This is a genomic window from Frankia sp. AgB32 (assembly GCF_023243045.1).
GTDB lineage: Bacteria > Actinomycetota > Actinomycetes > Frankiales > Frankiaceae > Frankia.
Genome location: NZ_JALKFX010000013.1, coordinates 1 through 92332, shown reverse-complemented (window position 1 = coordinate 92332; position 92332 = coordinate 1). Strand labels below are relative to the sequence as shown.

The following is a 92332-nucleotide window of genomic DNA, read 5'->3' as shown; positions in this document are numbered from 1 at the left end:
GCCGAGCGCGACTTCTTCGCCGTCTGGCCGGACATCTCCGCGCGGCGGTACCGCCGCGGGCGGGCCTGACGGCGCCCCCCCCCCCGGCCGGCGGCCGGGGGGGGGGGGCGGGGGGGGGGGGGGCCGGCCGCCCGGGGGGCGGCGCCGGCCGGCCGCCGAAACGGTCAGTTGTCGTGGAAGGCGAGCCGGTCGGACAGCCAGACGAGGACCATCGCGACCCCGGTGAAGGCGGCGAAGAACACCACACCGGCCGCAGCCGCCAGGCCCGCGTCGAAGCTCTTGAAACCGTAGTTCCAGAGCAGGTAGTAGATGTTCGTCGTCGCGCTGACCGGCCCGCCCTGGGTGAGTGTGTCGATCAGCGGGAACGTCCACGTGCCGGCCAGCAGCACCGTCGTGAGCAGCAGGAACACCAGCGTCGGCGAGAGCAGCGGCAGCGTCAGCCAGCGGGTCGCCTGCCAGCGCGACGCCCCGTCGACCGAGGCGGCCTCGGCGTAGTCGCCGTTGATCGAGGCGAGCCCGGCGGCGACGACGAGCACGGCGAAGCCGAGCATCTGCCAGCCGACGATCCCGGTGATGGACAGCAGCGCCGGGACCCGCTCGTGCAGCCAGTTGATCTTCAGTCCGGTCGCGCGGTTGAGCACCCCGGAGCCCGGAGTGAGGATCCACTCCCAGACCGCGGCGCTCGCCACCGGCGCCACCAGGAACGGCGCGAAGATCAGCGCCTGGTAGACCGTCCGCGCCCGGCCGCGCACCTCGCGGGAGAGCAGGCCGACCACGATCGGGATGACGATGGTGAACGGCAGCAGCAGGCCGATCATCAGCACGGTGCGCAGCACCGAGTCGCCGACCTCGGGCAGGGTGAACACCCGGTGGAAGTTGTGCCAGCCGACCGGGATCGCCGGTGTCGTGGGCGAGAGGTTCCACGAGTAGAACGAGTACTGGGCGGTCTCGACCAGCGGACGGTAGATCCACACCACGAGCAGGCCCAGCGCCGGCGCGAGATACAGGTACGGCACGACGCCCCGGCCGAGCAGCCGGCTGATGCCGCGCACCGACCGGCGCCGCGTCGCCGTTGCCTCCGCTGCGGTGGCGGCGGCGGCCTCGGCCAGGGTCGGGGGAGCGATCTCGACGAACACGGCTACGCCTCCGGGGTCGTCGTCGGGGTGAGCCTGCGGACGTAGGCCAGCCAGTCGGCCCCGTCCCGGTTGTACAGCTCGCCGGCGTCCTCCAGCGGCACGGCCGTCGCGACGAACTGGCCGTCGATCAGGTCGATGCGGCTGAAGCCGCCGGCGGACAGGCCGCGGTGGCGCCCGGCCGGCGGCAGCCCGTCGACCTGGTAGGCGAGCGCCGGGCAGATCCACACCGGGATGCCGGCGATGGAACCGGCGCCGGCGTGGTGGGAGTGCCCGGACAGCACCATCCGCACGTCCGTGTCCTCGATCACCTTGGCGAGGCGTTCGGCGGCGGCCAGGCGCAGCAGGTGACCGGCCGGCACGGGGGAGGGCAGTGGCGGATGGTGGACGACGAGCAGGGTGCCGCGCGGTGCCGGTTCGTCGAGCACGTCCGCGAGCCACGAGAGCTGCTCGTCGGTGAGCCAGCCGTCGTGCCGGCCGGGGGTGGTCGAGTCCAGCACGACGACCCGCACGCCGTCGAGGTGGTGGACGAGGTCGCAGGGGTCGGCGGGGGCGGCGGGGCCCGTGGTGGACGCGCTGGGCGCGCCGCCGAGCAGCTCGGCGCGGAACGCCGGGCGTTCGTCGTGGTTGCCCATCGCGTACACGACGGGGGCGCCCAGGTGGTCCGCCAGCGGCTCGATCACCGAGCGCAGCCGCTGGTAGGACTCGGTTGCGCCGTCGTTGGTGAGATCCCCGGTGAGCAGGATCCCGGCGACCGGACCGGCTGAGGCGGCCACCGTCGCGGCGACAGACTCCAGCATGGCGAAGGTGTCGAGCCGGTCATGTACCAACTGGCCGCGAGGGACGAGGTGAGTGTCGCTCACCTGGATCAGGGTCATCTCGGCCGGTCCGGTCGTCGTCATCGCTGTCAGGCCTTCGGCATCAGGGCGGCGCCCTGCTTCTCGGCGGCGGTCAGTGTCGACTGCGGGTCGGCACCCTGGTAGACGGAGCGCTCGACGGCGTCCATCATCCCGTCCCGGATCTGCAGGTAGTTGTTACCGGGGATCGAGATCCACGGCTCCATCTTGTCCAGCTGGGCGATGTTCGGCACGATCAGCGGGTTCTCCTTGGCCCAGCCCTGCAGACCGGCCGGGTCGTCGACGAGCCCGGTGCGCAGCGGCAGGTAGCCGATCTTGCTGGAGATCTCGGTGTAGGCCTGCTCGCTGGTCAGGAACTTGATGAGGTCCCAGCCGGCCCGCTGCTTCGCCGGGTCCTTGGACAGGACGAACAGCGACGCGCCGGAGTTCGTGGCGATCGCCGGCTTGTCGCCGTAGCTCGGCATCCGGGCGGCGCGCAGGTCCCAGTTGGCGCCCTTGGCACCCTTCTGGAAGGTGGCCTGGATCGCGCTGGTCTCCAGGAACATGCCGATCTCACCGCGGGCGAAGCTCTCGTACGCCTGCTTCTGGCCGAGGACCGGGGTCAGGCCCTCCTTGACGTAGCGCTGCGCGTCCGTGACGACCTGCACGGCCGGGGCCTGCGAGTAGGTGAGCTGGGTGCGGTCCTTGGAGATCACCCGGCCGCCGTTGGAACGGACCAGGCTCTGGAAGCACCAGTCCTTGGCGATCTTCGTGAGGCAGTCCAGGTACAGACCCTTGTCGCCGGTCTTCTCGACGATCGCCTTCGCGGCCGTCTCGGCCTCGGCCCAGGTCGTCGGCGGCTTCGCCGGGTCCAGGCCGGCCTTGGTGAACAGCGAGGCGTTGTAGTACAGAACCGGGGTCGAGAAGACGAACGGAACGCCGTAGGTCTTGCCGTCCCAGTCGGCGAGGGTCCGCGCGGTGGGGGCGTACGGGTACTTCGCGCCGTCGAAGTTCTTCTGGACGGCGTCCTTGCCGAACAGGGCGTCGAGGTTCTGCGCGCCGAGGGAGTGAATGGTGAAGTCGAGGTCGCTGAAGCCGACCTGCGCGACGTCCGGCGACGAGCCCGCGGCGATCTGGCTCTGCAGGCTGGAGATCGTGTCGGCCGCCGGGTTAGGGCTGGAGCCCTTCGGCTTCTGCGGCGTGACGTGGATGTTCGGGTAGGCCTTCTCGAACTTGCCGATCAGGTCGTTGAACGTGTTGGTCCAGGCCCCGGCCTGGCCGAAGTTGTAGCTCTCGAAGACGATCGAGACCTTCTGGTCCTTGCCGAGCTCAGGCACCTTTGCGGCAGGGGTGCTGCTGGCCTGCGTGGCGTCCCCGCCGGGCGAGCCGCAGCCGGCCAGGACGGACACGGCGGTTGCGGCGGCGATCGCCACCATCGACAGTGATCGGCGGGTGAACGGTCTTCTCACGGGACGCTCCTCGGCGGCGTGAAAGGGGTGTGACGGGAATTTCCGGGACGTCTGAGCCGGGCGCGGCCCGTCCCTGGGACCGCGCCCGGTTCCGCGCGGGTTGCGGCGCCGGGTCAGGTGGTGAGGCGCCGACTCAGGTGGTGACGGGCACCCGAGCGGCAGGAATGGAACTGTGCTGGTCCGGCCGCCAGACGAGGCGGCGCCCCGACTCGCGGTCGAACAGGTGGGTGTGTTCGGGCCGCACCTGCAGCGCGACGGTGTCGCCGGCGGCGAGCCCGGCGGGCCGGCGGGCTCGCACGCGGACCTCGCCGTCGCCGACGATGACGTGGGCGATCTCCTCGCTGCCGAGGTTCTCCACGGTGCGGACCTTGCCGCGCAGCGCCGGCACCGCCGCGTCGTCGTCGGCCGCGTCGGCGTGCGTCGCGGTCAGGTGTTCGGGGCGGACGCCGAGCTGCACCTCGCGGCCGGCGGACGGGTCCGGCTCGCCGTCGGCCGACCGGGGCACGTCGATGCCCAGCGGCACGTCGACGCCGACGGCGACCGCGTGCAGCCGGCCGTCCCGGGTGGTGACCTCGGCCGGGATGAGGTTCATCGGCGGGGAGCCGAGGAAGCTCGCGACGAACGCGGACGCGGGGGAGTCGTACACCTCGGTCGGCGTCCCCACCTGCTCGAGGCGGCCCTTGTTGAGCACGGCGACCGACGTCGCCATCGTCATCGCCTCGACCTGGTCGTGGGTGACGTAGACGAAGGTGCGCCCGAGCCGGCGGTGCAACTCGGTGATCTCCGTGCGGGTCGCGGTGCGCAGCTGGGCGTCCAGGTTCGACAGCGGCTCGTCCATGAGGAACGCGCCGGGGTCGCGCACCAGGGCACGCCCGAGGGCGACCCGCTGGCGCTGCCCGCCGGAGAGCTCCCGCGGCCGGCGGTTGAGCAGCGCCGACAGGTCCAGGATCTGCGCCACCTCGGCGACCCGGGTGCGGATCTCGGCCCGGTTGCGGCGCTTGGCGCGCAGCGGGAAGCCGATGTTGCGGGCAACCGTGAGGTGCGGGTAGAGCGCGTAGCTCTGGAACACCATGGCCAGGTCGCGGTCGCGGGCGGGAGTGTCGGTGACGTCGCGGTCATCGACGAGGATCTGGCCCTCGCTCGGCGCGATGAGACCGGCGATGGTGCGCAGCAGCGTCGACTTCCCGCAGCCACTCGGCCCGAGCAGCACGAGGAAGTCGCCGTCGGCGATGTCGAGGCTGACGCCGTCGACGGCCGTCGTGTCCTGGTAGCGCCGGGTGACGTTCCGGACGGTGATGCGACTCACTGGCTCCCCCTGACGGTCCCGCGGCTTCCACCGGACTGGCGTCGTGTCCCGAGTGGTGCCGGCCCCGGACCGGTTTTTCCGGATCGCGGCGCCGCTCTGTCGATGAATTTCCGGCGTCCGAACCGTGCATGTGCCGAATACTTCGGTGTCTGCGAGCAGCAGAATTCCAGCAGGTCTCGGTGTCCGCGCGGTGAACGGGTCGCAACCAGAGGGTCGTTGACCGCCCCTGATTGAAGTTTTGAATGGCACGAGAGGAACCGGTCCCGGCGGCGTCCGCGGTCGCCGCCATGCGCTAGGCCGAAGGCTTCTCGGGCACGCGCCGTTCACGAATCCAGCCGGCCACCGCGGGACCGATGACGGCGGCGTCCTTCACCCAGGCGAAATGGTCTCGGTGGGCGACTCCGGACGTGGCGGTGATGTGCCAGCGGTCCAGCCGGGCCCGCGGCATCCGCCGACACAGGAAGTCCACGTTCGACTTCGGCCCGAGCCGGTCGGCGTCCAGCGAGATGGCCAGCACCGGAACGTCCAGCTCAGCCAGTAGACGGTCATAGTTCCGGGTCGTGCCGGCGGGGCGGTAACGGCTGGTGAGGGAATGCCGGGCCCAGTCCGTCATCACCCGGCCCGGCATGGCGCCGCCGATGAGCATTCCGCCCGGCCAGTAGCCGCGCACCCGCGCGACCAGGCCAATCGTCTGGATGGAGTACAGGGCCTCCGCCCAGCGCCGCCAGCCGAAGGCCTTCCAGTAGACGGTGCCTGTTCCGATGACGCACACCCCGGCGACCTCGCCGAACTGGTCGGCCGTGCCGGTCCCGCCGGCCGTGGTGGCCGTGCCGGCGCGGGCCTCGGCGGCCGCCGCCGACGCGTGCAGCAGGCTGAGCTGGCCACCCAGGCTGTGCCCGAACAGATGGGGCCGCACGCCGGGGAAGCGGGCCCGCACCGCGGCCAGCACCCTCGGCAGGTCGACCTCGATGAGCTCGCGGTAGCCGAAGGTCGGCTGGTCGTGCAGGCCGGGATGGGCCTCGCCCTGCGCGCGCAGATCGGTCGTCACCACCGACAGGCCGGCGGCGTGCAGCGCCTTCGCGATCGGCAGGTAGAACTTCGCCTTCAGCGCCATCGCCGGCATGATCAGCACCACCGGTGCCGCCGGGTCGGCCGCCGGCAGCACCCGCAGCACGAACGAGACACCCCCCTCGCTCGCCACCGGGATCGACTCCAGCGTGGTGAACTCACCGCGGCGCTTTCCGCCGTCCCCGGCGGGGGCGGTGGGGGCGGCGGACTGCTCCGCGGGTGGCCCGACCTCGACGGGCGGCGGCGCGGGCCGGTCCGTGGGAGTGGTCTCGGTCATGGCGTCGGGACCTGCGGCGCGGCGACCATCTCGGCGACGTAGGCGAAGCGGATGACGCCGATCTGCGTGCCGGCGGCGTCGTGCAGCTGCGCCCGGCCGTCGAGCTCGATCCGCTCGCCCGGGCCGGCGGCGAGCACCCGGCGGGCGCCGCGCTCCTCGACCGTGGCGACGGCGCGGACGAGGCCCTTGCCGGGCCGGCGGAACGACGACCAGCTGTCGCGCACGACGAGCCAGGCGACATCGGCGATCCGCTCGGCCGTCGCGCCGACGAACGCGCAGGCCCCGGCGATGTCGGCGGCGAGGAACTGGGCGCCGGCGTGCACCGTGCCCATCTGGTTGGTCAGCTCGGCGCGGTCGGGGATCTCCACGACGGCGTGCTCGGCGTCGACCTCGGTGACCTCGACGCCGACGAACGCGCCGAACGGCACGACCTGGTTGGCCAGGCGCCGGATGTGCTCGAAGTCCGGGACGACGGCGCCTGGCCGGGCGAAGGCCGCGAACGCCGACTCATGCGGAGCCAGGACTGACGGGTTGCTCACCGTGCTCTCCCAACGGGGTCGGACCCAGTGGTCCTCGGACGGGGAATCAGGCGGGGCGGGATGGTGACGCGCGCCGGGTCAGCCGGCACGCCCGGTGCCGGCGGCGCGGCGCAGCACCCGGCGCGCCACCGACATCCGCAGCACCTCGGAGGGGCCCTCGTAGATGCGGAACGCCCGGGCCTCGACGAGGAACCGGCCCACCAGGTAGTCCTCGCAGACGCCGAGCCCGCCGAAGAGCTGCACGGACCGGTCGAGAACCCGCCACACCGCCTCGGAGACGAACGTCTTCGTGATCGACGCGCCGTGGCGGGCCGCCGAGCTGGTGGCTCCCTGCTCGTCGAGGGTCGCCGCGGTGGCGTGGACGAGCGCCCGGGCCGCCGCGATGTCGATCTCGTTGTCCGCGACGAGCCCCTGCGCCAGGCCGTGCTCGGCGATCGGGACGCCGAAGGAGTGCCGCTGGGTGATGTGCGCCGCGGACAGGGCATGCGCCCGGTTCGCGAGGCCGAGCCAGTTCATGCAGAACGTCAGCCGGGACGGCGCGAGGCGGGCGCTGGCGTACTCCAGCCCCATGCCGACCTCGCCGAGCACCGCGTCGTCGGGCACCCGGCAGTCGTCGAAGACCACCTCGCAGTGCCCGCCCGGGGCGCTGGTGAAGTCGAGCGTCGGCATCCGCCGGACCACCCGCATGCCCGGGTTGCCGGCGTCCACCAGGAACATCGTCGGCCCGAGGTCGGTGCGCGCCACGGCGATCGTGAACCCGGCGCCGTCCGCGCCGGTGGTGAGGTGCTTGGCGCCGCTGATCGACCAGTCGCCGCCGACGCGGGTCGCTGTCGTGCGCAGCATGCCGGGGTCGGAACCGGTGCCCGGCGCGGGCTCCGTCATCGCGATCGCCGAACGCACCGCACCGCTTGCCAGCGGCGCGAGGTAGCGCTCGCGCTGCTCGGCGGTGCACGCGGCCTCGAGCAGGTGGATGTTGCCGTCGTCGGGCGCCCAGCAGTGCAGCGCCAGCGGCCCGACGAGGCTCTCGCCGGCGGCGCCGAGCACGTGCGCCTGACCGCGGAAGTCCAGGCCGAGCCCGCCGTACTCCACCGGGGACAGCGGCCCGAAGACCCCTGCCCGCCGGGCGGCGGCGTTCAGGTCGAGGCGCAGCTCGTCGGTCACCGGCCGCCGGTCGACGATGATCTCGCGCTCGACCGGGATGACCGTCTCCCGCACGAACCGCGCGGTGCGGGCCGCCAGCTCCGGCGCGGTGGCCACCGGGCGGGGGGCGTCCGGCGAGGCCGGCAGATGCGCCTCGCCCGGCTCGAGAAGGGTCTCGCTCACGCGTGTGCTCCCAGCTCGTCGCGGCGCTCAGGGCCGTCCGGGGTTCCGCCCGGCCTGCGCCGTCGCGTTCCGATCATCGTTTCGCCCGGTCATCACACCCGGTCGTACAGTGTTCACCAGCCTGGCGGGCGCGGACCTTCCGCTTTTCGCCGCCGCTGTTCGGGCCAGCCGCGAAATGCGCGGTGCGCCGGGCCATTGTTGCGAGCGAGCGCTGTTGTGGCCACCGGCCATCAGGGTTTTCGATGGGGTGATTGCCGTTGTATTGATCGGTGTTGGCGGGGCGGTCGGGATGAGACGGTTTGCGGGTGACTTCCGCATCTCGCTGGACGGCCCTGCGGGTGGACGAGGCGACGCTGGCCGCTGAGGACGTGCTGGTCATCGCCCTGACCGATCCCCAGGGAGAGGCTTTGGAGCGCTGGGAACCCGGCGCCCACATCGATATCAGGCTACCCGCCGGAGAGATCCGCCAGTACTCCTTGTGCGGAGATCCGGATGATCGACGATCGTGGCGGATCGCCGTGCTCCGCGAGGAAATCAGCCGCGGCGGGTCCCATTACATCCATGAACAGGTCGTGACCGGTTCGGAAATTACGGTCGGCCAGCCGAGGAACAATTTTCCCCTCGTCGAGGGCGCTTCCTACCGGCTGCTGGCCGGCGGAATCGGCATCACCCCGTTCCTGCCGATGGTGCGTGAACTCGCCCGCCGCGGCGCCGACTGGCAGCTCTACTACGGCGGGCGCACCCGTTCGCGGATGGCGTTCCTGCCGGAGCTCGCCGCCTACCCGGACCGGGTGCACGTGCTGCCCGAGGACAGCGCCGGCCGGTTGCCCGTCGCCGACGTGGTCGCCGGGCTCGACGACAACGCGAGGCTGTACTGCTGCGGCCCGGAGGGCCTGCTCGCGGCGGCCGAGAAGGCGTTCGCCGACCGCGGTGTCGGCAGCCTGCACCTGGAGCGGTTCCGGCCCCGGCCGCAGGACGACGACCCTGAGGAGCAGCGCGGGTTCGAGGTGCGCCTGGCCCGCTCCGGCCGGACGATCCAGGTCGGCGCGCAGCAGTCCCTGCTCGACGCGCTGGACCGCGCGGGCCTCGACATGCCGTCCTCCTGCCGGGAGGGCACCTGCGCGAGCTGCGAGACTCCCGTGCTCGAGGGGGAGATCGACCATCGGGACTCCGTGCTGTCCGACGACGAGCGGGCCAGCAACACCACGATGATGATCTGTGTCTCCCGGGCCCGCTCGGAGCGGCTGACCCTTGACCTCTGACCCCGGGCTGACCCCCGTCCAGCCGGCCGGCCCCGCCCCGGTGCCGGCGTCCGGAAGCGGGCACGCCGTGGTGCTCGGTGCCGGCGTCGCCGGCCTGCTCGCCGCCCGGGTTCTCACCGAGACGTTCGCCCGGGTCACCGTCCTCGACCGGGACGACCTGCCCGGCCTCCACACCGACACCGCCGCCGACCCAGCCGCCGGCGGGGCCGGGCAGTTCGGGGACCGCCGCGGCGTCCCCCAGGCCCGGCACCTGCACGCGCTGATGGACCGCGGCCGCCAGATCGTCGAGGAACTGCATCCCGGCGCCGTGGCGGAACTGATCGCCGCCGGCGCGCCCACCAGCGAGGTCCTCGTCGGCGGGCGTTACTACATGCACGGCCAGCGGCTGCGGCCGACCTCGACCGGGCTCGTCTCCGTGCTCGCGAGCCGGCCGCTACTCGAACGCACCCTGCTGCGGCGCACCGCCGCGCTGCCCGGCGTCCAGGTGCGCCCGCGCACGGCGGTGGCCGGCCTGGTCGGCAGCGCCGCCGGCGGCGAGGGCGGCGAGGGCGGGCGGGTCACCGGCGTGCGGATCCGCCCCGGCGGGGACAGCGGCGACGCCGGCCCGGGCGCCGAGACGGTGCTGCCCGCCGAGCTGGTCGTCGATGCCAGCGGGCGCAACTCCCGCAGCCTGGACTGGCTGGCCGCCCTCGGCCAGCAGTCCCCACCCATCTCACGGGTCACCGTCGACCTCGGCTACGCCTCCCGGCTCTACGAGCGCCGACCCGAGCACCTCGACGGCGAGAACAGCGTCATCGTGGCCACCGCGCCCGGGCTCATCGGCGCGGGCGTGGCCAGGACCGAGGACTCCCGGTGGATCGTCACGCTCGCCGGCCTGCTCGGCGCGCACCCGCCGACCGACGACGCCGGCTTCCTGGCGTTCGCCCGCGCCCTGCCCGTGCCGGACGTGTACGACCTCGTCCGCGCGGCCACCCCGCTGACTCCGCCCGTGCCGTTCCGGTTCCGGGAGTCGGTGCGGCGCCGCTTCGAGGCGCTGCGTGCCCCCCTCGACGGCCTCGTCGTCCTCGGCGACGCGCTGTGCAGCTTCAACCCGCTCTACGCCCAGGGCATGACGGTCGCCGCCCAGCAGGCACTGGTGCTGCGCACGGCCCTGGCCGCCGGCCTGCCCGGGGTGCCGCGCCGCTTCTACGGTGCCGTCGCCCCCGTCCTGGACGTCGCCTGGGACATGGCGACGTCCGCCGACCTGCGCTATCCGCAGGTGACCGGCCGGCGCAGCCCGCGCGGGCGGGTGACCGGCGCGTATGCCGCCCGGGCGCAGCGCCGCGCGGCCCACGACCCGCGGGTCGCCCGGACCCTCATGCGGGTGGTGAACCTCGTCGACCCACCCACCGCCCTGCTGCGCCCGGCGCTCGCCGTCCGGGTGCTCGCCCCGACCCCGCGGGCGGGTCGGGCGGCCGACCGCAGTCCCGCCCGCGCGATCGCCGATCCCGCCGAGGCCGCTCGCCCCTGAGGGCGACCGTCCGCTGCCGGCGGCGGGCGCCCGACTCCGCAGGAGGAGACCCCATGGTCACCGTCCATCCCGACACATCCCGCTCACCGAACCCGGCCGACACCGCGCGGCCGACCCTGACGCTGGAACCGCCGGCGCCGGTGTTCGCCGGCGGCGACACCCCGTCGTCCCGGCTGATCACCGAGCTGTTCGACCCGGCGAACCGGGCCGACCCGTACTCGATCTACGTCCGGCTGCGCGAGATCGGCCCGCTGCACGACGGCCCGTTCGGCCTGCCGCTGGCCACGAACCACGCCGACTGCACGGCGGTGCTCGCAAACCAGGACTGGGGCCACGACCGCGAGGCCCACCAGCTGCACCCGACGCTGCCCGCCGAGGCCTTCCCGTCCACGTTCCTGTGGATGGAGCCGCCGGACCACACCCGGCTGCGCGGGCTGGTCACGAAGGCGTTCACCCCCCGGGTCGTGCACGGCCTGCGGCCCCGGATCGAGGCGCTCGTCGAGGAGCTGCTCGACGACGCCCTGGGCGCCGGCGAGTTCGACCTCATCCAGACCCTCGCCTACCCGCTGCCGCTGACCGTGGTCTGCGAGATCCTCGGCGTGCCCGCCGCCGACCACGCGCAGGTCCAGGTGTGGTCGCAGGCGATCGCCCGAGCCTTCGACCCCGACGTGCTGATGACGCCCGAGTCGCTGGCCCACCGCAACGGGACCATCCCCGAGTTCCTCGCGTACTTCCGCGAGCTGGTCGAGCGGGCCCGTCGCGGGTCGGGCGGCGACGACCTGATCAGCCTGCTCGCCGCCGTCGAGGACTCCGGCGACCGGCTGACCGCCGAGGAGCTGCTCGGCACCTGCGTCACCCTGCTCGTCGCCGGCCACGAGACGACCGTCAACCTGGTCGGCAACGGGATGCTCGCCCTGATCCGCCATCCCGAGCAGTTCGCGCTGCTGCGCGAGCGCCCCGAGCTGATCGGCGCCGCCGTCGATGAGCTGCTGCGCTACGACTCGCCGATCCACATGAACACCCGTGCCGCGAAGCGCGAGATGACCGTGGCCGGGCGCGTGTTCGCCCCCGGTGAGGGCATCGTCGCCCTCATCGCCTGCGCCAACCGCGACCCGGCCGCCTACGCCGACCCGGAGCGCTTCGACCTCACCCGCTTCGACCGCACCCGGCCCGACGCGGCGAAGCCGTTCAGCCGGCACCTGTCGTTCAGCCTCGGCCACCACTACTGCCTCGGCGCGCCGCTCGCGCTGCTGGAGATGGAGATCCTGCTGGCGGCGGTGCTGCGCCGCATCGGCGGCATGGAGCTGCTGACCGACACCCTGTCGTACAAGCCGAACATGCTCATCCGCGGCCTGTCCGAACTCCCCGTCCGCTTCCACGCCGCCTGAATCGCCGGCGTGATTCTTCCGGCCGTTTGCTGAACCCGATCAGACCTCCGCTCCGGGTACCGACTGGGTACCCGGAGCGGCTCGGTGGGGACGGCGGAGTGGTCAAGACACATCTCTTGGTCCGCGGGTCGTCGAGGATCCGTCAGGTCCCGGCCAGGGTGGCTTCGCGCCGCCCAGGCCGGTGGCGTCACAGGGCGGCGGGGGCCAGCTCGACCGGCAGTGAGCGCAGGCCGCGGTGGATGACGCTCGGCTGGTAGTCGAGGTCGTCGGTGGCCAGGCGCAGGCCCGGTGCGCGTTCCACCAGGGTGCGGATGGCGGTCGATGCCTCCAGCCGGGCCAGCGGTGCGCCGAGGCAGTAGTGCAGGCCGAGGCTGAAGCCGAGGTGGCGGGGGGAGCGGCCGGGCTCGGCGTAGCGGGTGACGTCGAGCTCGTCCGGGGTGGTGAACACCTCGCTGTCCCGGTCCGCCGAGCCCATCAGCACGATGGCCCCGTCGCCGCGGCGGAACTGGCGGTCGCCGACGGTCGTGTCGGCGAGGGCGACCCGCATCGTGAACTGTGTCGGGGTGTCGTAGCGCAGGATCTCCTCGATCGCCGGGCCGGCCAGGTCGGGCCGCCCGCGCAGCAGTTCGAGCTGGTCGGGGTGGCGCATCAGCGCCAGGATGCCGTTGCCGACCAGGTTGATGCTGGTCTCCATGCCGGCGACGAGCAGCAGCACGCAGATGCCGATGACCTCCGCGACGGTGAGCACCTCGCCGGCCTCCTCGACCGCGACGAGCCGGCTGAGCAGGTCGTCCTCGGGGTGGGCGCGGCGGCGCGCGACGAGGTCCGTCAGGTAGCCGACGACGCCGGCGCCGGCCGCGTCCCGTTCGGCGATCTCCGCGGGGGACAGCAGCGGCTCCGGGTCGGTGCCGCGGGCGATCGCCAGCTCCCACCGCCGCAGCTGCTCGGCGTCCTCCTCGGGCACGCCGAGCAGGCGCTGCCCGACCATCGCCAGGGCCAGCGGTGACGACAGGTCCCGGACCACGTCGAGCCCGCCCTCCTCGACCGCCCGGTCGACGAGTCCGTCCACGACGCGGGTGATCATGGGTGCGAGGTCGGCGACCATCCGGGCGCTGAACGCCTTGTTGACCAGGGCGCGCAGCCGGCGGTGGTCGGGCGGGTCCATCCGGATGAACGAGCCCGGCAGGCTCTTCGCCTGGTCCCAGAAGGGGCTGAGGCGGTCGACGTTGCCGTGCCCCCATGCCTGGCTCTGCAGCACGGCGGCGCAGTCGGCGAACCGGGACAGCACGGTCACCTCGGTGTCGCCGAGCCGGACGGCGGTCGGACCCGACGTCCGCAGCTGTCGGTAGTCGGGATACGGGTCGAGCCGGTGAGCGTCGTCGAACAGGTCGAGCGCGTCGGGCACGGCGCGGCCGAGCTCTGTTGAGGTCATGTATCCCGCTCCTTCGTGGTGCGGATCCGGATGATTACCTCGGAGATGCGCGGCGCGCTGTTCCGCGCTCCCGCGGGCGTCATCGTCTGGTCGTCACCCGTGCGGGTCAAGGCGCTTTCGGCCGGCTCGGCCAGATTTCATCGTGCGATACGAAAGAAATATCGAATCCATTACCTTTCGTTCGGAATTCACCGGGCCGTCGGGTCGGCGCGGTACTGTTCCCCCCGGGCGAATTCGCGCTGATCCGGGTGATGGGTGGATCCGCGCCCGGCGGTCCCGGGCATGGTCGGAAAGGCGGCACCGTGACGACCGAATCTCCCGAGCTGGCTGGCGGCACCGCGCGGCCGGCGGCGGCCGCCGGCCCGCCGGTCCCCGCCGGCCCGCCGGTCCCCGCAGGCATGGCGGGTCCGTCGGCCGAGCTGCTCGCCGTCTTCGATCCCCGCCACCGGGCGGATCCCTATCCCGCCCTGCGGGCACTGCGCGAGGCCGGCCGCTGCCACTGGATGTCGGCCGGCTCGCCCCGCATCGGGGTGGTCACCCGGCACCCCGACTGCATCCGGCTGCTGTCAGATCCGGCTTTCGGTCATCTGACGATGGCCGAAAGCGTCTTCCGTCCGGTCACGGACGTGGAGGAAGGGCTGCGCTCGATGCTGCGGGCCAACCCGCCGACCCACACCCGGCTGCGCCGCCTGGTCAGCCGGGCATTCACCGCCGGGCGGATCGCCCAGTTCGGATCGATGGCCCGCGAACTCGCCGCCGACCTGCTCGATGACGCCGTCGCCCGCGGCGAGATCGACCTCGTCGACGCCTTCGCCCGGCCGCTGCCGCTGCGGGTCATCTGCACCCTGCTGGGCGTGCCGCCGCGGGACGAGGAGGTCTTCGGCGACTGGGCGTCGGCGCTGACCCGCGGGCTGGACCCCGACCAGATGATGTCCGCGGCGGAGCGCGCCGCGCGCGCCGAGGGCACCCGCGGCTTCCACGAGTACTTCACCGAGCTGATCGCCCGGCGCCGGGTCGAGCCTGGCGACGATCTGCTCAGCGCCCTGATCGCCGTCCAGGATCAGGACGACCGGCTGTCCGCGGCGGACCTGCTCGACCTGTGCGTGCTGCTGCTCGTCGCCGGCTACGAGACGACCGTCAACATCGTCTCGGCCGCCGTCCTCGCGTTCGCCCACGCGCCCGAGCAGTACGCGCTGCTGCGCGAGCGCCGCGAGCTGGTGCCCGCGACGATCGAGGAGACGCTGCGTTTCGACCCGCCGATCCAGTGGCTGGCCCGCTCGGTGCTGGCCGACACCGAGATCGCCGGGCACGCGGTGCGCCGCGGCGACGGCGTCATCGGCGTGCTCGCCGCCGCCCACCGCGACCCCGACGTCTTCCCGGACCCCGACCGCTTCGACGTCACCCGTTACGCCGGCCCCGGCCAGCCCGCCCGCCACCTCGGCTTCGGCCAGGGCATCCACTACTGCCTCGGCGCTCCGCTGGCCCGCCTGGAGGCCGAGATCATGCTGACCGCCCTGCTCGACCGCGTCGCCTCGATCGAGGTCACCGCCGACCCGGACTACCGCCCGCACCTGGCCGTCCGCGGCCCCCGCATGTTGCCGGTCCGCCTGATCCCGGCCTGATCGCCGAAAGGGCCGCGTCGCCGGTCTGGTGACGCCGCTAACGGGATGCCGGTGCGCCCATGGCCGCGAGGATGCGCTCCCGCTGTTTCGCCGCGTACGACGCCTGGTCGTTGAGCCGCGGAAACGGTTCATCCGGCACGGGAATCTGGAGGAAGGCACACAGGGGTTCCCAGCCCTCGGTGACGTCGAGGACAAGTAGCCGGTCCGCCGGGATTTCGCGTTTCACCGACTCGTTGTGCTCCGTGAACATGCGCAATGCGGCATCCCGGTCCCTGAAACGGCCATGGAAGGCTCCGTTCCACACCACCTGGTTCATCATCGCGATGGCGCGCCGGCCGTCCTCGCTCATCGTGGGCGGCGCCGTCATGGCCGAGCGGAGCAGTGTGTTCTCGACGCTGGAGTACCACGCTTCGGGGTCGCGGACGGTGAGGATCACCCGCGCCGACGGATAGTGTCCGCTGAGCTCACGCCAGAACAGCGCGCCCGGCCAGTCGACCGTCGAGCGGTACCCGGCATACATCTCGTCCCAGTCCGTCGGGTGCCCCTCGGCGGCGGCCGTCCAGGCCGGAATGGAGTCCCGTCGCGCGAGGACCTCATCCATGTGATGACAGGGACCGAACCCGAGCTTTTCGAGAGCCAGCTTCAGCGAGAGCGTTCCGGTACGGCCGAATCCCGCGCCGATGACGTCGATCAAAGCTCCTCCTCGGAAGGTGAGTCGCCAGAGTAGCCGCGCCGCCCAGTGTGTATCCAGTGTGTCGAATGGCAATTAGTTGACCTTCTGTAGTGGGTGTCTCTCGGTCGCTGGCCGCTACCTGCAATCCGTCGCGCAGGCCGCGGACGGTCGCCTACACGACGGCTTTCGAACCCCGCGGTCGGCGGGACGCGCGGTTATAGTCAGGTCGCCCAGCCGAACCGGCCGGGGAAGCGGGCGACGCTGCGGACGCGGGAGCGGCGTGTGATCGTGCAGGGGCACGTCCGGGCAGCGCTGCCCGACTACGACGTCGGGCCGGAGCTCGGCCAGGGCGGGTTCGGTCGTGTCTACGCCGGCCGGCACCGCCGGCTCGGCCGGCCCGTCGCCATCAAGGTCCTGGGGCTGTCCGCGTCGGACGTGTCCGCGGGAGCCGAGGTCGACGCCGAGGCGCAGATCATCGCCCGCCTCGACCATCCGCACATCGTCCGGGTGTTCGACTACGTCCGCGCGTCCGACATGGCGCTCATCGTCATGGAACTGCTCTCGGGCGGAACGCTCGCCGAGCGGGCCCACGCCGGCCTGTCGCCGCAGGCCGCCTGCGCCACCGTCGCCGCGGTCGCCGCCGCCCTGCACCGCGTGCACCGCCTCGGCCTGCTGCACCGCGACATCAAGCCGTCCAACATCATGTTCGCCGCGGACAACGCGCCGCGGCTCACCGACTTCGGCATCGCCCGGCTGCTGGAGGCCACCGGCGGCATCGCCCCGACCAGCGTGATCGGCTCCACGCCGTACCTCGCGCCAGAGGTGTTCGAACTTGCCGCCCCGGGTGTCGGGGCCGACGTGTACGCCCTCGGCGCCGTGTTCTACGAACTGCTGGCGGGCGCGCCGCCGTTCGACGTCGACCCGCGGCCGCACGTCATGGCCGAACGGCACCGCTTCGCCGTGCCCCCGCCGCTGCCGGCTCCGGCCGCCGCGTTCGAGGCGCTGACGATGCGGGCGCTGGCGAAGGACCCGGCGGACCGCCAGCCCGGCGCGCTGGCCTTCGTCGAGGAGCTCGTCGCCGTGGCCGACCGGGTGTTCGGCCCCGGCTGGCTGGCCGGCGCCGGCGTCAGCTTCCGCGGCGACGACGACCTGCGCCGCCCGGACGAGGACCCGGCCGACCCGCGCGGCCTGTTCGGCCTGCCCGGCCCGCGCGGGACGCTCCCGCTGGGCCGGCCGGTGGGAGCGGCGGATGTCGACGGGCCGCCACCGCACACGCCGGATCGTTGGCCGCCGGATCGCCGGCCGCGGGTGCCGGGCGCCGGGCGCCGGACCGGACGGATTCCGCCGCCCGGAACGCTGAGTCTGGCGCGGTGGATGCGCGCGGACCCGCCGGCGGCCCGGTTCGGCTCGGCCCGGGTGTCCGCGGCGGCGCTGGTCGCCGTCATCGTCGCCGTCGTGGCCCTGCTCGCGACGGGTGTGCTGCGGGTCGGACCGGGCAGTGGCGCCGTTGCGGCGGCTGCCCGCGCGAGCACCCCGCCGCCGACGGTCTACCCGGTGGCCGCGCCGATGCCGCTGCGCGGACTGATCAGCCTCGCCGCCGACGCGAGCGCCGGGAGCACCGCCGGCCCGGCCGGCGGGATCTACCTGACCGACTCCAGCCAGCACTCCCTGCTCCAGTTCACCGGCGCGACGGCGAGCACGCTGATCGGCCACCTGGGCGGGGACCGGGTCGGCCGACCGGGCGCGGCGCGGGACGAGCCGGCGGCGACGTCCGGCCTGCGCCGCCCGGGGGGAGTGGCCGTGCAGGCGGGCTCGGTTTTCGTGGCCGACGAGTGGAACTGCGCCGTGCGGCGGATCTACCGTCCACCCGGCCAGCCGTGGCGGGTCGAGACCGTCGCCGGGCGCCCCGCCGACGACAGCGCGGACGCGGGCATCGGCGGCGCCACGAGCGACCCCGGCTCCGATGCCGGCCACGCCCCGCCCTCGCCGGCGGACATCTGTCCGCGTGGCGCGACGACCGGCCCGACGAGTGTCGGCGCGCGGATCGGGACGCCGACCTCGGTCGCCGTCGGCCCGACTGGTGCCCTGTACGTCACCACCGGCTACGCCGGTCAGGTCTGGCGGATCGATCCGAACGCCGGCACCGGCGACTACCGGTCGACCCCGGCCACCCTCGTCGCCGGCAACGGCGTCGAGGCCGACCGCCGCATCCCCGCGACCCGCGAACGCCGGTACACCGCCGCCGCGCCCGCGACCAGGATTCCGCTGGAGAACACCTACGCGGTCGCCGTCGACGGTGCGGGCCGCGTGTTCGTCCTGTCGTACGGCGAAGGCTACGCCCGGATCCACCTCATCGACAACGGCACGATCACGACGGTCGTGCAGCGCCCCCTCGCCGACGCCGACCTCACCGCGCTGGCGCCGGCCCCCGGCGGCCGGGGAGTGCTGTTCACCGACGCCCGGTCCCGGACGGTGTGGCAGATCGCCGCCGGCCCTGGCGCCGCGGCGGGGGAGCCGACGCGGATGCTCGGCGGGACCTGCGTGGGCGACACCGAGCAGCTGTTCGGCGTCGCCGCCGACCGCGCCGGCGACCTGTACTACTCCTGCAACGATGCCACCCAGGCGTCCGTCTACCGGGTCACCGCGCGAGCCCTCGCCGCCGGCACCACCGGCCCGGGCCAGCGCGTCCTCTACTGATCGGGGCGGTCCGGCCCGACGTCGACCGCGGGCGGGGGTCGCCGTGCCGGGCGCGTCGGCCGGTCAGTCGACGCGGGCGCGGGTGATGACCTCCTCGGGGGTCAGGGGCGAGGCCGGGTGGTGGCTCAGGCACAGCGACGTGCGGATCGTCCGGAAGGTCACCGCCTCGCTGGTGGCGTAGAACTCGCCCGTGCCGAGCCGGCCGATGTCGGGCGCGTCGCCGCCGGCGGCCCGGGCCATCACCCGAGCCGCGTCGATCTGGGTGGGGGCGTTGAGCCGGCCGAACAGCTGGGTCGTCGCGTTGCCGGGGATGCCGTTGTGCAGGTTCTTCGGTGCCTGCGTCGCGAAGACCAGCCCGAGGCCGTACTTGCGGGCCTGGGAGGCCAGCGCCAGAGTGCTCGCCGTGCAGGCGGTGGACTGCCCCGCCGGGGCGAACGTCTGCGCCTCGTCCATGACGAACAGGCCGCCGAGCGGGCGCTCGCCGGCCGGGTTGCGCTTCACCCAGGAGAACAGCGCGAGCTGGAGCTGGTTGACGAAGCTCTGCCGCTGCTCGTCCTGCGGCAGCCCGATCAGGCTGATCACGGAGACGCGGGCGCGGCGTCCCGGCGCCGGGCGCAGCAGCGTCCCCGGGTCGACCGGCTCGCCCCTCCCGCCGAACAGCGGATCGTTGACCATCGCCGCCCGCAGCGCCTGGGCCAGCTCCGCCGCCCGCCTGCCCTTCGGGTCGAGATCGTCCACCACCCCGTCCGGCAGGTCGGCCAGCAGGTCGACGAAGGCGGTCAACCCGGTCCGGTTCCCGTTCGCGAAGCGTTGCAGCGCCGCGGTCAGGATCGCGCGGCCGACGCTGGCCCGATTCGTGTTCCCGGTGACGTTCGCGCGGGCCGCCAGCGTCGCGACGGCCGCGTCGACCGCCGCCGCGAACTCGTCGGGATCGTCGCGCACCCCCGCGAAGTCGGGCAGCGGCTGGAAGCTCAACGGCCGCCCGCTGTCCCGCCGCGGCGTCCAGATCACCACATCGGTCGCCGCCAGATAGTCGGCGGCCAGGTCGGCGTCCCCGTCGGCCCAGCCGGACGGCGGACTCGGCCAGGCGTCGCCGAGGCGGGCGAGGTCGTTGTTCGGATCGAGCACGATCGAGGACACCCCACGCAGCGCGCACTCCTCGACCAGTCGCCGGATCAGCACGGTCTTGCCCGAGCCGGAGCCCGCGAAGATCGCGACATGGCGGCGCAGCACCTCGAGATTCACCGGGATCGGTGTGCCGTCGGTAGCGGCTGATCCGAGGCGGAACGCCGTGGAGCTGGTCTCGGCGCCTCGATCGTCCGCCCGCGGGGCCGGCTCGTCGACAGGCGCGGTGTCGGGCGCGGTGTCGGAGTCGGGGGTCGGGTCCGCGAGGACGGTGTTCGGGTTTGCCCGGTCGGTGCCGGCGGTGGCGGCGGTGCCGGCGGCCGCGTTGGTCGCGTCGCCGAGCGCCTCGCTCAGCAGGGCCGTTGCGCTGGCGGGGCGGCGGTCGAGCAGCCACTCGCGCAGCCCGGGTGGCCGCTCGTCGAGCAGCGTGCGCAGGGCGGCGAAGGCGGCCCGGTCGGCTGGCGTCAGTGGCAGGGTCCGGCCGCCGGCGGCGTCGAAGGCGGCCAGCGCCTGCTGGACCTTCGTCCCGGTGCTCCACTGCTCGTCGCGCAGCAGGAACAGTCGCCGCCGTGGCGTGCCGGCGGAGATGGCGGCGGTGGCGGCGGTGGTGCAGGCCGCGGTGATGCGGGGCAGGATCGCGTTCCCGTGCCCGGCGGTGATCGCCCGGAAGCACCAGTGCAGCGCCTCGCCGGTCTCCGCGTCGAGCGTGTGGGTCAGCTTGGCGTGCAGCGGCGGGCGGGCGGGCGCTCGGACTCGGCTCGAGGGTGAAGTCCCGCGCGCCGGCGTTCTCCACGATCCAGGCGGACAGCCCGGCGGTCAGCAGCGTGGGCACGAGGATGTCCTCGTTGGCCGCGGTCAGACTCGGCACGGTCTCGCGCAGTTCGTCGTACTGCCGATCCAGTGCGGCCAGCAGGGTCGGATCGACGGCGGGCTGCTCGTCGGGCCCGCGGCCGCCGCCGTTCCCGCGGGGCCTCGTGGCGTCATCCGGCAGGTCCGCGCCGTCCTCCCCCGGCGTGGCGGCGAAGTCGTGCAGCTCGCGGACGACCCCGGCGGCCAGACACTCCTGCACGTGCCGGTCGATCCGCTGGAGCAGTTCGCGCGGGGTGTACTGCGGGGCCCGGTCGAAGGCGGCCCGGGTCACCGGCCAGGTCGGATAGGGCGGGACGCAGCCGACGCGGTCGTAGTCCTCCCGCAGCCGCCGTTCGATGATCTTCGCGGCGTCGGTCGTCTCGGCGAGCCGCACCAGCCGCGCGACGGGAAGCGACGCCCACGAACCCGCGTCCGGCTCCGCCGCGGCCACCGCCCCGGCCGGAGCTGTCCGCGCGCCCGACGTCGCCGGCCGTGGGGTGGGCGTCGTCCGCGCGGCCGAGGGCGGTGCCTGCCCGGTCGGCGCGGCAGCCGAGGTTGATCGCTCCGGTCGTGTCTGCGTGTACGACCCGGTCCAGGCGCGCTCGGGGGAGGCGGACGCACGCAGGGCGGGCCTTCGGGTCGGGGTGCCGGGCGCGGCACCCGAGTGGGTCGGAGCCGGCCGCGGTTCCCGCGGCCGGCTGCCGCCGCGGGCGGTGACCGCGGGACGGCGCGGGTCACCGGAGTCGCTCTTCCCACACCGACGGGCGGTCAGTGGCCCCTCGGCAGCCGGCCGGGCCGCGCGCGGGTCCAGGCTGCCGGAAGCCCGTAGTGTCCTCGCCGCATCCATCGCGGGCGGCTCGATGGTGGGAAACTCCTCCGCTCGGGTGGCTCGAGGTGCGGTGTCTGCGCGGTGGTCCGGGTCGCGGGTGGGAACAGGGAAGGCCGGTTCGTCGCCGCTGGGCGCTGGACGGCGCGGACAGGCGGGTTCGCGCAGGGGCTTCGCCCGTCCGTCGATGGCGTGCCGGACGAGCGTGAGCAGGGTGGTGCGCGCGGCCTCGGCGGTGGCGTCGACCAGGTCGATCGGAGCCAGCCGGGCAAGCAGGCCGACCGGTTCACACGCCTCGACGAGTACCGGCAGCAGCCGGCGGTCGGACCCGGACGGATTCGCCGCGACCGCCGCCTGCCATTCGGGCACATCGTCCAGGGACCGCAGATAGGCCGCGGACAGCACCAGCGGAGTGCGTTTCGCGCCCACGATCCCAGCCTGGACATGAGTACTCCAGTTCGAACCGGGAACGCAGTCCCAGGCGCGGATCAGGACCCGGTACCGGGCGGATTCCAGCTGCCAGGCGAGCCACTCGGCCCAGGCGCAATCCTGCGCAGTGTACGAAAGGAGAAAGTCCCACTCTTCTTCTACGGATTCTTCCGCCGACACCAGGTGTCACCCCCGTCGGAACCACCCCCGAATGACGGTTCCGTCGCACGATTGTGCCATTGCCTTGTGCGGCCTGGTCCACCGGCTTTCGTTGGTGTGCGGGGCAGCCAGTGCGCGGGGGCAGCCGGTGTGCGTGACAGCGGTGTGCGCGACGATGGAGGCCGGGTGGTTGTCCGGCGGCGGCGAACTCAGGTGGAGGGGGTGCGGATGGCGACCGGTGACCGGGTGCTCTACGTGGTGGCCTGCGGCGGATATCCGGCGGCGGACCTGCCGGACTTCGTCGCGTACGCCCAGGATGCGGGCTGGGACGTCTGCGCGGTCGCCACACCGGCCGCGACAGGATTCCTCGACGTCCCGCGGCTCGCCGAGCTGACCGGTCACCCGGTGCGTTCGCGGTACAAGCGGCCGGAGGAGGCGGACGTGCTGCCCCCGGCCGACGCGTTCGTCGTCGCGCCAGCCACCTTCAACACGATCAACAAGCTCGCTGCCGGCATTTCCGACACCCTGGCGCTCGGCCTGCTCAACGAGGCGCTCGGCGCGGGCCTGCCGATCATCATGGCGCCCTATCCGAACAGCGGACTCGCCGGCCATCCCGCCTACGTCGCCAGCGTGCACGCGCTACGGGCGTGGGGGGTCCGGCTGGTGTTCGGCCAACCGGGCGACCCGCGAGGCGGCGCGGACCAGCCCGGCCGCGAGAACACCACGTTCCCGTGGTCCGACCTGCGCGTCGCGCTCGCCGAACTCGCCTGATACGGCCAGCGCGGACGCGCCCGAGGTGCGATGGGAATCCGCGGGGTCAGGACGTCGGCCGTGGATCTGCTTTTCCGGTCATACCTTCTCGAGGTCGTCGACGGAGCGCAGCCCGGCCAGATCGACGTTGTTCTGCAGGTCGGTGACGGACTCGAAGGAGCCGATCTCGGTGCCGTCGGCGGCAGTGACCCGGAGCAGATAATCGGTGTACTCCTGCTCGAGCGCCGGATTGAGGAGCTCGATCCGGCTTCCCGCTCTCGTGATCCATCGCATGTATCCAGTGTGGGCTGCTCTCGAGGGCGGGTCGAGTGCCGTGTCGACCCTGTGGCAGGGGTCGGAATGCCCGCCCGCGTCCCGGACCCGGGCGGTGCGACCGGGGGCAGAAAAGGCGGTTTGGCAGCGCGAGGCGGAAAGGCGGTTCGGGAGTGTGACGATGCTGCCCCGGTCCCTGCGCCGCGGGTCTACCGGATGGCGCCCTGAGCGGCCTGCTTACGGGACGCCCGACCGTCGGCCGGTCGGACGACGTCGGTCAGGGCGGCGGCGAAGTCGTCGAACAGGGCCCGGACCTGGCCTTCGCTGTGATCACGCAGGTCGTGACCGACCCACCCGATCAGATCGCCGTTCGGGGCGTGGCGCAGCCGGACCGTGATGCCGATCGTCTCCATCCGGCCTGCCAGCGACTCCGGATCCACTGTCGCCCCGACGGCCGCGCCGAACGGGATCGGCGCCTCGCTGCCGTAGCGGGGCAGGTACTGGAACATGATGTATCCGCCGCGCTGGGAGAACCTGGGCATGTCCGGGCTGTTGGCATGGACCTCGCTGAGCGGGATGTGCGTGTGCTCGTAGGCGGCCAGCACTGCCTCGCGCGCGGTCGGCGTCAGCGTCTCCCAGGAGCTGCCGGCGGGTACGGACATCCGCAGGATCACCGGATGCAGGAACGGGCCGATCATCGTGCGGGTGTCCGGGTGACCCCGCTTCTCGATGATCGAGGGGATGGCCAGGTCCCGGCCGGGGATCCGGGCGGCCACCGCCAGGGCGAAGCCGGTCAGCAGCGCGCAGAACGGCGTGGTCCGGTGGGACAGCGCCCACCGTTCCAGCCGCCGCACATCGGCGGCGCGCAGGACGGTCGCCTGGAAGGACGCCGGAACGGGCGCGGTGCGGTCGCCGCAGTCGCGATCACAGGGGAAACTCATCGGCTGGAAGGTGCCGGAGGTCCGCAGCCAGGACCGCAGCGTCTCCTCGTCGCGGGGACGGCTGAGCTGGTGCTGGACGTAGGCGCCGTACTGTAACGCCAGCGGTGCGATGCGACGGCCGGCCAGGCGCGCCTCGTAGGCCTGGGCCAGCTCCTGGACGGCGATCGTGATCGAGCGGGCGTCGATGTAGAGGTGGTTGCAGGACAGGCCGACGAGGTGGTCGTCGTCGCTGAGTCGACTCAGGAAGCCCCGGATGACCGGCGGTCGGTCGGCGGCTATCGGCACCGCCGACCAGGCCTGGGCCAGCTCCGCGGGTGAGCGCCCGGCCGCCTCGATCCGTTCCAGCGACACCGTCCGGTGCGGGTGGACCTGCTGGCACCACATCCCGTGCTCCTGCACCAGCGTCGTGCGCAGGATGTCGTTGCGGGCGACGACGTCGTCGAAGGCGGCGTCGAGGCACTCCACGTCGAGCGGCCCGCGTACCCGGGCCGTCGAACTCAGGGTGAAGCCGGGATCCGGTTTGCCGGTCGCGGCGGCGACATCGCTGATCATCAGGATCTGCTGGAAGTCCGAGGCAGGCCAGGTCAACATGGGGCAGTGATCTCCTGGGCGAGGCGGTGGCTGTGGTCGGGGACGCTGCGGCGCACGGCGGCGAGCCGGTGTTGCGCCGCCCGGGCGAGCAGCACTCCGGGGACGTGCAGGCCGAGAGCCACTGCGGACGGCAGGATGACGACCATCGGCCGCTCAGCCTTCCTGACCGCCGGTACCGGGCATTGCCGGCGGTGCCGCGCCCGCCAGTGCGCCGAGGCTCAGCCGGCGGCGTAGCCGCGCGGTGAACTCGACGGTCCCGCCGGCGGCGCGGTAGCCGTCGAGGAATGCCTGGTCGTCCTCGATGTCCCCGAACAGGGCGAGGGACACGAAGTCGGCATACGGATCGCCCCAGAAGAACCGCTCACCGTCGATCACCCCGCCCAGCCGCGGCGGATCGTCCGCGACGAGCACGTTGCTGTCCCACAGGTCGAAGTGGACCAGCACCGGGGTGCGCACGTCCGCGAGCAGATCCAGGTTCGCCTCGACGGCCGCGCGGATCTCCACGATCGGCCGGGCCAGCTCGGTGCCTTCCCGCTCCGCCAGCGGTCGTCCCGGCAGCGCCGTCAGGACCAGGGCGTCCTGCGGCAGGACGGCGCCGTCGAACGCGGTGGCCAGCACCCGCGGGGTCGGGACGTCGGCGAGTGCGGCCGCTCGGTCGAGGAACAGCGCCTCGGAGCGCATGATGTCTCGTTCGTAGTCCGGGCACGGTGTGTCGGGCAGCGGCGCGATCTTGAGGATGACCGTGCGGCCGTCGGCGAGGCCCACCCGCAGAACCGTGTTGTAGGTGCCGCCGCCCACCGTGTCGACACTCGCCGGCGGGGCGCCGGCGCCTGACGCTTTCGCGATGAGGGAGTCGACGGCAGACTGGTCGATCTGGTGGTCGATCGCGCTGTTCATATCGGCTCCTGGAAGGGGTGACCGGGCCGCGCCTGGCACGGCCGATGTGTTCGGGACGCGGCCGTCTCCGGCGCGCACAGCCTGCTGGAGCCGCTCCAGCACCGAGACCCGCACCTCCGCGTCGGCCCGGTCGCGCATCGCCCGCGGGCCGTTTGGCTTGTGGTCAAAGGAATCCTGGATGCGCGTGAGCTGAAAATCGTAATAGCTGATCGACCGGAATTGCATGACGGTGCGGCATCCGGCAGGCCGAGGCTCGAGGCGAGGATCGGCGGCTGCTGGGGCCCGCGTTCGGACCCGTGTCGTAGCGTGGAGCAATGTCGGGGCGGCGTCGCGAGGAGATGATCGCGAGCCGGAGCGGCGCCCGCGCGCCCCGGGCCACGGTCGCCTCCTGCCGTTGGTCGGCCCGCCAGGGACGCTGACGGCTGATGCGTGGGACCGTCGCGGTCGTCGAGGACGACGGGGTGTTGTGCGCGACGATCGTCCGCGTGCTGCGCCTCGAGGGGTTCGACGTGGCCTGGTCCGCCGCGACAGGCAGCGAGGCCCTGCGGCGGGCGGCCGGTGCGATCGCGCCCGACGTGTTGATCCTCGACGTCGCGCTGCCCGATACCGACGGGCGGGACCTGCTGGGAGCGCTGCGAAGCCGCGGGGTCGCCGCGCCCGCGCTGCTGCTGTCCGCGCGAAGCTCGGTCGCCGACAAGGTGCTCGGATTCGGCGCCGGCGCCGATGACTACCTGACCAAGCCGTTCGCGATCGACGAGCTGCTCGTGCGCCTGGACGTGCTGGTGCGCCGGGCACCCGGCGCCGTCGCGAGCGGATTCGTCCTCGATCCGGTCCGGCACGTCGTCGCCGGACCGGTTGACTCGCGGCCACTGTCGCCCACCGAGTACCGACTGCTCGCGGCGCTGGTCAGCCGGCGCGGCGAGGTGGTGCGGAGAGCGTCGTTGATCTCCAGCGCGTGGCCGCCGGGCTCGGTCGTGCAGGAGAACACCCTGGACAGCTATGTCGCGCGGCTGCGGCGAGCGCTGCGCGACGTCGGTGGCCGACCGTCGATCGCGACCGTCCGGGGCGTCGGCTACCGGCTCGACTGATGCGGCGGCGGCTGGTGCGGCTCGCGATCGTGGTCATCGCGGTCTCGGTCATACTGCTCACTGCGGCCTTCTGGCTGCTCCTGCGCGGCTGGCTCCGCCACGACGCCGACGCCCTGCTGGCCTCGCGCGCCCGGTCGGCGGCGGCGATCGTCGCCGTCGACTCCGGCCACCTGGTTGTCGAGGAGACGCCGGGCGACGAGGCGATCGAGCCGGAGATGTGGCTTTTCGACCTGAGCTCGTCGCCGGTGGTACGCCCGCCCGTGCACCGTTCCCTGGACGCTGCGGCGGCGGCACTCGCGTCCTCGGCACCGGCCACGCGGATGGTCGGCCAGGTCGAGCTGCGGTCGTTGCCCGTCCTGGACGGGCCTCGGCCCGTCGGCACGGTCGTGGTGGCACTCAGCCTGGCGCCCTACATCCACAGCGAGCGGCTCGCCGTCGGCGCGGCGATCGTGCTCGACGTCGTGATCCTCGCCGGGACGGCGCTCCTGATGCGCCGGCTGGTCGGCTCGGCGCTGCACCCCGTGGCCGAAATGACGGTCCGCGCCCGCGACTGGGGCGCGCACGACCCGGACCAGCGGTTCGGCCTGGGGCCGCCGCACGATGAGATCACGGGTCTCGCCGCGACGCTGGACGGTCTGCTCACCAGGCTGGCGGCGAGCCTGCGCCACGAGACGCTGGTGACCTCGCAGATCGCCCACGAGCTGAAGGCACCGCTGGCCCGGATGCGGGCCGGCGCCGAGGCGAGCGCCCGGTACGACACCGGGCCCGACGCGCTGCGGGCGGCCCTCGCGGGCGTCGTCGGCGAGGTCGACGAGCTCACCAGGATCGTCGAAACCCTCCTGAAGGCGCCCGGCACCACCGCGACGACCGGACGCGCGGACCTTGCCGAGGTGGCCGGGCGGCTCGTGCGGGACGCCGCCCTGCGTCCCGGTGCCCGGATGACCGTCCACGGCACCGCCCGGCCGGCGTTGTGCGACCCGGACCTGGCCGAGCGGATCCTCGCGCCGATCGTCGACAACGCGCTGCGGCACGCCGCGTCGACCGTCGCCGTCCAGATCGACGACGTCGGACCCGCGACGGGCCGCCCGAGCGTCGTGCGGGTGACCATCACCGACGACGGCCTGGGGTTCACCTCCGACGAGGTCGGCGCGGTCTTCGAGCCCGGGTACCGGGGCATCGCCGTGAGCGGAGACGGCGCCGGCCTCGGACTGCCGCTCGCGCGCCGGCTGGCCCGGCTCGTCGGCGGAGACGTCCGGGTCTTCCCCGCGCCGCGGAGCCGAGTGGTGGTCACGCTGCCCGCGTTGCCGGAGATCTGATGGTCGCAACCGGCAACCGGCAACCGGCAACCGGCAACCCGCAACCCGCGGCCGTCGACGTCCCGGCCTGGCCTGGCCGCCTGCTAACGGTCGACGACGGCGGCCTGCTCCACGCCTGGCTGGCCGGGCACCATCGGGTGGGAACCGGGCTGGACGAGCTCCGTGCGGTCCTTACGGGTGACGGTCAGGTAGACCACGGTCGCGACGATGGCAACGAGGAACAGCAGACTGGTGGCCAGGGTGCCGAGCCCCGCGCCACCCTCGTCGGTGGCGCCGCTGAGGTAGTCACCCGTCGAGCCGCCCAGCGGGCGGGTGAGCACGTAGGCGATCCAGAAGGACAGAATCGGGCCCAGACCGAGCCACCGGTGCGCGACATGGACGACCGCGATCGCGACGGCGAAGATGACGACCGCGCTGAACAGGCTGAGCCCCAGGCGGTCGGTCAGCAGGTCGCCGGCGGCGGTGCCGAGCGCGAAGGTGAACAGCACCGCGAGCCAGTAGAAGACCTCGCGTCGTCTGGTGACGATGCTGTGGATCGAAAGGGTGCGTTCGACGCGGTACCAGAGGACGAACGTGAGGGCGAGCAGCGCCGAGAAGGCGACCGTGCTGACGATGAGGCTCACGTTGAGGCCGTCGGTCAGATTATCGGTGATCAGCGTCCCAACGACGCTGATGAGAACGACCGTGGTCCAGTACACGCCCGGGATGTACCGCCGAACTCGGAACTGCGCCGCCAGCGCGACGACGAGCAGCACGGACATCAGGGCCGTCGTGGTGCCGAGGCCGAGCCCCACGGTGCTGTTGAGATAGTCGGCGGCGCTTTCACCCACCGTCGTGCACAGGACTTTGATTATCCAGAAGTAGACGGTGATCTCAGGGACTTTGTTCAACGTCGGCCGACTTCCGGCCCGTGCCGTCACGGCTGCGGTAGGCATGCTCACGGCGCCAAGAGTGCTGCTGCCAACCTGACGAAAACCTGACTGGCCGTGCGCGTTTTCCGCACCTGGCCGGCCGCACAGGAGAAAAGTACCAGGCCTACACCGTCCTCACATGTCGGCAGCGTCAGACTCGGCCCCGACAGCGTGCTTCGCCCGTAACGAGTGGGTGATATCGGTCAGGGAACGGGAACAGGTGCGGGATCCCGGACAGATCCGCGCGAGGATCTGCCGCCGCCTTGTCGCGGGGCTGTCCGGACTCCTGCTGACGGCACTCCTGATCGCCGTCGTCCACCGGGGCGGCACGCCGTTCGCGCTCGACGCAGCCTGGCAGGGGTCTACCAGGTCCGGGGCCTCGACCTGTCGAACATGACTCTGGTCGAGGGCGAGCACGGAGTTGTCGTGATCGACCCGCTGGTGTCCACGGAGGTCGCCGCGGCGCCATGGCCCGCGGGTCTCCGTGCTGGCGTTCAGCCCGGACGGCACCAGCCTCGCTTCGGGTAGCGACGACCAGACGTGCTGGTGTGGGACATGCAGCTGCCGAGAATCACGGCCAGGCTGCTTGCGTACAGCGATCAGATTCTGAGTCCTGCCTTTCGGGCTGACGGTCGACGGCTTGCTTCCGCCGGCGAGGATCACACAGTTGTCCTCTGGAACCTCGACGAGAAGCGGCCGCTCAACGCGGGACTGCGGTACTCCCTCGATCCTGGCGCTGGAGAGGTGTCCACCGCGGTGTCGTTCCGTCCCGATGGCAGCCGCCTGTCCGCGGCGATGTCCGGATTCCTGGTGGTGTGGAACACCGACGAGAACGCCTGGCCACGCAGAGCGTGTTCGCTGGCATCACGCGAGCTGACCGAATCCGAGCGCCGGGCGTACCGCATCACCGACGAGTCCCCGGTGTGCCGAAACGGAGTGTGAGGCCGACAGCGGAGCGCCATCGATCGTGGCAGGTACCGGTTCAGTCGCCAGGTTCGCTCGGGTCGAAGGGTGCGGCCGGCTCTGGCGGACTGATCGGGTGTGCCAGGGCCCAGGTGGCCCATTCGCTCAGGGCGGCGTTGAGGCGGGTGCCCGCTTCGGCGGCGATCCGCAGTGCCTCCATCTGGGGGCTGTGACCGAACTCGCCGCGGTCCTTCGCCCCGGCGAGCTGCCGGTAGCTGGCTGCGACGGACTCGTAGTACGCGGCCTCGCGGCGGAGATGGTCGCTGAGCTGGTCTGGTGTCATCAGCCAGAAGAATGCCGACCGCAGGAGGGCCTCCAGCCGCATCGTGTGATCGACCTCGACCGTGGTGAGCCACCGCCGGACCTCCGCGAGCCCGCGGTCGGTGATCCGGTAGGCCTTCCGGCGCCGCGGGCCTTCCGACTCGACCTCGATGAACGCCTCCTGTTCGAGGCGGCGCAGCTCACCGTAGATCTGTGGATGGCCCGCCGGCCACACCGCACCGAGCACGTCGTCGAAGCGGCGACTCAGGTCCCAGCCGCTGGCCGGGTGCTCGGCCAGCAGCCCCAGCAGCGCGTGCCGAAGCGACATCGAGCACCGCCTTTCTCCAGGTCCACCGGCCGAGGTCAAGCATGACATGTGTGCATTGACATGTCGGGTCGCAGCCTCCTAATGTCGATATGGACATGTTGCTAAGAACATGTCTACTTCGACGTGAGGATGGACTTCGGATGGTCGAGCAGACGCGCGGCAGCGTCCTTGTCACCGGCGCCGGCGGTGGGATCGGCGTGGTGACCGCGCGGGCGCTGGTCGCCCGCGGGTACCACGTCTACGCCGGGGTCCGCCGGCCTGGCGGCCCGGATGGCCCGGCGGGCCGCCTGGGCGCGGCGGGCATCGAGGAGATCGAGCTCGACGTGACCGATCCGGGCAGCGTGCGCGAGGCCGCGGACGAGATCGCGGCTCGCCAGCGCGGCGCGGGCCTCACGGCGCTCGTCAACAACGCGGGCGTCCTGGTCCAGGGGCCACTCGAACTCGTGCCGGCGAGTGAGATGCACCGCCAGTTCGCGGTGAACGTCCTCGGAGCCGCCGAGATGGTCCGGGCGTTCCTGCCGTTGCTGCGCCACGGTGACGGCCGGATCGTCAACATCAGCGCGCCGACCGGCCGCCTCGCCGTGCCGTTCGCCGGCCCGATCTCGGCGAGCAAGGCCGCCCTGGAATCCCTCTCGGACGCGCTGCGCGTCGAGCTGGAACCGTGGCGCATCCCCGTCATCGTCGTCGTGCCCGGGGCGGTCGACACCCAGATCTTCGTCAAGTCCGCTGCGGCGTCCCAGGCAGCGATGGACGCGGCCGATCCCCGCCAGGTCGCGCTGTACTCCCAGCAGCTCGCCGCTGTCGCCAAAGCCCTGGACGGGAACAAGCCCTCCCCGCCCGAGAAGGTCGCCGCGACGATCGTCCGCGCTATCGAAGCCCGCAGGCCGAAGACCAGGTACCTCGCGACGACGGACGCCCGGGTCTTCGGCATCGTGGCGCGCCTGCCCGCCGGCCTGCGCGTCCGTCTCCTGCGCAGCCAGCTCGGCCTGCGCGACATCCAGCCGGTGCCCGCTCCCGCACCCTGACGGGAAGGAGTCCTACCAGGGTGAGCCATCCACGCGGCAGCGCAGGCCGTGGTCAGCCGTAGCTGGGATCGAGCGGGGTCTCGGGGCGCACGGCCACGGCGTCGAGGGCGGGATCGGCGAGGACCGCCCTGATCGCGGCGTGGCTGGCACCGAGGTAGGTCAGGTAGCCGTCGATATCGGTGGCCACCAGCCAGGACTGATCGCGAGGCCACCACAGGCTCGCGCATCGCCACGGCACCGGCGTCGGCAGTATCGAGGCGGCGCTGACCGGGCCGGCGAGCAGGCGATATGCCCGGTGGGGTGTGCGCACGCGGGTCGGCCGGTTTTCCCGGGCCCGCGTCGCCGGAAGGCCGAATCCCTCCCAGAGACAGAAGTAGACCTGCTCAGGGCTGGTCGTGAAGCGGGACAGAACCCTCGCGAGGGCCGCCGTCTCATGCGCGTCCAGGCCTCCGTCGGAGGGCCGCCCCCACCGGTCGGAGCCGGCGATGAGATCCAGGTACCGGGTCTCGGCCGTCAGCGCGACACCCTGGTGTTCGGCGATCTCGGGCCACCGGTATCGCCGTCCACCCACGCCGCCGGACCGACGTCGGACAGCAGCACCATCCCAGGCGCCCACGCGACCGGCTCCCCGACGCCCACCTGTTGCGCATCCCTGCTGAGGCCGGACGGGCATTCTGGCGGTGGGCCTACGCCACGGAGCGAGGGACGACGCGGACGTCGAGGTCGGCGTCGAGAGCCTCGGCGAGCCGTTCCAGCACCGGCAGGGTCGTCATGGTGCCACCGGCTTCGAACCGTGCCACCGACGACTGCGTCATGCTCGCCGCCCGGGCGAGTTCGGTCTGGCTCCACGCACGCCGTTGGCGAAGCTCCCGCACCGACCGGCCAAGCTCGAACGCCAGCCGGGCGGCCTGATACGCCTCCCATGCGCCCGGCTCGCTGATCCGCCGCTCGCGCAGCTCCGCCCAGTTCGCCCGTTCAGTCATCGCCCTCGCCTCCTTCACCTACCGTGTGCGACTCAGTCAGACAGCGTGCCAGCGCGCGTCTCGCTCGGAACACCTCGCCAGCCTCCCTCATCCGGGTCTTGGCGAACATCGTCAGCAGCACCACCCGCCGGCCCGGCGCGATCCAGTAGGTCACTCGGACCGCCTGGCCACCCAGGTGGAACCGCAGTTCCCGCAGCTTGCCGTCGAGCTGTCGGGTGTACGGCTCCCCCAGCAGCGGGCCCTGCTCGGCGAGAGGTGGGGATTTGAACCGATATCGGAGTGCGTGCACCTGTAGAAGTGACACCGGGCGCGCCCGCCCGCGCAGGTGGGGCGGGCTGCCCGGTTTGTCGGATCAGCGGAACGCGTCCAGGTTGTTCCCCGCCCACGTCTCGAACGGCCGGCCGGGGCGGCCGAGCACGGTGGCGAGGTCCGGGCCGACCGCCCTTTCCTCGGCGGTCGGGCTGCCGAGGATGCTCAGGGTGGCGTCGGCGACGTGGGCGGGCATCCAGCCCACCATCTGCTCCCGGGCCTGCTCGGGGGAGAGCTCGACGAAGGTCACCGGAGCGCCGAGGGCCGCGCCGAGGGCTGCCGCCCGGTCGCGCGGCGAGGTCGCGGGCCCCGCCAGGACGTAGATCCGGCCGGTGTGGCGTGGGTCCAGCAGGGCCGCGGCCGCGACGTCGGCCAGGTCGGCCGCGTTGACCGACGGCAGCGCGATGTCGCCGAACGGCGCGAACACCGTCCGCTGCTGCTGAACCGAGCTCGCCCAGGCGAGCGCGTTGGAGTGAAAGCCGCCCGGCCGCAGGACCGTCCACTCCAGGCCCGACCCGGTCACCGCGCCTTCGAGTGCGCGGAACCCGTCGTAGGCGGACATGCCTGGACGGGTACCGGCGGCGACCGAGGACAGGAGCACCACCCGGCGCACGCCGGCGGCCTTGGCGGCGCCGAGTATCGCCGCCGGGTCGAGGTCGTCGCCGGAGCCATGGACGAGCAGGAACAGCGCGTCGGCCCCCTCGAGGGCGGGGGCGAGGCTGTCGGGTTCGGCGAGGTCGGCGCGCAGGGCGGTGAGTCCCGCGCCGACGGGCAGGGGCGCCGAGGTGCCGCGGGACACGGCGCTCACCGTCTCGCCGGCGGTGAGCAGGTTCTGGACGAGGGGACGGCCGATGTTGCCGGTCGCGCCGGTTACGACGATCACGTGAGGACCTCCGGGTAGGGGTTTCGGACTGGACCCGGGGCACGTTACATTCACGTGGGTAGTAGGTACCCCATGGAAAGTAATGGGAGCAGTAGCTCTATAGGGAGCAGGAGTCGCCATGACCGCCATCGCCGAGACCTCGACCGGCGTCCGTCCCTGCCCCATCGGGTCGGTCGTCGACCTGGTGTTCAGCCGCTGGACCACTCCGATTCTCTGGACGCTGCACGAACACGGCACCCAGCGCTTCGTCGAACTCGAGCGAACGCTGGGCATCACCCCGAAGGTGCTGACGCAGCGGCTGCGGCAGATGGAGCGCGACGGGCTCGTGACCCGCACCTACCACCCGGAGGTGCCGCCCCGGGTGGAGTACGGGATCAGCGAGCTCGGCGAGAGCCTCGCCCCCGTCTTCGCCGCTCTCACCCAGTGGTCCGACCAGCACCTTCCCGCCGTGCACCAGGCCCGCGCCGTGTACTCCGGCCCGCTGCCGCGCTGAGTACGACACCGCACGGACCCGCGTGGTCAGGATCGAGCTCGGGTAGCTGCCCCCGCGGCGTCCAGGATCCGGGCCAGGACGTCGACGACCTCGTCCGTGCTCAGATCAGCTATGCCCCATCGTTGGTCACGGCGTCGGGCTGGGCTGGGGGACCTCGTCGGCCGTTCCGATCAGCGCCGCGTCGCCCCACACGTTGTACCCGGCGCCCGCGCCGGGCTCCTTCGACCTATAGTTGAACACGTTCAACTCTGCGGCACGCCTCGGCCGTCGCGGCCGTCGAACCAGAGGAGTCCGATGTGAGCAGCGACAGCGATGAGGTGGCCCAGGCGCGGGACGGGGCAGTCGGTCGTCCGGACGGGGGCGGCCGGGGGGCAGTGACGCGGGCGCTGATTCTGGAGACGGCGATGGCGTCGTTCCGGGACCGGGGCTACGACCGGACGACGATGCGGGACATCGCGCGGACAGCCGGTGTGTCGGTCGGCAACGCGTATCACTACTTCGGCTCGAAGGAAGAGCTGGTGCAGGAGTTCTACGCCGCGATCCAGGCCGGGCACCGACAGCGCGCGGCCGAGGTACTGACCAGTCGCGACTTCACCGACCGGTTCCGGGGCGTGCTTCATGCGGGCGTCGACGAGATGGCGCCATACCACGCGTTCGCCGGCTCGTTCATCAAGGTGGCGATCCTGCCCTCGTCGCCGTCGAGCCCGTTCAGCGCGGAGTCCACCGCGGCGCGGGCCGCAGCCGTCGGCCTGTTCCGCGACGTCGTCGAGGGCTCGGACAAACGACCCGGTCCGCTGGCCAGGAATCTTCCGGAGCTGCTGTGGCTCGCCTATCTCGGCATCACGCTGTTCTGGGTCCATGACACCTCGCCGAACCAGGCACGCACCCGGCGTCTGATCGACTCCACGGCGCGGCTGGTCAGCCGGCTGGTGTCGCTGAGCCGCCTGCCGGGCTCGCGCCTGGTGACCGACGACATCGGCTCTCTGCTGGCCGACCTTCGGCTCCCCGAAGTCAAGGCCGCGGGGCGGATCGGGACGTCGGCGAGGTGAAAATCGTCGTTCCCGGTGGCACCGGGCAGCTGGGCGTCCTGCTCGCGGACGCGGTGGGCGGGGCCGGACACGAGGTGGTCGTCCTCAGTCGGCGTGCGGACGCGCGGGTGCCGGGAGCCCGGATCGTGCGGTGGGACGGGCGGAGCGCCGGCAGCTGGGCGGCGGAGATCGACGGTGCCGACGCCGTCCTCAACCTGGCCGGTCGAAGCGTGAACTGTCGGTACACCGAGGCCAACCTGCGCGACATGATGAACTCGCGGGTGCGCTCCGCCACCGTGGTGGGCGACGCGATCGCGCGGGCCTCCCGCCCGCCGCGGGTCTGGCTCCAGATGAGCACGGCCACCATCTACGCCCACAGCCACGACCAGGCCAACGACGAGGCGACGGGCACCACCGGCGGCTCGGAGGCCGACGTGCCCGCGTACTGGGCGTTCAGCGTGAACATCGCCCGGAACTGGGAGAACGCGCAGGCCGAGGCGCCAACCCCGAACACCCGGAAGGTCGCGCTGCGCACGAGCATCGTGATGGCGCCCGGCCGCGGCGGCGCCTTCGACATGATGCTTCGCCTGGCCCGCTTCGGTCTCGGCGGCCCGGTGGCCGGCGGCCGGCAGTACATGTCGTGGATTCACGGCGACGACCTGGTTCGTGCCGTCGAGTTCCTGCTGACCCGGGATGACCTGACCGGACCGGTCAATCTGGCCGCTCCGAATCCGCTGCCGTACCGAAACTTCATGGCCGATCTGCGCCGGGCGGCGGGAGTCCCGATGGGCCTGCCCGCCACCGCCTGGATGGCCGAGATCGGCGCGTTCGTCCTGCGCTCCGATACCGAGCTGCTCCTCAAGAGCCGCCGAGTGGTTCCAGGACGGCTCCTCGACGCGGGCTTCGCGTTCGCCTTTCCGGACTGGCCCGAGGCCGCGCGCGACCTCGTTCAGCGCTCCCGACGGCGCTGACTCGCGCCTGCCGAGGGCAGCGCTAGCGTGCCTGGACCCGTTCGAACCGGGTCCAGCCACGCCAACCGCGCTCCTCGAGCCGGTCCATGAGGCGACGGGCGATCGGCACCGAGTCGAGGAAGACGGCGTCGAGGAGTTCCACGAGCTCGTCGGCCATCCGCTGGTCGTGGTTCTCCCAGCCTTCGGGCTCACCGGCCTCCAGAGCGGCGACGAGCCGGTCGCCCACGGCCGCCACCCGTGGGTCGTCCGCCTCCCAATTGATCATCTCGGCGAGATCGCGATAGAGGTCGACTGTCGCCGGGTCGTCGAGCTGCTCCTGCTTCAGCTTCATGTACAGCGGCATGTGCTCCGGGAGCTGGGCGGCCACCAGGATCCAGGCGTCCCGCTCGCCCCCGATCATGAGCTCCGGCAGACCGAGCTCGCGCAGCCTGTCGAGGTAGGCCACCGCCTCCGGCGGGAGGGCCAGGCTGTCCCCGGCGGCCAGCTGCGCGATCCGCTCACGGTGCCGCTGTCGCTGCCGGATCTCCGCGCGCAGCCGCCGGTCGATGTCGGCGACGGCGGCGCTGAACTCCGTCTCGTCGGCGGCCAGGAGCTCGCGGACGCGGGCGAGTGGCACGCCGGCGTCGGCGAGCGTCCGGATCCTGACGAGCTCGACGACGGCGTGGGCGTCGTAACGGCGGTAGCCGGAGTGGTCGCGCTTCGGCTCTGGCAGGAGACCCTTGGCGTGGTAGTGCCGCACCGCGCGCACGGTGACGCCGGCATACGACGCCAACTGGCTGATCGTGAGCACCGGACCAGTCTCCTATCTCGCGGGGACGCGCAGGAACAGCCGACGCGACCAGAGGAAGCCGACCAACGAGATCAGGACACACCAGCCGATCGCGAACCACAGGTCGGAGTTCGTCGGCGCACCCGTGACGAGCGCACGGAGACTGTTGATCATCGGGGTGAACGGCTGGTACCGCGCGAACTCGCGCAAGCCGACCGGCATCGCGTCCGTCGGCACGAACCCGCTGCTGACGAACGGCAGGATCATCAGGAACAGCGGGGTGTTGCTGGCCGTCTCCACGCTGTCCGCCGCCAGACCCATGCCGACGGTCAGCCAGGTGAGCGAGAACGCGATGAGGATCAGCAGCCCGATCGCGGCGAGCCAGCCGAGCGGCCCGGCATCGGAACGGAACCCGAGTCCGAACGCGAACGCCGCCACGATCACCACGGCACCGCCGGTCCGCAGGACAGCGCCCAGTACGTGGCCGGTGAGCACGGACACGCGGGCGATGTCCATGGTCCGGAACCGGGCGATGATCCCGGTGGTCATGTCGCTCGCGGTCGAGATCGCGGTGCCGAGCGCGATGCTCGCGACGGTCATGACCAGGATGCCTGGCGTGATGAACACGAGGTAGTCGCTGCGGTCCCCGCTGTCGTGCCGGCCTGGTAGTCCGGCGCCCAGGGTCCCGCCGAACACGTACACGAACAGCAGCAGGAAGACGATCGGCTGGGCAATCAGCATGATCGACAATGAGGGGTAGCGGCGGATGTGCAGGAGGTTGCGGCGCAGCATCGTCGCCGAGTCACGGACGGTGTAGGTGGCGCTGCTCATGCTTGGATCTCCAGGGAGGTCGGCGCTGCGGCCGCGCGGCCGGTGAGCGCGAGGAACACGTCGTCGAGGTCGGCGGAGGCGACCGTCAGACCGGCGACGCCGTCGTCGTCGAGGCCGTCAAGGACGCGGCGCAGCCCGGCGATGCCACTGTCACCCGGCACCCGCAGGGTGAGCGCCTCGGCGTCGGCGCTGGCCCCCGGGTGTACCGCCGCTGCCGCGGCCAGCGCCGCGGCGTCGGTGAACCGGACCAACACCTGCCCGCCGGGTACCCGCCGCTTCAGCTCGGCGGCCGTGCCCTCGGCGACCAGGCGGCCGCCGTCGAGGACCCCGATCCGGTCGGCCAGCTGGTCGGCCTCCTCGAGGTACTGCGTCGTCAGCAGCACCGTCACGCCATCCGCGACCAGTTCGCGCACGATCGCCCACAGGTCGCGACGGCTACGTGGGTCGAGACCCGCCGTCGGCTCGTCGAGAAAGATCACGCGGGGTCGGGCGATGAGTGTCATGGCCAGATCCAGACGCCGTTTCATGCCCCCCGAGTAGGTCCGCGCCCGCCGGTCGGCCGCGTCGACGAGGTCGAAGCGCTCCAGCAGGACGGTCACGGCGGTGGCGGCGGTCGACCGGTCGAGGTGCGCCAGGTCGGCCATCAGCCGCAGGTTCTCGCGGCCGGTGAGCAGTTCGTCGATCGCCGAGAACTGCCCGGTCACGCCGATCGCGGCGCGCACCCCGGCCGGCTCGCGCCGCACGTCGAAGCCGGCCACGCGGATCACGCCGTCGTCCGGGGTCAGCAGGGTGGAAAGGATGTTGACGAAGGTCGTCTTGCCGGCGCCGTTCGGCCCGAGCAGCGCGTAGACGGTGCCTTCCGGCACGGTCAGGTCGACGCCGTCCAGCACGGCGTGCTCGCCGTAGGACTTGGTGAGCCCGGCAACCTCGATCGCGGGGTCGGTAGTGGTCATGCCCCCATGCTGGAACCCTGACCCAGGGTCAAGGTCAAGCTCGGGATGTGGCGGGTATGGGTAGTTCCGGCGGCGGCGCCGGCTCGCCTGCCCGAGGGCGGGTGACCGGCTGCCGCGTCAGGTCAGCGCGCGGGCATCCGCGACGTCGTACTCAGCCACGGACGCCGCGGAGATCGCCGCGCTCTGCTCGTCGCTCGGGCCGCTGCCCCGGAATGCCTCGACGGCCTCCTGGCTCTCCCACCGTTCGAAGATGTTGATCCGTCCCGGGTCCACCAGGTCGGCGCTGATCGCGAAGTCGAGGCAGCCCGGCGCGCGGCGCGCCTGTTCCACGACGTTGACGCAGCCGACGAGATAGCTCTCCCGCTGGGCAGGGTCGACGACGAGCTGACCCGCGACGATCACCATCTGAACCCCTTTCGTCTCCAGCAACCGCCCGACCAGTGCTCCGAACGTTCGGACTCATCGCGACCCTGGCCTGAGGCACAGCACGGGCGCGGAGGAGGCCAGCCTCCACAGTGGTTGATGGACGGGGCCTCCCGCTGGGTGTTTCCGCCTGGCGAGGTCGAGGAGCAGCATACGGCGGTGCGCGACTCGTGACCCGTGGCCCGGAACGTTCCGTAGTAGTTCGCGAACGGATACTCGTGGGCGTGGGCGTGTTTGCATCGAGCGGCGCCACGGATGCCGCTCAGAGGGGTGGTTTGGAGTCGCTCCGCCATCGCTGCCGCCGGCCGCGAAGGCTACATAGAACGGGTGCTTGAGGGGCCGCCTCCAAGAATGGTCGGTGAGGAGACCGTCGTGCCGATCCGTGTCGCCGTCGCGGCCATCGCTGCGGAGCCCGTCGCCGGGATGAAAGCTCCCGCCGTCGCCGCGGACGCGGCTCCCAGGACCTGTCTGCGAGAAAGTCCCATACATCACCTTCCGGACGAAAATGAGAGCAAGCCAGTCCGTCCTGCCCACCGCGGCGACAGCACCCGGACATCGTCGGGCCCGTCGACGCCCGCATACGCCGGGCGTCGACGCTTCCGCACGGAGTCAGCGTGCCGCTCTCGGGTGGGAATGGCATCAGGGCTGACCCTGAACAGCCGGATGGCGACCTCCGCGGCGGCTCGCGGTCAGCCTCGCCCGTGGTCAGTGATTCGCCGGCAGTCGGAGCCGCCCGCCCGCGCTGGTCCGACATACTCTGACCGGCCGCGACGGGCCGGCCCACTCGCCGGTCAGGTCGTCGTCAAACCGGGTTCCCGACATGAACGTCGAGGAACGCACAGATCCGTTGACAGCCCGCTCGGAGCGATGCGAATGTCCGAGGAATGAGCGTCGAAGGAATCGCGGTCGGGACCGGCTGGCATCGTGGACGCCGTGGTATCCCACGCCAGGTCTCACCTGTGTGGCTCGCGGTCGGACTGGGCGTGCCGCTCGCGGTGGCCGCGCTGACGTTCAAGGTCGACCAGCACTATCACCCGCTCGCCGACACGGCGGCGAACTGCATCGGCGGGCTCCTCTTTCTCGTCGCCGGCGTGGTGGCGCATACGCGTCGTCCGGAAAACCCCGTCGCGCTTCTCGTCGTCCTGGCCGGTATCGGCCTTTTTTTCGAGGATCTCCAGTTATCTACCACTCCGTGGGTCCACACCACCGGCCTGCTGTTCGCCCGGGCGTCGAGTGGATTTCTGGCTCATCTGGTGTTGGCGTTCCCGTACGGCCGGCTGGCCTCGCAGACGGAGGGATGGCTGGTCGGGGCGGCCTACGGTGGCGTGTTCGTGCTCGCTCCGATCAGAGCGCTGTTCACCAACAACGAGAGGCTCGCGATTCCACGGCGCAACCTGCTGCTGCTGGCGGACAGTGAGCGGCTCAGCGGGCTGCTCGACCGCGCCGTCGGCATACTCTCCGCGGTCGTGGCCGCGGGCGTGCTGGTGGTGCTGGTCCGCAGATGGATGAGCGCCGGCCGGCCACTGCGTCGGGTACTCGCTCCGGTCTTCCTCGCCGGCCTGCTGGGAGGCGCGGCCACGTCCGTCGGCGGGTTGCTCGGTCCGGGCCAGCCGTGGCGGTCGACGTTGCTCTGGGTGTACTGGCTGGCGTTCTGCATGTTGCCGTTGGGGTTCCTCGCCGGGGTGCTGCGCGTGCGGCTGGGGCGCTCCGCTGTGGGAAGCCTGCTCGTTCGGCTGCGGGAGCCGGTGTCCGCGGCCGGGCTGCGGGCGGAGCTGGCACGGGCGTTGGGTGACCCGGCGCTGCAGGTCGGTTACTGGCATTCCGAGGCGGAGACGTTCGTGGACGGCGAGGGCCGGCCGTTGGAGCTTCCGGCGGTGACCTCCGATCGCTGTGTCCGACTCGTCGAGCGCGGTGGCCACCGGGTTGCCGCGTTGCTGCACGACCCGGCGCTGCGGGAGGACGCCCACCTGCTGGACGCGGTGACGGCGGCCGCGGGGCTGGCGCTGGAGAACCAGCGGTTGGCCGCCGAGGTGCACGCGCGACTGGCCGAGGTGCGGGCGTCACGTGGGCGGATCGTCGCCGCGGCCGACGCCGCGCGCCGCCAGCTGGAGCGCGACCTGCACGACGGTGCGCAGCAAAGCCTGGTGGCCGTCGCGGTGGGCTTGCGGCGGGCACGGCAGCGTCTGGACAGCACGGGCGACGCCCGATCCGCGGACTTGCTCGCCGACTGCGCGACCGGCCTGGACGCGGCCATAGGCGAGCTGCGAGAGCTCGCCCGTGGCATTCACCCGGCCATTCTCACTGATGCAGGACTGGTGCCCGCGATACGCGGCCTCGCCGAACGCTCTCCACTGGATGTTCACCTCTGCACGTCGGATTTGCCGTCTCCTGACCCCGCGGGTCTGGTTACGATGAAAAAGATCACTCGGCCTGAGGTCCGGCCAGGCCCGGCCGTGGAAGTGACGGCCTACTTCGTGGTGGCGGAGGCGCTTGCCAACGCGGTGAAGCACGCGCGGGCGACCCATGTGTGGATCACTGTCGGCTGTCACGACTCGGTACTACGTGTCCAGGTGACCGATGACGGCGTCGGGGGAGCCGACGACAAAGCTGGCACCGGCCTGCTCGGACTTCGCGACCGTGTGTCGGCGCTGGACGGGGCGTTGACCGTTCGCAGCGAGCCTGGCGCTGGCACGTCCCTGACGGCGATCATCCCTCTTCAACAGGCCACGACACCACGGGAGGGGCCCGTTGAGCGAGAGGCGGGATACGCGACGTGACGATGCACCTCACGGCGGCACGACGGCGTCGGACAACCCGACGATGGTCAGTCCACGGGCAGGCGAGCGGAAGGAGTACAGCCCAATGACTGTGCAAGCCCCGGCGGAGGCGCCGATCCGGGTCGTACTGGCCGACGACGCGGAGCTGATCCGGACGGCAGTGGCCGGCCTGTTACGGGACAACGGTTTCGACGTGGCGGCGCAGGTCGGCGATCCGACCAGCCTCCGGGCCACCGTCGCCGCCATCCGGCCGACCATCGCCATCGTGGACGTCCGGATGCCACCGACCTGCACGACAGAAGGGCTTCGGGCGGCGGCCGAGATCCGCGAGACCTTCCCTGACGTCGCCGTGCTGGTGCTGTCCCAGCACGTTGAGTCCGACTACCTCGACGCGGTGTTCGGCGGCGATGCCCGAGCCGTGGGATACCTCCTCAAGGAGCGCATCAGTAGCGCTGGCTTCGTGCACGCCGTGCGCCGCGTTGCCCGGGGTGGCTACGTGGTCGACCCCGCGATCGTCGAGCTGATGATGCGGTCTCGACGGGGTGAGCTTGACAGGCTGAGCAAGCGTGAACGCGAGGTGCTGGCGCTGATGGCGGAAGGCCGTTCCAATCTCGGCATTCGCCGACAACTCGTTCTCGCGGAGAAGACCGTGGACTCTCATGTGCGCAGCATCTTCAACCGGCTCGACCTGCAGCATGATGCAGACGACCACCGTCGGGTGCTGGCGGTGCTCTCCTACCTGCGGTTTCGCGGCTGAAACAGAAGGTGTCGGCACCCGGATCGGCATCCACGCTCGGCAGGTGGCATTCAGGGCCAGCCCTGATGTTACGTCTCGATCCGAAGCGGATTCTGGTCTCGAGGCGGAGGTCCGCGACGTACCGACCAAGGTCGCCGCGCCTTTCCCGCGAAACAGTCGAGGTCGGCAGGAGGATTTCCATGGGACTGTGGGGTCGAGGAAGCCGTTCGGGTGGCGGCTCAGGCGGTAGCGGATCGGGTAGTGGAGCAGGTAGTAGCGGATCGGGAAGCCAGGACTCGGGCGGTCACGGCTCGGGCAGCAGCGGCTCAAGCGGTGGCGGAGGCTCAAGCGGCAGCGGCGGCTGAGGGGTTCGACGCTCCGGGGACCCACGCGATCATCATCCCGTTTCGTCGGTGCAGTCGGTCGCGTTGTCGCCGGACGGTCTGACATTGGCGACCGCGAGCGAGGACCGTACGGTCCGGCTTTGGCACGTCGCTATCTCGCGAGTCCGTTTCCTGCCGGCGGGCCGTTGACCGGCCGCTCCGAGGCCGCTGTCGCCGTGGCGTTCGCCCCTGACGGCCAGAACGTGGCAACAGCCAGCCTCGATGGGACGGGTCCGCCTCTGGGCGGTGCGTTGACTCGAGCGCTCCGTCGAGGGCTGTCCTCCGCGAGACCGTCGCCGGCGCTGACCGCCGGGTCGCGACCCGGCTGACCCGTGCGGCCGCGCCGCAGGCCGGACCCGCAGGCAGCCGCCGCGTTACTCGGTCCGGCGATGGACGTGGTGGATCAGGCGGGCGATCCCGCGGTAGGGGTCCCGCGCGCCGGCCGCCCATTCGGCGTCGACGACGGTGTCGACGTCCGGTCCTGGTGGGAGGTCGCCGAGATGGTCGGTGAAGGTCCTGATGCCGTACCAGGCGAGCGGGCGCGTTCCGGCGGCGGTGAGGATCGCGGCGACGTTCGCCGGATCGTCGCCGGGCGGTAGCGGCACCGTCGGCTGCCGGCCCGGCCCGGCGGCTGCCGTGAACCCCGGCTCGTCGAGCAGCGCCGCGGTGTCCTGCCAGCGGCTCTGCAGTCCCGCGCGCAACGCGAGAGCCGGGCCGTTCTTGCCGACCACGGAGACGATCCCGCCGGGGCGGGTGAGCTCGACGAGGACGTTCAGCAGGGGCGCGGGCTCCGGGACGAACATGATCACGCCATGGCAGAAGGTGGCGTCCCAGCCCGTTCCCACCAGCCGAACGGCGTCCCGTCCGTCCCCTTGGACCAGTTCGACGCGGCGGCGAACCGACTCGGGGGCGCCGGCCAGCACGCGGCGCGCCTCGGCCAGCATCCGCGAGTCGGGTTCGCAGACGGTCACGTCATATCCCCGCCGGGCGAACTCCATCGCCTGCACGCCGTTCCCGCCGCCGATGTCGATCAGCCGCGCCGGTGCGGGCGGCAGATGCTCGATCAGCGCGCGGGTGACCAGCCGCTGCCGGACGACTCCCCGCAGCGTCGCCGTGTGCGCCACATAGTCGGCTGCGTCCGTGTAGTCCGCCGTGTCCGGACCGTCGACGACGGCGAGCACCCGGGCCTCACTGGCGGCCGGGCCTTCGTGGCGCGCCGGCGGTCGGCGGCCGGCGGCCGGCGTCGACGTGTGGTGCACCTGTGGCCCGTCGAACGGTGGCTCCCGGAGCGTGCGGCCCCCGGACGGAACGGTACGGTCGATGACGGGCGCGGGGTGATCGCTGGTCGGGGACGGCTGCATCAGGCAGTGCTCCTTTTCCTCAGTACTGAGGACCTGTCCCGTTCGGCGGTGCCGCGAACCTCCTTCGCGCGGTCCTGCGCATGGTTCCGGTCACCCTGGGCAGCGCGAACGGGCCGTGGAACGCCAGCTCGGGCCGGCCGCCGCGTCCGCGTTTCCTCAGCCCCAGATCGCCCGCGACAGCGCCACGCCGAGGGTGGCGGCTCCGATCGCGGCGAACACGCTGCCCACCACGTTGAGCAGGGCGAGGGTCCGGGAGCCGGTCTCGGCCAGGCGCAGCGTCTCGTAGGAGAACGTCGAGCAGGTGCTGAGCGCCCCGCACCACCCCGTCCCGATCAGCAGCGCCACCCGCGGCGAGGCGGCCCCGGCGGTCACCGCGCCGGTGACCAGGCCGAGGACCAGGGTCGCGGCGACGTTGACCGTGAAGGTGCCCCACGGGAAGACCGAGTCGTGGCGTGCCTGGACGGCGCGGTCGGTCAGATACCGCAGCGGCGCGCCGACCACCGCCCCGGCGATCACCAGCAGCCAGTTCACCGGCCCGCTCCGCGCGCAGGCCGTCCGGTCGCACGAGTCATCGCCGCCCCCGCGCGAGCCGCCGCGTCGCCGTGGCGGCCGCCCACACCGCGCCGAGCGCGCCGAGCATCGTGCCCGCCAGGTAGGCCAACGCCAGGCCCGCCCGGCCGGCGTCCAGCAGCCGCTCCGCGTCCACCGCATACGTCGAGAAGGTGGTGAACCCGCCGAGGATCCCGGTGCCCAGGAACGGGCGGACCAGCGGATGCGCGGTCCGCATCTCGGCGATCAGCACCATCAGCACGCCGATCGCCGCGCAGCCGCAGACGTTCACCGCCCACGTCGTCCACGGGAACGCGCCGGCCGGTGGCGGCCACGCCAGCCCCAGCCCGTACCGGGCGCAGGCGCCGATCGCGCCGCCGGCGGCGATCATCCCGAGCAGCGGGCCCGGCGCCCGGCGAAGCTCACTTCGCTGCGCCGGAACATGCAGATCAACATCGGGATCGGTGGGCTCGACGGCCTTCCCGACGTCAGCCATGGACACTCCCCACCTGCGCGGCGCCCCGGCCAGTGTGGGCGCGACTCGCCACAAGCAGGGACCGTTGGCGGCGACCGCCGCGGTTCGGGTACGGCGGGCCCCACCGCCGTGGCGCCCGGAGGCAGCCATCATCACTGTACCCAGGGACGTGACGAGGCCGGCCGGCGTGTCGGCGGGGGCGGACCCGAGGCCAGCGGCTCAGGGGGCGGTGGCGACGAGGTAGGCCTCGGTGACGGGAACGGTGGCGAGGGGGCCGGTGACGTCGCCACGCAGGACGGTCCAGCGGCTGGTGGTCCTGTCGATGCCGCCGGCGGGCGAATCCGGGCGCGCCCAGACGATGCCCCCCTGGCCGCAGGAGTAGTAGCCGACGTAGTCGGGATGGTTCTCCGGGGAGCCCCACGCGCCGCCGTCACGCAGCCGGCACCTGTCGCCGTCGGCCAGGCGCAGGCCGAGCGGGACGGGGTTGCCCGCCGGGGGGACCTTGGCGACGAGCGCCGTCGCCGTCAGCGCGGACAGCGTGGTGGCGAACGGGTCGTGGAGGCAGAGCATCCGGCGGGGCCGGGGCGTCGGCCAGCAGGCGTCGGCGCCGGCGGCGCTCGGCGAACAGTAGTAGATGTCGCCGCTGACGCCGGCCGGCGACGGGTACGCCTGGCTGGTGTCCCCGCAGTCGATCGGCGAGTCGGGGTCGTCGTCACGTTCGTCGACGCTCCAGCCGCTCGTCACCTGTCCGCGTTGGTCGACCGGGGCCAGCGTCACCTGCCGGGTGACCGCGGCCTGCGGTGTCGTCGCGGCTGCCAGTCCACCAGGCAGCCCGTCACCGGCACAGCCCGCGAGAACCGTCACCGAGGCCGCCACGAGGATGGCCACCCTCCCGCGGACGGAGAAGCCGCCGCTCGTGGTCGTGCTCATCGGATTCCCTTCTGCCGCAGCCAGGTGACGACGTGGCTGGTCCACTGGTCGAGGGAGCGGTGTGCCTGGAACGCGTGGCCGGTGTCGGTCAGGACGAACTGGGAGACGTCGCAGCCGCAGTGCTCACGCCAGGCGGACAGCTCGAGCGCGTTCGCCTGACCGGGCATGATCGCGTCGTGGTCGGCGCCGGCGAGCAGCACGGGGACGGCACCGGTGCGGGGGATCAGCATCGCGTTCTCCGTGGCCTGGGCGACGTAGGAGGCGGTCTCCCAGGACCGCCTGCTGCGCGGAGACGGCGAGCGCGGTGGGCCCACCCTCGCCGGTGTAGGGGCTGTACCGGTAGCCGAGCCGGTCATAGGCGAGGACGACGTACCCGGCGGCGGCGAGCCGGCGGGCCACCGACCACTGCGGCGTCAGGTCCCAGATGTACGCGTCGGCGTCCACGCCGTGCACGAGCACGATCACCGGTGTGTCCGCCGTGGGTCTGCCGACGCTGAACCGCCGGCCGTAGATCGGGTACGGCTGGCCGTCGGGGGCTGTTCGCCAGTCAGGACGACTCGCTCTCAGCCGGCCGCGACGCGTAGCTCGGCGCTGCTGGTGGCGGCCAGTTGGAGGATGGTGCCGACCGAGGTCATGGCCTCGCGGCGCATCAGGCTGTAGTCAACCATGTCGGTCGTGTCGAGATCCGCGGTGATCAGGCCGTAGGGGCCGGTGATGTAGTTCGCGGTCGGCAGGCCGCCGTACCACCAGAAGTAGGTGCCTTCGCCGGGCCAGCCGACGGGCTGCTTCGCGTCGGGCGGGCCGGCGGAGAAGGGCCGGGCGACGGTGGAGGAGATCTGGTCCCGGCGCACGGCGGCGCTGGTGGCGGCGACCAGGCCCGGGCTGTTCGGCGCGAAGTACGTGCCGAGTTCGGTCCGTCCGGTGGGCTGGATCGAGCCGTCGGCGGCGGGCAGGTACTCCCGGGTGCCGAGATGCTCGAGGGTGAGGATCGAGCTGATCCGGGGCACCAGGTCGGCGGCGTGCTGGGTGAGGAAGTGCCGGATGCCGACGCCGCCGGCGAAGTGACCCGTCGACAGCATGATCATGATGGTGCGGGGCAGTGACGTCCTGGGGAGCCGGGCGAGGTACTGGGCGGCGGCGAGGATGCCTATCGGGCCGTTCTCCTCGATGCCGTTCGTCCCGTCGGTGTGCGTGTGCAGGACGGTCAGCTCGGTGGACCGGCCCGTGATGTAGCCGACGAGGTTGTGGGTCGTGGTGTCGCGGACGGTCGCCTCGAGCCTGATCGTGGCAGGCGCGCCGTTGCCCGCCAGTTCCTTGAGCCGCGCGCCGCCGTCGCGGTCGATCCACAGCCCGGGGATCGGCCGGAACACGGCGTCGTACGGGGTGTACTGCCGGGCCCATCGCCCCGGCAGGTCCGGCCAGATGCCGACGGTGCCGACGGCGCCGGCCGCGGCGATCAGGTCCAGCGTCCGGGCGATGGTGTTGAACCAGGGACGGCGGTAGGCGGTCGAGACGCCGCGCGGGTCGCCGGCCGGTTGCAGGTAGGCGCCCGGGTAACTGATGCCGATGAACGTCTGCAGGGTGAGTGCCGTGTAGGCGACCTCGAAGACAGCGATCTTTCCCTTGACGTCCACGCTCGCGAGGGCGGCGCGCACCGCGGCCTCGTCGCCGGTGCCCAGCGGCAGGTGGACCATCGGGGCGGTGACGCCGCCGGGCCCGGTCTGCTGCGAGTACGGCACGTAGTACGTGTCTGCCCGCTCACCGCCGCCCGCCGACAACGACCAGGACGTGGCCAGCCACTGGCGCATCGGCACCGGCTCCAACGCCACGTCGGCAACGCCCGCCCGCCGGAACTGCCCGGCGAGGGTGCGCAGGTACCCCTCGTGGTTCGCGGCTCCGGTCGCCCGCAGCCCCAGCCGGTCCGCCTCGACGCCGTACGCCTGCAACTGGCTCGTGGGCAGGAACTGCTGCGGGTCGATCGACTGCGCCGCCGACGCCGGCAGCCGCGCGCTCGGCCAGGCTGATCCCGCCGCGGCCGCGCCGTTGCTCGCCGCGCCGCCGCCACAGGCGGCAAGTAGTCCGCCGGCCGTACCGAGGGCGATGCCCGCCGTCCCGAGTCGGAGTAACCGTCGGCGATCGAGTTTCCCGCCGGCGGCGTCGGAGCCGGAGCCGTCGGAGCCGTCGGAGCCGGGCCAGTCAGGCACCGTGGCAAGCCTCCTCGAAGCGAGGGCCGGCGCGCTGGCCCAAGGGGGTGAAGCCTTGCGCGATAGTGGCCTTCGTCATGCCCACGCGCAACCCTCCGCGCACTGTTGGAAAGCGGCCGCCCACGGCGGGAGGTGTTCGCCGTCGACCTACCGGCCGGAACGCCTCCGCCAGCACGGGAATGGCGCCGCGTCTCCCGAGCCGCGACCCGACGTGGACGCCCCACGTCCCTGCGGTTCCGGCTGCGGCGCGGGACGACGGCCGCGTTCGTCATCGAATGCCTGAGTGAACGTCGCACGTTAGACTCTGCTGCGATGCGCCTCATGCTGCTCCGCCATGGCCAGACCCCCTACAACGTCGTCGGGGCCCTCGATACCGCGCGGCCGGGAGCCGAGCTGACCGCCCTTGGCCAGGCGCAGGCAAGGGCCCTGCCCGGCGTGCTCCGCGGCGAGACGATCTCGGCGATCCACGCCTCGGTCCTGATCCGCACCCAGCTCACCGCCGCGCCCCTCGCCGAAGCGCGTGGGCTGACGGTCGGCGTCGAGGAGGGCCTCGAGGAGATCGTCGCGGGCGATCTCGAGCTGCGCAGCGACCGGACGTCCATCATGGCCTACCTGGCCGTCGCCGGCGCCTGGATCCACGGCGATCTGGACCGCACGATGCCGGGTGGGCAGAACGGTCACGAGTTCGTCGGCAGATATGACGCCGCGATCGCGAAGATCGCGGCCGCACGCGGCGAGCAGGACACCGCCGTGGTCGTCAGTCACGGTGCCGCGATCCGGGCCTGGGTCGGCATCCGGGTGCCCGGCGTCGGGCCGGTCGAGGACCGCTGGCTCTCGAACACCGGCCTGGTCACGCTCGAAGGCGATCCGTCGGCCGGCTGGACCTTCCTTCAGTGGCACAGCGAACCGCTCGGTGGGACCGCCCATCCTGGCGTCACCACGCACGATGTCACCGGCGCTCCGGTGGCCGAGGCCACCGCGGAGAACCGCGCGGCCCACTAGCGAACCGCCGCCGCACCCCGGCGAGTGCGGTGCCATGGTGCGGTCGGCGGCGTGGGCCGGCTCGCCAGGCGGAATGTCCGTCGTCTGACTGATACCCGACTCAAGCCGGGATGACCGAACACCGGTGCTAGCCTCCACCGACCGCATCTCCCCGGGGGTTGACATGGCCAGTACTCGCTTGCTCGCAGTGACGAGAACTGTGGGGGTGTTCGCGGCGGTGCTCGGCCTGACCATGGTCCTGGGCGGGTGCAAGGCTGACCGGCAGCAGGCCGTGTCCGGTCCGGTCAGCGCCGACGTCACCCCGTCCTCGGCACCCGCCGCGACGGCATCCCCGACGCCGTTCGTCGTCGTATCCCCGACGCAGGCCGTCGCGCCGTCCCCAACGCCCGTCGCCACCGCGACCCCGTCGCCCGTCGCCGCGATCGCCGATGCCGTGAAGCGTGATCCGGCGATCGCCAGGGACGCCGCCGTCGAAAAGGTCATCATCTCCTCGATCGATCCCACCTGGGCCTACGCCGGCACCTCCGCACCCTCCGCCGGTGGCGCCCAGGTGGTGTTGCACCAGACCGGCGGAGCCTGGAAGGTCGTCAGCCTCGGCTCCTCCGAGGTCGGCTGCGGCGACGGTGTACCCGCCGCCGTCATGGCCGAGTTCGGCCTGGAATGCCCCAGCTGACCGGGCCCGATTTCCCCTTGGTTGTGCCACCTCGGTATCCAGTAACGACGGGGCACCGCGCGCCTGTGGTCCGCCTGGCCCACTCGACCGCCTCCTGCTTCGAGGCGACTTCGAGCAGGAAGTAGCCCCCGAACAGCTCCCTGGTCTCTCCGTACGGTCCGTCCTTGGCCACCGGGGTATCGCCGCCGAAGTCGACCACGACGCTCTGGCCCGGGTCGTCCAGTCCTTCGGCGGCGACGAACACGCCGGCCTTGACAAGTCCTCGATGTACTGGTGCGTTGAGGCTGCCAACGCCTCGAACCCGGCCAGCAGAGCCGCGTTCGACGCATCGGTGCCCTGCATGATCAGCATGTACTTCGCCAGCGTGTTCTCCTCCTTGGGCCGGGCCGCCTCTGGCCGCCTCTGGCCCCTTCTACCCGCACGTCGAACGAGTGGCCCGAGGATCGACACGGCTCCGGAGCAGGACCGCCCTGATCGGTGGCAGCGAAGGCCCCGTGCAACGGGGAGCGCGCGGAAGGCCGGATTCGCGACCAGATGTGCGTGACAACCAACACAACTAACGTGGGGGACACGTCCCCGCGGCGAGCCGCGCGTTCGACGTCCCGAGCGACACCCAAGGAGTCCGCGTTCGATGTCCACCACAGCGCCAGGCACGACTACCACTGACATGTTCGTAGAGGAGCGTCTCTACATCGGCGGGAAGCTGCGCGAGGCGGCCAGTGGCCGCACGTATGAGAATGTGAACCCGGCCACCGAGGAGGTCATCGGTGTGGCTGCGGACGGGTCGGCGGAGGACATACTGGCCGCGATCGACGCGGCCCGTACGGCTTTCGACGAGGGTTCGTGGGCGTCGGATCCGGTGTTCCGGGCCCGTTGCCTGCGCCAGTTGCATGCCGCGTTGACGAAGCACGCTGACGGGGTGCGTGCCGCGATCCGCGCGGAGGTGGGTGCGACGGCGATGGGGTTGGCGACCGCGCAGTTCGACGGGGCGTTGACGAACCTGACGTTCGCCGCGGACCTCGCGGAGTCGTTCGAGTATGTCCGCGATCTTGGTGTTGGTGAGTCGATGGGGATGCAGAGCCGGCGGTGGCAGCACCGGGAGCCGGCGGGTGTCGTCGCGTGTATCACGCCGTGGAACGCGCCGTTGCAGGTCAATCTGGCGAAGGCGGCGTTCGCGTTGGCGGCGGGGTGCACGGTTGTTCTGAAGCCGGCGCCGGACACGCCGTGGAGCGGGACGCTGCTCGGTGCGCTCGCCGCGACGGAGACGGATCTTCCGGCGGGTGTGTTCAACGTGGTGACGACGACCGACAACACGGTCGCGCAGATCCTCGCGGAGGACCCGCGGGTCGACGTGGTCAGCTTCACCGGTTCGACCGGCGTCGGGCGCCATCTCATGGCGGTGGCCGCGGCGACGGTGAAGCGGGTGTTCCTGGAGCTGGGTGGGAAGTCGGCGTGGATCGTCTGCGACGACGCCGACCTCGACGCGAACGCGATGATGGTCGCCTACCAGGCCCTCGCCCAGTCCGGGCAGGGCTGCTCGATCAACACCCGGATCCTGGTGCAACGTCCGGTCTACGACCAGTTCCTGGAGAAGCTGACCGAGACCTACCGTGGCATGAAGGTCGGCGACCCGGCGGACTCGGACAACTACATGGGCCCGCTGATCAACGCCAGGCAGCGTGAGCGGGTCCTGGACTACATCGAGATCGGGAAGAACGAGGGTGCCCGGCTGCTTATCGGCGGCGGCCGGCCCGCGGATCTGCCCCGCGGCTACTACGTCGAGCCGACGATCTTCGCCGACGTCGACCCGGACTCGCGGATCGCCCAGGAGGAGATCTTCGGTCCGGTCGTCGTCATCATCCCGTTCGACACCGACGACGAGGCTGTCGCGATCGCCAACTCGACGATCTTCGGCCTGGCGGGTTCGGTCGCGAGCGCCTCGTCCGAGCGGGCCCACGCGATCGCGCGGCGGATCCGCTCCGGCGTCGTCAACGTCAACGGTGGCAGTTACTACAGCAGCGAGGTGCCGTTCGGCGGCTACAAGCAGAGCGGCATCGGCCGCGAGATGGGCACCCTCGGCTTCGAGGAGTACACCGAAGTGAAGATCATCAGCGAGGGTGCCTCCTGACCCCGCACTGACCACAGCGGGCCTGATCGCCCCCACGCCAGGGGCCGATCAGGCCCGCGCCACGGTACGTCGCCACCGTCGGCACCGGTGGCCGCCGGGTGCGGCGAGGGGCGGCGGCCACCGGGTCGTGCGACGGGATGGGTGGGGTACCGGGCGGCGCCTACTGCCAGATGTCGGTGATCGGAGTGGCGGTCGCGCTGTTCCCGGCGTACGGGAGGGTGTACATGTCCTCGATTGTCCGCAGGACGTTGTAGTGGTTGATGGTCTCGGTGAAGGTGCCGGTCCTCACCCCGGACCCCACGATGATGGTCGGGATGTTGTTGCTGTGGCTGCTGTCATCCTCGTCGAAGGTGAGGACCAGGATGCTGTTGTGCGTCTTCGCCCACTGGGCGTAGGCGTCGATGTTGTTCTTCAGCCAGGTGTCGCCGGTCGCGATGGAGCAGTTGTGCATGTCGTTGCACAGGTTCGGGACCACGAACGACACCGTCGGCAGGGTGGCATAGTTGGTCGGGAACCGGCTGAAACGCAGGTTGTCCGCCGACGGAACGTTGGTGAAGTTGACCCAGGGGTTGTGCTTGCGCGCGTAGTTGCCGCTCGTGCAGCCGGTGTAGCCGTCGGACGGCATGCTCTCCGAGTAGCCGGTGAACGTGCGCGAAGCGCCGATCAGTTCCTGGCCCAGGTTGGCGGTGGAGAAGGTGTGCGGGCACGAGTCGTCGGTGATGCCCTGGGCGGAGCCGGAGAACAGGGCGAGGTAGTTCGGCTCGCTCGGGTGCGTCACTCCGGACGAGTGGTTGAAGCTCGCGCCCTGGCCGGCGAGCGAGTTGATGTAGGGCGCGGAGGGGCTGCCGATGATCTGCGAGTAGGAGTGGTTCTCCATGACGACGACCACCACGTGGTCGCGGACCGGGACTCCACCTGCCGCGTTGCCTGTTCCCGTGAGTAACCCGAGCGCCCCCAACGTCATCGCCGCGACCAACGCCGACGGTCGCAGCACACGCCGCGTTATCCCTCTCACCGTAATGCCTCCCAGCTGACGATCGGATGGGTAGCCAGCCTCGGAGCCCGCCGAGCGGCTGGTCCGGGAACCGGCGGGCCCGATCTTCGTGCGCCGGCCCGGGCCACCGTGTCAGTGTTTCGGTGATGTCATCGAGTAGTCGGTATCCGCACTCCCCGCGGACATCTGCCGGTAACCGGTGAACACGAAAACAACACGACGTCGAGTGAATATCCGGGTACCGGTCGGTCAGATCCTGGTCAGCAGGTTCTGCATGGTGGTGATTTCGGCGCTCTGGGACACCTGGATGCTTTCGGCGAGTTTTTTCGCCGGGGCGTAGCGCCCGTCGCGAATCTCCGCCCGCGCCATGGTGATAGCCCCCTGATGGTGTGTGATCATCATGGTGAGGAACATCCTGTCGAAGGATGGTCCGGTCATCATCGACATCTTCGTCATGTCGTCGTCACTCATCATCCCGGCAATGGTGCCTGGCATCGTTCCGGTCATGGCGCCCGGCATCGCGGTGGCCGAGCCGTGCCCGCCCATGCCGTGCCCGCCCATGCCGTGGCCGGAACCGCCTGCGGTCGTGGGGGGCGCGGTGGGCTGATTCCACGCGGTGAGCCAGCCGGCCATGGTGGTGATTTCGGGGGTCTGGGCCCGGCGGATCTGCTGGGCGAGGTTCTTTACCTCCGGGTTGTGGGCCCGGGTCTCGGCCAGGTCGGCCATGACGATCGCCTGCCGGTGGTGTCGGATCATGTTCTGGGCGAAGGTGATGTCGGCATTGTTGTGATCGGTGGTCCCGGTGCCGCTGGCGGTGCTTTCTCCACTGCCACAGGCGGTGAGCACGGCCGCGGCGAGAATTGCCGGGATGAGCAGGATGAGTCGTCTCATGGGTTCCTCGTCTGCTGGGTGTCTGAGTCCGAAGGCTGGTGCGCGGCGCGAAGGTCATGGCCGGCGCGGGTGCGGGCGATCGGTCTACAGGCGTTTTCGGTATCCGGATCGTGGCTCGATCGAGTTCGAGTCGCCTGTTCCGGTGGATCGGGTGGCCGGTGCGGTGACGGTGACGGTCGTGGCGCCGGAGAGAGGGGCGCAGGGCGTTGGATCCATCGAACACGGCGGTGAGGGTGGACGTCAGTGCGGGAGCTGCGATCGCGCTGGCCAGCGGCGCAACCGTTGCGGGTTGGGCGGATGGAGGTGAGCCGCCGATCGTGTCCGCGGCGGTCACTGGCGCGGCTGGCATGGCCAGCATCGGACCGGGACGCGGGGAAGCTGGGCGACGACGAAACGCACTGTGCACAGCGCGCCCATCAGCAGGCAGTAGATCGCGAAGGGGGTCAGGGTGCGGGTCTCGAAGTAGCGGACCAGGAAGCGGATGGACAGGTAGGCCGCAGCGCCGGCGACCACCGCGCCGAGCAGGACCTGGCCGCGGTTGCCGTCGCCGGCGGGGCCGGCCAGGGCGGGGAGCTTGAGTAGTCCGGCGGCGAGGATGACGGGGTGGCGAGCAGGAAGGAGAAGCGGGCGGCGTCCTCGTGGTCGAGGCCGCGTAGCAGGCCGGCGACCATGGTGATGCCGGAGCGGGAGATGCCGGCGAGCAGCGCGAGGGTCTGGAACAGGCCGATCAGGCCGGTTTTCGGTAGGCGAACGTGTCCAGGCTGCGGTGCTCGGACACCACGAGGCCCCCGCGGGGTGCGGTCGGGTGGCGGGCCGTCGCTTGGCCGCCCGGTGCTGTGGTGGTCTGCGTGGGGACGGTGGCTGGGACGGTGGCTGGGATGGGGGCTGGGGCGGGGATGGTGAGCGGTGCGGTTGCCGGCTCGGCCTTGCGCTGGCCTGGTGTTCGCCGGCGCGTTGTTCACTGCGGCGGCGCAGCCGTTCTCCGGGCGGTGGCCACGTGCGGCCCGACGACGAACGTCAGCTAGGGCGGCCCTCGCTGTTGCCTGAGGCGCTTTCGGTCACCAGGTGCTGCCAGGACCCGCCGATCAGCGCCGGTATCAGTACCGAGTGGCCCAGGCTGGAGACCGGGAACAGTTCGGTGGGGATCAGGTGGTGTCGAAGCAGCCGTCGAACTCGAACACCGGGTTGATCACGCTGGTGCCGGCGGTGTCCCTGATCATGATCGGGCCGACGATCTTGCTGGGGCCGCCGGCCTGGTAGCAGCCGTTGGAGCGGACCTGGAGCTCGAACTTGCCGTTCTGGGGTCTGCCGGTGCCGTCGGTCCAGCCGACCTGGCAGATCCAGTCGCTGCCGGCCCCCTTGTCGTGGGATCCGGGGGTGGTGCGGTGGCAGGTGGGTCTGGCGGCGACGGCGGCGGGGGTGAGGCCGGGGTGGCCGAGCAGGGTCTGCTGGTGGACGTAGAGGTTGGCGAAGACAGGGCCGAGCGAGCCTTCGACGCGGGGCCGGGTGACGTCGGTGGCGCAGCCGGCGAGGGCGGCGGTCAGCGCGGTGACGGCGCCGGCGGCGGCGGCCGCGCGGAGCAGCCGGCCGGAGCTGGGACGGGGCATGCGCATGCGGGTCAGCCTCCGGTGATGTCGCGGCGGCGCAGCGCCGTGTAGGCGACCGCCAGGCAGAGGACGAGGTAGCCGACGCTGACGAACGTGCCGTCGCGCAGCGGGCCGTAGTACGGGTGCGCCGCGAGCAGACCGTGCCAGGCGTCGAAGGGGGTGACGAGCAGCAGGTGGCGGATCGTGTCGGCGCCGTTGAGGAAGGCGTAGAGCTGCATGAGCAGGCCGAGAATGATCGGTCCGACGATGCCGGCGGGGCTGCTGCGGGTGAGCACCGAGAGCATGATCCCGAGCGCGGTGAAGCCGAGCAGGGGCGGTAGCGCGGTGGCCCAGGCGGCGAGGACCAGCCCAGCGGCGCGGCCCGGTGGCAGCAGGGTGCCCGACAGGCTTTCCAGCGGCTGGTGGCCGACGAGGAGAACGCCGGCCGTCAGGCAGCTCAGCGCGAGGACGGTGAGGACGGCGGTGGTGAAGGTGGCCGCGGCCAGGGTCTTGGCCCAGAAGATCTGGCTGCGGCTGTGGGAACGGGTCAGGATCGTCTTCCAGGTGCCGTGCTGGTCCTCACTGGCGAAAATGTCGCCGGCGACGAGGCTGGTCAGCAGCGGGAACACCCACTGGGCGGCGAAGCCGAGGATGAGCAGTGGGGTGGCGAAGCCGCTGGCATGGACCCACCGGCCGTACAGGGTGTCCTTCGGTAGCCGATCCTGGCGGTCGAGCAGGACCACGAACACGAACGGGGCGAGCAGGCAGACGGCGAGGGTGGCGCGGGTGCGGGCCTGGGCGGCGAGTTTGGTGACCTCCCACCGGTAGGCGGTGGCCACCCGGCCCCGCCCGACCGGCCGGGGGTGGACCGCCGCGGGCGGCACCGGGGCGGCGGCGGTGGCGGTGGCGGTTGTGGCTGGGGTGGCTGGGGTGGTCACGAGGCTGCTCCGGTGAGGGCGTCCGGCTGGGCCTGGGCGGGCACGTCATGTCCGGCCGCCGGGTCGGTTTCGGTGAGCATGAAGAACAGCGACTCCAGCGGCGCGACCTCCAGGTGCAGGGCCCGCACCGCCACCCCGGCCTGACCGAGCGCGAGGATGTAGGCGTCCGCGTCGGCGGGCTGGGCACGCAGCACCAGGCCGCCGTCCGGGTGGGCCGAGACGGACACGGCCGGATGGTCGCCGCCAAGGCGCAACGCCTGGGCGTCGTCGCTGGTCAGTAGTCGGTGGGACGGGTCCGGGGCCTGGGCGCGCAGCTGGTCGATCGAGCCGTGGTAGACCACCCGGCCGGTGCGCATGATGGTGACGTTGTCGCAGATCTCCTCGACCTCGTCCATGTTGTGGCTACTCAGCAGCACGGTCAGCCCCCCGGCTGCCAGCCTCCTGACCAGGGCGCGCATGTCCCGGATGCCGGCGGGGTCCAGGCCGTTGGCCGGCTCGTCGAGCACGAGCAGCCGCGGGTCGCGCAGCAGCGACGCGGCGACCCCGAGCCGCTGGCGCATCCCGAACGAGTAACCTCCGACCTTGTCATCCGCCCGTCCGGCAAGGTCGACGACGTCGAGCACCGCGTCGATCCGGCTGCCCGCCCCGCCGCCGTCCAGCCCGGCGAGCAGGTTCAGGTTCCGCCGGCCGGACAGGTACGGGTAGAACCGCGGGCTCTCGATGAACCCGGCGACCCCGTCCAGCATTCTCGGGCCGGCCTCGCCCCAGGTGCGGCCGAACACCCGCAGCGTCCCCGCGTCCGGTCGGATCAGTCCGAACAGCATCCGCAGGAACGTCGTCTTTCCCGCGCCGTTCGGGCCGAGGATGCCGTACACCTCCCCGACATCCACCCTGAGATCAACGCGGTCCACCGCGGTGCGCGCACCGAACCGTTTGACCAGGCCGGAGGCCTCCACCGCCGGCACAGCAACCGTCATCCGTCCTCCCGTCGAACAGTCGTCTACTACTCGACGAATAGTAGACGGTCGGGCGGGAGGACCTGTGCAGGGCTGGCAGCGGCTGGCGTGGCGGCGGGTGCGCCACGTCGAGGTCGGCTGCTCGGCCTCTCGTACCATCAGGCCAGTAGTAGCGCGGAGGAGATGCGGTGGCGAGGAAACCCAGACGCGAACCCGGAACGCTCGAACGCGAGGTGCTCGCCGCGATCGCCGCGGCCGGCCGACCGCTCACCCCGGCCGAGACACTCGCCGAACTCGGCGAACCGCTGGCCTACACCACGGTGATGACCACCCTCGCCCGTCTGCACGACAAGGGCGCCCTCACCCGGGCGCCCGCGGGCCGCTCCTACGTCTACGCGCCGGCCGCCGCCCCGGACACCCTGGACGCCGCGCTCACCGCCCGGCAGATGACCCGCCTGCTCAGCGCCGGCACCCACCGGGCCGAGACACTCGCCCGGTTCGTCGCGGACCTGCAACCAGAGGACGAACAGCTCCTCGCCGACCTCCTCACCACGCACCGGTCCGACGACGGCGACGGCACCGGCACCGGCGACGGCGACGGGAACAGTGCTGGTGCCGGCAGGGCGGATGGCGGGCCGCGGCGATGACGGCCGTCGCGCTCGTCCCGTTCGTCATGAGTGTGCTGCTGGCCGTCAGCGGCGGCTGGCTCGGCCGGCGGCTGCCACCCGCCACCGCCACCAGGTTGCTCACCGTCGCCAGCCTGGTCACCGCGCTGGCAACCGGCTTCATCCTGGCGGTCGTGGCCTTCACCCTGCTTGCCCCGATGCCCATGCTCGCCGCGGTCGGGCACTGGTCGGCCACCGTCGTCCGCGGCCACGACCCGCTGCCCGCCGCCACCGGCCTGCTGCCGGCCGCCGCCGTCGCCGGGCTGCTCGCCGCAGCCCTGCGCCGGACCATCACCGTCGGGCTGGACCTGGCCGCGGCCGAACGCACCTGCCGCCGACTCGGATCTGCCCCCACCGGCCTCGTCATCGTCGACGACGACCGTCCCGACGCCTACACCGTGCCCGGTCTCACCGGTCGGATCGTCGTGTCCACCGCGATGCTGCGCGCGCTGCCCCCCGACGAACGCCGTGTGCTCCTCGCCCACGAACATTCCCACCTGCACCACCGCCACCACGCCTACACCCAGCTCGCCGACCTCGCCGCCGCCGCCAACCCGCTGCTGCGGTCCGCCGCGGCCGCCGTCAGACTCGCCGTCGAACGCTGGGCCGACGAGGACGCCGCCGCGACCAGCAACAACCGCGGTGTCGCCGTCCGGGCCCTCGCCCGTGCCGGCCTCGCCCGCTCCGGCACGGTGACAATGCCGAGCGCGGCACTCGGCGCCGTGCACACCGACCTCGCCCATCGGGCACGGGCGTTGCAGCAGCCGCCGCCCACACCGCGGCCGGTCCTGGCGGGGGTACTCGCCGCGCTCATCCTGGCCACCGCGGGCGCCGCCGTCGACACCTCCCACGCGACCGAACGCCGGTTCGAGCGCGCGCAGGCGACGTTCGCGCACCGACGCTGACCTCCGATGCCGGTCACGGCCGGTCGCCGGGGGACGCCTTGTGCTGTTCCTCGCCTGCGTCGCAGGAAGGCGGGGCCGGTGGCGGGTAGCCGCCGGCCCCGCCAGGGTGGGTCAGGCCTGCGGCTGGCGCTGCCAGGCGAACGGGCCGAACGCGTTGGCGCCCGCCGGGTGGTTCGCGCTGGGCTGCACGGTCAGCTTGAGCCATTCGAGCGGGAACGTGCTGCCGTGCACGACGATCCGGTGGAAGTTCGCCACGTCGTACCCGGGGTGTGCGGAGGACTCGTTCGCGCAGCTGACCTCGCCGGCAGCGGACTCGGTGACGCACGGGGCGGTCGGCGAGAGCGGGTTGTCCGACTTGTAGACGTGCGAGTCACCGTTGATCAGCAGAACGGGCTTGCCGAACGCGGTCGTGTGCGACGCAATGCTGGAGACCAGCGGCTCGTAGTTGGTCAGGTGCGCCGGGCTCTTGCCGTCGATGTCCCACATGTCGGCCTGCTCGTAGACGACGACCGAGGTGTCGCCGTTCTGGCGGGCCTGGGTGAACGCGTGGTCGAGCCAACGCAGGTCGGCGGCGGTGCGTTCCGAGGCCTCCCGCGTCTGCGCGGGGCTCGTCGTCGGTGCGCCGTACCAGATGTCGGCGTCGTTGTTCGAGCCGCCCGGCACGTTCAGCGTGACGAACAGCGTGCCCTTCCGCTCGAACAGCACGTTCTCGACGTACTGCGCGTCCGCGGGGAACGCCGGGTCGTACTCCTTGGCCTGTGACTGGACGGGCAGCTTGCCGCTGCCGAGGGTCTTCCCGGCGCTCGGGAAGAACAGCGAGCGCACGAGCGCGAGGTTCGCGACCGGGTCGCCGCCGGCGTAGTCGACCGGCTGGCCGGTGGCCGGGTCGGTCACATACCTGATCTTCCCGGTGGTCGGGTCGTAGGTGCCGCCGCCCTCGCCCGCCTTGTGGCAGTCGCTCCATTCGTTGTCGCCCGGGGTGTAGACCAGCGGCACCGTGTACTGCTGCCAGAGCTGGGCGACCGACTGGTCGTACTGGGCGGTGCAGTACTGCTTGCCCGAGTGGATGTCCCCGACGTGCACGGCCAGGTCGACGGCCGGGTCGGAGTTGATCGAGTTGATGAACGCCGGAGTGGCGAGGAACTCGGAGTTGTCCGTCGGCGTGGTGCCGTACGGTGCGTCGCCGTACACGGCGAGCGTGAGCGCACCCGGATCGGCCGGCGGACCGGCCGCGGCGGCCGGAAGTGCGGTGAACGCCGCGAGCGCGGCGGCGGCCCCCACGGCGAAAAGTGATTTACGCATCTACAGGTAGGTCCCCTCTGTCCGACCCCCGTCGGACCTAGCGCTGGAACGTAGCGGGCGCACAGCTCTATGACCTGGCCTTTAGCTGTCGCCCAGCTGTACGGGAACACAACCCACGCAGGTTGCGCCTGCGCACCTTCCGCCGCGTGCCGGCTCTCGCCCCCGCCGGCCGACTCGACCAGGCCCGCTGCGCCTTCGACGGGACGCTCACCGACGCCACGACGGTGTCCACGTTCGGCCCGGGCGGGGGTGTCCCCGAGGTGGTCGGTGAAGGTCTGCCTTCGCCCTCGCGGGGTCAGTCTGGTTTCGAGGCGATGCCCTCGTAGGCGAAGCCGATCTGGGCTGTGCCGTTCATCGGGTATGTCCGGGCGGATTCGAGGGTCAGGCCGGACTTCTCGATCAGGTCGTCGATCTGGCGGTTGAGCTGGCAGCCTCCAGCGAGCCTGCTCCAGGCGGGGGTGAGCCGGTCCTGCCAGCGGGCGACGGTGGGTCTGGGTGAGCGGCCGTGTTCGGTGAAGTGCAGGGTGCCGCCGGGCCGCAGCACCCGGTGGATCTCGCGCAGCGCCCGCCCGGTGTCGGGGATGGTGCACAACGTCCAGGTGGTGAGGACATGATCGACCGACGCGTCCGCGAGGCTCAGCTCCTGGCCGTCGAGGCCGACGAACTCGACGGTGCAGGGCGCCGCGGCGATGCGGGGCGCCGCGAGCTTGCGCCCGCCGGCGGCGGGCTCGACGGCGAGCAGGCGGGTGACTCCGGCCGGGAGGTGCGGAAGGTTGCGTCCCGACCCGAACCCGATCTCCAGGACCTCGCCGGACAGCCCGGCCGCGACGCGCGCCCGCACCTCCTCCATCGGCCTGCCGAGCGCGAGATCGACAATCCGGGGCAGGACCTGGTCGTCATAGAAACCCATCTCGACTCCTCATCGGCAGGCCGCGGCGGGATCCATTCTGCTGGTCAGCCGGTGAGCAGGGCGGTCGCGGCGAGGCCGAGGACCGCCGTCGCGATGGTCGCGCGGATGGGCAGCTGGACCCGTTCGGCCAGCGATGGACGCCGCGAGATCGCGGACAGCGGACCGGCGATCATTGCCAGCAGCGCCCCCGCCCACACCAGAGCGGAGAGGTCGGCCGGTTCCGGGTCGAGCCCGATCACGACGATGGTGGCGATCAGCGCGGCGGCGAACAGGGCCTGGGGGAGCAGGAGGATCGACATCCGCGGCAGTGCGGTCTTCGCGGTGGTTCCGGCCTCGGGTCGGCCGGAGAGCACGACGCGGACGAACGCCAGCGCGTACAGCGGCGCGTTGAACAGGGTGCTGGCGATCGTCCGGTGCGCGCCGCGCAGGCCGGCGTGGTGGGCGACGATCAGCGTCGATCCCGCCAGGTACGGCAGCGCGTGCAGCATGTAGGACGTCAGCGAGACACCGGCGCCGAGCTGGATGCCGCCGACGGCGCTCAGCGGCGGGCCGAGCAGGAACATCATCTGCGCGCACGCCACCAGATAGCCGATGCCGGTGTGCAGGTAGTGCGCGCGCTGCCAGCCGGTGAGCCCCGACTTGCGCAGCGGGTTGTCGAACAGCAGCAGGCGCAGCCCGTCCATCGCCCAGCGGCTGCGCTGGCGTGCGTACTCGGCGGCGGTCGCCGGTGCGATGCCGACCGACACCGGCTCCGGGTGGTAGACGCTGCGCCAGCCGCCGGCGTGCAGCTCATAGGAGGTGTGCAGGTCCTCGACGATGTTCCATTCACTGAATCCGCCGACGGACTCCAGCGCCGCCCGTCGGTACAGGGTGCCGTTTCCGCAGGAGCTCGCCGCCCCGTCGCGATCCTTCGCCGGCTGTATCGCCCGGTAGAGCATCGGCTCGGCATTGTTGAGGACGTCGTGGCGGCCCACGTCGAAACGCTGCTCGGTGCAGACGAATCCCACCGCCGGAACACGGAGATAACCGAGGACGCGCTCGGCCAGGTCGGGGACGGCGATGTGGTCGGCATCCAGCGTCATGATGGCCTGGGCGTCGGTGCGGGCGAAGGCGTGGTTCAGGTTCGCGGCCTTGCCCTTCGGCCCGTCCGTCCGGGTGAAACAGGTCAGCCCGAGCCGGGCGGCCAGCTCGTCGATCTCGCGCCAGTTGTCCCGCCGGGCGATGCGGCCGTCGTTGAGAACATAGGTGCGGTGCGGATAGTCGATCGCCATGGCCGCTCGCAGCGTTGCCTCGACGATGTCCGCCGGCTCACCGCAGACGGTGACGAACACGTCAAGTGTGCCCACGGGTGCGGGCGCGCGGCGCACGAGTCCCGGCCGGATCCGGGCGGTCATCACCGCCGTCCACACGATCGTGAGATAGCTTGCGACCTCTGCGGCGTAGAACAGGTGGCCGGCCACACCGGTGCCGCTCAGGCCGCCGGCCCGCCAGGCCAGGTACACCGCCCCGATCACGACGACGGCTATCGCGAGGGCGGGCCCGGCGAGAGCAGTGAGCCTACCTGCGGGTACCCGCAGGTAGGCGTCCTCGTCCGCCAGCGGTGCCGACGCGGACGGACGCCCGTGGACAGCACCGGTACCGGCCGCGGAAACCTGCGCGGGCACTGCGGGTACCGCGGGCCGAGTGGGTACCGCGGTGCCCGTCGGGGCCATCGATGGGCGCAGGGGAAGCTCCGGCTCCGCCGACAATGTGGTGACCTCGCGGACGTCCGCAGCGCTTCCCCCATCGGGTCCGGTCTGAGTCACATGATCTCCCCTCGAATTTGCTGGGCATCCTCCCATCCCGGCTTTTGCCTGAATGCACCGGCTGGCCAAACATCGGTCAACCAGGTGCAATGTTAAATTTGCTCGAGGGAATGAAACGTGCAGTGCGTAACTTCCGGATTCTGGTCGGTTGAAGTGGCTCGCTCGGGGGGGCGCGAGCTGCTGAAGGTGCTGGGGAGGTGGGTGTTGAAGCGGCGGCCCTCGTCGTGCGGCACCGTGCCGACGTCTATGACGTGGACCGTGGTGGCCGGCGGCAGGCTGTCGTGGATGTGGGCGGTGATGTGGGCGGTGATGTGGACGCCGCCGAGGTCGGCGTCCGCGCAGATGACCACCGCGGCGGTCTGCCGCGCCGCCTGGACGATCAACGACACGACGGCGGACGGTGGCTGCCCGTGGCACCAGACGACCGGCAGGTCCGGTCGGGTGCCGCAGACCGTTTCGGCCGCCTGCCGGTTCTCCACGACCAGCAGGACGCCGTCGGGTCCGGAGACGGCCAGCAGGTGGCGCACGTCGTCGCGGGCTTTCGTGTCGCCCGCGACTCTCTGCACGAACGCGCGAGGAGAGTCGTGGGTCCTGCCCTCGGCGGGGTCGGTGTCCGGTCTTGTCTGCGGTTGCGGCTGGAACGACGTCATCCGGTCGGCGAGCGGCTGCACCCGGGCGGCGTCGGCCTCGCTGCCGATGACGACCGGCGCCTGGTTGTACGGCATGACGTCGGACGGGCGACGCAGCTCGATGTAGAGGCTGGACGCGCCGATCGCGTACCGCTCCATGTCGTCCTGCGGGGCGCCGACGACGCTGATCGCCCGATCCCGGCCGATGTTCTCGAGCAGGGCGACGGCGTCGCGGCGGTCTTCTCCCGCGCCTCGCATTGAGGGCGGAATCGAGATCGACAGATCACCTGGGGGGCACCCGGGCAACGGCTTTTCAGGTAACCTCACTGGCCTGGAACGATATGCAATGATCGCGTCGATCGAAGCATTATCTACAGAATCAGACAGATGTTCCGTGTCGGCATGGCTGGCCGCAGCGACAGCCGGCCGGCGCGAGCTCACGGTGTTTCCGCGTATCCGATCCGCTGAAGGTATGAACCGCCGCGTACTGCGGGGACGTGGACCCGTTGCGTGCCTTCCGGACCGTGGACGCCGCCTCCGTTGCAGCCGGCATGATTTCGGCCGACGCCCGTCGCCAGGACGTCTGGCGGCATGCCATCGTCCAGCTGCTCGACGACTACACCAGCCTCCAGCGCAACCAGGCCCCTGACGCGGCACAGGCAATGTGGGCCGACCGTCCACAGCCATCCGGCGACCGGCGCGTGGATGCCGCCTTCGCCGCGCTCGGGGAGCATCTCGCCCGGCGGGACGGCTGGCCTGCCCCCCGCTGGGTGCGCGACCCCGCGCCCGAAGCGATGCCCTGGTGGTTCGTCACCGCACTGAAGGGCCTGCATCCCCGGGCGCTGGTCGAGTCGCCGTTGTCGTTTCGCAAACGCGGCATCTTCATCACCACCGGCGCGCTCCAGCGGGCGTGACATGACCACCCCGGGTCTCAGCCGCCCCGGCCCGCGGGCCCGCAGGATCATGATCCGGATCAGCGCCGAGCGCTGGCCCCGCCACTACCGCGGGTAGCTATCGACGCCGGGGTTTGCGTGGTGGCTGGTGCCGCCGTCGTTCGGGGTGACAGCCTTAAATGCCTGCAATCGGACGAAAAGGTCTATGCGCTGATTTAGCCGCGAATCCCTCCGGACTATGCGATGCGGAGGGGACCGTCCACGCCGCCGCAGGCCTGCCCATCGACTACATCGGTTTCGCCCTTCGGCCGGGCTCGCCTGCGGCGGCCGGCCGGTGGCAGACCTGCTGCGTCGGGTCTACGGCTGGTCCGGCGAGGGCTGCCGCCGAGTCCATTTCTGAATTGCTATGAAGCAACTTTTCCGCAGCCCCGGGAAACGGCGGCGCAGTTATGTCGGATTGCAGGATCTCGATGGACGTGGTACAACGTCGTCCAATAGCTTGCCTCTTGTGACGGGGAGTGTGGCATGCCCGAGATGAGCGAAACCCACCGAGAGCTTCTGTTGCGAGTCAAGGAAAGCGGCGCCATCGATTTCGAGAAGCTCGGCCAGGTGGTCACCGAGGTCACCCCCCAGCTCTTCGACCCGGGAGTGATTGCTGACGACTATGTCGCCTCGGCCTACTCTTCGGTGGCGAAGGTGTGGAAGATGGATGTCCTGCACACCGCGCTGGAGCAGATAGGGAGCCTGCAGAAGATTACGACGTCAGAGATCCCTGGGAGACAGTGAGTGGCAGCAGGTAAGGTGCGATCACCCCGGCCGGAACCCACCGGCCGGGGTGACGCGGCTCCAGGTGGCACCGCGTCATCGAACGGGATCGACCTCCGCAAGCGTCTGGATCTGGCGCTCGACACCGCGGCTGCCGCTTTCCCGGAGATCGCGCACGTGGCGGATGGTGCACTCGATACCGATGCTCGGGCTTTTCTCAAGCGTACAAAGTTTGTCTGCGAGACAGCCTTGCTTCTCTACGCGTGCAGTCGCCTTGATGAGGAAGTGCGACCGCAGGCAAGAATATCGGAAATCTGTAAGGAGCTTGCTGCGGTAGCGCGCGACGAGCATACTCTGGTCTGGATGCGGCTACGCCCGGCGATGGCGCCCGAACTGTCGGTCGCCCATCTCTGCCTAACGGCCATGGGTATTCCGGATGCCGCTTTCGACGCCGCGGCTCGAGCTGTCGCTGAGGCTACTACCATTGGTCTTCCGGAACGAGTTCCATGGAAGGATCTCGAAGCGGAGTGGCATCGTGGGCTCGGTGCACATCTGCCGGAAATCGACGTCACCGCGGCTCGCCTGCGTACCAGTCTGTCGCAGGCGCAGGACGTAATATTTTCGCGACGAGAAGACGTCTATGCCTTTACCCATGGGCTGATTTACGCCACCGATTTCGGACATTCTCCGCTCCCGCTGGACCGGCCGCGCGGAGATGTCATCGCCGAGATGGAGTCCTCTCTCGCTCGTTGCCTGGATGATGATGACTTTGATCTGGGTTCGGAGGTCCTGCTTACCTGGCCCTATCTCAGGGCACCTTGGTCGGCCTCGGCCGAGTTCGGTATCCACGTGCTCTCCGGTGTGCAGGACTCCATCGGAATACTGCCGTCGATGACCTTGCGCGCAGACGAGTATGAAGGACTTGATTCGCCGCGTCGGCGTCGCTATTTCTTCGAAGAGGGATATCACACCGAATATGTGATGGGTCTGCTTGCGGCCGCCTGCCTTCATGGGTCCGTGGACCCACCGGGAGGCCTGCATGCCGACGTTGCCCCGGAACGGTTCGAAGCCTCCAGGAGGCTGTATGAGCTACTCTTGCCTGTTGATCGTACGCCGCAGTGGGAGGTCTATTTCAGAGCTGCAGCTCCCATGCGGCAGGCTGCGCTGACCAGCTTTCTTGCTGATGTCGGGATTCGGCGAGCCGTCAAGCAGTCGGATTTCTCGCGCGTCCGGCTCATCCTCCTTGAAATTCTACCCGGAGGTGGACCTCGCTCGGCCGCAGCGGTTCAGGGCGTCGAACTGCTCGGGCGATTGTTGCCGCGCTAGGGTGCCAAGTCCCTAATTCGCGGTAAGTCAGCCCGTGTCGGTCAGGTCGTCGAGAAGTGTGTCGAGGACGGTTTCCTCCTCGACGCGGCGGCGGTGGGTGGCCAGGGCGGCGGTCAGGTCCGGGTCGAAGCGGGCCTGGACCTGGCGACCAGTGAGTTCGGCGAGTCCTGGCCGTAGCGCGGCCTCGTAATGGGCGCGGTCGTAGCGCCACGGCACGGCGTCGAACCGGTCGATGACGGTGTTCGCGATCGCCAGGCCACCCCAGTCGAAGTCCCCGTGGTAGCGCAGGAACGCGCCGGCCTCGCGCAGCAGCCGCAGCAGCGAGCTGACGGGCGCGGCCGGCATCCCGCTGACACAGACCAGCGGTCGGCACCGGGCGCCGAGCCGGTCCGCCGCGGCGCTGACGACCGCGGGGTTCTCGCAGACGGACACGGTCAGGCCGCGTACCGCGTGCAGGGTGGGGCGGTCCCGCACCAGCTGGCGCAGCGACAGGTGGACGGGCTGGCCCGCCTCGCGCCACAGTTGCAGGGCCCGTCCGGTGACGCTGTCCGGGTCCCCGGGGAGACCGAGCGTCAGCGCGGGCAGGGCCAGCTCACTGACGAGGACGCCGACGGCGGCCCATGCCTCGCGCCGCCACTCGGCGGAACGCACGGCGCGCGCAGCCGGTTCCTCCTGGTCGCCACCGGGCTCGGCGAGGTCCAACCGCTCGCCGTTGGTCTGGTCGGCCGCCGGTCCCAGCAGCGCGACAGCGCCCAGCACCAGGGTGGACAGCGGGCGGTCCGCGTCCAACCCGTGGCCGTCACCCAGCACGCGGGCGGCGAGTACCGAGATCGGTACACCGTCGGCCGGCAGCGCGCTCAGGACGGCCACCGCCGCCTCCATCAGCTCACGCCCGCGTGCCGGCCCGTCGCCGAGCCGGCGCAGCAGGCCGGTCGCTAGGAGCTGCCGGGTCCAGATGGCGAGATCGGGCCGCGCCGCCACCAGCGGTTCCGCGACAGCAATCGCCGCATCCCAACCGCGGGCCGCCTCGGCGGCGGCCGCCGCCAGATCGGTGACCGGGCCGGTGAGCGCCACCACCGCGGCCGCGAGACTCGGCGCGCATCCGCTCCGCCGCACCATGGCGTCGAGGTCGCCGAGGTCCACCCGCAGCGGACGCCCTGATCGAGGCCGGGAGTGCCGGGAGCCGAGCAGCCCCGCGACGGCCGCGCGCTGCTCGTCGGACGGGTCTGGCAGCGTCACGGAGCCGACGAGCGCGGTGCCTCGTTCGAGCCGGGCACGCGCGCGTTCGACGATCCACCAGGACGATGGGCCGAACAACCGGGCGAGGCGGACAGCATCGATGGCCGCGTCGGCGGCGGTCACCGGACGGTCGCTGTCACGATGTTTCCGCGGTCATCGGCGCACGTCCCGAGGTCGGCGCTCCGCACAGGAACCGGATCCGTCACGAGGTGGCCCAGAGACCGTCCGCGACGGTCGGGGCGGCCGGCCCCTGCCCGGGGACGGACGCGCGGGGCGGGGCAGTCTGCGCGGCCGTGGCCTCGGCACGGGGGTTCGGCCCTGGCCGGCGTTGGCGGCCATCCCACTGCCATCGCGTGACGAGGACAGCGTCGATGCCGTCGCGCCGGGACAGTTGGCTGATGGCCAGGCCGGGGACGGTCGGATAGCAGCCCCACTCGCGCTCGCTCGTCATCACGACGTCCATGTCGAACACGGCGAGCAGCCCGAGGCAGGACGCGCGGGCGTCGTCGTCGACCCCGGCGAACGCCTCGTCCAGCATGACGAGGCGGGGCGCGTTCGGGTTGCCGGCGGACCGGTAGTGGCCGGACGCGGCAGCGAACAGCGGGATCGTCACCGCGAGGGCCCGTTCGCCGCCCGACGCGGGACCCGATGCCGGCCGCCACTGGCCGTCGGCATAGCGCTGGACCGCGAACACGTGCCACCGCCGGTAGTCCAGCGCCCGGCCGAGGTGCTCAAGCCACGTCCCGCCGGCGTCCTGCTCGCGCTCCCGGCTGATCTGCGCCTGGAGGAAGGCACCGACGGCCTCTCGGTCGTCCGGCGACCAGGCGTCCGCGACCTGGCGCAGCAGACGTTCGCGGGCCGGGCCGAGGCCCGGCGGAGCGCCCGGGCCAGGCCGCCACTGGAACCGAAGCTTCATGCCGGTGCTGTTGGGGCGTTCGTCGAGTTCGGCGTTCATCCGCGCGACCTGCCGCTCGGCGTCGCTGATCAGGTCCTGCAGGTGGCTGGCGACCTCGCTGACCAGATGGTTCTCCAGGATCGTGCGCTCTCGCTCGGTCAACAGTCGCTTGCGGTCCACCACCTCCGCGTCGAGCGCCTCGGCCAGCTCGGCCGGGCTCATCGCGCGAGAACGGAAAGTCGCCTCCACCACCCAGCCGTCGTCGGTGAGCGTCGCGGCGGCGTGGTGCCCGTGACGGCTCATCACCTCGCGCAGCGTGCCGTGCTCGGCCGCGATCAGCTTCTGCACCCGTTCCCAGGCGGCGTCGGAGTCGTCGACGCCGCCCACCGCGGCCTCGATCTGACGGGCGAGCCGCACTGCCGGATCAGGCGCCCACTCCCGGGTCAGGTCGGGCACCTCCAGCTCGGGCAGGGCCACGGTGAGCAGGCCACCGGCGGCGAAACGACGCAGCCGGCCGGCGGCGTCCCGGCGGCGCTCGCCGTGGTCGGCGACCTTGCCCACCAGCTCCAGCTCGCGACCGCGGGCCTGCCCGACGGCCTCGGCCGCGCTCAACCGCCGCACGCCGAGGGCCCGCACCATCTCGCCGGCCTTCGCCAACTCGCGTTCCGCGGTGGCGAGCAGGCTCTGCACCTGTGCGACAGCTGCGCCAACGGTCCGTTCCCTCGTGTCGAACGCCGTCCGCGCGGCCAGGTGATCCTTCTCGGCCGCTACCCGCTGGGCCTCGCGTTCGTCGAGGATCTCCTGAGCCTCGCTCAGGTCCTGCTCGGTCCGCGCCAGCTGGGCGATGGCATCGGCTCGCTCGCGGACCGCCGGCCACAGCCCCGACAGCGCGACCCGGTAGGCGACCACCGCGCCCCTGATCTCCTCCAGGGCATCGAGGGCGACGGGCAGACCGAACTGGGCGGCGGTCTCGTCCCGTTCGGAACCGGCCCGTCGCGCCGCCTCCCGCGCGGCCTCGGCGGCCCGGGCCGCGCTCTGATGGAGCCCGTCGGCCCGGCGACGGTCCAGGTCCGCCTGCCGGGCGTCGCTGAACGCCCGGCGCACCGCCGTGTCCGGCGGCAGCCCGGTCACCTCGCCACCCAGCACCGACCTGCGCCGCCGCAGCTCCGCGCGGTCGGCCTCGCGGCCCTCCACCTGGCGCGCGAGGTCCGCCAGTTCCTCGTCGATCTCCGCGAGCCGGGTCCTGCGGGCATGCTCGCGGGCGGCGTGCCCGAGGTAGCGGGCCGCCGGCTTGGACCAGGAGCCGGCCAGGCGCCCGACACGAAAGCGCCCGTCCACGGCGACCCAGGTATCAGCCGAGTCAGCCGGGTCGGCCGGGTCCGCCGCGTCGCTGGCGTCGACGGACCCGGCGTCGGTCACGAGTCCGATGCTCGCGAGCGCGGCGGCGACGGTGTCGTCGGAGACGGCAGCGGCGGCCGGGTCGGAGCGGTCAACGGCCGGCCGCAGCACCAGGCCGAGATGCGCGGCGCCGCGGGGCACCGACCGGCGCGCGTCGTCGACGCGGATGACCACGTCGTGGGTGTCGGGGGACAGGAGCTGGCCGTCCGGGCACAGCCAGGCGTCGAGCAGCCCGGCCGCCTCCAGCGCCGCCTCCACGCCGGCGATCTCGGCGGACGTCAGTGGTACCGACCCGCGGGTTGTCTCGACCGCATCAGTCCGTTCGCCACGCTTGAACGGTTCGATGAGCTGCCACAACGGTGCGCCGGGTCGGCCGTCGCGGCTCGCGGCGCGGGTGTGCGGCGGCGGGGGCGACACGCGCGCGCCGTCGGTCAGCGAGCGACGATCAGCGGTCAGGACCTTCGTCCTTGCCCGCGCCTCACGGATCTCGATCACCAGCCGTTGATCTGCCGCGCCGAACTCGTTCTCGAGCTCGCGGGCCCGCGACGTCACCGCGGCGAGCAGCGGACTCGGACCGTCGAAGCCGTCCAGCCAGCCCGCCAGCTCGTCGAGCACGTGGTCGAGGTCGGTCAGCCGCAGCTGCTCGGCCGCGTCGAGGTGGCGGCGGATCGCGGCGATGAACTCGTCGGCGGCGGCCTCGTGGGTGGCGGCCGCCGTCGCCGCTGCCTCGACCGCCTCGTCGAGGGCCGATCGCGCGTCGTCGGTCTCCCGGCGCCGATCGCCGGCCTTCTCCTCCGCCCGCATGGCGCCCGTGATCAGGCCGGCGACGTGCTTGGAGGCCTCCTCTCGGCGGCGGCCCACGTCCTCGGCCGCCTGGCGCGCCGTCCGGATGGTGTCCAGCGCCGCTGCGGCCGTGGCGCCAGCCGCGGGCAGCAGCGCCGCGACGGCAGCCAGGTGATCGTCGAGAATGCCCGCGTCGCGCGCCGCGCTCGTCGCGGTGTCCCGGGCGCGTTCCAACGCCGCGGTGGTCCCGTTCGCCCGGGTGCGTTCGTCGGCGACCCGTCGGGTAAAGCTGTCCCGCTGCCGCAGGGCGGCCGTCCGCTCGGCGCGAGCCCGGTTCGCGAGCCCCTCCTGCTCGTTCGCCCGCTGGCGGAGCATGCTCAGCTCGCGGCCCTGGTCCATCTCCGGGCGGGTGGCGAGGGTGTTCCGCTCCGCGGTGAGTTCCGTGATCCGCAGGCCGAGCGCGGCTTCCTGCCGGTCGATCTCCGCCGCCTCGCCCTCGGCCCGTTCACGCTCCGACTTCACCTCGCTGAGCTGGCGGGACGCCGACTCGTACAGCGACTGGGCGGCACGCGGCTCGCGGGCGCGGCGCCGCGCACTGATGCGGGCGTACCGACGGTAGTGCTCCAGGAACGCGGCGGCGGCGGTGTGCGCCTCCTCGAATCCGAGCAGGTCGGACCGTTCCTGTTCCAGGCCGCGGAACGCCTCGGCCGCGTCCGCGATCACCGCCTGGTCGAGCGGGGCCAGCGCCTCGGTGAGCGCGTCGGACAGGGCCCGCTCGTTCGGCTTCTTCGACAGCTGCGGCTGACGGAGCTGGATGAGCAGGTTCACCAGGGCGTCGTAGCGCTCCTCGCCGAGGCCGAAGAACGCCTCGTCGACGGCCCGCCGGTACCGGGACGCCTGGTCGAAGACACGCCCACCGGTCCCGAGCGCGTCGGCCAGCCGGTCCTTCGTCAACGCGGTCCGGGTCGGCCCCACGAGAGCGAAGTCGATGCCGACCCGCCCGTCGGCGACGAAGAACCAGGTGGTGACACTGCCGCGGCCCGCGACCGCCTTCAACCCGGCCCCGATCGAGCGGTAGCTCGCGACTCCGGCGGCGTCGACACGCCCGAACTCCAGCCAGCTGTAGCCGTGCCGCTCCGGGTGCGGGTGGCGCCCGCCCATGAGCAGGTTCCACTCCATCCGCTTCTTCGGATCGCCGTCCGGTTCCACCCGGTGAGCCGCGACCTCGCCGTCGAGCAGGAACGGCAGCAGCATCGCCAGCACCTTCGACTTGCCGGTACCGTTGTTGCCGCGCAGGAGCAGATTGCCATCGCGGAAGTGGAACTCCTCCTCGTCGTAGAGGAAGACGTCCACGAGCCCCGCGCGCAGCGGCTGCCACCGGCTCGTCGTCGGCTCGGGCAGTGACCCGGGGGTGGCTGGCTTCCCGTTGGACTCGCTCACACCAGGCTCCCCTGCTCGGTGTCGGTGGTGTCCCGCAGCTCACCCAGTGCGAACCGGCTCAGCGCGGGCAGCGCGATGACCGTGTCACCGCGTCGTCGCAGCAGGCCCAGGGCGGCCATCCGGGTGAGCGCCCGGTCGACCAGACCGATCTCCGCCTCAGGCTCCGTCACGCCCTTGCGCCAGTGGGTGCGATGCTGCGAGATCAGCTCCCGCATGTGCGCGTGCAGGGTGGCGACGGGCATCGGTTCGGCGGTGCCGAGACGCGCGCCGCCGCGCGCGAGGTACTCGGCGAGCAGCAGGGCGGAATGGCCGTCGGTGCCGTCCTCCGGCATCCTCGCGTCGGTGAGGTCGCCGTCGGGGTCGACCATCGCGAGGCCCTCCGCCCGGACCTCGGCGACCAGGCCGGTCGCCTCCGTGATCCGTCGGGTCAGCGCGGCGCGCTGGCTCGTCAGGTAGGACAGCTGGTCGGCGTCCAGATCGGCGAAGTAGACGACGGGGTCGTCCAGGAGCCGCCGGGTCAGCGCCTGGCGGCGGGCGAGGTTGCGCGCGTCGTCGGTGTCCGTGACCAGCTCCTCCACGGCACCGGCGAGCCTGTCCTCGAACGCGGCGGCGGCCACCGTCGACGGGCCGCGCCGGGTGACCAGCAGCCCGGCGAGCGCGGAACGGTCGAGGTCGTACAGGGCGTCGCCGGTTCCCGAGGTGAAGGTGGCCTCGTCGCCGGCGACGCGGCGCAGGACCCCGAGGTCGAGCAGCACACGGACGGCCGCAACCAGGTCCGCGCGTTCCTCGCGGCTGTCCAGACCGAAACTGATCCCGGCTTCGGCGAGCCGCGGGTCGGCGCAACCCAGCATCACGTCCTGGGCCAGCCGACCCAGGGTGACCTGCTTCTCCGCGCGCTCCAGGCCGGCGAGGGCGAGGCAGAGCAGCACATAGCGGCGGCGACTGAACGGCTGGTGTGACGCGCCGGCGGTGGCCGGGCGGGTGCCGTCGGTGAGGTCCGCCGGCAGCTTCGCGAGCCTGGCCACCTCGGGGTCGACGCGCAGCGACCAGCCTGTCTCCCGTGCGAACCAGGCCCGCAGCCAGGTCTGATGTCCGCGGACGAGGCGGAAGGCCGCCGCGTCGTCGCCGTGGGCGGTCAGCAACGGGCGGCGCAGGAGGGCCCGCATCGCCCGGCGGCGTTCATCGAGGAGCTGGGCGTCCAGGGCGTCGACGATCGCCCCCGACGAGTCCCTGCGGGCGGCTGACGTGCGGGGGCGCGGGTTCGTCACGCCGGCTCCGCCAGCAGGTCGTGGATCTCCAGGATGTGGTCCGGACCGGTGAACAGCCCGGCGCTGGTCGGGATCGTCGCCACCATTGCGTCGGCGGTCGCGGTCAGCGCGATCGACAGCGTCCCGTCGGCACTGGTGGTGTCGATGGACGGCTGGCCGGGTCGGCTGCGGGCGAGCGCGTCGCCGAGCAGGGTGAGGAACAGCCGGAAGGACGGATCGTCGAGCTCGGCGAGCTCGGACAGGCGGATCGGGATGCCGGTGGCGAGCCGGCGCCGCGCGGCCCGGACGATCTCCTCTTCGACCGCGAGCCGTTCGGCGAGCAGCCGGCGCTCCGCGGCGCGGTCGCGAATGCGGTTCGGCGCGCCGCGACGCTCGTACCGCCCGGTGCGACGCAGGCGGACGTCGACCAGGATGGGCGGTGCCGCGTGCCATGGCGTCGACGGCGGCACCGGGCTGGTCGCCCGCGCCTCCAGGGTCGCGGCGTCGATCGTGAGGTGGCGAGCCGGGGCGAGCCCGAAACAGGCTCGCCAGAGCCGGTGGGCATCGTCGTCGCTCGGCGCCTGCGCGAACCAGAGCGCGAGGGCGCGGAAGTCGGCGGACCGGTCGCTGCGGCCCGAGCGCCGCTCGTTGACCGCCAGCACCACCGACAGCAGGGCCGGCACCGCCGCACGCGCCCGCTCCCGCAGCAGCCGGGCCTGCGGTGGATGAAGCCGGTCGCCGACGAACCAGCGCCGCAGGCCCTCCCACCGCTCGGTCCACACCGCGAGCCGCTCACCGGCCGCACCCGACCCGGCGGAGACGACGCTGTCGCCGGAATCCCCGCCACGGGGAGGGGTGCCGCCGAGGGTGTCGTCCGGTCCGGCGCTGGCGTCGATGCCGGGCGCCGCGTCCCACGCCTCCCGTTCGGCCACCGCGAGCAGTACGCCGGTCAGGTCGTGCTTCTCGATCTCGCGGAGCACCTCCACGATGCGCGCCGAGGTCACGACGAGGTCCTGGATGAAACGCTGCAGGTAGTCGACGAGCCGTTCCTTGTAGGCGAGGAAGACGTCGAGATCCGCATCGTGCAGGTCGATGGTGCGCTGCAACGATCCCATGAACGCCTGCGCGTTGTCGGTCAGTCCACGGAAGACCCCGGTCAGGTCGCGCAGGAGCTGGTGCGCCTTCGCCGCGTCGACCTCGGGCCGCGCCAGCACCGCCAGGAGCGCGAGGAGCTGGCTGTGAATGTCGGACAGGGCGACGGTCTGCAGCTCGCCGCGCCGCCCGAGCGCCTCGTCGAACGTCTCCAGGGCCGCCTCGGCCGCCTCGCCGGCCGGGGTCAGCTGATAGAGAAATCGGGGGCGGTTGAAGTCCTCGACGGTGGTGACCCGGCTGGTGTCCGGATCACCACGCAGGTTTCCCCAGCCTTCGAGGCTGCGCAGCTCCGCGTCGACCTCCCGGACCGCCAGCCCGCCGGCGGCGGCGGGCTCCTTCGCGAGCATCTCGATGACATCCTCAGGACGCAGATGGACGTTGAAGCGACGCTTAGCGCGCATAAACGTCCGCATGATTGCCCGATACAGCTCGGCTTTCTCCGTCGTGACATGTGTGAACGGGCCGAACCGCGAGACCGTACCTGACACCTGACCGCTCGACATCCGCACCTCCGCCACCCGCACCAGGCTCCCATGAGAAATCCGGCGTCCTCATATCTACACTCCGCCACCGGCGATAGCACCAGAGAGTTCGACCGCGTCATGACGTGGACGAGCGGATGCGGACAGGGCGGCGTCGAAGAGGGGCCCGGTGCGGGCGCATCGGGTTCCTCGCGGCATCAACTGGCGGGGGAGGCCTCCATGGAGTAATTAAGACGCCCGTTCGCGACCGAGGTCACCGTCATCGTGACGTTGTACACCTCGCCGGTGGGCACGACCGTTGTGCAGACTACCCGCGTGCCGGCCGTCGCGACGAGGTCGCCGGGGCAGTCGACGGAGAACTCCTCGCCGGTCTGGGCCTTGAGGTCTCGTGCCAGGGCAGCTTCGATGTCGGCCTTGGCCACCGTGATCAGGCCGTCGGAGGCGGTCGGCTCCGGCGCGGCGCTGGCCGCCGCGGGTTGCGGCGTGGCGCTATCCGTCGGCGCCGGCTGCGCCGGGATCGTCGCCGTGGCGGCGATCGTCGCGGGAACCTCGACCGCGGACCGGCTCGCACCCGCGGTCGTGGTGTCGCCGTCCGAATCCGAGCAGCCCGACACCCCGAACGCGACAAGCGCCACCGCCGCGACGACCGATCCACCGAACCGCTGCGTCAGACTGACCGAGGACAGCCGCCGGCTGCCCAACGCCAACTATCCGGCTCTCCTGACGTGTTAGTGGGTCGTTGATCGTTGATCAATGTGATCGTCCGGGATAGGCGTACCCAACCAGTCGATATCGGTGACATCGCCTGGCCGCAGGCAATCTACCCACGAGGGGCCGGACGGGAAGGCCAACACCCCAGGTCAGACGGCATCCACCACGTCCTGTGAACGCATGGAACGAAACCGGTCACACCCCTACTAGTGCGCTGTCCACGAACGTGCGTAGGTACGCGGACGGCATCGCCGCCGGACGGTCACGATGACCGTACGTGGTCGTCGGCGCCTGGGTTGATCAGGCCTGGCTGCCCTCATGGTCGCTCTGTACGGCTCTGTACGGACGAATCGGACGTCGAACCGTACAGAAGGACCACGATGCTCCCGCTGCCACGCAGACATCGGACGAAACAGGCAGATCGCCCGCTGCGTTCCGTGACTTCAGCCCCGGCCAGGCATGTTCCCGCCACCCGAAAACGTTCATGGACGGCGCACCAGCGACGTGGCCAGCGTGGAGACCTCGGCGTGCCAGGCCTGGACCTGCGATCTGGTGGGGCCGATCTCGTACTGGTGGTAGTGGTAGGCGACGCACAGGTGGGACCAGGCCCGGCGGGCCCGCCGGGCGGCGGTGGGGGTGCTGTAGTGGCTCAGGCAGTGGAGCTTGGCGGCCATGTTCGGGGTGGACAGCCCCGGCTCGGCGGCGGCGAGCGCCGCGTCGACGGCGATCTCCAGGGCGGTGCGCAGGACGAGGGCGGCGCCGCGGTGGCGGGCGGCGAGCGTCGCCTGGAGGCGGCCGGCGAGCAGCAGCTCGGCGGTCTGGAGCAGTTCGTTGATCGTGGCGCCGGTGGTGTCGACAGGTGGCGTGCTCACGGGTTTCTCCCGGTCGGCGGTGAGACGGGGATGGATTGTGAACGAGTGGATCAGCGGGCAGCGAGGTCCGGCCTGCGGACCGCGTCGGCGAGGCTCTTGACGAGTTCGACGAAGCGGTTGGGGTCGTCGATCTGGGCGCCGTCGGGGTGGGCGCCCTTCTGGCAGTCCTGGACGATCCTGACTGCCCAGCTACCACAACGGTCCTTCAGCTCGCGGTAGACGTCCTCGGATCTCCTGGCGTCGCCGAAGAAGGCGAGGGCGGCGACCTTTGTGAGTTTCTCCGCGTCGGAAAGGGCGGCGTCGAAGACCGGTTCGGCCCCGCCGGCCTGGTGGTGGCGGATCCAGGCGGCTTCGGTGAAAGCGTTTTCCAGCGCGATCCGGCAGAGGCCGGGCAGGACATGAGTCCGCGCCGCCGCCGGCAGCTTCCTGCTGCCCAGCGCAAAGCCGCGGGCATCCTTGAGCGCCTGCTTGACCGGGTCGAGCGCGTCCTCGATCTCAACCTTCGATGCCTTCCCCCGCTCGACCTTGCGGATCGTGACAGGCAGACCCTGGCTGGTGAACGCCCGCTGGAGGCGGGTGTCGTGGGTGAACACGACGATCTGCCGCTGGCTGCCCAGATCGGAGAGCACCTGGGCGAGTCCGTTGACCTTGGCGGGATCCATGGACTGCACCGGGTCGTCGATGAGAAGGAAGCCGAACGGGCTGTCGGCGGTGCGGGCCCTCGGCAGGAACAGTGCCAGCGCGAGCGCGTGCAGTTCGCCCTGGCTCATCACGGCGAGCGCCGAGGCGTCGGCGTCGTCGGCGGAGACGTCGAGGATCAGCCGGCGCAGCGTCGAGGTCTCCTTGCCGTCCAGGCCGACCCTGGTGAGGCTGACGCTGCTCTCGTGCCGCAGCTGCGCCCAGATCTCCTGCGCCTGGGCCTCGAAGGTCGCCAGCCGTTCCTGGCGCAGGTCCCGGATGAGTGCGTCGAGCCAGTCGCGCGCTTTCTTCAGGTCGCTCCTGCGTGCCTTGGTCGCGTTCACCGCGCGGGCCTGCGCGGTCCAGATCTGCAGGCTGGCGAAGAGTGGACGCCACCGGTCGTCACGCTCCGCCAGCAGGACCCGGGCCTGCTCGCGGGCGCTGGAACACGCCTGCGCCAGCGTCCGCGCCGTGCCGAGGGTCTCGTCGGCCAGCGCGGCCAGGTCCGTGCGCGCTCGGCACGCCTCCCAGGCCTGCCACACCGCGGCGAGCGCGGGCGGGACCGCTGGCGGCGAAACGATGAGCGCCTTCAGCCCGGTCTCGGCCAGCCGCCGCTGTGCGTTCGCCGTCCGGACCGCCTGGCCCTCGTCGAGCAGCGCGGTGACCTGCGCCGCCGCCCGGTCCGCCCAGGCGTTGTCGAGGACCTGCTCGGTGCCGCAGACCGGGCAGGCCTCGCTGCCCGCGTGCCGGTCGCGGTGCCGCAGTGCCTGGGAGAGCAGCTCGGCGCGCAGCGAGGCGTCCTCGGCGTTCGTGCCGGTGACAGCCGCGGCGGCGGCGAGGGTGTCGCGCAGCCGCTGCACCGCCTCGTCGACCAGGTCGAGGTCGGGTCCCTGAAGGTCGGCGAGCTGGCGCAGTTCGGCGAGGTCACCGTCCTGCGCCGAGGGCAGGTTGGTCAGGAGGCGGTCGAGCGCTGCAAGGTCGGGACCGGGCTTCCTTGCCACGGCTTTCAGCGCGGCGTCGGCGCGGGTCTCTTCGGGCAGGTCGAGGAGCAGCGCTTCGAGCGCGGCGGTGAGTGTGGCCCGCCCGCTGTTGACGGCCTTGACCGCCGCGGTGTGCTGGCTCTGCTCGGCCTTGAGCAGGCCGTCGACGGCGGTGAGGTAGCCGAGACCGAGGATCTTGTCGACGATGTCGTACTGCCGGACCGCCTTGTCGTCGATCAACTGACCCAGGTCGGCATAGGAGAGGAAGGGACGGTACTCGGCCGCGGCCCGTGCCCAGCCGGCCTGCGCGGCGGGCACGGCCGGCTGGCCACGGCGCTGGAACACGCCGTCGGAGTTCGTGAAGTCGTCGCCCGGCCAGGTGCGGGTCAGCGTCGCCGGACCGCCGCCGACCGTGAGAGCCAGATCGATCCGCGGCCGGCGGGTGAGCTCGTGCCGATTGCGCCAGGCGCCACGACGGGAGTCATCCTGGCGCTGCCAACGGGTGTTCGTGCCGAGGAAGGCTGTCTCGGCGCCCTCGGCCAGGCTCGACTTCCCGGAACCGTTGCGCCCGACCACCAGCGTGACGCCCGGCGCGGCGGGCAGCGACAGCCTGGCCGGGGCGCCGATGCCGCGGTAGCCGGCGACGGTGATCGATTCCAGCCAGATCTGGCCCATCGCACTCGCCGCCGGCCTCTCGACCGCGTCGGACGCTTCGCGCAGTACGGCCTTCACCGACTCGGGCAGTGCCGCCGCGGCCAGCCGCGCCGCCGCCAGCTCGGCGATCGGCGTCGCCCTGACCGCCGGCGCCGGCTCTGGCGCGGAGGTGGGACTCTCCCCGTGCGGAACGCGCGGCTCAGGCAGATCCATGTCGGTCATCGTTTCCCCCAGGATTTCTGATGGGTGTTCGCGGTATCAGCTCGTGTGGGTGCGGCGGGTGGGGGGGTGCTGCCCGCGAGGCCCCCGGGGCCCCCTGTAACACCGGGGACCTCGCGGGCGGCAACCCTTCCTGCGCTGCCGACCCGACTGGATCGGCACAGGCGGAACCCGGCCCTCGGGCCAGGCGGGGATGGCGGAATGGCTGTGAACACGCGGCCGCGCCGGGCATGGCGAGGGCGCGTCAAGGGCGGCACGGGGCGCGGTGGACACTGGGGGACGACGCGCCCTGAGAGGAGCGGCGGCGACGCCGAAGGTGAAACCGGCCAGGGGTCGAGCGGCGGGTCGCCTCCGCGTCCGAGAGCGACGGTGCCGGGCCCTGGCCTGTGCGCATCGCGACCGATCCGCGACAATCCAGGACCTTAGGGCCACGCCAAATCGTCCGTCAAGTGTGAACACCGGTCTTGTGTACGTCAGCTTGAATCGTTCACAGAGCTTGCCTAGGTGGCGATCACGCCGGTATGGTCCGGCATGTGGAGTTCGACGGGCAGGAAGAGCTGACGGCTGCCGCCATCGCGCGGCGGATCGGCGTCGGCCGCGCCGCCGTGTCGAACTGGCGCCGGCGCTACGACGCCTTCCCCAGCCCCGTCGGCGGCAACGACACCAACCCGACGTTTCGCTGGGCCGCCGTGGCGGACTGGCTGGAACACTCCGGTCGCGCGGAGCAGCTCGCGAAGGCAGGCCGGACGGAGACCGGAACGCAGGCCCTCGACGGCCCGACCGGTGGCTGGTCGACCCGTGACGCGTTCGTCGAGCAGGCAAAGCGGGACGTCGAGGCCGAGCAGCGGCTGGCCCGTGTCCTCGTCTCGCTGCTGCCACCGACGACCGCGGCCAGCGCGGGTGGTGACGATCTGTTCGCCACCGCCGACGACCTGCCGGTCGTCTTCGACCCGGCCTGCGGCGACGGCACCCTGCTGCTGGCCGCCGCGGACCGGTTCGAGCAGCGGGTTCGGCTGTTCGGCCAGGACAACGACGAGCGGCTGGCCCGCAGCGCCACCCTCGGCCTGCGCGGCCATCCGCTGGCCGGGCCGTACGACGTCCGCCTCGGCGACTCGCTGCGCGGCAACCGGTTCACCGAGCTGCTCGGGCGGGCGGCGGCGGTGGTGTGCGAGCCACCGTTCGACCGGCCGGGCTGGCCGGCGGACGAGCTGGCGACCGACCGCCGCTGGGAGTTCGGCCGCCCGGAGCCCCGCGACGGCGAGCTGGCCTGGGTGCAGCACTGCTACGCCCACCTGCGCCCGCGCGGCACCGCCGTCATCGCCGTCTCGCCGCGGGCCTGTGTCTCGCCGTCCGGGCAGACGATCCGGCAGCTGATGATTGGTGGCGGCGCGCTGCGTGCGGTGATCGCGCTACCGGCCGAGATGAGCACCGCGGCCGGCGAGGCCTGCCTGTGGGTGCTGCGCCGCCCGCGCGGCGACCAGGACGACGAGCCGGTCGTCCTGGTCGACTTCGCCGCCGCCGACATGGCCGCGGTGCCGCACCAGTTCGGGGAGTGGCGGCAGCTGTTCGGCCTGGCAGCCGGGGCGGCGTCGGGCGGCGCGGGGCGGGCCCGGCCCGGCCCGGTGCCGGCTCGGGCGGTGACCCGGGCGCGGCTGCTCCAGGACGGTGAGGCCAACATCCTGCCCTCCCGGTATGTCACCACCGAGGCGCAGGCCGGTGCCGACGACATCGCCCGGATCGCCGGGCAGCTCGAAGCGATCTACGCCCGGCTCGGCGCCGGGCTGCCGCGGTATGCGGCGGCCCACGTCCGGGACGACTTCGCCTACGTGACGCTCGCGGAGCTCGAACGTGCGGGCGCTGTGACGATCAGGTTGCGGGGCACGACGCCGCACGCCGGCGACGTCCTCGTCTGGCCGCGGGCTCCGGGCGTTCTCGCGGCGACGGGCGAGGAGCGGACCGGTGGGATGACGACCCACGTGGTCGAACTGGACCGGGCCCGGCTCGACCCCGACTTCGTGGCGATGTTCCTGCGGCCCGAGGTCGAGGCCGTACCGATCCCGAGGACAATCGGCGTGCTCGGCCGCGAGGACCTGCGCCGCTGCCGGATCCCCCGGCTCTCGATCGCCGAGCAGCGCCATTACGGCGCCGAGTTCCGGCGCCTGTCCGACCTGCGCGCGGCGCTGACAACGCTCGCCAGGCTCAGCACCACCGTGATCGACCAGACCCTGCACGGGCTGACGGCCGGGACCCTGACCCCCGACCGGCTTGCACCGACGACGCCGACGCACGAGGAGAACCTGTGACTTCCCCGGGGCCCAGCCACTCGAAAATGGCCGCCGACATCTGGTCGGTGGCCGACCTCCTGCGCGGCGACTACAAGCGGCACGAGTACGGCGCCGTGATCCTCCCGTTCACGCTCATGCGGCGACTCGACGCGGTCATGGTCGACACCCGGCAGGCCGTGCGAGACCGCGATGCCGCGTTGCCCGCGAGTCTGACGAACCGGCAGAAGCCGCTGGAGAGCGCCGCGGGCCGGCCGTTCTACAACGTCTCCCGGCAGAACTTCGCCACGATCGCCTCCGACCCGACAAACAAATCGGTGGTCGCGAAGAACCTGCGGGATTATGTCAACGGCTTTTCGCCCGTCGTCCGCGAGGTGCTGGATCGGTTCCGGTTCGACGAGACCATCGCCCGACTGGCCGACGCGAAGTTGCTATACCTGGTCGTCAGCCGGTTCGCGCAGATAGACGAGCTCGACAAGCTCAAGAGCCACGACATGGGCTACGTGTTCGAGCACCTGATCCGCAAGTTCGCGGAGGACTCGAACGAGACCGCCGGTGAGCACTTCACGCCCCGTGAAGTCATCAAGCTCATGGTCAACCTGCTGGTAGCTCCCGACGCCGACGCAGACGTCATCGCCGGGCCTGGACAGGTGATCAACATCTATGACCCGGCCTGTGGGACCGGAGGTATGCTGACCGCTGCCGCTGACCACCTGAGGTCCCTCAACGCCGGCGCGCAGGTGTTCCTCTACGGCCAGGAACTCAACCCGGAGTCGTGGGCGATCTGCCAGGCGGAGATGCTGCTGCGCGACCAGCAGGGCGACATCAAGCTCGGCAACTCGTTCAGCCAGGACCGGTTCGCCGGCCGCCGGTTCGACTACATGCTCGCCAACCCGCCGTTCGGGGTGGAGTGGAAGAAGGTCAAGGACGACGTCGACCGGGAGGCCGAACTCGGCTACGCGGGCCGCTTCGGCGCCGGCCTGCCGCGGATCAACGACGGGTCGTTCCTCTTCCTGCAGAACATGATCTCGAAGATGGAGCGGGTCGAGGGCAAGGGTGCCCGGATCGCGATTATCTTCAACGGCTCGCCGCTGTTCACCGGCGCCGCGGAGTCAGGCGAGTCGAACATCCGGCGCTGGATCCTGGAGAACGACTGGCTCGAAGGCATCGTCGCCCTGCCCGACCAGCTTTTCTACAACACCGGGATCTCCACCTACTTCTGGATCCTCTCCAACCGCAAGCCGGCGAAGCTCGCCGGCAAGGTGATCCTGCTGGACGCCCGCGACCAGTCGGTGAAGATGCGCAAGTCCCTCGGCGACAAGCGCAAGCAGATCAGCGACGCCCAGATCGACCACGTATCAAAGCTGTATGTCCGGGCGCTGGAGGTTGCCGGCGATCCGGAGAACCCGGACCACGGCAAGGTGAAGATTTTCGGGACGCGGGACTTCGGCTACCATCGCATCACCGTCGAACGGCCACTCAAGCAACGCTTCGAGATCACCGAGGACACCCTGCTCGCCCTGACCGAGGCGAAGGCACTCGCCAAGTGGGACGGTCGGCAGAAGCTGGTCGAGGCCCTGCACGACGCGATCGGCTCCGTCTGGCGAACCAAGGACGAGGCCACGTCAGAGCTGCTGGCCGCCGCTATGGCCGGCGGAGCGAGCCTGCCCGGCACCGCGGCGCACCTGAAAGCCTTTTGGAACGCCGTCGCCGTCTCCGACCCAGAAGGCGAGGTCCAGCTCCACAAGGGCAAGCCGATCCCAGACCCGGACCTGCGAGATTTCGAAAACGTCCCCTTGGACGAGGACATCCACACCTACTTCACCCGCGAGGTCACCCCGCACGTCCCCGACGCCTGGATCGACGAGGAAAAAACCAAGGTCGGCTACGAGATCCCCTTCACCCGCCACTTCTACGTCTACACCCCCCCAAGGCCCCTCGCCGAGATCGACGCCGAACTCAAGGACCTGGAAGCCCAGATCCAGAAGCTCCTCGGCGAGGTGACGGCGTGACCTGGTCGACGGTTGCGCTCAAAAGAGTCGCTCAGTTCACGGCAGGTGGCACACCGTCCGTCGACGAGCCCAGTTATTGGTCCGATGGTGACAGCGGCTATGCCTGGGTAGCGATCGGGGACATGTCGTCCGTTGACTCGGTCATCACCACCACACGGCGTGTATCTGCCGATGGCATACGCGCATCGCGGCTGAAGATCGGTGAGCCTGGGACGATCCTTTTCAGCATGTACGCCAGTCTCGGGCATACTGCGTGGCTGGAAGTTCCGGCGGCCTGGAACCAGGCGATTCTTGGCCTTCGAGTCGATGGCAATACTGACTCACGGTTCCTTCGCTATGCGCTAGTCGCGCTGCGACCGCGCCTCATCGAGCAGGCGCGAAGTAACACTCAGGCGAACCTGAATGCCGAACAGGTCGGGAACCTCCAGTTCTCTCGACCGCCACTCGACGAGCAGCGCCGCATCGCCGACTTCCTCGACGCCGAGACCGCCCGCATCGGTCGACTCGTCTCGCAGCGCCTTCGACAGCGGGAACTGCTTGATGAGCTGACTCTGAGTTTGATCGACGAGTATATCGGTCGACCAGGCTTCGTCCCGACTGTCCGCCTTGGGTACTTGGCCTTCGTCCAGACCGGCGTGACAGTTGACAGCGGACGTCAGAACGACGGCGACGTCGTCACGCTGCCGTACTTGCGGGTCGCCAATGTGCAGGTTGGCTATGTCGATCTTAGTGAGGTCGCTGAGATCACGGTACCGCGTAAGACCGTGGCCACATCGCGCCTGCAGATCGGAGACGTCCTGATGACAGAGGGTGGAGATCTTGACAAGCTCGGTCGTGGGACTGTTTGGCGCGGAGAGATTTCGGAGTGCCTACATCAGAATCATGTCTTCGCCGTGCGGCCGGACCTTCGTGTGATAGAGCCTGAGTACCTGGCGTTGCTCACGCGGGCATCGCGAGCGCGACGGTACTTCGAAAGCACTGGCAACAAGACTACAAACCTCGCATCAACAAGCAGCAGCAAGATTCGTGACTTCCGTGTGCCGCTGCCGGACCTGCCGACACAGCGTGAGCTTGTCAAGAGGATTGATGGTCGACTCAAAGCGGTGAGTGAGTTGAACGCGCGGCTCTTCAATCAGATAGCTGCTCTTGCGGAGCGCCGTCAAGCGGTAATCGCGGCTGCGGTGACTGGGCGGCTCGAAGTCGCGACCGGGCGTGAACTGGACGGAGCCGCATGACGCCGGGGATGCATACGGAGCATGCCTTTGAGGCTCGGGTCGAGCAGGAACTGCATGGTCATGGGTGGGAGGCGGGGCAGCCCACGTTTGGGTTTGATGCTGGGCTTGGGCTGGATACTGCTGAGCTGGTTCGGTTTATCGGGGCGACGCAGCAGAAGAGCTGGGATCGGCTTGTTGCGCTCTACGGTTCCAAGGAGCTTGCGCACGGGCAATTCTGCCAGCGGGTGGCGGCACAGATCGACGAGCGGGGGGTGCTGGACGTTCTGCGGCAGGGGGTGCGGGATCGGGGGGTGCAGATTGAGCTGGCGTACTTCCGGCCTGGGCACACGCTGGCGGTCGACGCGCTCAAGGAGTACGACGCCAACGTTCTGACCGTGGCCCGGCAGCTTCGTTTCAGCGCGAAGAATCCGAACGAGTCCGTCGACCTGGCGTTGTTCGTGAACGGGTTGCCGGTGGCGTCCATCGAGCTGAAGAACGGAATGACCGGGCAGACGGCCGAGGACGCGGTCGCGCAGTACCGGCGGCGGGATCCGAAGGAGCTGTTCTTCGCGAAGCGTGCCCTGGTGCACTTTGCCGTCGATCCGGACAGGGCGTTCGTCACGACCCGGCTGACGGGCCCCGACACCCGGTTCCTGCCGTTCAATCTGGGCACGAACGGCCCGGGGGAGTCGGGGGCCGCCGGCAACCCGGAGGCCAGGGAGGGCTCCTATCGGGTCGCCTACCTGTGGGAGGAGGTCTGGAGCCGGCACAACTGGCTGGAGATGCTGCAGCGGTTCGTGCACGTCGACGCCAAGGACCAGAAGAAGGGCTCGAAGCGGAGCGTCCACGAGCGGGGACGGATCTTCCCGCGCTACCACCAGTGGCACGCCGTCCAGGCGATGGTCCGCCATGCCCAGGAGCAGGGCGCCGGCCAGGACTACTTGGTGCAGCACTCCGCCGGCTCGGGCAAGTCGAATACGATCGCCTGGCTGGCGCATCGCCTGTCGACCCTGTTCGACGTGGACAACCAGAAGGTGTTCGACAAGGTCGTCGTCATCACCGACCGGCTCGTGCTCGACCAGCAGCTCCAGAACACGATCTACCAGTTCGACCACACGCCCGGGGTCGTCAAGAAGATCGACGAGGATTCGAGCCAGCTCGCGGCCGCGTTGACGGACTCGACGTCGCAGATCATCATTTCGACGCTGGAGAAGTACCCGTTCATCCTCGACAAGGTCGCGGGCAAGGGCCTGGGCTCGAAGCGCTACGCGGTGATCATCGATGAGGCGCACACGTCGCAGACCGGTGAGCAGGCCACGAAGCTCAAGCAGGCGATCGGCTCGAAGGCGCAGCGGGAGCCCGACGAGGACGAGGCGACCTACCTGACCCGGGTCCGCGGCAGGCAGCCGAACCTGTCGTACTTCGCCTTCACCGCCACTCCCACGTCCGCCACGCTGAAGCTTTTCGGCACCCTCGACCCGGACCGTCTGGACGAGGACGGCAAGCCGCTGTATGTGCCGTTCCACGTGTACTCGATGCAGCAGGCGATCGACGAGGGCTACATCCTCGACGTCCTGGCGAACTACCTGACCTACGACGCGATGTGGCGGCTGTCCAGCGACGCCGTCGCGCAGCAGGACTCGGAGATCTCCAACCCGGAGGTCGAGACGAAGAAGGCGCGGCGCAAGCTCGTCCAGCTCGTCGAGGCGCATCCGGAGTCGGCGGCGCAGAAGGCGAAGCTGATCGTCGAGGACTTCCACACGAACATCGCCGGCCGCCTCGGCGGCCGGGCGAAGGCGATGGTCGTCACCGACAGCCGGCAGCAGGCGCTCAACCTGTACCAGGCGATCCGCCGGTACGTCGATGACAAGGGTCTGGCGAACTGCCGCCCGCTGGTCGCGTTCTCCGGTTCGCTGACCGACGAGGAGAGCGGCCACGAGTTCACCGAGTCGAAAATCAACGGCTTTCCGGAGGGTCGGCTCCCGGAACGGTTCGGTTACACGAAGGCTGACGACCCCGACGCGGCGGCGCGCAACCAGGAGGAGTACCGGATCCTCGTCGTCGCCGACAAGTACCAGACCGGCTTCGACCAGCCGCTGCTGTGCGCGATGTACGTCGACAAGCCGCTGACCGGCGTCGCCGCCGTCCAGACCCTCTCCAGGCTGAACCGGACCCACCCGTTGAAATCCCAGGACGACGTGCGGATCGTCGATTTCGTCAACGCCGCCGAGGACATCCAGAACTCGTTCAAGCCCTGGTTCGAGAGCACGCTCACCGAGCAGCCCGACGCGAACCTGCTCTACCGCAAGCAGCAGGAGGTGATGGACTTCCAGATCCTGGACGTCGCCGAGCTGGAGGCGTTCATGCGGGTGCTCGGGTCAGCCGACCCGGACCGGATGCCCAAGGCTGCGGAGAACAAGCTGCACGCCGAGCTGCACCGCCTGCTCGACCCCGCGATCGACCGTTTCAAGGCGCTGCCGACCGTGGCGGAGCAGGAGGAGTTCCGCGACGCGCTGCAGAAATACTGCCGGGCCTACAGCCTGCTCGCACAGGTCATCGACTGGGGCGACGCGACACTCGAACGGCTCTACCAGTACGGCCGGATCCTGCTGCGCCGCCTGCCGGGCCGGGCCGCGACGGCTGTCGACATCGGCGACGCCGATCTGTCGCACTACCGGCTTGAGTTCACCGGTCACCATGACGTGTCGCTCGCACCGTCCGGCGACCAAGTCGTCCGCGGCCACGCCGCCGACGGCGGCGGCTACATCGAACCGGAGACGGTCCGGCTCGCGGACGTCATCACCGACCTGAACGAGCGTTTCGGCCTGAGCCTGGGCACCTCCGACCAGATCCTGCTCTTCCAGCAGGTCGCCAGCCTGGTCGAGAACACCCAGATGCAGCAGGTCGCGCTGATGAACGACGAGGCGCGCTTCGGCCAGGTCGCCGACGGCCGCCTCGACGACATCGTCGCGGAGAACGCCGGGAAGAACGAGGACTTCATGAAGCTCTACTTCGACAACCAGGACTTCCAGCAGGCCGTCAAGGAGGCCGCCCGCAAGCGCGCCTACCGGATCATCACCGACCCGGCCCGCGACGAGGCCCTGGCCCGACTGCGCGCCGAAATGCTCCGCGAAACCACCTGACGCGCTCCCACCACCAACCGGCACTGGTAGAAGAAAGCACGGGGGATATTTCGGACCTCCGGCAGTTCCTTCGGCACGGGGGAAGACGTGACTGACCCGCACACGACCGCCAACGGCGGCCCGCTGGATAACCGGATCCGGCTCGCCGGCCGGTACCGGATCGACGGCCTGCTTGGCAGCGGCGGCATGTCCGAGGTGTCCTACGGCTACGACGAGCGCCTCGACCGCCAGGTCGCCATCAAGCTGCTCCGGCCGGCAGGCAACCCGCCCGGCCCGCCGGGCAGCGCCGAGCGGATCGCGTTCGAGGAACAGCGGGCGATCAACGAGAAGCGGTTCCTGCGAGAGATCCGCACCACCGCCAGCCTGGAGCATCCGGGCATCCCCGCGGTCTTCGACACGGGCGTCCACACGTTCCCTGACGGCAGCCGCCGGGTGTGGCTCGTCATGCAGCTGCTGCGCGGATCGACCGTGCACCAGCTCATCGAGGACACCGACTACGACGACGCGCCATTGGCCATCGCCCGTGCGGCGGGCATCGGCGCCCAGGTGGCCGCGGTCCTGGCCAGCGTCCACGCCGTGGACGTCGTCCACCGCGACATCAAGCCGGACAATCTCGTTCTCGTGCCCGGCGGGTTCGTGAAGGTCCTCGACTTCGGCATCGCGATCCTGCGCGGCGCCGACGCCCCGCCCCGGCTCACCCAGGTCGACCACACCATCGGCACGCCGGAGTACATGTCGCCCGAACAGCACCTCGGCAGCGTCATCACGCCCGCGTCCGACCTCTACTCCCTTGGCTGCCTGCTGTTCGGCCTGCTCACCGGCGAGCGGGTCTTCTACCTGACCGGCAGTGGTGTGTCGCTGCGCGAGCTGCACGTCAAAGCCGACCCGCCGCGGGTCGGCGCGCTACGGCCGGACGTGCCCACCGAGCTGGCCGAACTCGTCCACGCGATGCTCGCCAAGGACAGCCGGACCCGTCCCACGGCGGTGGATGCCTACCAGGCCCTCGCCCGGTGGGCCGCAGCCCCGCCCGCGACGCCCGCCGGCGACGGGCTCGACCCGACGCAGCCGTTTCGCCACCCGCTGCTCGTCGTGCCGCGCCGAACCACCGCGGCGGGCGCTGGCGCCTGGGCGGCACACCCCGGCACCGCCGTCTTAGACGCAGCCGTGGCCGGCATTCCGCCGGAGGCAGGACCGCCGGCCATCGAGCTGGACCGCTCGGCACCGGCCGCCGCCGCGCGGCTGTCCAACGCGGCGGTCGACCGGCTACTCGTCCAGGTCGCGACGCTCGTCGACGCGGACCGGCCGGCGGAGGCCATCGACCTGCTCGAGGCGGCCGTCGCCGCCGGCGCGGCGGATCCACCCCGCGGCCTCGACCTGCGCCGCGCCCTGGCCGAGACGCTCTACCTGGCCGACAGGTTCACCCGGGCCGCCGCCCTCAACGATGCCGTGCGCGCCGACTATCTTCGCTACCACGTCGAGCCCAGCAATCCGTGGGTGCTCGACTGCGCCTACTACGCCGGCCTCGCCTACGCCCGCATCGGCGCCCCCGAGAAGGCCCTCGACCGCCTCCGCGCCTACCTCGACAACGCCGACACGGCGAAGGACGAACCCCTTCGCATTCTGGAAGCACGCCGCACCGCCGCTTTCATGCTCGCCGCCACCGGCAGGACCGCAGCCGCGCTGACCGCCTTCAAAGCCCTCCGCAACGCCCTGGCGGCGACCCACGGCTCGGGCGCTTCCGGCGAACTCCAGAACCTAGACAAGATCATCGAAAAGCTCGGTGCAGCCCATCACGCCACATAGCGGACCTTGGCTCCACAACAACCCGATGACGGCGCCGTCGGCCGACATGCCTTCCCAGGCAGGACGGGCTGCCGTGCTGGGTCTACCCTCGGCGGCCCGGCGAACCGGATGCAGTGGGATCATTACCGGCGGTGCCAGCCACAGGGAGGATCACCGTGTCCAATGCCCCGACCGACCCCGGCCCCGAGAAGGCCCCTGACGTCGACCAGGACGCCGCCGTGCCTGCGTCGGACTCCCGTGCCGGCACTGATCCGGAGTCGGCCAATCCGTCGCAAGGCAGTTCCGCGGACCCGCGGTCCGGGGGCCGCCTGCCGCTGCGTCCGGTCGACTGGGATGGCTCGTTCAGCCGCGCCTGGCAGTCCCGCGACCGCAATGAGGTGGTGAACCGTCTGGCAGCGGAGCAGGAGCGGGAGTGGAGTCAGCGAGAGCTTGATCAGATGATGCGGGAGTTTCGCTAGTTGTCAAGTCAACTGCGACAGTTGGTCGTCGCTCGGTTGGCTTGGAATGGGCTGGTTGATCCACACGGTCTTGGGTAGGCGGGGTGGTCGTGGCCGGCGGGCGAACCGCTCGGGGTGGGCCCCTCCCTGTCAGACTCGTGTGAGACACCCCAGCGGGTGCGGGTTGGCTTCGGAGGGGTGATCGGAGATCCTTGTGTTCGTGGAGTCTGAGTCGCAGGAGAGTCCGGGCGGGTCGTCGCCGTCGCGTGATCCGGCGCCGCGTCCGTCGCGGCGGGTGTTCACGACGGCGTACAAGCTGCGGATCGTCGCGGAGTACGAGAACGCTCCGCATGGAGAGAAAGGCGCGGTCCTGCGTCGGGAGGGTTTGTTCTCCTCGCATGTGGTGGAGTGGACTCGGGCCCGTGACGCGGGGGCCCTGGGAAGAGCAGGTGCCGTGGCTCGCGTTCCGGAGAAGAAGCCCGGGAAGTCGGCGGAGCAGATCGAGTTGGAGAAGCTGCGCCGCGAGAATGATCGGTTGAAATCCAGGCTCGCGACGACCGAGACCGCGCTGGATATTATGGGAAAAGCACGCGCGCTCTGTGTACCACGAACGTTGAGTGGGTTGGCCGCGTAGGGTAGGTCGGCTGTTCCTGCGAAGACGTGTAACTGCATGGAAGATGGAGGATTTGTGGCCCTCCGGAACCGCCCTGCGGGGGGAGGTTTCAAAGCACCTCAAGCTGCGTTAGCTGAAGACTGTCGTGGTGAGCGTTGAGGAAAAGGCGCACGTGATGCGTCAGCTGGGGACCGGGAAGGTGAGCTCAGCTCTCCGCTGTTGAAGCATCGAAATGTGCAGCTGGCATCAAAACCGGAATGTAGAGCGTGTTCTGGGATGAGTCTGGCGGATACCCGTTTACTGGCCAGACGGTGCCCGGTGTGAATGGCGGCACGAGCCCGGTCTGCGGCTTCCATGCGGAACGTGGGAGGGCATGCCCCGACACTGTCCCGAAATATCTGGGATGAGAGCGAAGCCGTCAAGCGGCAGAAACCGTGAGACGTCGAGTAGCGTCGCGGGGCGTGCAGTCGGACTGGCCCATACTAGCGTTGAAATCCCGGTAATCGGGATGGAGTGAAGGGGCCGGACCGTCCAGGTTGGTTCGTTCGGGCAACCGGGAGGATTCCCGGGAGGGATCGGGTGGGCAGACCACAGCGGAACGAGAAACCGTTTGAGATCTCAAAGTGGGAAGTGTGGGAGGCATACCAGAAGGTCAGAGCTAACAAGGGGGCTCCGGGCGTGGACGGGGTTTCTCTGGCGGAGTTCGAGAAGGATCTGAAGGGCCAGCTCTACCGGATCTGGAATCGGATGAGTTCAGGGTCGTACTTCCCGAGCCCGGTGCGAGCGGTGCCAATACCCAAAGATGGAGGTCGGGGCATCCGTATGCTCGGGGTGCCCACCATCGCGGACAGGATCGCACAGACAGTGGTCGCTCGGCATCTGGGGAAACGTACGGAGGAGATCTTCCACGTGGATTCGGATGGATACCGGGTGGGCCGGTCGGCAATCGACGCGGTGGCAAAGTGCCGGGCACGCTGCTGGAAACACGATTGGGTCCTCGACCTGGACGTGGAGAAGTTCTTCGACAGCGTCCCGCACAGCCTCATCGTCAAGGCGGTGGAGGCAAACACCGACCAGAAGTGGATCGTGCTGTACGTGCGGCGCTGGCTTATAGCACAATGCCACTCGGTTAAGGAGGAGGGGTGTTCGTCCATCCCGACACGCCAACACCCGATCCCTTTCCGGTCAACTTTCGAACACGGCATCCAGGAGAGTTCCTCAACGTCGATCAGTGGGCGACGGATGGATCCTGTCGCGATTTCGGCCGGCAAGAAGATAGAATCCTGCCGTGGTGCGTCTTCGTCAGGTAGTTGAACTGCCAGCCGTTGAAAACGAGCGGCTCACCGATCGTATTTCGCTCGGCGTGCTTGCCAAAATCGTCCCCC

Annotated in this window: 78 protein-coding genes and 4 pseudogenes; 33 read left to right on the top strand and 49 right to left on the bottom strand. The window is 71.2% G+C overall.

Features of this window, described 5'->3' with window-relative positions:
• Positions 1 to 164 precede the first annotated feature (164 nt).
• The 7 genes from MXD60_RS06475 to MXD60_RS06445 form a co-directional block, all read right to left on the bottom strand.
• Positions 165 to 1136, bottom strand: coding sequence for a carbohydrate ABC transporter permease (locus tag MXD60_RS06475; RefSeq protein ID WP_248818056.1), 972 nt, complete (start codon positions 1134 to 1136; stop codon positions 165 to 167).
• A gap of 2 nt (positions 1137 to 1138) precedes the next feature.
• Complete coding sequence (locus MXD60_RS06470; protein WP_248818055.1) at positions 1139 to 2035, bottom strand: metallophosphoesterase; 897 nt, start codon at positions 2033 to 2035, stop codon at positions 1139 to 1141.
• 5 nt (positions 2036 to 2040) lie between these two features.
• On the bottom strand, positions 2041 to 3438 hold the full coding sequence (locus tag MXD60_RS06465; protein ID WP_248818054.1) for an ABC transporter substrate-binding protein: 1398 nt from the start codon (positions 3436 to 3438) through the stop codon (positions 2041 to 2043).
• Positions 3439 to 3571: 133 nt separating this feature from the next.
• The gene (locus MXD60_RS06460) at positions 3572 to 4744 is read right to left on the bottom strand and encodes an ABC transporter ATP-binding protein (protein WP_248818053.1); all 1173 of its coding nucleotides are present in this window, start codon (positions 4742 to 4744) and stop codon (positions 3572 to 3574) included.
• A gap of 292 nt (positions 4745 to 5036) precedes the next feature.
• On the bottom strand, positions 5037 to 6089 hold the full coding sequence (locus MXD60_RS06455) for an alpha/beta fold hydrolase (RefSeq protein ID WP_308222385.1): 1053 nt from the start codon (positions 6087 to 6089) through the stop codon (positions 5037 to 5039).
• Entirely contained in the window at positions 6086 to 6628 is a 543-nt protein-coding gene (locus tag MXD60_RS06450; RefSeq protein ID WP_248818052.1) for a PaaI family thioesterase, read from the bottom strand. The genes MXD60_RS06455 and MXD60_RS06450 overlap by 4 nt, the downstream gene beginning before the upstream one ends.
• Positions 6629 to 6706: 78 nt before the next feature.
• Positions 6707 to 7951, bottom strand: a complete 1245-nt coding sequence (locus tag MXD60_RS06445) for an acyl-CoA dehydrogenase family protein (protein ID WP_518467461.1) — start codon at positions 7949 to 7951, stop codon at positions 6707 to 6709.
• Between the two features lie 305 nt (positions 7952 to 8256).
• Between MXD60_RS06445 and MXD60_RS06440 the strand changes: the two genes are divergently transcribed.
• The 3 genes from MXD60_RS06440 to MXD60_RS06430 are packed head-to-tail and all read left to right on the top strand — an operon-like array spanning position 8257 to position 12111.
• A complete protein-coding gene (locus tag MXD60_RS06440) occupies positions 8257 to 9213 on the top strand; it encodes a PDR/VanB family oxidoreductase (RefSeq protein ID WP_248818051.1) in 957 nt (318 codons plus the stop codon).
• The gene (locus MXD60_RS06435) at positions 9203 to 10723 is read left to right on the top strand and encodes an NAD(P)-binding protein (protein WP_248818050.1); all 1521 of its coding nucleotides are present in this window, start codon (positions 9203 to 9205) and stop codon (positions 10721 to 10723) included. The genes MXD60_RS06440 and MXD60_RS06435 overlap by 11 nt, the downstream gene beginning before the upstream one ends.
• A 53-nt stretch (positions 10724 to 10776) precedes the next feature.
• Entirely contained in the window at positions 10777 to 12111 is a 1335-nt protein-coding gene (locus MXD60_RS06430; protein ID WP_248818049.1) for a cytochrome P450, read from the top strand.
• Positions 12112 to 12298: 187 nt separating this feature from the next.
• Here MXD60_RS06430 and MXD60_RS06425 read toward each other — a convergent pair whose 3' ends face one another.
• Complete coding sequence (locus MXD60_RS06425; RefSeq protein ID WP_248818048.1) at positions 12299 to 13543, bottom strand: cytochrome P450; 1245 nt, start codon at positions 13541 to 13543, stop codon at positions 12299 to 12301.
• Positions 13544 to 13845: 302 nt separating this feature from the next.
• On the opposite strand from MXD60_RS06425, the gene MXD60_RS06420 reads away from it, so the two are divergent.
• The gene (locus MXD60_RS06420) at positions 13846 to 15165 is read left to right on the top strand and encodes a cytochrome P450 (RefSeq protein WP_248818047.1); all 1320 of its coding nucleotides are present in this window, start codon (positions 13846 to 13848) and stop codon (positions 15163 to 15165) included.
• A 37-nt stretch (positions 15166 to 15202) separates the two neighbouring features.
• Here the strand turns inward: MXD60_RS06420 and MXD60_RS06415 are convergent, their stop codons facing one another.
• Entirely contained in the window at positions 15203 to 15859 is a 657-nt protein-coding gene (locus tag MXD60_RS06415) for a sulfotransferase family protein (RefSeq protein WP_248818046.1), read from the bottom strand.
• Between the two features lie 261 nt (positions 15860 to 16120).
• On the opposite strand from MXD60_RS06415, the gene MXD60_RS06410 reads away from it, so the two are divergent.
• Positions 16121 to 18535 (top strand): protein kinase domain-containing protein, encoded by a 2415-nt coding sequence (locus MXD60_RS06410; RefSeq protein WP_248818045.1) that lies wholly within the window; start codon positions 16121 to 16123, stop codon positions 18533 to 18535.
• A 63-nt stretch (positions 18536 to 18598) separates the two neighbouring features.
• On the opposite strand, the gene MXD60_RS06405 is transcribed toward MXD60_RS06410, so the two are convergent.
• Together MXD60_RS06405 and MXD60_RS29740 are read right to left on the bottom strand one after the other, a co-directional pair.
• On the bottom strand, positions 18599 to 19780 hold the full coding sequence (locus MXD60_RS06405) for an ATP-binding protein (protein ID WP_248818044.1): 1182 nt from the start codon (positions 19778 to 19780) through the stop codon (positions 18599 to 18601).
• A 1780-nt stretch (positions 19781 to 21560) separates the two neighbouring features.
• Positions 21561 to 21944 (bottom strand): annotated as a pseudogene (locus MXD60_RS29740) (toll/interleukin-1 receptor domain-containing protein); the annotation flags it as partial.
• A gap of 207 nt (positions 21945 to 22151) precedes the next feature.
• Here MXD60_RS29740 and MXD60_RS06400 point away from each other — a divergent pair.
• Positions 22152 to 22694: a flavoprotein gene (locus MXD60_RS06400; RefSeq protein ID WP_248818043.1), complete on the top strand. Its 543-nt coding sequence runs from the start codon at positions 22152 to 22154 to the stop codon at positions 22692 to 22694.
• A 78-nt stretch (positions 22695 to 22772) separates the two neighbouring features.
• Here the strand turns inward: MXD60_RS06400 and MXD60_RS06395 are convergent, their stop codons facing one another.
• From MXD60_RS06395 to MXD60_RS06380, 4 genes are all read right to left on the bottom strand, one after another.
• Positions 22773 to 22967: a hypothetical protein gene (locus MXD60_RS06395; protein WP_248818042.1), complete on the bottom strand. Its 195-nt coding sequence runs from the start codon at positions 22965 to 22967 to the stop codon at positions 22773 to 22775.
• Positions 22968 to 23155: 188 nt separating this feature from the next.
• Positions 23156 to 24478 (bottom strand): condensation domain-containing protein, encoded by a 1323-nt coding sequence (locus MXD60_RS06390; RefSeq protein WP_248818041.1) that lies wholly within the window; start codon positions 24476 to 24478, stop codon positions 23156 to 23158.
• Entirely contained in the window at positions 24472 to 24624 is a 153-nt protein-coding gene (locus tag MXD60_RS06385; RefSeq protein ID WP_248818040.1) for a hypothetical protein, read from the bottom strand. Before MXD60_RS06385 ends, MXD60_RS06390 begins: the two co-directional genes overlap by 7 nt.
• Before the next feature lie 7 nt (positions 24625 to 24631).
• Positions 24632 to 25600 carry a phosphotransferase family protein gene (locus MXD60_RS06380; protein WP_248818039.1) on the bottom strand — a complete coding sequence of 323 codons (969 nt, stop codon included), beginning with the start codon at positions 25598 to 25600 and terminating at the stop codon, positions 24632 to 24634.
• A 200-nt stretch (positions 25601 to 25800) separates the two neighbouring features.
• Here MXD60_RS06380 and MXD60_RS06375 point away from each other — a divergent pair, with 200 nt between their 5' ends.
• Together MXD60_RS06375 and MXD60_RS06370 are read left to right on the top strand one after the other, a co-directional pair.
• Positions 25801 to 26463: a response regulator transcription factor gene (locus tag MXD60_RS06375; RefSeq protein ID WP_248818038.1), complete on the top strand. Its 663-nt coding sequence runs from the start codon at positions 25801 to 25803 to the stop codon at positions 26461 to 26463.
• Positions 26463 to 27779 carry a sensor histidine kinase gene (locus MXD60_RS06370; RefSeq protein ID WP_248818037.1) on the top strand — a complete coding sequence of 439 codons (1317 nt, stop codon included), beginning with the start codon at positions 26463 to 26465 and terminating at the stop codon, positions 27777 to 27779. Before MXD60_RS06375 ends, MXD60_RS06370 begins: the two co-directional genes overlap by 1 nt.
• Positions 27780 to 27862: 83 nt before the next feature.
• Here the strand turns inward: MXD60_RS06370 and MXD60_RS06365 are convergent, their stop codons facing one another.
• Complete coding sequence (locus MXD60_RS06365; protein WP_248818036.1) at positions 27863 to 28669, bottom strand: COG4705 family protein; 807 nt, start codon at positions 28667 to 28669, stop codon at positions 27863 to 27865.
• Between the two features lie 505 nt (positions 28670 to 29174).
• On the opposite strand from MXD60_RS06365, the gene MXD60_RS29735 reads away from it, so the two are divergent.
• Both MXD60_RS29735 and MXD60_RS06360 read left to right on the top strand, forming a co-directional pair.
• Positions 29175 to 29300, top strand: a complete 126-nt coding sequence (locus MXD60_RS29735; RefSeq protein ID WP_368861186.1) for a hypothetical protein — start codon at positions 29175 to 29177, stop codon at positions 29298 to 29300.
• Positions 29246 to 29632 carry a WD40 repeat domain-containing protein gene (locus MXD60_RS06360; protein ID WP_248818035.1) on the top strand — a complete coding sequence of 129 codons (387 nt, stop codon included), beginning with the start codon at positions 29246 to 29248 and terminating at the stop codon, positions 29630 to 29632. The genes MXD60_RS29735 and MXD60_RS06360 overlap by 55 nt, the downstream gene beginning before the upstream one ends.
• 40 nt (positions 29633 to 29672) lie before the next feature.
• On the opposite strand, the gene MXD60_RS06355 is transcribed toward MXD60_RS06360, so the two are convergent.
• Positions 29673 to 30242, bottom strand: coding sequence for a PadR family transcriptional regulator (locus MXD60_RS06355; protein WP_248818034.1), 570 nt, complete (start codon positions 30240 to 30242; stop codon positions 29673 to 29675).
• Between the two features lie 140 nt (positions 30243 to 30382).
• Here MXD60_RS06355 and MXD60_RS06350 point away from each other — a divergent pair, with 140 nt between their 5' ends.
• Positions 30383 to 31267, top strand: coding sequence for an SDR family oxidoreductase (locus tag MXD60_RS06350; protein ID WP_248818033.1), 885 nt, complete (start codon positions 30383 to 30385; stop codon positions 31265 to 31267).
• Between the two features lie 52 nt (positions 31268 to 31319).
• On the opposite strand, the gene MXD60_RS06345 is transcribed toward MXD60_RS06350, so the two are convergent.
• The 4 genes from MXD60_RS06345 to MXD60_RS06330 all read right to left on the bottom strand — a co-directional run bounded on the left by MXD60_RS06345 (position 31320) and on the right by MXD60_RS06330 (position 33442).
• Positions 31320 to 31838, bottom strand: a complete 519-nt coding sequence (locus MXD60_RS06345) for a hypothetical protein (RefSeq protein WP_248818032.1) — start codon at positions 31836 to 31838, stop codon at positions 31320 to 31322.
• Between the two features lie 115 nt (positions 31839 to 31953).
• Positions 31954 to 32250, bottom strand: a complete 297-nt coding sequence (gene relB, locus MXD60_RS06340; RefSeq protein WP_248818031.1) for a type II toxin-antitoxin system RelB family anti-toxin — start codon at positions 32248 to 32250, stop codon at positions 31954 to 31956.
• Positions 32243 to 32554 carry a type II toxin-antitoxin system RelE/ParE family toxin gene (locus tag MXD60_RS06335; RefSeq protein WP_248818030.1) on the bottom strand — a complete coding sequence of 104 codons (312 nt, stop codon included), beginning with the start codon at positions 32552 to 32554 and terminating at the stop codon, positions 32243 to 32245. Before MXD60_RS06335 ends, relB begins: the two co-directional genes overlap by 8 nt.
• A gap of 48 nt (positions 32555 to 32602) precedes the next feature.
• Positions 32603 to 33442: an SDR family oxidoreductase gene (locus tag MXD60_RS06330; RefSeq protein ID WP_248818029.1), complete on the bottom strand. Its 840-nt coding sequence runs from the start codon at positions 33440 to 33442 to the stop codon at positions 32603 to 32605.
• A 118-nt stretch (positions 33443 to 33560) separates the two neighbouring features.
• On the opposite strand from MXD60_RS06330, the gene MXD60_RS06325 reads away from it, so the two are divergent.
• The 3 genes from MXD60_RS06325 (at position 33561) to MXD60_RS06315 (ending at position 35934) form a co-directional block, all read left to right on the top strand.
• A complete protein-coding gene (locus MXD60_RS06325; protein ID WP_248818028.1) occupies positions 33561 to 33935 on the top strand; it encodes a winged helix-turn-helix transcriptional regulator in 375 nt (124 codons plus the stop codon).
• 296 nt (positions 33936 to 34231) lie between these two features.
• Positions 34232 to 34984: a TetR/AcrR family transcriptional regulator gene (locus MXD60_RS06320; protein WP_248818027.1), complete on the top strand. Its 753-nt coding sequence runs from the start codon at positions 34232 to 34234 to the stop codon at positions 34982 to 34984.
• Entirely contained in the window at positions 34981 to 35934 is a 954-nt protein-coding gene (locus tag MXD60_RS06315; RefSeq protein WP_248818026.1) for a TIGR01777 family oxidoreductase, read from the top strand. Before MXD60_RS06320 ends, MXD60_RS06315 begins: the two co-directional genes overlap by 4 nt.
• A gap of 22 nt (positions 35935 to 35956) precedes the next feature.
• On the opposite strand, the gene MXD60_RS06310 is transcribed toward MXD60_RS06315, so the two are convergent.
• The 4 genes from MXD60_RS06310 to MXD60_RS06295 form a co-directional block, all read right to left on the bottom strand.
• Positions 35957 to 36724 carry a MerR family transcriptional regulator gene (locus MXD60_RS06310; RefSeq protein WP_248818025.1) on the bottom strand — a complete coding sequence of 256 codons (768 nt, stop codon included), beginning with the start codon at positions 36722 to 36724 and terminating at the stop codon, positions 35957 to 35959.
• Positions 36725 to 36736: 12 nt separating this feature from the next.
• Positions 36737 to 37534 (bottom strand): ABC transporter permease, encoded by a 798-nt coding sequence (locus MXD60_RS06305; RefSeq protein ID WP_248818024.1) that lies wholly within the window; start codon positions 37532 to 37534, stop codon positions 36737 to 36739.
• Positions 37531 to 38487, bottom strand: coding sequence for an ABC transporter ATP-binding protein (locus MXD60_RS06300; protein WP_248818023.1), 957 nt, complete (start codon positions 38485 to 38487; stop codon positions 37531 to 37533). Before MXD60_RS06300 ends, MXD60_RS06305 begins: the two co-directional genes overlap by 4 nt.
• A gap of 117 nt (positions 38488 to 38604) precedes the next feature.
• Complete coding sequence (locus MXD60_RS06295) at positions 38605 to 38892, bottom strand: putative quinol monooxygenase (protein WP_248818022.1); 288 nt, start codon at positions 38890 to 38892, stop codon at positions 38605 to 38607.
• A 977-nt stretch (positions 38893 to 39869) separates the two neighbouring features.
• Here MXD60_RS06295 and MXD60_RS06290 point away from each other — a divergent pair.
• From MXD60_RS06290 to MXD60_RS06280, 3 genes and pseudogenes are all read left to right on the top strand, one after another.
• The gene (locus tag MXD60_RS06290; RefSeq protein WP_248818021.1) at positions 39870 to 41687 is read left to right on the top strand and encodes an ATP-binding protein; all 1818 of its coding nucleotides are present in this window, start codon (positions 39870 to 39872) and stop codon (positions 41685 to 41687) included.
• Positions 41688 to 41772: 85 nt separating this feature from the next.
• Entirely contained in the window at positions 41773 to 42444 is a 672-nt protein-coding gene (locus tag MXD60_RS06285; protein WP_248818020.1) for a response regulator transcription factor, read from the top strand.
• 389 nt (positions 42445 to 42833) lie between these two features.
• Positions 42834 to 42956 (top strand): annotated as a pseudogene (locus tag MXD60_RS06280) (hypothetical protein); the annotation flags it as partial.
• Between the two features lie 224 nt (positions 42957 to 43180).
• On the opposite strand, the gene MXD60_RS06275 reads toward MXD60_RS06280, so the two are convergent.
• The 6 genes from MXD60_RS06275 to MXD60_RS06250 form a co-directional block, all read right to left on the bottom strand.
• Positions 43181 to 44167: a methyltransferase domain-containing protein gene (locus MXD60_RS06275; RefSeq protein ID WP_248818018.1), complete on the bottom strand. Its 987-nt coding sequence runs from the start codon at positions 44165 to 44167 to the stop codon at positions 43181 to 43183.
• Positions 44168 to 44323: 156 nt separating this feature from the next.
• On the bottom strand, positions 44324 to 44698 hold the full coding sequence (locus tag MXD60_RS06270) for a fluoride efflux transporter FluC (RefSeq protein WP_248818017.1): 375 nt from the start codon (positions 44696 to 44698) through the stop codon (positions 44324 to 44326).
• Between the two features lie 37 nt (positions 44699 to 44735).
• Positions 44736 to 45212: a fluoride efflux transporter CrcB gene (gene crcB, locus MXD60_RS06265; protein WP_248818016.1), complete on the bottom strand. Its 477-nt coding sequence runs from the start codon at positions 45210 to 45212 to the stop codon at positions 44736 to 44738.
• Positions 45213 to 45410: 198 nt separating this feature from the next.
• Positions 45411 to 46121, bottom strand: coding sequence for a hypothetical protein (locus tag MXD60_RS06260; RefSeq protein ID WP_248818015.1), 711 nt, complete (start codon positions 46119 to 46121; stop codon positions 45411 to 45413).
• Positions 46118 to 46351 carry a hypothetical protein gene (locus MXD60_RS06255; protein WP_248818014.1) on the bottom strand — a complete coding sequence of 78 codons (234 nt, stop codon included), beginning with the start codon at positions 46349 to 46351 and terminating at the stop codon, positions 46118 to 46120. The genes MXD60_RS06260 and MXD60_RS06255 overlap by 4 nt, the downstream gene beginning before the upstream one ends.
• Before the next feature lie 333 nt (positions 46352 to 46684).
• Entirely contained in the window at positions 46685 to 48325 is a 1641-nt protein-coding gene (locus MXD60_RS06250) for a zinc-binding metallopeptidase family protein (protein WP_248818013.1), read from the bottom strand.
• 321 nt (positions 48326 to 48646) lie between these two features.
• Here MXD60_RS06250 and MXD60_RS06245 point away from each other — a divergent pair, with 321 nt between their 5' ends.
• Positions 48647 to 49327, top strand: coding sequence for a histidine phosphatase family protein (locus MXD60_RS06245; RefSeq protein ID WP_248818012.1), 681 nt, complete (start codon positions 48647 to 48649; stop codon positions 49325 to 49327).
• A 187-nt stretch (positions 49328 to 49514) separates the two neighbouring features.
• Positions 49515 to 50000: a RodZ family helix-turn-helix domain-containing protein gene (locus MXD60_RS06240; protein ID WP_248818011.1), complete on the top strand. Its 486-nt coding sequence runs from the start codon at positions 49515 to 49517 to the stop codon at positions 49998 to 50000.
• On the opposite strand, the pseudogene MXD60_RS30220 reads toward MXD60_RS06240, so the two are convergent.
• Positions 49966 to 50250 (bottom strand): annotated as a pseudogene (locus MXD60_RS30220) (YciI family protein); the annotation flags it as partial. The gene MXD60_RS06240 and the pseudogene MXD60_RS30220 sit on opposite strands and share 35 nt — an antisense overlap.
• Before the next feature lie 417 nt (positions 50251 to 50667).
• Here MXD60_RS30220 and MXD60_RS06230 point away from each other — a divergent pair.
• A complete protein-coding gene (locus MXD60_RS06230) occupies positions 50668 to 52128 on the top strand; it encodes an aldehyde dehydrogenase family protein (protein WP_248818009.1) in 1461 nt (486 codons plus the stop codon).
• Positions 52129 to 52288: 160 nt separating this feature from the next.
• Here the strand turns inward: MXD60_RS06230 and MXD60_RS06225 are convergent, their stop codons facing one another.
• The 6 genes and pseudogenes from MXD60_RS06225 to MXD60_RS06200 all read right to left on the bottom strand — a co-directional run bounded on the left by MXD60_RS06225 (position 52289) and on the right by MXD60_RS06200 (position 57514).
• Entirely contained in the window at positions 52289 to 53122 is an 834-nt protein-coding gene (locus MXD60_RS06225) for an alkaline phosphatase family protein (protein WP_248818008.1), read from the bottom strand.
• A 249-nt stretch (positions 53123 to 53371) separates the two neighbouring features.
• On the bottom strand, positions 53372 to 53968 hold the full coding sequence (locus MXD60_RS06220; protein WP_308222383.1) for a DUF305 domain-containing protein: 597 nt from the start codon (positions 53966 to 53968) through the stop codon (positions 53372 to 53374).
• A 375-nt stretch (positions 53969 to 54343) separates the two neighbouring features.
• Positions 54344 to 54975, bottom strand: a pseudogene (locus MXD60_RS30215) (undecaprenyl-diphosphate phosphatase).
• Positions 54976 to 55158: 183 nt separating this feature from the next.
• Positions 55159 to 55626, bottom strand: coding sequence for a hypothetical protein (locus MXD60_RS28620; protein WP_283097901.1), 468 nt, complete (start codon positions 55624 to 55626; stop codon positions 55159 to 55161).
• 5 nt (positions 55627 to 55631) lie between these two features.
• A complete protein-coding gene (locus MXD60_RS06205; protein ID WP_248818006.1) occupies positions 55632 to 56537 on the bottom strand; it encodes an ABC transporter permease in 906 nt (301 codons plus the stop codon).
• Positions 56534 to 57514: an ABC transporter ATP-binding protein gene (locus MXD60_RS06200; protein WP_248818005.1), complete on the bottom strand. Its 981-nt coding sequence runs from the start codon at positions 57512 to 57514 to the stop codon at positions 56534 to 56536. Before MXD60_RS06200 ends, MXD60_RS06205 begins: the two co-directional genes overlap by 4 nt.
• Positions 57515 to 57681: 167 nt before the next feature.
• Here MXD60_RS06200 and MXD60_RS06195 point away from each other — a divergent pair, with 167 nt between their 5' ends.
• Positions 57682 to 58140: a BlaI/MecI/CopY family transcriptional regulator gene (locus MXD60_RS06195; protein WP_248818004.1), complete on the top strand. Its 459-nt coding sequence runs from the start codon at positions 57682 to 57684 to the stop codon at positions 58138 to 58140.
• Entirely contained in the window at positions 58137 to 59063 is a 927-nt protein-coding gene (locus MXD60_RS06190) for a M48 family metalloprotease (protein WP_248818003.1), read from the top strand. The genes MXD60_RS06195 and MXD60_RS06190 overlap by 4 nt, the downstream gene beginning before the upstream one ends.
• Before the next feature lie 111 nt (positions 59064 to 59174).
• Here MXD60_RS06190 and MXD60_RS06185 read toward each other — a convergent pair whose 3' ends face one another.
• The 4 genes from MXD60_RS06185 to MXD60_RS06170 form a co-directional block, all read right to left on the bottom strand.
• Positions 59175 to 60365, bottom strand: coding sequence for a hypothetical protein (locus tag MXD60_RS06185; protein ID WP_248818002.1), 1191 nt, complete (start codon positions 60363 to 60365; stop codon positions 59175 to 59177).
• A gap of 295 nt (positions 60366 to 60660) precedes the next feature.
• A complete protein-coding gene (locus MXD60_RS06180; RefSeq protein ID WP_248818001.1) occupies positions 60661 to 61275 on the bottom strand; it encodes a class I SAM-dependent methyltransferase in 615 nt (204 codons plus the stop codon).
• Positions 61276 to 61319: 44 nt separating this feature from the next.
• Complete coding sequence (locus MXD60_RS06175) at positions 61320 to 62939, bottom strand: glycosyltransferase family 2 protein (protein ID WP_248818000.1); 1620 nt, start codon at positions 62937 to 62939, stop codon at positions 61320 to 61322.
• A gap of 233 nt (positions 62940 to 63172) precedes the next feature.
• Positions 63173 to 63967 carry a DUF2399 domain-containing protein gene (locus tag MXD60_RS06170; protein ID WP_248817999.1) on the bottom strand — a complete coding sequence of 265 codons (795 nt, stop codon included), beginning with the start codon at positions 63965 to 63967 and terminating at the stop codon, positions 63173 to 63175.
• Positions 63968 to 64233: 266 nt separating this feature from the next.
• Between MXD60_RS06170 and MXD60_RS06165 the strand changes: the two genes are divergently transcribed.
• The 3 genes from MXD60_RS06165 (at position 64234) to MXD60_RS06155 (ending at position 66693) form a co-directional block, all read left to right on the top strand.
• Positions 64234 to 64623: a hypothetical protein gene (locus MXD60_RS06165; RefSeq protein WP_248817998.1), complete on the top strand. Its 390-nt coding sequence runs from the start codon at positions 64234 to 64236 to the stop codon at positions 64621 to 64623.
• Positions 64624 to 65127: 504 nt separating this feature from the next.
• Positions 65128 to 65388: a hypothetical protein gene (locus MXD60_RS06160; RefSeq protein WP_248817997.1), complete on the top strand. Its 261-nt coding sequence runs from the start codon at positions 65128 to 65130 to the stop codon at positions 65386 to 65388.
• Complete coding sequence (locus MXD60_RS06155) at positions 65389 to 66693, top strand: DUF6895 family protein (protein ID WP_248817996.1); 1305 nt, start codon at positions 65389 to 65391, stop codon at positions 66691 to 66693. It begins immediately after the preceding gene.
• Between the two features lie 27 nt (positions 66694 to 66720).
• Here MXD60_RS06155 and MXD60_RS06150 read toward each other — a convergent pair whose 3' ends face one another.
• From MXD60_RS06150 to MXD60_RS06120, 7 genes are all read right to left on the bottom strand, one after another.
• Entirely contained in the window at positions 66721 to 68055 is a 1335-nt protein-coding gene (locus MXD60_RS06150; protein WP_248817995.1) for a TIGR02679 family protein, read from the bottom strand.
• Positions 68056 to 68134: 79 nt separating this feature from the next.
• The gene (locus MXD60_RS06145; RefSeq protein ID WP_248817994.1) at positions 68135 to 72448 is read right to left on the bottom strand and encodes a TIGR02680 family protein; all 4314 of its coding nucleotides are present in this window, start codon (positions 72446 to 72448) and stop codon (positions 68135 to 68137) included.
• Complete coding sequence (locus MXD60_RS06140) at positions 72445 to 73716, bottom strand: TIGR02678 family protein (protein ID WP_248817993.1); 1272 nt, start codon at positions 73714 to 73716, stop codon at positions 72445 to 72447. Before MXD60_RS06140 ends, MXD60_RS06145 begins: the two co-directional genes overlap by 4 nt.
• Positions 73713 to 75248 (bottom strand): TIGR02677 family protein, encoded by a 1536-nt coding sequence (locus MXD60_RS06135; protein ID WP_248817992.1) that lies wholly within the window; start codon positions 75246 to 75248, stop codon positions 73713 to 73715. Before MXD60_RS06135 ends, MXD60_RS06140 begins: the two co-directional genes overlap by 4 nt.
• Before the next feature lie 278 nt (positions 75249 to 75526).
• Entirely contained in the window at positions 75527 to 76036 is a 510-nt protein-coding gene (locus tag MXD60_RS06130) for a DUF4333 domain-containing protein (RefSeq protein WP_248817991.1), read from the bottom strand.
• Between the two features lie 486 nt (positions 76037 to 76522).
• Positions 76523 to 76912 (bottom strand): hypothetical protein, encoded by a 390-nt coding sequence (locus tag MXD60_RS06125; protein WP_248817990.1) that lies wholly within the window; start codon positions 76910 to 76912, stop codon positions 76523 to 76525.
• 50 nt (positions 76913 to 76962) lie between these two features.
• A complete protein-coding gene (locus MXD60_RS06120; RefSeq protein ID WP_248817989.1) occupies positions 76963 to 79437 on the bottom strand; it encodes an ATP-binding protein in 2475 nt (824 codons plus the stop codon).
• Positions 79438 to 79964: 527 nt separating this feature from the next.
• Between MXD60_RS06120 and MXD60_RS06115 the strand changes: the two genes are divergently transcribed.
• From MXD60_RS06115 to MXD60_RS06080, 8 genes are all read left to right on the top strand, one after another.
• Complete coding sequence (locus MXD60_RS06115; protein ID WP_248817988.1) at positions 79965 to 81746, top strand: HsdM family class I SAM-dependent methyltransferase; 1782 nt, start codon at positions 79965 to 79967, stop codon at positions 81744 to 81746.
• Positions 81743 to 83737, top strand: coding sequence for an HsdM family class I SAM-dependent methyltransferase (locus MXD60_RS06110; RefSeq protein ID WP_248817987.1), 1995 nt, complete (start codon positions 81743 to 81745; stop codon positions 83735 to 83737). The genes MXD60_RS06115 and MXD60_RS06110 overlap by 4 nt, the downstream gene beginning before the upstream one ends.
• Complete coding sequence (locus MXD60_RS06105; protein WP_248817986.1) at positions 83734 to 84972, top strand: restriction endonuclease subunit S; 1239 nt, start codon at positions 83734 to 83736, stop codon at positions 84970 to 84972. Before MXD60_RS06110 ends, MXD60_RS06105 begins: the two co-directional genes overlap by 4 nt.
• Before the next feature lie 251 nt (positions 84973 to 85223).
• A complete protein-coding gene (locus tag MXD60_RS06100) occupies positions 85224 to 88094 on the top strand; it encodes a type I restriction endonuclease subunit R (RefSeq protein ID WP_248817985.1) in 2871 nt (956 codons plus the stop codon).
• A gap of 87 nt (positions 88095 to 88181) precedes the next feature.
• Positions 88182 to 89897, top strand: a complete 1716-nt coding sequence (locus MXD60_RS06095) for a protein kinase domain-containing protein (protein WP_248817984.1) — start codon at positions 88182 to 88184, stop codon at positions 89895 to 89897.
• Positions 89898 to 90052: 155 nt separating this feature from the next.
• Complete coding sequence (locus MXD60_RS06090; protein ID WP_248817983.1) at positions 90053 to 90355, top strand: hypothetical protein; 303 nt, start codon at positions 90053 to 90055, stop codon at positions 90353 to 90355.
• A 193-nt stretch (positions 90356 to 90548) separates the two neighbouring features.
• Entirely contained in the window at positions 90549 to 90968 is a 420-nt protein-coding gene (locus MXD60_RS30210; RefSeq protein WP_518467438.1) for a transposase, read from the top strand.
• A 558-nt stretch (positions 90969 to 91526) separates the two neighbouring features.
• Entirely contained in the window at positions 91527 to 92261 is a 735-nt protein-coding gene (locus tag MXD60_RS06080; protein WP_248817982.1) for a reverse transcriptase domain-containing protein, read from the top strand.
• The last annotated feature ends 71 nt before the right edge of the window (positions 92262 to 92332 follow it).

Excerpts from the sequence above, each read along its gene's own strand:
- MXD60_RS06470 (WP_248818055.1), bottom strand. The coding sequence starts at position 2,035 with ATGACGACGACCGGACCGGCCGAGATGACCCTGATCCAGGTGAGCGAC.
- MXD60_RS06455 (WP_308222385.1), bottom strand. The coding sequence starts at position 6,089 with ATGACCGAGACCACTCCCACGGACCGGCCCGCGCCGCCGCCCGTCGAG.
- MXD60_RS06430 (WP_248818049.1), top strand. The coding sequence starts at position 10,777 with ATGGTCACCGTCCATCCCGACACATCCCGCTCACCGAACCCGGCCGAC.
- MXD60_RS06425 (WP_248818048.1), bottom strand. The coding sequence starts at position 13,543 with ATGACCTCAACAGAGCTCGGCCGCGCCGTGCCCGACGCGCTCGACCTG.
- MXD60_RS06400 (WP_248818043.1), top strand. The coding sequence starts at position 22,152 with ATGGCGACCGGTGACCGGGTGCTCTACGTGGTGGCCTGCGGCGGATAT.
- MXD60_RS06395 (WP_248818042.1), bottom strand. The coding sequence starts at position 22,967 with ATGCGATGGATCACGAGAGCGGGAAGCCGGATCGAGCTCCTCAATCCG.
- MXD60_RS06390 (WP_248818041.1), bottom strand. The coding sequence starts at position 24,478 with ATGTTGACCTGGCCTGCCTCGGACTTCCAGCAGATCCTGATGATCAGC.
- MXD60_RS06385 (WP_248818040.1), bottom strand. The coding sequence starts at position 24,624 with ATGGTCGTCATCCTGCCGTCCGCAGTGGCTCTCGGCCTGCACGTCCCC.
- MXD60_RS06380 (WP_248818039.1), bottom strand. The coding sequence starts at position 25,600 with ATGCAATTCCGGTCGATCAGCTATTACGATTTTCAGCTCACGCGCATC.
- MXD60_RS06375 (WP_248818038.1), top strand. The coding sequence starts at position 25,801 with ATGCGTGGGACCGTCGCGGTCGTCGAGGACGACGGGGTGTTGTGCGCG.
- MXD60_RS06370 (WP_248818037.1), top strand. The coding sequence starts at position 26,463 with ATGCGGCGGCGGCTGGTGCGGCTCGCGATCGTGGTCATCGCGGTCTCG.
- MXD60_RS06360 (WP_248818035.1), top strand. The coding sequence starts at position 29,246 with ATGCAGCTGCCGAGAATCACGGCCAGGCTGCTTGCGTACAGCGATCAG.
- MXD60_RS06355 (WP_248818034.1), bottom strand. The coding sequence starts at position 30,242 with ATGTCGCTTCGGCACGCGCTGCTGGGGCTGCTGGCCGAGCACCCGGCC.
- MXD60_RS06350 (WP_248818033.1), top strand. The coding sequence starts at position 30,383 with ATGGTCGAGCAGACGCGCGGCAGCGTCCTTGTCACCGGCGCCGGCGGT.
- relB (WP_248818031.1), bottom strand. The coding sequence starts at position 32,250 with ATGACTGAACGGGCGAACTGGGCGGAGCTGCGCGAGCGGCGGATCAGC.
- MXD60_RS06325 (WP_248818028.1), top strand. The coding sequence starts at position 33,561 with ATGACCGCCATCGCCGAGACCTCGACCGGCGTCCGTCCCTGCCCCATC.
- MXD60_RS06305 (WP_248818024.1), bottom strand. The coding sequence starts at position 37,534 with ATGAGCAGCGCCACCTACACCGTCCGTGACTCGGCGACGATGCTGCGC.
- MXD60_RS06300 (WP_248818023.1), bottom strand. The coding sequence starts at position 38,487 with ATGACCACTACCGACCCCGCGATCGAGGTTGCCGGGCTCACCAAGTCC.
- MXD60_RS06295 (WP_248818022.1), bottom strand. The coding sequence starts at position 38,892 with ATGGTGATCGTCGCGGGTCAGCTCGTCGTCGACCCTGCCCAGCGGGAG.
- MXD60_RS06285 (WP_248818020.1), top strand. The coding sequence starts at position 41,773 with ATGACTGTGCAAGCCCCGGCGGAGGCGCCGATCCGGGTCGTACTGGCC.
- MXD60_RS06275 (WP_248818018.1), bottom strand. The coding sequence starts at position 44,167 with ATGCAGCCGTCCCCGACCAGCGATCACCCCGCGCCCGTCATCGACCGT.
- crcB (WP_248818016.1), bottom strand. The coding sequence starts at position 45,212 with ATGGCTGACGTCGGGAAGGCCGTCGAGCCCACCGATCCCGATGTTGAT.
- MXD60_RS06260 (WP_248818015.1), bottom strand. The coding sequence starts at position 46,121 with ATGAGCACGACCACGAGCGGCGGCTTCTCCGTCCGCGGGAGGGTGGCC.
- MXD60_RS06255 (WP_248818014.1), bottom strand. The coding sequence starts at position 46,351 with ATGCTGATCCCCCGCACCGGTGCCGTCCCCGTGCTGCTCGCCGGCGCC.
- MXD60_RS06245 (WP_248818012.1), top strand. The coding sequence starts at position 48,647 with ATGCTGCTCCGCCATGGCCAGACCCCCTACAACGTCGTCGGGGCCCTC.
- MXD60_RS06230 (WP_248818009.1), top strand. The coding sequence starts at position 50,668 with ATGTTCGTAGAGGAGCGTCTCTACATCGGCGGGAAGCTGCGCGAGGCG.
- MXD60_RS28620 (WP_283097901.1), bottom strand. The coding sequence starts at position 55,626 with ATGCGCATGCCCCGTCCCAGCTCCGGCCGGCTGCTCCGCGCGGCCGCC.
- MXD60_RS06200 (WP_248818005.1), bottom strand. The coding sequence starts at position 57,514 with ATGACGGTTGCTGTGCCGGCGGTGGAGGCCTCCGGCCTGGTCAAACGG.
- MXD60_RS06190 (WP_248818003.1), top strand. The coding sequence starts at position 58,137 with ATGACGGCCGTCGCGCTCGTCCCGTTCGTCATGAGTGTGCTGCTGGCC.
- MXD60_RS06185 (WP_248818002.1), bottom strand. The coding sequence starts at position 60,365 with ATGCGTAAATCACTTTTCGCCGTGGGGGCCGCCGCCGCGCTCGCGGCG.
- MXD60_RS06180 (WP_248818001.1), bottom strand. The coding sequence starts at position 61,275 with ATGGGTTTCTATGACGACCAGGTCCTGCCCCGGATTGTCGATCTCGCG.
- MXD60_RS06170 (WP_248817999.1), bottom strand. The coding sequence starts at position 63,967 with ATGCGAGGCGCGGGAGAAGACCGCCGCGACGCCGTCGCCCTGCTCGAG.
- MXD60_RS06160 (WP_248817997.1), top strand. The coding sequence starts at position 65,128 with ATGCCCGAGATGAGCGAAACCCACCGAGAGCTTCTGTTGCGAGTCAAG.
- MXD60_RS06135 (WP_248817992.1), bottom strand. The coding sequence starts at position 75,248 with ATGCGCGCTAAGCGTCGCTTCAACGTCCATCTGCGTCCTGAGGATGTC.
- MXD60_RS06120 (WP_248817989.1), bottom strand. The coding sequence starts at position 79,437 with ATGGATCTGCCTGAGCCGCGCGTTCCGCACGGGGAGAGTCCCACCTCC.
- MXD60_RS06115 (WP_248817988.1), top strand. The coding sequence starts at position 79,965 with ATGGTCCGGCATGTGGAGTTCGACGGGCAGGAAGAGCTGACGGCTGCC.